This window comes from Clostridium sp. ETTB3, from assembly GCF_053571985.1.
The window spans coordinates 2,730,001-2,823,133 of record NZ_CP199832.1 but is presented as its reverse complement, the minus strand read 5'-3'; the positions used below and the strand labels follow the sequence as shown (position 1 = coordinate 2,823,133).

The window sequence follows — 93,133 nt, the reverse complement described above, 5'->3', positions numbered from 1 at the left end:
TTAAGCTATCCTCCAAAAAAAGAAATTTTAAAAAGTTATTAACAGGTTATCAACAAAGTTATTAACAGAGACAAGCTGATGTTGATAAAGTGGATAAAGTTAATAACATATTCACAGGTAGATGTGGATAACTTAATTGCATTATAGTTATCCACAGTTTTAAATTTTATAAACATAGATATTATTGACAGCGAATAAATGCCCTATTTTTGATAATAATAACTACATAAATATATAGTTATTAAGAAATATTGAACAAGTTATACACAGATTAATCCACAAATGTGGATAAGTTAAGTTATTCACATATTTATTCACATGTATATTTAATAATAGCATAAAAGTTCACAAATTATCAATAAGTTATCCACAATTTTTAAACTGTGAATAAAATTATCAACAGTTTTGTACAAGTTAATTCATATTGACAGTAAAAAGGGAAATATATATAATGATAAGGTAACTTTAAATTGAGAAATATAGTTTTTACTATAAATAAATCACTCAAAGGGGGTGTATTTCGAATGTTCATGACATACCAACCAAAAAAGAGACAAAGAAAAAAAGAACATGGTTTTAGAAAAAGAATGAGCACTGCTTCAGGAAGAACTGTTCTTAAGAGAAGAAGACAAAAAGGTAGAAAAAAATTAACAGCATAAGGGCCGCACTTTGTGGCCTTTTTTCTGCAAGTGCAGGAATTTTAAGGAGAGTTTATTAAAACTTATGATATATAAATTAAGAAAAAACCAAGAATTTAGGCTTGTTTATAGAAGAGGAAAGTCTTATGCAAACAAGTTATTAGTTTTATATGTTTTTAATAATAAGAAAAATATTACTGAAGAAAATGAATTATATAATAAATTAGGTATTTCAGTAAGTAAAAAAGTTGGAAATAGTGTAGTTAGAAGTAGAAGTAAAAGACTTATATATGAAAGCTATAGGTTAAATGTTAATGACATTAAGCCGGGATATGATTTTGTTTTCGTAGCTAGAAGTGCTATAAATGAAAAAAAATATAGCGATGTAGAAGCAGCTATGATAAACTTATTGAAAAAGGCAGGAATATATTTGAAATGAAAAATTTGCTTTTAAAGTTTATAAAGCTATATCAAAAATATTATTCTCCTATGAGGCCTAGAAGATGTATATTTGTTCCTACATGCTCACAGTATGCAGTAGAAGCAATTACTAAATATGGTGTACTTAAAGGAGGATTTTTATCTATAATGAGAATTTTAAGGTGTAATCCTTTTAATAAAAATGGAGGATATGACCCTGTAAAATAAGGAGGCTATTAAAATGTGGAGTGCAATTGTAAATGTAATGACGAAAATGTTCGATGCTTTACATAGTTTAATTGTATCATTAGGGGTATCAGAGAATGCAGAAGGAGTTTCCTATGTATTAGCAATAGTTTTATTTACAGCAATAATAAGATTATTAATATTACCTCTTAATATCAAGGCAACAAAATCAAATGCAAAAATGCAAGAAATTCAACCAGAAATGCAAAAACTTCAAAAGAAGTATGCAAATGATCCTCAGAAGTTACAATTAGAAACTTCTAAATTAATGAAGGAAAATAATGTTAGTATGTTTGGTGGATGTTTACCATCATTATTACCATTACCTATATTATTTGCTTTATATGGAGTATTTAGAAATATACAAGCAACACCAGGAGCAGATACATCATTCTTATTTATTCCAGATATATTTGCTTATCCAAAAGGAATAGGATTTGTTTCTATAATTCTTGCTATATTAGCAGCGTTAAGTACGTATATTCCATCTCTATTATTAAGTAAATCAATGCCACAACAAGAAGGTGGTATGAATATGAGTACTATGAATATAGTGATGTCAGGTATGATGGGATTCATGGCTCTTCAATTTCAACCAATATTAATACTTTATTGGATCACTGGAGGAATAATTCAATTAATTCAAACATATTTCTTAAATTATCGTCCAGCTATGCAAAAGAAAAAAGTTAAAGAAGAGCAAGAAGCACAAGCTAAAATTCAAAAGGCTAAAAAAGCTACACCAAAAACTAAAAAGAGATAACTATCAATTTTATAGGTGGTGAAAAGGGTATGAAGACAATTGAAATGACTGGTAAAACAGTTGATGAGGCTTTAAAAAATGCATTAAATGAATTGAAGCTTACAAAGGAAGAAGTCGACATTGAGATAATTGATGAGGGTAGTAAGGGAATATTCAATTTAATAGGTAATAAACCTGCAAGAATTAAAATAACTAAAAAGAAAAGTGCCATAGATGAAGTTGAAAAGTTTTTAACAGATGTATTAAAATCTATGGATATAAAAGCTAAAATTAATATTAAAGAAGAAAATGATATTATAAATGTTAATTTAAGTGGTGAAAAAATGGGATTAATAATAGGTTATAGGGGGGAAACCTTAGATTCACTTCAATATTTATTATCTTTAGTAGTAAACAAAAATCATAACAATATTTATAAGAAAGTTGTGTTAGATGTTGAAAACTATAGAAAAAAGAGAGAAGAAACCTTAATAAAAGTTGCTCAAAAGGTTGCTTATAAGGTAAGAAAATCTAAAAGGCCATATAAATTAGAACCTATGAATCCATATGAAAGAAGAATTATTCATTCTACATTGCAAGAATTTAATGATATTATAACTTACAGTGAAGGTGAAGAACCTTTTAGAAGAGTAATAATAAGTTTAAAAAAATAATAAGAGAAGACCAATTTTGGTCTTCTCTTATTATTTTTTATAATTTTGACTTATATAAAATAGTTATGTAAAATGAATAATAGCGAAAATAGGGCATAATAATTAAAAAAACGGAAAATCCGGAGGACTAATAAATGAAAGAATTTGATACAATATGTGCCATAGCTACTGCTTTAGGTGAAGGTGGTATTGCAATTATTAGAATATCAGGAGATAAAGCATTAGATATAGCATCAAAGATATTTAAACCTAAAAGCAATGATGATATTAAAAATATGAAATCTTATACTATGAAGTATGGACATATTTATGATGTAGAAACTAATGAACTTATTGATGAAGTAATTATTAGTTTTATGAAGGGACCTAAAAGTTTTACAGCAGAAGATACAATAGAAATTAATTGCCATGGTGGAGTTGTTTCAACTAATAAAGTTTTAGAAACAGTAATAAAAGCTGGGGCAAGACTAGCTGAACCAGGAGAATTTACAAAAAGAGCTTTTTTAAATGGTAGAATTGATTTATCTCAAGCTGAAGCTGTTATGGATATAATAACGGCTAAAACTGATTTAGCAATGAAATCAGCATTAATGCAAAGTAATGGATATTTATCAAGAGAAATTAATAAGTTAAGAGAATATATGCTTAACATATTAGCATTAGTTGAATTTGCAGTAGATTTTACTGAAGATGATGAAGAAATAGACCCAAGTATTCCATTAAAAGTTGCCGAAAGCTTAGAAAAATCTATAAATGAAATGAATTCACTTCTTAAAAGTGCAGATGAAGGAAAATTAATTAGAGAAGGATTAAGTTTAGCAATTGTAGGTAAGCCTAATGTAGGAAAATCATCTTTATTAAATGCATTGTTAAGACAAAAAAGAGCAATAGTAACTGATATTGCAGGAACAACAAGAGATATAATTGAAGAGTACATAAATTTAGATGGAATTCCAGTTAAAATAATAGATACAGCAGGAATTAGAGAAACTGAAGATATTGTAGAAAAAATTGGAGTTGAAAGATCAAGAGAAAAGATTCAAGAAGCTGATTTAGTATTATTAGTTTTAGATTCATCAAGAGAATTAGATGATGAAGATAAAGAAATTATTGATTCTGTTGGCGATAAAAAATGTGTAGTTATATTAAATAAGATAGATTTAGAATCAAAAATAGATGAAAACATAATAAGTAATTTTGATAACATAATAAAAATATCAGCTAAAGAAGAAATTGGATTAGGAGATTTAAAAAATACTATAAAAGATTTATTCTTTAGTGGAAAAATTGATACAGAAAGTCTAATTATATCTAATTCAAGACATAAGCAAGCTTTATTTAGAGCATTAGAAAATGCTGAAATGGCATTAAGTAAAGTAAGAATGAATGAATATTTAGATTTAATATCTATTTTTGTAACTTCAGCATTACGAGCTTTAAATGAAATTACTGGTGATGAATTAGAAGAGGACTTAGTAAATAAGATATTTGGAGATTTCTGTGTCGGAAAGTAGGAGTGAAAAAATGATATATAATGCAGGAGAATACGACGTAGTTGTAGTTGGTGCAGGTCATGCAGGTTGTGAAGCAGGGTTAGCAACAGCAAGAATGGGGTTAAAAACATTAGTATGTACAATAAACCTAGATGCAATTGGATTAATGCCATGTAATCCTAACATAGGAGGAACAGCTAAGGGGCACTTAGTAAGAGAAGTTGATGCACTTGGTGGTGAAATGGGAATTAATATAGATGAAACATTTATTCAATCAAGAATGCTTAATACATCAAAGGGGCCAGCAGTACATTCATTAAGAGCACAAGCTGATAGAAAAAAATATCAAAATAGAATGAAGAATATTTTAGAAAGTGAAGAAAACCTTGAGGTAAGACAGCTTGAAGTTATTGATGTTGAAGTTAAGGATGGAAAAGTTGTTGGTGTTTTAACTAAAAATGGAGCATTCTTCAATTGTAAGTCAGTTATCTTAACAACAGGTACATATTTAAGAGCAAAAGTAATAATTGGAGATGCAATTTATAATAGTGGTCCAAATGGTTTAGCACCAGCTAATGAATTAACTCAACACTTAATGGATCTTGGAATAGAAATGAGAAGATTTAAAACTGGTACGCCAGCAAGAATCAATAGAAAATCAGTAGATTTTTCAAAAATGATAGAACAACCTGGTGATGAAAAAATAGTACCATTTTCATTTATGAATGATAAGTTAGAAAGAGAGCAAGTTTCATGTTGGTTAACTTATACTAATGAAGAAACACATAATATTATAAAAGAAAATATAGGAAGATCACCATTATATAATGGAAGTATTGAAGGGGTAGGTCCTAGATATTGTCCATCTATAGAAGATAAGATTATGAAATTCCCAGATAAGAATAGACATCAAATATTTATTGAACCAGAAGGTGAAGATACCTTAGAAATGTATGTTGGTGGAATGTCATCATCATTACCAGAAGATGTTCAAATTAAGATGTATAGAACATTAGAAGGACTTGAAAATGTAGAATTTTTAAGAACTGCTTATGCAATTGAATATGATTCAATTAATCCAATGCAATTAAAACCAACATTAGAGTTTAAAACTATAGAAGGCTTATATGGAGCTGGTCAGTTAAATGGAAGTTCTGGATATGAAGAAGCTGCTGCACAAGGATTAGTTGCAGGAATTAATGCAGCATTAAAAATTAAAGGTGAAGAGCCAATGATATTAACTCGTTCTGATGCATATATTGGAGTTTTAATTGATGATTTAGTTACAAAGGGAACAAATGAACCTTATAGAATGATGACATCTAGAGCTGAATATAGATTGTTATTAAGACAAGATAATGCAGACTTTAGATTAACTGAAATAGGAAGAAGAGTTGGGTTAGTTACAGATGCAAGATACAATAGATTCTTAACTAGAAAAGCTAATATAGAAAATGAAGTTGAGAGATTAAAGAACTTACAAATAACTAATAAAAAAGAAAATAATGAATTTTTAGTTAGTCTTAATTCAACAGAATTAAAGAAGCCTATAAGTATGTATGAATTAGTTAAGAGACCTGAATTGGATTATTTTATGTTAGCTCCTTTAGATTTAGAAAGGCCTAATTATACAGATGATATTGGAGAGCAAGTAAATATTATAGCAAAGTATGAAGGATATATAGCTAGCCAATTAGATCAAGTAAAGCAATTCAAAAAATTTGAAAAAAAATTATTGCCTGAAAATATAGATTATAATGATGTAAAAGGATTAAGAGTTGAAGCAATTCAAAAATTAAGTGCAATAAGACCTGTTAGTATAGGTCAGGCTTCAAGAATATCAGGAGTTTCACCAGCTGATATATCTGTATTACTTATTTATTTAGAACATCAATATAAGAAGAAGAATCAGGAGGGATAACATGAAATTTTTTGATTTAATGAAAAGAGCTGTAAATGAAGCAGGTTTAGAATTAACAGAATTACAATATGAGCAATTTATAAAATATATGAGACTTCTTCAAGAGTGGAATGAAAAAATTAATTTAACAGCTATTACAGATGATGAGGAAGTTATAAAAAAGCATTTTATAGATTGTATTAAGGCTTTTAAATCAGATGCTATAAAAAATGCTAAAACAATAATAGATGTTGGAACTGGAGCTGGTTTCCCAGGATTACCAATAGCAATAATGAATCCTAATGTTAAAGTAACCCTTTTAGATTCATTAAATAAGAGAATTAATTATTTAAATACAGTTGTAAGAGAACTTGGATTGAAGAATGTTACAACTATTCATTCAAGAGCAGAAGATGGAGCAAGAAAACCAGAATTAAGAGAAAAATTTGATGTTGCAACATCAAGAGCTGTAGCTAATATGGCAGTTTTATCTGAATATTGTATGCCATATGTAAAGAAAGATGGATATTTTGTAGCATTAAAGGGTCCATCTGTTGATGAAGAACTTAAAAATGCAACTAATGCAATTAAGACATTAGGTGGAGAACTTAAAGAAATAATAGAAGTTTCTATAGAAGAAACAGATCTTAAGCATAATATAGTTGAAGTTAAAAAATTAAACCCATGTTCTAAGACTTATCCAAGAAAAGCTGGAACAATTACTAAAAAACCGTTATAAAAATAAATTATTATATTGTAAAAGGTTTTAAACGTTTATTAGTAAGCTTATTATTTTAACAATAGAATTTAAAATAAACTTTATATGAAAATAGGATAGGCTAATTAATAAATTATTAGGAATTATTGTACACAAATGAATAAAGAAATAATAAATTCTCGATACATATCAATCAAGAAAATTTTTAATGAAGAAGATTTAATTTAATATTCCAAGTGAATATAAGCTTGAAGATGAGTATGAATTTATTGAAATAACTGTTTCTATTCCTAAAAATAAATAAAATTTTAAAAGGGGCTGTCGCACTAAAACTTTTATACACAATATATTGTTTTAAAAAATAAAAATTAATACAATATATTGTAGTATTTATTCTTAATGCGACATCCCCCATTTTATATAATTAATGTTTCACGTGAAACATTAATTATATAAATTTAACTTTATTTTTAGTAAGTCTATCTTTAACTATTAACGGAAAATATATATAATATAAATATGGGAAGGGGGTGGAGTCCTTAAAGAGGACTTTTTATCAATGAAAAAAATTTGTATTTTTAATCAAAAAGGTGGAGTTGGAAAAACTACTACTAATATAAATTTATGTGCTTTTCTTGCTATGGAAGGATATAAAGTATTAACAATAGATATAGATCCACAGGGAAATACTACTAGTGGATTAGGCTTAGATAAGAGAAATTTAGAAGTTTCAATGTATGATGTTTTAACAAATAATGCTTCATTAGAACAAGTTATTATAAAGAGTGAATTAATTCCTAATTTATACATAGCCCCATCTACTATGGAGTTAGCTGGTGCAGAAGTTGAAATTATAGGTATAAAAGATAGAGAAACTATACTTTTAAGAGAAATATCTAAAATAAAAGATCAATATGATTTTATATTTATAGACTGTCCACCATCATTAGGAGTTTTAACTATAAATGCGTTAACAGCTGTTGATTCTGTATTAATTCCTATTCAATGTGAATTTTATGCATTAGAAGGTGTTGGACAACTAATTAATACAATTCAATTAGTTAAAAAATCATTAAATAAGTCATTGGATATAGAAGGTGTATTAATGACTATGTATGATTATAGAACTAACTTAAGCAATGAAGTGTATGATGAGGCAAAAAAATTCTTTAATGATAAAGTATATGATGCAACTATTGCAAGAAACATAAGGTTAGCAGAAGCACCAAGCTTTGGGTTACCAATAATGCTTTATGATGATAAATGTAAAGGTGCTATAGCATATAAGAAATTTGCTAAAGAATTTTTAAGTAAGCAATAGAAAGGGTGAAAATTATGAGTAAAAAGTTTGGATTAGGTAAAGGGCTAAATGCTCTTATACCTGAAGATACTGTAATTTTAGAACCTAAAAAAGGTAAAGATAAAAATGATGATAATGGATATTCTTTAATTGATATTAATTTAATTAAGAGTAATGAAAGTCAGCCAAGAAAATCATTTGATGATGAAAAAATCATGGAACTTGCTGAATCTATAAAGAGTAATGGAATTATTCAACCATTAATTTTAAGAAAAGATAAAGATGAGTATATAATTGTTGCTGGAGAAAGAAGATGGAGAGCAGCAAAATATATAGGAATAAAAGAAATACCATCTGTAATAATGGATTTAACAGAAAAACAAATACTAGAAATATCATTAATTGAAAATATTCAAAGGGAAGATTTAAATTCTATAGAAGAAGCTATAGCATATAAAAAGCTTATAAGTGATTTTGATTTAACTCAGGAACAATTAAGTAAAAGAATAGGAAAATCACGTGTTGCAATAACTAATACTATGAGATTATTAAATCTAAGTGAGGATGTTCAACAATATATTATTGAAGGAGTTATTTCAGAAGGGCATGGAAGAGCGTTATTAGCTATTACAGATAGTAAACTTCAATGTGAATTAGCACAAAATGTTATTGATGATAAATTATCAGTAAGAGAATTAGAATTTTTAATAAGAAAACTAAAAACTAAATCAGAAGCAAGCAAAAGTAAAGCCAAAAAGGAAACTAACCCATATTATAAGGAAGTTATAGAAAAGTTAGAAAATTACTTTGGTACTAAAGTTAATGTAACTAATAAAAATAATAAGGGTAAGATTGAAATTGAATACTACTCAGAGGAAGATTTACAAAGAATTCTAGAAATAATTAATTTATAAATGTTTCACGTGAAACATTTTGAAGGGAAGTAGCAAAGGATGAACAAAATAATAGAAATAATCAGTCAATATTCAATCTTTATAGTTATAGGATTAATAATAATAACTGTATTGTTATTAATAATGAATTTAATATTATTATCATCTGTAAATAAGCTTGAAAAGAAATATAGAAAGATGATGAGGGGAGTTAATAATAAAAACTTAGAGGAAGTTATTAATGATAATTTAGATAACATTGAAAAAGCACTTGAAAAATCAGAAATGGCAATGAATGAATGTAAGAATCTTTCTGAAGAAATGAAAGGGTGTGTAAATAAAATTGCTATAATGAGATATAAAGCTTTTGAGGATATTGGAAGTGATTTAAGTTTTTCAGTAGCAATATTAGATTCATTTAATGATGGTGTTATTATAACAGGAATATATTCTAGGCATGATAGCACAACTTATGCAAAGCCTATTGATAAGGGAATATCAAGATATGATTTATCAGAAGAAGAAATTCATGTATTAAATGAAGCAATAAATAGTAAAAATTAAAAAATGACATAGTTATAATAAAAAAATTTATTATGGCTATGTCATTTTATATTTAGATATTAATCATAAGATAATAAAGTATTATCTGAGATACATTTATTTATAAAATATTTAATTCCGTTAGATATACAATCAGCTAATGACATGACAACAAATAATCTAGTATTTTGAAGCATCATGAAATCTAAGCTTCCAGAAATATTAACAACGCCTTTTATATTCATTTCTCCTACTTCAGGTAAGTTTTTATTTAAAGCTAAACCAGGATGCAATGGTAAGTCTTCAATAAATATTTTGCCAATTTGCTGTACATCACCTAAGGAGGCATCTATTCCAATGATAAATGGATTTTTAAAATTACATTTAATTTTATTTAATATTTCTACTAAATTAACTGAATGAATAGGATATTCTAATGAACCATAAATATAAATATTTTTTTGAGATAAATCCTTTAATTTATATCCAATTAATGGTCCTAAAGAATCTCCAGTTGCACGGTCAGTACCTATACATAAAAATATTATAGGACGATTTTGAGATTTAATATCTTTTAATTTTATATATAAATAATCACCTAGTTCTGAATGAGAATTAGGTGATAATGAATCTAATGTAAAGCAATCATTCATATCAATACCCTCCTATTGAAAGTATCGACAATAATAATGGAACATATACATTATAATAATATTATTTATAAATATTATTTATTTTATTTAAACAATCTAAGGTATATTTAATTTCTTCAGTTGTATTAAAATAACCAACGCTTAATCTAACAGTACCATTTGGAAAAGTTCCTATTGTTTTATGAGCAAGTGGTGCACAATGTAATCCACTTCTGTTACTAATATTAAATTCAGAATCTAAAATATAAGATAATTCACTTACATCAAGTTTTGAGTGAGTTATAGAAACACAAGATGTAGAAAGTGATCTATCTAAAGTACCAATAATATTATAATTTGGAATATTTAATAATCCAGAAATTAAATATGATCTTAAATAACTGTTATGTTCATAAATTGTATTTAAGCCTTCATTATTTATAAATTTAATTGCTTCATTAAGTCCTATAATTCCAGGAATATTTAGTGTTCCAGATTCAAATTTATCAGGTAAAAAATCAGGTTGAGTTAATGAATGAGATAAACTCCCTGTACCACCTAAAATTGTAGGTGTACAAATTTCATTTAATTTATTATTAATTATAAAACCTCCAATACCTTGAGGACCTAAAAGGCTTTTATGGCCAGTAAAGGCTAATGCATCTAAGAAAAATTCCTCAAAATCTATATCAAGAACACCAGCACTTTGTGCACTATCTAATATAAAGAAAATGTTATTTTCTTTACATAGTTTACCTATATCTTTAATTGGTTGAATAGAGCCAGTTACATTTGATGCATGTGTGATTATTATTAGTTTGGTATTAGGTTTAATAAGGGATTTTATTGAATTTATATCAACTAATCCTTGAGAATTAGCTTGTGCAATATCTAATTTTATATTTAAATTTTGAGAAAGATTATATAGTGGACGAATTACTGCATTATGTTCCATTGATGAAGTTATTATATGATCTCCATCTTTAATAATTCCATTAATTAAAATGTTTAAAGATGATGTAATATTATTAGTGAAAATTACGTTTTCTGTCTTTTTAAAATTAAAAAAGTCACAAATTTCATTTCTAGTATCATATAAAATTCTATTAGCTTCTAATGATTTTTCATGGTTAGACCTTCCAGGATTGCCTCCATTATTAATTAAATAATTATATATTGAATCAGCTACAGCTTTAGGTTTAGGAAAAGATGTGCTTCCATTGTCTAAATAAACTTTCATATATTACTCCTTTAATTTTAATTACAACAAATATATGTATTATAATAAATATGCTCAAATATTATAATAAAATAAATAAAATTGCAACAAAATCTAGGGAAAATATGTAAAAATATATTAATATATTAAATATTTATAAAAATAAAAAAAACGTTATAATATAATTAAATATATTAATATTAAGGAGGAAGATGAATGAATTACTATATAATAGTATTTAAAAATACACATGATGCTATGACTGCTGATAAAAAGTTAGCTATGAAAAATTACAAGTTTAGGATTATGCCAACTCCAACATTAATTACTCAAAGTTGTGGAATTTGTGTAAGAATTGAAAATGATGATGAAATAAATTCAATAATTGAAAATAAAGAAATTGAATTTAAAAATATATATAAACGAAATGAAACAGAATATATATTAATTAAATAGAATAAAAGAGGTACAAAAATGTATGCATTTACAAACTGGATTTATTCAGGCAGAAAGTTATTTGAATTTTTTGTTAAAAAAATAAATTTAGACTTAATAATACAAAAGGCTATAGTATTTATTTTTATAGCTGTTTTAATGTATTTTTCAATTAAAATAGGAAATAAATTAATTAATAAGTTTGTTGATAAGCAAGTACAAAGTAAAATGGCTTTTTCATTAGATCCGCAAAAGGCCATAACAATTGGTGGAGTACTTAAAAGTATATTAAAATATAGTGTATATATTATAGGAATAGCAACGATGTTATATGATATATTAACTAAAATACCTGTAGCATTAGTTAGTATTGGAGGCTTTGCAATTGGTATTGGAGCACAAAGTCTTGTTAAGGATATTATTAATGGTTTTTTTATTTTATTTGAAGATCAATATGGAATAGGTGATCATGTAACAATTGGAAAATTTCAAGGGATAGTTGAGAGTATTGGAATAAGAACAACTAATTTAAGAGATTTTACAGGAGACTTACATTTGATTCCAAATGGTTCTGTTTTAGAAGTAACTAATCATTCTAGAGGAAATATTAGATTTATAGTAGATGTTGAAATTGCATATGAAGAAAATATTGATGAAACTATAGAGTTAATTAAAAAAGTTAATAAGAAATTTCAAGAAAAACATGAAGATAAAATTAGGGGAGATATAAAGGTATTAGGAGTAAATTCTTTAAATTCTTCAGGCGTTACAATTAGAGTAATTGGAATGGCAGTGCCACTAAGTCAATGGGAAATGGAAAGGGAATTAAGAAAAGAAATAAAAATAGAATTAGATAATGTAGGAATAGAAATTCCATATCCAAAGACTAAAATAATAAAAAATGATTAATTTTAAATAATATAAAAATTTAAGTGAAAAAGAATTGCAACTTGTCACTAACAAAAGGGGGAAGTATTATGATTGAAACATTTGATTTAGGAGATATTGTTCAAATGAAAAAGCAGCATCCTTGTGGAAGTAAGGAATTTGAAGTAATTAGACTAGGCGCAGATATTAAAATAAAATGTGTGGGATGTGGGAGAATTGTCATGATACCACGATCAAAATTCCAAAAAGATGCAAAAAAGGTCATTAAAACAAGTAATTGAAATAAAAATACTTGAAAAGTATAAAATAAAATGATAAAATTTTAAATTGTAATCCCTGCTACATTTAAATGTAGCCGTAAAGTCCAAAGGAGGTGAAAATGATGAGAAAGTACGAAACTATATTTATATTACACCCATCATTTGATGAAGAAGCTGTTAAAGCTAACATTGAAAAGTTCCAAGGTGTTATAGAAAACGGTGGAGGAAAAGTTGAAAATGTTGATTTCTGGGGTAAGAGAAAGCTTGCTTACGAAATAAACAAAGTTAACGAAGGTTACTATACTTTAATTAACTTCGAAGCTAATCCTGAATTACCAAAAGAATTAGACAGAGTTTTCAGAATTACTGATGGTGTTATAAGACACATAATCGTTAAAAACGAAGCGTAAGAGGTGTATTTGAATGAATAAAGTTATACTTATTGGTAGACTTACAAAAGATCCAGAATTAAGATATGCAGCTGGTAGCGGTACTGCAGTTTGTAGATTTACTGTTGCTATAAACAGACAATTTAAAAAAGATGAAACAGACTTTATAAATTGTGTAGCATTTGGAAAAACTGGAGAAACAATTACACAATACCTTACAAAGGGTAGACAAATAGCTGTTACTGGAAGTATAAGAACAGGTAGTTATGATGCTCAAGATGGAACAAAAAGATACACTACTGATGTAGCTGTTGAAAGTTTCGAGTTCATAGGTTCTGCTAATGACGGTGGTAGCAATTCATACTCAAGAAATTCTGATAATTCAACATGGGGTGCTCCAACAGAAGGTCCTGATATGGGATTTGGAGATATGACTCCAGTAGATGATGGTGATATGCCATTTTAATAAAGTCTAATTATTTTATAAGGAGGGAAACATCATGAGAGAGATGAAAAGATCTGGAAAAATGAGAAGATCTAAGAGAAAAGTATGTGCTTTCTGTGTAGATAAAGCTGAATCAATAGATTACAAAGATATCAACAGACTAAGAAAGTTTGTTACAGAAAGAGGTAAGATTCTTCCAAGAAGAATCTCTGGTACTTGCGCTAAGCATCAAAGACAATTAACTGATGCTATCAAGAGATCAAGAAACATAGCTTTATTACCATTCACAACTGAATAGTAATTAGTTTATTAGGGGATGTCGCATTAAGAATAAATACTACAATATATTGTGTTGATTTTTATTTTTTTAAACAATATATTGTGTATAAAATTTTTAGTGCGACAGCCCCTTTTATTTTTATATTATAAAAAAATTACATAATTTGTAATAGGTTTGCCTATTTAGTTGCATTAATAACGAAAAATAATTAAAATATAAATACAAGGTATAAATAGGGGTGAGAGTTCAATGAAGAAAAAAGAAGAGCTAAATATTATGGCAAACATAAAAATTATAGAGGAACTTAAAGCAAATTTGTTGTGCATTATAGGCGAGTTTTTTTCATTATTAACAAGAGGAACAAATGTTGCAAAAGATTCTATATTAAATTGTATAGCAGGAGCTATTTTAATTTTATACGTTTTAGCACAAAAGTTAGGGTATAGCTGTAATGAAGTAGATGATGAATTGAGAAAAAAATTAAAATTAGGTATAGCTGAAGAGCATGAATATGAAAAAGAGGGAAGAAGTTTAACAAAGCTTCAAAATCATATTAAGGGGCGTTATTAATATAAAATTTAGGAGGCTTTTATGAAACAAAAGCTCAAAATTTACAGGTCTTTATTAATATTAATTGTAGTAATTATTTTTACAATAATACTGTATTATTTTCGATACTTTTATTTAGCAAGCACAATATTAATTGTATATCTAGCTTTTAAGGAATATTTGAATATTGAGAATGAAATACAAAATGAAAAGATGAATACTTTAACTGATGAAATTAAGGCAAATATAAATGATAATATTTCAAATATGTCATATCCAATAGCTTTAATTGATAATGAAGGAAATATATTGTGGGCTAATAAGAGATTAAAGGAAGAGCTAAATTTATTAGATTTACAGGAGCAAAATATACTTAGTATAGGAAGAAATCTTGATTTGCATAAATTATTAAAATGTGATAAAGATTTAGGTCAAAGAGTAAAGATAAAAGATACATTTTACAGTATATATGCTAATAATATAAGTGGTGAAAATATTAAATATAATGAAGCAAAGTATTTAGTATATTTTAATGAAGTAAGCAATTTAAGAGATTTATATTCAACAAGAGAGAGCATAATGTTAATAGAGGTAGATAATTTATCAGAGGCATTAGAAAGAACTGATGAAGCAAATAGACCTATGCTTGCAGCTGAAGTAGAAAAAGCAATTAATTCTTATAGTAAGAAATTAAAAGCTATGATTATTAAATATGAATATAATAAATATTGTTTATCAGTACAAGATAAATATATAAATGATGAAATTAATTGTAAGTTTAATATTTTAGATGAAATTTCTAATATAGATAGGGGAAATAAGTTAGAAGTTACTTTAAGTATTGGAATTGGTAGGGGTGGAGATAATCCACAAGAAAACTACAATAATGCTATGACTGCAAGAGAATTAGCATTAGGTAGGGGTGGAGATCAGGCAGTTATTAAAAATAATGAAAAAATAACTTTCTTTGGTGGAAATACTCGTGAATTAGAAAAAAGAACTAGAGTAAGAGCAAGAGTAATTGCACAAGCTTTAAGAGAATTGATATTTGAAAGCAGCAATATATTTATTATGGGACATAAAAATCCTGATATGGATTCATTGGGAGCATCTATAGGGCTATGGTCATCTATAAGGCAGTTGGGGAAAAATTGTAACATAATAATAGATAATGATATAACTGCAATTGATTATTATATGACAAAATTAAAAAAAGATGATAAATATGATAATTTATTTATATCTAGTGAGGAAGCTGAAAAAAATATTAATGATAAAACTTTATTAATTATAGTAGATGTGCATAATAAAGGGTATGTAAATAATTTAGATATTGTGGAAAGAATTAATAGAAAGATAATAATAGATCATCATAGAAGAAGTCCAGATATAATAGAGGGAGCATTATTAAATTATATTGAAGTATATGCATCATCAACTTCAGAAATGGTAACAGAATTAATTCAATATATGCTACAAAAACCAAGAATACCTAAAATAGTAGCAGAAGGACTTTTAGGTGGAATTTTTATGGACACAAAGGGATTTCAATTTAAGTCTGGTGTTAGAACTTTTGATGCAGCAGCATTCTTAAGATCATTAGGTGCAGACACAATAGAAGTAAAAAAAATGTTTACTGATAGTTTAGATGATTATTTACTTATATCAGATACTATAAGAAATGCAGAAGTTCATGAAAATTTAGCAATTGCAGTTTGTCCAAGTGGTGTTAACAATACTGTAATAGTAGCAAGAGCTGCAGATGAGTTGTTAGGTATATCAGGAATAGATGTATGTTTTGTTTTATGCAATATAAATGATTCTATTATTATTAGTGGAAGATCTACTGGGGAAGTTAATGTTCAAGTTATATTAGAAGAACTTGGTGGAGGCGGCCATATGAATATGGCTGGAGCTAAGTTAGAATGTACAATAGATGAGGCTGTTAACTTATTAAAGGAAGCAATTAATAAGCATTTAGAAATTAAAGAATAAAAACGTTAAAGGACAGGTGTTATAATATGAAGGTAATTTTATTACAAGATGTTAAAAAGATGGGAAAGAAAGGTGATGTCATAGAAGCATCAGATGGATATGCAAGAAATTATTTATTTCCTAGAAAATTAGCAGAAGAAGCTACAGCAAATGCGTTACATGTAGTAAATGCAAAAAAAGAAAATGAAAGAAAGAAAAAACTTGCTGAATTAGAAGCAGCTCAAAAATTAGCAGCTGAATTAAAAGGTAAGGAAGTAACTATAAATGCTAAAGCTGGAGATAATGGAAGATTATTTGGAGCAATAACTAATAAGGATGTAGCAGAAGCAATTAATAGTGAATTTAATTTATCAATAGATAAAAAGAAAGTTGTTGTAAATACTATAAAGGTTGCTGGAACATATGAAGTAGAGGTTAAGTTATATCCAGAGGTATCTACAAAAATGAAAGTTAATATTGTTCCTAAACAATAAGGAGGACTAACATTGGATTTATATAACAAAGGAGCCAAATTAGAAGATATATTACAAGAGAATTTGCCAATAGAAGCAAAGGTTAATGTATTATTTGATGTTCTTAAAAATGTTTTAGATGAAGGGGCTATTAGAGCTAGGACTATAAGATTTAAACTTCAAAAGTATGTAAACTCATCAAATATAAATGAGCGTATATATGCATTAGATGTTATAGCATCAGATGGAAATGGAGCTAAGGTTGTGCCAGCTGATGATGAATTAGAAAAGGCATTAGAAGATGTTCTTTATTGGATATCAGAAAATATAGCTAAAAAATATGTTCAAAATAAAATAGAGGCTGATGTTGAAAAGGCACTAGTAGAAAGACAAGATAAGTTCATGGATGAACTTAGAGTTTCTATAATAAAAAAGCAAAAAGGAAAAGAAAATACTAAAACTACAGCAAAGTTAGAAAGATTAGAAAAGTTAGATGCTAAGCATATTAATAAAAATGTAATGTCACTTTTAAGACCTGAAAACTTTAATGAGATAGTTGGTCAAGAAAGAGCTATAAGATCATTAATATCAAAAATGTATTCACCATACCCACAGCACATAATTCTTTATGGGCCACCAGGGGTTGGTAAAACTTCAGCTGCAAGACTTGCTTTAGAAGCTGCTAAAAAATTAAAATTTACACCTTTTGATGAGGATTCAAGGTTTGTTGAAGTTGATGGAACTACATTAAGATGGGATCCAAGAGAAATAACAAATCCTTTATTAGGTTCTGTACATGATCCTATTTATCAAGGAAGTAAGAGAGATTTAGCAGAAGTAGGTATTCCTGAACCAAAGACTGGATTAGTTACTGAAGCTCATGGAGGTGTATTATTCATTGATGAAATTGGTGAATTGGATGATATACTTCAAAATAAGTTATTAAAGGTTTTAGAAGATAAAAGAGTTGAATTTTCATCATCTTATTATGATCCAGATGATGAAAATATACCAGAATATATAAGATATTTATTTGAAAAAGGTGCACCTGCTGACTTTGTATTAATAGGTGCAACTACAAAAGATCCAAGTCAAATAAATCCAGCTTTAAGATCAAGATGTACAGAAGTTTATTTTGAACCATTGTCATCTAATGATATTAAGGGGATAGTAGACAATGCTTCAGAAAAGTTACATGTGGGACTAGAAGATGGTGTTGGAGAATTAATAAGTCAATACACTATTGAAGGTAGAAAAGCAGTAAATATATTAGCTGATGCATATGGATATTCATTATTTAATAAAGATGGTGATGAAACAAATAATGAAATAACTTTAAAAGATGTTGAAGAAGTTATTTCTATAGGAAGATATTTACCATTTGAAAGAATTGATAGCTTAGATAAATATGAAGTAGGTCATGTATATGGATTAGGAGTAAGTGGATTCCTAGGCTCTACAATAGAAATTGAATCTACTGTATTTAAGGCTAAAAAGAAAGGTCATGGAACTATAAAATTTAATGATACAGCTGGATCTATGGCAAAGGATTCTGTATTTAATGCTGCATCTGTAATAAGAAAAATTACAGATATAGATATTAACGATTATGACATACATGTAAATGTAATTGGTGGTGGTAAAATTGATGGACCATCAGCAGGAGCAGCAATAACTATTTGTATAATAAGTGCTCTTACTGAAAGACCAATTCGTCAAGATGTTGCTATAACAGGGGAAATTTCTTTAAGAGGAAATATAAAACCAGTTGGTGGCATATTTGAAAAGATATATGGTGCTAGAAGAAAGGGAATTAAGCTTGTTGCTATCCCTAAAGATAATGAAAAAGAAGTCCCTCTAGGACTTGAAGATATAGAAGTTAAATCTATAAGTCATATAGAGGAACTTATGGAGATAGTATTTGAGAAGTAATGTAGATTAAGCTTCCTTTAATAGGAAGCTTAATTTTATTATGTGAAGAAATATATTTATTATTCAAATTGATAGGTAAATTAAGTTTTTGTATAATATGCTTATGAGAAATAAAATTGATTATGTTTATTTGATTATAAATTTGGAGGTGGGTTGCTTATGGAATCGCCTATGATGAGAAGTTTACCGCAAAGCATTGAGGCAGAACAATCTGTTATAGGAGCAATGATAATAGATAAAAGTGCTATTGCTCAGGTTTTTGAAAAACTTAATGAAGATGATTTTTATAGAGATGGTCATAAGGTTATATATAAGGCTATCAGGGAAATGTATGCTAAAGATATGGCTGTAGATTTAGTTACTATATTAGAATATTTAAAAACTACTGATATGCTAGATAAAGCTGGTGGAGTTACTTATATATCAGAGCTAAGCTCATCTGTACCAACAACAGCTAATTTAAGTTCTTACATAAAAATAGTAGAAGAAAAGTCTACTTTAAGAAAGTTAATAAAAGCATCTACATCAATTATAGAAGAAAGCTATAATAGTGGTGGAGATGTAGAAAAGGTAATAGATTTAGCACAAAAAAAGGTTTTTGATATAGCTGAAAAGAAGGATTCTAAGGAATATGAAGCTCTTTCTGATGTTCTTGAAAGAGGATTTTTAGAAATCGAAAGATTATTCAATAATAGAGGAGCCATAACAGGGGTTGGATCAGGAATAAAGGACTTAGATGCTAAAACATCTGGATTTCAAAAAGGTGATATGGTATTAATTGCAGCAAGGCCTTCTATGGGTAAAACAACCTTTTCTTTAAATATTGCAGAAAATGCAGCATTAAAAGAAGGAAAAAGTGTAGTTATATTTTCACTAGAAATGTCTAAGGAGCAATTGGCTTATAAATTATTATGTTCGCAAGCAAATGTTGATATGTTAAAACTTAGAACAGGTAACTTAGAAGATGATGATTGGGAAAGAATAGCAAGAGCAACAGGCCCTTTAGCTAATGCTAAGATATATATTGATGATACTGCTGGTATAAGTGTTATGGATATGAGATCTAAGTGTAGAAAAATAAAAATGGAGCATGGAATTGATATGATTCTTATTGATTACTTGCAACTTATGTCTGGTAGTGCAGGAAGTGATAATAGACAACAAGAAGTATCTGAAATTTCAAGATCTATTAAAGCATTAGCAAAGGAAATGGAATGTCCTGTAATAGCATTATCACAGTTATCACGTGCACCAGAGCAAAGAGCAGACCATAGACCAATGTTATCTGATTTAAGAGAATCTGGATCAATAGAGCAAGATGCCGATGTTGTTATGTTTTTATATAGAGATGAATATTATAATAAAGAAACAGAAGAAAAAGGTATTGGTGAATGTATCATAGCAAAACAAAGAAACGGCCCAGTTGGTACTGTTAAAATGGCATGGATTGGAGCACATTCTAAGTTTGCAGACTTAGAACTGGTACATAAAGAATAGAACTTAGTTAGTTAAGAGTGACAAGTTTCAAGTTAAGGAAAAAATTCAGCTTATGCTGAATTTTTGAAAGTATAAATATAAGAAACTACGCTAAGTAGTTTCAACAGAAAATTTGCCACTTTCCACTTGCCACTAATAAAACTACTAACTAGTCTAAGGAGTGTGTTTTATGAATAAAAGAATTGGATTTATTGGATGTGGAAACATGGGAAAGGCCATGTTGGGATCATTAGTTAAGTCAAAAGATATAAATAATGAAGATATTATGGTTTCTACAAAAAGTAATACTTCTGCTCAGAATATAATTAAAGAATTTAATGTAAAGGCAACAACTATTAATAGTGAGGTTACTAAAAATTCAGATATAATATTTTTAGCTGTAAAGCCATTTTTCTTTAAGGAAGTTATAGAAGAAATAAAAGATGTAGTTAAAGAAGATGTTATTATTATTTCAATAGCAGCAGGCGTTACAATAGAGCAAATAGAAGAATGGTTTGGTAAGAAAATTAAGTTAGTTAGAACAATGCCAAATACACCAGCATTAGTTGGAGAAGGAATGTCTGCTATTTGTCCTAATAATAATGTATCTGAAGAAGAATTAAATTATATAGGTAAGTTATATAATTTATTTGGAAAGTATGAAGTGATTGCAGAAAAAGATTTTCATGCATTTATAGCATTATGTGGATCCTCACCAGCTTATGTATTTATGTTTATTGAAGCAATGGCTGATGCAGGAGTTAAGTTAGGATTACCTAGAGCAAAAGCATATAAACTAGCAGAACAATCTATATTAGGTTCAGCAAAGTTAGCATTAGAAACAGGAAAACATCCTGGAGTTCTTAAAGATGAAGTTTGTTCACCAGGGGGAACTACTATTGAAGCTGTAATAGATCTTGAGAAAAATGGATTTAGAAATACTGTTATAAGTGCTATTGAAAAATGTGCAAATAAGTCTAAAAACATTTAATGAATTTATGATTTAAATAATTTATTGTGGAAATGTATTATTCAAACATATATAATAATAAATAATGAATAAATTATTGTTATGGTGAAATAATTAAAAATATAAAATTCTAAGAAAAGAGTAGTACTTATTCAAGTATATTTTACAGCGAGTGAGGGAGGGTGTAAGCCTTGCAAAATATGGAATAAGGAATAGGACCTTGGAGAAGCTGCTTGAGTATAATATTTATATAAGGGTAAGCCGTTAACTGCGTTAAAGTTTTAAGTGAACTAAAATTTTTAGTTAAATTGAGTGGTACCGCGGAAATATTCCGTCTCTTTGAATGAAAAGAGGCGGTTTTTTTATATGTTTAAAATAAGAGGAGGTAAAGTTATGAAAATATTTATTGAAAAAATAAATGATGTAGTAAAAAGTGCTTTTGAAGAACTTGGATATGATAAAGAAACAGGAAAGGTAAATGTATCTAATAGACCTGATTTATGTCAATATCAATGTAATGGAGCTTTAGCAAATGCTAAAAAGCATAAAAAAGCACCAATGGTAATAGCACAAGAGGTTGTTGAAAAATTAAAGGGTAATGGAATGTTTGCAAAGCTAGAAGCTGTTGCTCCTGGGTTTATTAACATGAATATTAATGATGAATTTTTAGTAAATTACGTTAATGAAATGAATAAAGATGAACAGTTTGGTGTCTCAAAAACAACAGAAATTAAAAAAATAGTTGTTGATTATGGTGGAGCTAATGTTGCTAAGCCCTTACATATAGGGCATTTAAGATCTGCAATAATAGGAGAAAGTATAAAGAGAATTGCAAAATTCCTAGGTCATGATGTTATTGGAGATGTTCATTTAGGAGATTGGGGTCTTCAAATGGGAATGGTAATATCAGAAGTTGAGAGAAGAAATCCTTCTTTACCATACTTTGATGAAAACTTTACTGGAGAATATCCAGAAGAAGCACCATTTACAATAGATGAACTTGAAGAAATATATCCATATGCAAGTAAATTAGCTAAAAGTGATGAAAAGGTAATGGAAGCTGCAAAGCAAGCTACAGTTGAACTTCAACAAGGAAGAAGAGGGTATTTTGCTTTGTGGAAACATATATTAAATGTTTCTGTTGCTGACTTAAAGAAAAATTATGGAGCGTTAGATGTTAATTTTGAATTATGGAATGGCGAAAGTGATGCACAAAAATTAATTCCATCAATGATAGAAGAGTTAAAAGAAAAAGGATTTGCAAAAGAAAGTGAAGGAGCTTTAGTATTTGATGTAAGTGAAGAAACTGACAAGAGTCCAGTTCCACCACTATTATTATTAAAATCTGATGGAGCAGCTTTATATGGAACTACTGATTTAGCTACAGTTGTAGAAAGAGTTAGAGATATGAAAGCTGATGAAATAATATATCTTGCAGATAAGAGACAAGGACTTCATTATGAGCAATTCTTTAGAGCTGCTAAAAAATCAGGAATAGCACATGAAGGTACTATTTTAGATTTCATTGGTTTTGGTACAATGAATGGAAAAGATGGTAAGCCATTTAAGACTCGTGAAGGTGGGGTAATGAGACTTGCAGACTTAATAAGTATGATTAAGGAAGCTGGTAAAGAAAAGCTTAAAGATAATAAGAATATAGCAGAAGAAGATGTTGAAGAAATATCTTCAAAAGTTGGATTAGCGGCATTAAAATATGGTGATTTATCAAATCAAGCAGCTAAGGATTATGTGTTTGATATAGATAGATTTGCTTCATTTGAAGGAAATACTGGTCCATATATCTTATATACAATTGTAAGAATTAAGTCTATATTAAATAAGGCAGAGGAATTTAAAGCTCAAAATATTATATCAGTGCCTCAAAGTGAATCTGAAAGAGGGTTAATGCTTCAATTAGCTAAATTTAATGAAGTTATAGAATTAAGCTTTAGAGATAGAGCTCCACATAAAATATGTGAATTCCTTTATGAGTTATCTAATAACTTTAATAAGTTCTATAATGATACAAGAATATTATCAGAAGAAGATGAGGCTAAAAAATCATCTTGGTTAAGCTTAATAAATCTTGTTAAAAATGTTTTAGAACAAGGTTTAGATTTATTAGGTATGGAAAGTGTAGAAAGAATGTAATTATCCTAATTAAGACTAAAAAAATTATATTTATAGTATAAGTCAATTTAAATAGTTTAAAAGAAAAAATGGAGAAAGTGACGCATAAATTATTTGTGTGACATCTTTTCCATTTTTTATTATTTAAATAAAACTTTAATTATTTAAATTGTTGCAACTCCACTTTTTATAGCAGCATCTTTAACAGCTTGGGCAACTCTTTTTTGAACATCTAAATTAAATGCTTTAGGAATAATATAGTTTGGATTAAGTTCTTCATCAGAAACAGAATCAGCAATGGCATGAGCAGCTGCAATTTTCATTTCTTCATTAATCTCAGTAGCTCTAACATCTAAGGCACCCCTAAATATTCCAGGGAATGCTAAAACATTGTTTATTTGATTAGGAAAATCAGAGCGACCTGTACCAATTACTTTTGCTCCAGCATTCTTAGCATCATCAGGAAAAATTTCTGGTGTTGGATTAGCCATAGCAAATAATATTGAATCAGAATTCATTGAAGTAACCATTTCTTTTGATACTATGTTAGGAGCGGAAACCCCTATAAACACATCAGCATTTTTAATAACATCACATAATAACCCAGATTCATTATTTGGATTTGTAATATTAGAAAGTTCAGTAAAATAAGGATTACTATAAGTAGAATTTCTATTTAAAGCACCATCTCTATCACAAACAATTATATTTTTAGCACCATAAGATAATAAAAGCTTAGTTATTGCAGTACCTGCAGAGCCAGCACCATTAACGATAATCTTTAAATCTTCTACTTTTTTATTAACTATTTTTAATGCATTCATTAAACCAGATAAAACTATAATTGCAGTTCCATGTTGGTCGTCATGAAAAACAGGTATATTTAATCGTTCTTTTAATTTTTTTTCAATTTCAAAGCATCTAGGGGCAGAGATGTCTTCTAAATTTATTCCACCTAAAGTAGGAGCAATTCTAACTATAGTTTCAACTATTTCATTTACATCTTTAGTATCAAGAACTATAGGAAATGCATCTACATCAGCAAATTCTTTAAATAATATAGATTTTCCCTCCATAACAGGTAATGAAGCTAATGGACCAATATCACCAAGACCTAAAACAGCAGTACCATCAGAAATAACAGCAACTGTATTCCATTTTCTTGTATAAAGATAAGCAGTTGATGGATCTTTATGTATTTCTCTGCATGGTTCAGCAACACCAGGTGTGTAGGCAAGGGATAAATCTTTTTCATTTGTAATTTTAACTCTAGAAGATACTTCTAGTTTTCCTCTTAATTGTTTATGAAATTGTAATGATTCTTCATATATATTCATAGTAAAACTCCTTTTTGAAATAAGTTTATAATACAATTATACGAATTATAGTTTTATAAAGCAAAAAAATATTCGTAAAAATTATTGAAATTTTACAATTACTTTGATACCATGTTATAGGGGATTATCAAAGTAAATATAATCTATTCAATTATGTATTAAAGGGAGGCAATGTATAAATGTCAGCATTTATTGTTTTAGGAGCTCAATGGGGAGATGAAGGTAAAGGGAAAATGACAGACTACCTAGCTGAAGGGGCAAATGTAGTTGTTAGATATCAAGGTGGTAACAATGCAGGTCATACAGTAGAGGTTGGAGAAAAGCAATATAAACTTCACTTAATACCATCAGGTATATTACACGATGAAAAACTTAATGTAATAGGGAATGGTGTAGTTGTGGATCCAAAGGCCTTCTTTACAGAAATTGATTATTTAAAGGAAGAAGGAGTTAAAGTAACTCCAGAAAAATTAATAGTTAGTGATAGAGCACATGTTATTATGCCATATCATAAAGTTTTAGATAAATTAAAAGAAAAAGCTAGAGGAAAAAATGATATTGGAACTACTGGTAAAGGTATTGGACCTTGTTATACAGATAAGTTTGAAAGATGTGGTATAAGAGTTTGTGATCTTATAGATAAAGAGGTATTTAAAGAAAAGCTTAAGGACAATATAGAAATGAAAAATAAATATATTGTTAATGTTCTTGGAGGAGAACCTTTAAGTTTTGAGGAAATATATGAAGAGTATTCTAAGTATGGAGAAAAATTAAAGCATTTTGTAAAAGATACATCAGTAAGAGTCTATAATGAAATTAAAGAAGATAAAACTGTGTTATTTGAAGGTGCACAAGGAATGTTATTAGACATAGATTATGGTACATATCCATATGTAACTTCATCAAATACAACAGCAGGGGGAGTAGCTAATGGTGTTGGTATAGGACCAAACATGATTACTAATGCTGTAGGTATAGCAAAGGCTTATACAACAAGAGTTGGTAAGGGGCCTTTCCCAACAGAGTTAGAAGATGAAACTGGTGAATGGATAAGAGAAAAGGGTCATGAATATGGAGTAACTACAGGAAGGTCAAGAAGATGTGGATGGCTTGATATAGTTATTTTAAAGACTTCTGTAAGAGTAAGTGGATTAACTTCATTAGCGGTGACAAAGATAGATACATTAGCAGGATTAGAAAAGGTTAAGATGTGCGTAGGATATAAGTTTAATGATGAAATTATTGATTATTTCCCAGCAAGTTTAGAAGATTTAGCTAAATGTGAACCAATATATGAAGAATTTGATGGATGGGATGAAAGTGTAGCAAATGCAAGAAGCTATGAAGAATTACATCCAAATGCAAGAAAATACTTAGAAAGAATAGAAGAGTTAACAGACACTAGAATTTCAATAGTGTCAGTTGGTCCAAGAAGAGATCAAACAATGAGAGTAAAACCATTATAATAAATTAAGACAAATAAGCTGTAATGCTATTAAATACATTATAGCTTATTTTTATTTTGAATAATATTCATTATCTATGAGCAAAATATTAATAAGTAAAAGTATAAATATAAGAGGTGAATATTATGATTGATAAATATACTACTTTAAGTGATATAATGTGTGAAAATCCAATAGCAGCAGATATATTAATGAGTTACGGAATTCCTACATATGCTATTACAGAAAATCAATTTTCTACTTTATCAGATGTTGCTACAAAGTATGGAGTGGATATTAATTCAATAGTTAATCAAATTAATAGTGGTTTAACTGGCTTATATTAAAATATTTAATTTGAAAGAAAAATATATTTAATGGATATTTAAGTAAAGATAATAGGTTTTATAGATTTAGGGCGTAAAACCTCGTGGCTTCATGCCCGAGGCTGTAAGCCCATTACTTTAATTTTTGGTCTTGTATATATTTTTTTAGTTATCTCCGAACTAACTGCCCCAGCAGTACCGATATAATATCCTTTGCTCCATAATCCACTACCCAAAAACTTATTTTTTTTTAAACTTGGAAATGCTTTAAACATTTCGTTAGAACTAACACTTTTAATGATTTTAACTAGTTATGTTGGTGCAATAGTTGGTGGAGCAGATATAAAAATATAAATGTGGTCAGGCATAATTTCTTGCTCTAAAACTTAAAAACCATAATTATATGAGATAACTTTAAATAATTTCAAAATTTCATATTCTAATTCATCTTTAAATATATGATGTCTGTATTTTGGACAAAATACAATATGATAATTGATGTTATATACGCTATGTTTAGTTTTTCTTATCTTCTCTTTCAATTATAAGTTTCATTCCTTCTTCGATTAAATCATTAGCATTAACTCCTTTTTGGAGTGCTAATATTCTAATGCTTTTGTATAGTTCTTCATCTAATGTTGTGTTGATATTCTTTCTTGCCATTTTGTTCACCTCACAATATTTTTAATCATATTATAATGCATAGTTGACCATATATCAATGTAGAGCTATGATAAATACATAGATAAATATGTAAGGAGGTGGAAAAATGAAGTTAAGTTTTAAATTCAAACCAAGTATTAGTAAAAAACAATTAGAAATAGTAGAGGAATTATCTTATCATACAACTAAGTTATATAATATTATCAACTATGATTTAAGAGAAAATGGTGTAAAAACTTATTACGATATAGAGAAAAATAATAAAACTAATGTTGGAAGCATAGACTTAGGACTTGATAATATAGCCACATTAACCTTTAAAGATGGTTTGAATCAATATATCTTTTGTGGTAAAAAGCTAAAATCAGTTAATTCTTATACTAATAAAAAAATAGCTCATTTACAATCAATAGAAATGTTTAAATGTGGTTCAGATAAGTTTAAAAATACTAAAAGAATTAATAAAATTAGAAGATATAGAAATAACTATATAAATGACTATATGCACAAAGTTTCTAAATCTATTATAGACAAGTCTATTGAAAATAATGTAGGCAAAGTAGTAATAGGAAAACTTAAAGGAATAAAGCAAAATATGAACTATAATAAGAACTTTGTTCAAGTGACTATACAACGTTTAGCAGAGCTAATAAGCTACAAAGCTAAACTGCAAGGCATAGAAGTTAAATTCCAAGAAGAAAGCTATACAAGTGGATGTAGTGCTTTAGACTTAGAAGCTATTACAAAAAAGAACTATAACAAATCAAGAAGAATAGTTAGAGGATTATTTCTAAGTGGTTATGGACTTATAAATTCAGATATAAATGGAAGTCTAAACATACTTAGAAAATCAGAAAAATGTATTCCCGACTTAATTAACTTAAAGAGGGATAATGGGAAATTGGACTCTCCCAAGCGTATAAGGGTGGCTTGTTAATTCAAGTGGAAACTTAAATATCAGACTACGCTAAAAGAATCCTCGTGGTCTTGTATCCGAGGTAGTTCAATATTAATAAGGGGTGTTATAAATGGGAGTAAGGACAGAAAAGGAATATGAAGTCCATTATTATGAAGTTAATTATAGATTGGATTGTAAGATGTCATCAATAATTAATTATTTTTGTGATATAGGAGCTATTCAATCAAATGATTTAGGTGTTGGAATTGATTATTTAACGGAAAGAAGACTTGCATGGGTATTTTATAAATATGATATAAAAGTAAAGAGATATCCTAAGTTTGGAGAAAAAATAAGGGTAGTTACTAGTGCGAGTAGCTTTAAGAAGTTTTATGCATCAAGGTTATATGAAATGTATGACGAAAATAATGAAAAGATAGTAGAGGGAGAAGGAATATTATTATTAATTAATATAGATAAGAGAAGAGCTATAAGGATACCAGAAGACCAATATGAAGCTTATAATGTAGATAAAAATGAAAAATCAAATTTAAAAATAGAAAGATTAGAAAGAATGGAAAAGGTAGATAATGAAAATATATTTAAGGTTAGATATGGCGATATAGATTCTAATATGCACGTAAATAATGTTAGATATGTTGAGTGGGCAGTTGAATCACTTCCATTAGAAACTGTATTAAATTATGAATTGAAAGAATTAAATGTAGTTTTTGAAAAAGAATGCAAGTATGGAGTTGAAATAATAGCATCATATGAAGTAAGGGAATATAATGATGAATTAATAATATTGCATAAGATAGAAAATAATGAAGGTACAGAGCTTTCTATTTTAAAGAGTAAATGGAGTAAAGTAAGAAACTACACTGTATAAATATTAAGACTGCTTACAAAGTTACAGCAGTCTTAAATATTTATATAGCAGTTTATTTTTTTTGTGCAATTGATTGGGCAACAGCATATCCAGAACTCCAAGCCCATTGTAAGTTAAATCCTCCACAATCACCATGTACATCTAATATTTCTCCACAAAAATATAAATTAGGAACTATATTAGATTCTAATGTAGTAGGGTTAATTTCTTTTGTATTTACGCCACCAACAGTAACTTGTGCTTGATTAAAGTCATTAGTACCTGTACATGTAAATTTCCAAGATTTTAAGGTGCTAATTAATTTTTTCTTTTCATGCCAAGAAAGTTCATAACAAGGCATTTGAAGATTATCAATTCCAGATTCCTTAAGAAGTATAGGTATTAGTTTTTTATTAACGACACCAATTAATGCATTTATTATTGGTCTATGACTAAGTAAAGCAAAGTGACATTCTATAAAATCCTCTAATTCTTCAAGAGTATAACTTGGCATTAAATCAACAATAATTTCTGTTTTATTTTTCTTAAAGGTATTTTCAGAAGCTAAGGCTGATATTTGAAGTATAGGAGGGCCTGATATTCCATAGTCAGTAAATAATATTTCTCCAAATTCTTTTTTTATGGCTTTATCATCACATAAAAGAGTGACATATCCATCAAACTTTATTCCAGATAATGCTTTTAAATGATTATAATCTAATTTTAATTGAACTATTCCAGGAAGCAAATCAGTTATTGAATGACCCAGCGATTTTGTTAATTTATAACCACTTCCATCTGAACCTGTCTTTGGGGCAGATTTTCCTCCACAAGCTAAAATAATTTTATTAGCTGTGAATAAATTAAACTCCTCATTAGTTGTGGATAATTTAAATTCTTTACCCCTGTGGATATCTTTTACTTTGCAGTTTGTGTATAAAGATATATTTCTATCTTCTAAAGCCATTTTTAAAATATCAACAACTGATGAAGCTTGTAATGATTGTGGATAAAGTTTGCCATTTGGAAGAGATACAATTGGAAGTCCTAAAGATAAAAAAAAGTTTTTTGTATCTTCAAGAGAAAATTTTTCTAATGCTGAAAATTTAAAGTCTGAATTAGAACTATGATAATTAATAAATGGAGGTTTAATACAATTATTAGATATATTACATCTACCATTACCAGTAGTTAAAATCTTTTTACCAATTCTATCACTTCCTTCAACTATAGCAACATCCATTCCAAAGTCTTTTGCAGTAATAGCAGCAACTAAGCCAGAAGCTCCACCACCAACAATTATTAAATCATGATGCAAATAAAACAACCCCTTTCTGTTAGTTAGTAGTTGGAAGTTAGCAGTTATGTATCAAATTTAATTTGTGATTTTGTTTTATATGTATTAAAACAAGAATTAAGTTATAAATTGAATTTAAAATACTAGCTAAAACTACTAATTACTAAATATGATAATGTTTTGACTTATGTTCTGCAATAATAATTATGTAATTATAAAATAATAAATTTAAAAAATTAAGGAATACTAAATTTAGAGGTGAAATTTAATGATTGTTAAGATAGTTAATACTGAGTGTGAAGATTATAATAAAGAATTTAAATTAAGAAGAATGAATTATGATCAAGTAGTAGTTAATTATCCAGATAGTAAAGGAATAAGAGTATTTAATAAGGATTCAGTTGAATTTATTACTGAAACTGAAATAGATGAATTTTTAGTTAAATATAATGATTTTTTAAAAATTAAATTAAATAGGGGAATTTCAGTTGCGTTATATAAGGCGATTTTAGATACTATAGAAAATGAATATAATATTGAATTTAAAAGTCTTAACTTATTAAAAGATAAATATGCAATAAATAAAAGGGGAGTATGGGAAAAAGAAATTTTATGTGTTATTAATGAAATTATACCTATAAAAATAAATGCAAGTGGACAAAATTTTAAAAAAAGTGGATTTAATATAAAAGTTGAAGAAGTAAATAAAGAAGAATTTTTTGAAATTTGTTCTTTTGAAATAAAAAAAATAAATAAAGAAATTAAAGAAAAAGAAGATATTTTAGCGAGATATGGTATGGCAATTGAAAAAGTTAAAAATCCTGAAAATGTGGTAACCATGCTGATTTAGAAGTTTTTAATATTACATAATAAAAAATATATAAAAAAAAATTAAAAAAAGTGTTGACACTATATATAATTTTAGGTATTATAGGTAATGTGCTCGGGAGAGCGTAGGAAAAACAAAAAACTAGGCCCCTTGGTCAAGCGGTCAAGACACCACCCTTTCACGGTGGTAACAGGGGTTCGATTCCCCTAGGGGTCACCATTTATTTGGAAGCATAGCTCAGCTGGGAGAGCATCTGCCTTACAAGCAGAGGGTCACAGGTTCGATCCCTGTTGTTTCCACCAAATAATGGCTCAGTAGCTCAGTTGGTTAGAGTGCCGGCCTGTCACGCCGGAGGTCGAGGGTTCGAGCCCCTTCTGAGTCGCCACTTTAATTTAATATTAAAGTCATAAAAATGTGCTTCATTGGCTCAATGGCAGAGCAGCTGACTTGTAATCAGCAGGTTGTTGGTTCGACTCCGACATGAAGCTCCATTTTATGGCCCCTTGGTCAAGCGGTCAAGACACCACCCTTTCACGGTGGTAACAGGGGTTCGATTCCCCTAGGGGTCACCATTTTATATGGAAGCATAGCTCAGCTGGGAGAGCATCTGCCTTACAAGCAGAGGGTCACAGGTTCGATCCCTGTTGTTTCCACCAATAATGGCTCAGTAGCTCAGTTGGTTAGAGTGCCGGCCTGTCACGCCGGAGGTCGAGGGTTCGAGCCCCTTCTGAGTCGCCAATTTTATAAAAAACTCAATGTAAACAAATGAATAATGCATTGTAGTGAACAAAAGACTAGGCCCCTTGGTCAAGCGGTCAAGACACCACCCTTTCACGGTGGTAACAGGGGTTCGATTCCCCTAGGGGTCACCATTTTATATGGAAGCATAGCTCAGCTGGGAGAGCATCTGCCTTACAAGCAGAGGGTCACAGGTTCGATCCCTGTTGTTTCCACCAAATAATGGCTCAGTAGCTCAGTTGGTTAGAGTGCTGGCCTGTCACGCCAGAGGTCGAGGGTTCGAGCCCCTTCTGAGTCGCCATTTTAATTTTATAATATGCTTCATTGGCTCAATGGCAGAGCAGCTGACTTGTAATCAGCAGGTTGTTGGTTCGACTCCGACATGAAGCTCCAAAAAACTTCACTAAGGTGAAGTTTTTTTTGTTTTAAAAAATAATTATTAAAGCAAACTTATATAAATACATATAGTTAAAAAAATCCTAATAACTTATTTCAGTAAAGAAATTTAAGTTATTAGGATTTGTTTTTTTATTTTTGTCTTTTTAAATTAAGTTGTATTCTTATATCTTCTGCAAAAAATTTAAATAATTTAAATTCACCAATTATTCTTGAAGAAATTCTTTCGCTATACCTTTTTGAGATAAGAGGAAGACTTAAGTTTGTAGAAATAAGCATCTTTTTATTTTTTAATATTTTTTTATTAATTAATGTAAATAATTCTGTAGATGAGAAATCGGTAATTTGTTCTGAACCTAAATCATCAATAATTAGTAAATCACAATTAATAAGAAGATTTTCTAAATCAGTATCATTATTAAATTTTATATCCTTAAGTGCACGTAAAAGGTCATCAGAAGTTTTATAAACTACAAGAAATCCCTTATCTAATAATTCTTTAGCAATACACCATGATAAAAATGTTTTACCAGTACCAGAGTTACCATAAAACAAAAGGTTTGTATTTGAAGTTTTAAAGTTTGGTAAGTATTCACCAGTTATATATTCAAGGATATCTTCTATATTTTTACGAGGAGTATACCTTTCATCGTTTAATTTATGATTAGAATATAAATTTATATTAAAGTTTTTAAAATTATTAGTTTTAACAGCTTCTTCTAAATCTGAATCTTTATAATATAATTTAATTAATTTAGATTTAAAACAAGAACATTTGTCTATTCCAATAAATCCAGTATCTTTACATTTTGGACAATTGTAGTGTAAATTTAAATAATCAGGATTATATCCATGAGATACAAGCATTTCATATTTTTTAGCTCTTAAGTCGGTTATTTCTTCTTTAATGTTATTTAATTCATTTTGATCTGTAATTCCCCTTAATGCAGCCATAGATAAATTTAAACAAAGTTTTTGAATTGTTGTATCTAATTCTAATATTTCTGGATATTTATTTTTTATTTCTTCACGTCTTTTCATTAATTTACGATTTTCATCAGTACGAATTTTTTCATACATATCCATAAGTTCCGTTTGATATCCTTTAATCATCTTTATCCCATCCTAACAATTTCTTTTCTAATGAATCATAATCATATTCACGAGCTTCAAAGTTATTAAATTTAAGAGGATTAACCTCAGGGGTTTTTTTAATAAAATTTTTATTATTATGTGGAGATTGAGAAGCTTTATAAGCAACTTCTTTATTTTCAATAGCAGCTAAAGTTTTTAAGTTATTTTTATTCCAACTTGATAAAATTCCATCAATATATTTAAAATCAGAACGATTTAATCTTTGGAAACAAATATTACAAGCTTTTTCTATAACTTCTAAAGGAAATGCATAATCAATTATCCATTTCTCAAGCATTTCTTGTTGAGGTTTCATTAATTCAGGATTTTTTATTCCTAAATAATTTAATATATGTCGTATTTTTATCCACTTATCTTCTGTTTTCTTTATATAATTTTGTGCATCATCAATACTTGTAATATTCATATCATGCCAAGCAATGGCAACTTTTTCTATATAACGATAATCGCTTTTGCCTCGAGAAACACAATATTCTATAAGTATTAAAATTAACTCAGATGAAAAATTAAATTCTTCTTGCCAACTTAAATAAGTAGTCATTTCTTTAGGGGATAGTGGCCTTCCTAATAATCTTTCGATATCATTTAGCATATCTTTAGTTGAGGTTTTATTTAATGCTTCGAGCAAGTTAACTTCTTTATTTCTAGATTTTGAGTCTTCAACTAAGTCTATAAATTCAATATTATAATTACCCATTTTATCTATTGGAATAAGCTTAATTACACCTTCGTCGTTCCAATAATTTAGTGCATTTAAGATATCAGATTCAAGTAAGTTTAATGTTGAAGCTAATATAGTTGAGTTAGCACCCATTTCACCAGAATTATTATATTTTAACATTAATAGATAAACTTTAATAAATTCTCCACGAGCTTTTGGCATGTACTTTTCAATAAACACATTACTTACTAGTGTAAAGTTTGATGAGTTATTTTTTAACATAAAAGTGCTCATAATTTTTTTACCTTTCTTAAGTATTATTTGAATTTAAACTTAATCAATTTAAGTTTATTTTAACGCAATCATATTTAAATATAAATTAAAAAAAGCAATTCATATTATACAATAAACTTATTATAACAAAGGCAATCTTAACCCTCAACAAAACAATTTAATTAGTTAGATGCATAAAATATTAAAAATATGGATAAATTAAAAAATGTGCTTAAAAATTTGGTCCTTTAGGAGGAAAATTAAAAATGAATTTAAATAAGCAAAATAAAATAAGTGTATTATTAAAATTAATAAGTTTAACAATAATTATGCTTATAAGTTTTATGTTTATATTACCTAATAAAAATACTAGTGCAGAAAAAAATAATGGTTTTTATAAAAGTGTAATGAATTTAAATAATGAAAATGATGATAAAAACGAAGATAAGATAAATGCTATAAGTGTATTTAATAGTAATACAAATAATATTACAAATATTGATTTGCAAGGTCATAATATTAAGATAAAGGATAGTATAGTGTGCTTTTATACATCTATAGAAGATAAGTATTCTGTGTTAGAGGAAGTTTGTAATTCATATATAAATGAGCTCAATTTAGATATAAGTAATATAAGTCAAATAGAATTATTAGGAGTTATTAGCTCAAGTAATGAAAAAAATAGAATAACATATTTGAATGAAAGTGGAGAAATGGCACCTGAAATATATAATGCAGAAGTGATAAATGATAATTTATCAGGATTAAAGTTAAAAGTAACATTAGAAGAAATAGAAACTATAGAACCAGAAACAATTGTTGAAGAAACTAATGAATTATTGAGTGGTGAAACAAAGGTGATTCAGGGGGTGCAGGGGAATAAGCTCCTTAATAAAGAAATTACTTATTATGGGTTAAATAAAGATAATGAAAATATAGTAAGTGAAAATATTATTACACCTGTAGTAAATACGATTGTTAAAACAGGGATTAAAAGTCCTTATGAAGCAGGAGTAGCATTTTTATCAAATCCAACTAAAGGAGGATATGTAAGTTCTACATTTGGTGAAGTTAGAAGTAATTCTGTTCATAAAGGAATAGATATAGCAAAAGATTTAGGAGAAGATGTTAGTGCAGCACTAGAAGGAGAAGTTATTTATGCAGGATATAATAATGGTGGTTATGGTAATTTGATAATTTTACAACATAATAATAATATGAAAACATATTATGCACATTTAAGTAATATATACGTGAGTGTAGGAGAAATAGTAAAAAAGAATGATTTAATTGGGGCAATTGGAAGTACAGGCAATAGTACAGGGCCACATTTACATTTTGAGCTTAGGGTTGATAATAATCCTGTTAACCCAATAAAATATATACAGCAATAAAAAAACACCATTTAATGGTGCTTTTTTATTGCTTTAAAATTTTATTAACATCTACTTTTCCTTCACCTTGTTGGTTTTTAGGAAGATCTAATGATATAGAAGCAACTTTTAGCAAAGATAAAATATCATCAAATGTAAAGTTAGGGTTATATTCAAATAAAATGGTACAAATACCTGCTATATATGCAGCAGAAATTGAAGTTCCACTAAAACTTTTATAAGAATTATCTAATTTAGGGGCATGTATTTTAGAATCATTTTTATAGGATATATATGAGGTATTAGAATTTAAGGATACTACATCTACACAAGCTGCACAAAAGTTAGGTTTAGTGTCTTTCTTTAAGGCCCCACAAGAAGAATAATCATATGATTTTACATTAGAAGATGTTGTATCTATTCCTGAAATAGTTATACAATTGTTACTTAATGCTATTCCTGTAATAGAATTATCAATATTTTTATTGCTTCCGCTAGGTACTATACAAATTATTGATTTAAGTCTTGCAGTTTTTAATAATAAATCAAAAAGAATAAAGATAAATTTATTATAATTTAAACTTTCAAATGGTAAGCAAATAACCTTTATATTATATTGGTCACTTATATTAATTAATTCTTCTAATGCAAATAAAACATCAGAAGCATAACCTTTACCTAATTTATCAAAGGCTTTAAAACAATGTATAGTAGATTCTGGGGCAACTCCTGTATATATTTTATTTGAGGATGAGCCATTACCTGAAATTATCCCACAAGTACAAGTGCCATGACCATTATCATCATATGGATATGGAAGTTCATTAATTAAGTCTACGAAGGTAATTATCCTATTAAAGGGGTAAGTTAAATCTCTATGAGGATATACACCAGAATCAATAATACCAACTCCAATACCACGACCATATAGTGATAATTTATGAGAAATACGCACTTTATTTGCTGTTGGAATGCTCATTCCACATAAAAAAAAGTATTGATCTAAACAAATATATTTAACTTCAGGATATTCTAATAATAAATGTATTGATTTTGCTCTTAATTGAGCACAAATTATATTACAGGATTCAATTTTTCTAATTATATTACCACGATAAGAATGTATTTTTTTTGAAATTGAATCTGGAAAATTTCGATATTGTATTAAAATTCTATACTCTTTCATACTACTAGATGCTAAAAGAAATTTAAGATTAGGATCTAGTTTTTTAGTTGAAGAAAACATAAAAAACTCCTAAAATTATTCATATTACTATAGTATATGATTTAGGAGCCTTTTGTTAATAATAATAAATTTAAAACTTCCATTTAAAAAGTACTATTCCAGCTATCATTATTGCTATTCCAAGGATTTCATGTAAAGAAAATGGAACCTTTTCTGTGCCAAATAAACCAAAGGCATCAATTAAAGCAGATGCAGATATTTGAGCTATTAAAATAACAGCTGTTCCAATAGTTACACCTAGGGATTTCATACTTAACATAACTGTAAATGTTATGACAACACCTAGTATTCCACCAAGTAAATAAAGTTTATTAGTAGATTTTATTTCTCTAAAAGTGCCATCTCTAAAGAAAAAAAGTATTATTAGAGAAAGAATAAGACCAGTGGCTTGCACAAAAGTATTTGTTTCCCATGTACCTATTTTTTCACTTAACCTAGTATTAAATACTCCTTGAAGGCTCATAGAAATACCTGAAATTATAGCAGTTATCAATCCAATCAAAATTATCACCTCCAGGTATAGTATTCCTAAGTTAGCAATTATATATTAAATTTTATTGCAAGAAAAAAAGCATTAGATGTAGTGAATGTATACATCAATAATGCTTTTAAAATTAATATATAAATGAATTGAATATTTCTTCTTCTGAGTAGCCTAAAGTTATTCCAAGACTTAGGGCATCTTCTAGTAGTGTAAAAAAGTGATCATTAGAGGGTGATATTATTAAATCATTAATATCAATATAAAGGTTTAAAAATTGATCACTTAAGCAATAATCATTAGGTCTAAGTACTATCTCATAATTTTCGATATAATGTTTATCTATTCCTAGGTTTATTACATGTGTAAGAAAATCTGTATATTTAATAAATACAGCTTCTTTATTTAAATTTAGGCCATCATCTATCCAGTATTTATAACACTTAGTTTCTTCAGCAAGTGAACTTAACTTAACTTGAAGCTCAAGATGTTTTCTTGCCCATAATTTATATTGTGAGAGATCTTGATTAATTAATAGACTTTGTTTTTTTTCTTTTTGTAATTCTACAATTGGTAAAATGTTCATAAATGCCCTCCGCGTCTACTAGGATTAATATAATATATTTTATAGAAATAATTAATTCTTGAAAAGGTCTGTAAATGAATACAAGAAATAAATTTATATTATATTTTTTTACATAGTTTAATAAAATATACTAAATTGTTCTTAATGGATATGTCTGAATTAAAGTTTCTCTTCGATTATTAGAAATTTTCCAAAGTTCGATTCTATTAACTTTTAAAGTTGAAATACTTGGTTTGTATTCAATTATTGAATCAAACTTTTTATTTTCTTTATTTATATAATTTATATTAGCTAAAGATAAATGTAATTCATTATTTCCACTTTTTACATTAAATCCATATAACTTTAAATTGTCAGCAATCAATCTATCTATTTTTTTTATATAACCTATATTTTCAATTTTTAAGTTGATAGTTTTATTTGAGTCGCAAAGTGATACAGTTGATGATAGCTCTACCTTAAAATTTTTATAGGGTTTTAAAATTTTATCCATTACAGTATTTAGTTTATCTATATTAGGGTTTTCTATTACTTCTAAGGGGATATATGGAATAGGAGAATTCCTATTTGCCCTAAATCTTTTAGATAAACTTCTTTGAATTGGACTTAAGTTTTTATAAGATACATCATCAAATAATGCCACCAAATAATATTTCATGTTATAACCTCACAAGTTAAATTTTGTATTATACTTTTATATTAAATTATATCATATGTAATCTTAAATTGACAATTTATATATTTGGGTAATAACATAAGATAAAGTTAAAATTTAAGGGATTTTGGAAGAAAAAACCCTATTAACTCTTACATACTTTATGATATAATCAATAGTGTTGACTAAAATTTTATAAGGTAAAAATTTAAACTATACCATATAAAATGAAAAATGGATAATTTTTGTATTGTAGGATAAATTAATATATATATAAATTGGATAAGGGTGAATATAAGATGGAAACATTGATTATTAATGGAGGCAAAACATTAAGGGGCGACGTAGAAATTAATGGAGCCAAAAATGCAGCAGTTGCTATTTTGCCGGCAGCTATTTTAGCTAGCGAAGGAAAATGTATTATTGATAATATACCAGATATAGAAGACGTACATTGCTTAGAAAGAATTTTAGCTAGTTTAGGCTGTAGAGTAAATAAACTAAATAGTAATACGTTAGAAATTGATGCTTCAGATATTACAACAGTTAATGCGTGTACTGAAGATGTAAGAAGAATGAGAGCATCATATTATTTTATAGGGGCATTATTAGCTAGATTTAAAAAAGCTAAAGTTGAACTTCCAGGGGGATGCCCTATAGGAGTTAGACCTATAGATCAACATATAAAAGGTTTTGAGGCATTAGGTGCAGAAGTTGTTATAGAACATGGGGCTGTAAGTGTTAATGCTGAAAATTTACATGCAGCTAATATTTTCTTTGATGTAGTTTCTGTTGGAGCTACAATAAATGTAATGATTGCAGCAACAATGGCTGAAGGAACAACTATATTAGAAAATGTTGCTAAGGAGCCACACGTAGTAGACGTTGCAAATTTCTTAAATACTATGGGAGCAGATGTTAAAGGTGCTGGTACTGATGTTATAAGAGTAAAAGGTGTTAAAAAATTAATAGGATGTAATTATAGCGTTATACCTGACCAAATAGAAGCAGGAACATTCATGATTGCAGCAGCAGCTACAAAAGGTGATATAACTATAAAAAATGTAATTCCAAAGCATTTAGAATCTATTTCAGCAAAGCTTTTAGAAATGGGAGCAATAGTTGAAGAAGGCGATGATAGCGTAAGAGTTACAGTTGATAAAACTTTAAAAGGTGTTAGTGTTAAAACAGCTCCATATCCAGGATTTCCAACAGATGTACAGCAACCTATGTCTACTTTATTAAGCATTACAGAAGGAAGAAGCTTAATTGCAGAAAGTATATGGGAAAATAGACATAAGCATACTGATGAATTAAAGAAAATGGGTGCTGAAATAAAAGTAGAAGGAAGAACTGCTATAATAGATGGTGTTAAGTCATTAAATGGAGCAAAGGTTACAGCAACAGATTTAAGAGCTGGAGCAGCTATGGTTATAGCAGGATTAGTTGCAAATGGGGAAACAGAAATTTCTGATATAGAGCATATTGATAGAGGATATCCTCATATTGAAGATAAATTCAGGGCTTTAGGAGCAGATATAAAAAGAGTAAAAAAATAAGCTTGGGGGAATTTTAAATGAAGTTTTGCTCATTATATAGTGGAAGTAGTGGAAATAGTATTTTTGTAGGTTCAGAAAAGGCTAAAATTTTAATTGATGCTGGATTACCTGGAAAGAAAATAGATGAAGCATTAAAGCAAATTGGGCAAAATCCAAGCGAATTAGATGGGATTTTTATAACTCATGAGCATATAGATCATATTAAAGGTGTTGGAGTTTTATCTAGAAAATATGATATTCCTATTTATGCACCACATGACACTTGGGTTGCAATGGAAGGGACAATTGGAAAGATAAAAGAGCATAATTTAAAAGTAATGGATAGAAGATCAATTGTAGCAGTTAAGGATATGGAAATTAAATCATTTATTATTCCACATGATGCAGCTGCACCAGTTGGATATACAATTAATTTAAATGATAAGAAAGCAAGTGTAGCAACTGATTTTGGAACTTTTACTAAAGAAATTGAAGATAATATAAAGGATTCAAGTATTATTTTAATTGAAAGTAACTATAATCCGGAAATGCTAGACTTTGGGCCCTATCCGTATAGTTTAAAGCAAAGAATAAAAGAAGCATATGGACATTTATCTAATGAGGATTGTGGTGAAGCAATTGTTAGGGTATTAAAAAGTGGACTAGGGAAAAAAATAATTTTAGGGCATTTAAGCAATACTAATAATACACCTGAATTAGCTGAAATTACAGTTAGAAACATATTAGATAGTAATAATATTAATGTTGGTTCAGATGTATTTTTAAGTTTAGCTAATAGACATAATCCAAGCAAGATAATTACTTTATAAAAGTAGAGGATGAGAATATGAAAAAAATATATGCCTGTGAAGATCATATAGATGAGGCAATGGATGAAGTTATAGATGGAAAAGAAACATTTCCTGTAATTAATAAGACAACAAAAAATAAATGCAGTTATTGTGAAAAAGAAGCACAATATCAAGTTGAAATGACTTAATATTTATATGTTGAAAAAGATACATAATATTTAGTATAATTTTTATATAATCGTAAGAAAAGAAAAAGGAGAAAAAATTATGAGTTTATATAAACAATGGACAGATATGGTCGTAGAGTATGTTAAGACTAAGGGAGAAGCAGCATTTTGGAATGAATATACTAAAATAGAAACTGCTATATATAGAGATTTATTAGCTAATAGCAAAGAAGCTATGAAAATAACTATTGCTGATTTTGCTAAGAAGTATGAAACTTCTGAAGAATTCATTATGGGATTTGTTGATGGAATAAATGAAAGTTTAAATAATCAATATGATTTAGAAGCTTTAACTTCAAATGATGAAATAGTACTAGATATAAACTTAGAAAAACTATTCTTTAACATGTTAGAAGCTAAAGCTGAATATCTTTATAACTTACCACAATGGGATGCTATATTCTCACCTGAAAAGAGAAGAGAAATCCAAAAAGCATACAGAGAAAGCTGTAGTGTAAGAAATGAAAATAAAGTTGGAAGAAATGATGCTTGTCCATGTGGAAGCGGAAAGAAATATAAAAAATGTTGTGGAAAATAATTTCCATTTTTATAAAAGAGCTTTGATATCAAAGCTCTTTTTTGCATTAATTAATTTATATTTTAGTGTCAAATGATAATTCAAATAAATAAATTATAATAGTAGGTTTATTTGGAGGTAGTTTATATGTTTAGTATATTCCCATATATATTTTCTACTACTTTTAATGCTATAGCTGGCAATATTAATAGGTTTGATAATATAGTTGATAATGTTGTAAATAATATTGCTAATAGTGAATTTATAGATAACTTAGTCAAAAATATAGATGAAATGTTACCTATTAATATACAATTTAAAGAGCATAAAAGGGGTTATACAATTCAATGTTATTTACCAGGAGTGAAAAAAGAAGATATTAACTTAGAGTATTATAATAATTATGTTACATTACAAGTTAAGAGAAACTTGTTTTATAGTAATAATGAAAATATAGCAGTAGCTATAGTTCAACCAGGCGGAGATATAAATGAAGATTATTATGTGGAAAATGCAGATCCTAATGGAATTAGGGCTGTTTTAAAAAATGATACCTTAAATGTATTGATACCAAAAAGCACTTATATAAGTAAGGATACTACTATTGTAGAGGTAGATAATTTTAAGGAAGAACAAATATAGTTTTTTTATTTAACAAAGGAGGAGAAAATGATGAATATAACAATTATTTCTGTAGGAAAATTAAAGGAAAAATATTTGAAGCAAGCTATTGATGAATATTCTAAGAGATTAACTAGATATTGCAAAATTGATAGTATAGAACTTCCTGATGAAAAAACACCTGATAATGCATCTGAAAAGGAAGAACTTCAAATTAAGTATAAGGAAGGACAGCTTATTTTATCTAAGATAAAGGATAATATGTTTGTTATAGCAATGGATTTAAATGCTAAGCAAATGACCTCTGAGGAGTTTTCAAAGTTTATTGAAACCCAAGGGGTTATGGGTAATTCAAACATAACTTTTGTTATAGGAGGAAGTTTAGGATTATCTCAAGATGTAATTAAAAGAGCTAATTATAAGATATGTTTTTCTAAAATGACTTTCCCACATCAATTATTTAGAGTAATGTTATTAGAACAAGTTTATAGAGCTTTTAGAATAATGAAAAATGAACCGTATCACAAGTAAGTGCGAACTTTACCAAAATTGGATATATAAATGAAAGGTAGGTCTGCTTTAATTCTGCAATGAAACTCACAAAAATCTAAAATTTGAATTTTTGTAGGTTATTGTAGTTTTATTCATAGGTTCTTCGTTTTTCACCTATTTCAGCAAATTAGAATTTGTTTTTTCTAATCTATAGTATTGAAAGAAATTGTAAAACATTCCACAAATATATTTTTTATATTCATTTCAGATTTAGGTTAAAGTTAGTAGTTATTCTTTTGTGTATATAAGTTATTTGAAGTAATAAAGTTTCAATTGAATTTGGATAAATATGAATATAAAAGTATTGAAAAAAAATAAAAGTTTATATATAATGTAATTATACTAAAATATAAACATGAAAAATATAAATGTAAAGGAGATGTAAATATGCGCAAAGAGGTAGTTTTTAACTAAACTAACTGAATAAGGATTATTTTAAAAAGTATATGAAAAAAATCTTGGATAACTCAAGGTTTATTTGTGGTAGAAACAATTATTAATAATATTGATATTACCATGTCTATTTGTGTACTCTAAAAATAATCAGTATTATAATGAGCATATTACATCTTTATTTGAAGAATAGGAAAACTGTGTTCTAAACACGGTATTTTTATGCCTATTTTTACTATATTTATAGATATGATATAAGACTTTAATTTGCATAGCTTAATCATAAGTTATATAAATTAAAGTTGTATATTTCATGTTTATATTTAGGTTATATAATTATGAGGCTGTAAGTGAATTATGTTCACTTACAGCTTTTTTTATTTAAGGAGATTATTTTGATGATTTATATATTTAAATATGAAGATTATGAAAAACAAATAAATTTTTTTAAAAATACTAGGATGGTGATTATTAATGGTTAATAAACTTTCAGCATATAAAACTTATTTATTATTTTCAGCTATTACAGCAATGTGTTTTTCACTAGTAGCTACAGTTATGATAGTGTATCACATTGAAACGGTGCATTTAAATCCACTTCAGCTTATACTTGTTGGAACTACTTTAGAAGTAGCATGCTTTATATTTGAAATTCCTACAGGAATAGTTGCAGATGTGTACAGTCGTAAACTATCTATTGTTATTGGTGTAGTTTTAACAGGAGTGGGATTTATTTTAGAAGGTTCTATTTCTAGTTTCGTTTTCGTACTTGTAGCACAGATTGTATGGGGATTAGGTTCTACTTTTATTAGTGGATCTGTTGAAGCTTGGATTGCGGAAGAAGAGAAAGATAAAGATTTGGATAAAATTTATATAAAGGGAGCACAAGCAGGACAGATAGGATCGGTTATTGGAATAGTACTAAGCACTGTAATAGCTAATTTATCTGTAAGACTACCTATTATAGTTAGTGGAGTCTTATTTATAATTCTTGCATTATTTTTATGGTTATATATGCCAGAAAATAATTTTAAATCATCTGCTCCAGAGGATTTAAATACTTTTAAAAAGATGGGATATACCTTTAAATCTGGTCTTAAATTTATAAAAAATAAACCTATAATTATAATTTTGCTTTCAGTAACTTTATTTTATGGATTATCCAGTGAAGGTTATGATAGACTTTCTAATATGCATTTTTTACAAGATACTATGCTTCCTAAACTTGGAAACCTTAAACCAGTGACTTGGTTCGGAATTTTTGGAATTGCAGGAATGATATTGAGTGCTATAGTAATGCATTTTATGGAAAAGAAGCTTAAGGATGATGATAAGAATAAAAATGGAAAGCTGTTATTATGTATAAATATATTTTATATATCATTTATGTTCATATTTGCTATTACAAAAAGATTTAACTTAATGCTAATAGCTTATTTAGCGACAAGTACCTTTAGAACTATAAATGAACCTATATTTAGTGCATGGCTTAATGGACATATAGATGACAAGGCCAGATCTACTGTACTTTCTATAAATGGACAAATAAATTCCTTAGGTCAAATTTTAGGTGGACCAATTATAGGAATCATAGCTACAAATATTTCAGTGAGTATGGGTATAGCATGTACTTCGTTATTAGTAACACCGGTATTAGTGTTATATATTGTTGCTATGATAATGGATAAAAAGGTGGTTGATAGAGTTGGAGGTATTGATTATGAAGAAAATAATTAATATAGGAATCGTAGCACACGTGGATGCAGGAAAAACAACTATAACAGAAAACTTATTATATTATAGTGGAGCTATAAAATCAGTTGGAAGAGTTGATTTAGGCAATACACAGACGGATTCTATGGAGCTTGAGCGTAAGAGAGGGATTACCATTAAATCATCAACCATATCTTTTAATTGGAATAATGTCAAGGTTAATATTGTTGATACTCCAGGACATGTGGATTTTATTTCGGAAGTTGAACGTTCATTAAGTGTTTTAGATGGAGCGATACTAGTTATATCAGGAGTAGAGGGTATTCAGTCACAAACAAGAATATTATTTGAGACATTAAAGGAGTTAAACATTCCAACAATAATTTTTGTAAATAAGCTAGATAGAATTGGGGCAAATTTCAATAAAGTATTTGAAGATATAAAGAAGAATATGTCCAATAAAGTAGTTAGATTACAAGAAGTATATGATGTAGGAAGCAAAGCTGTTTATATAAAAAAACTATTTGATACATGCATGATAAATGATGATGCTATTGATGTTTTATCAGACTTAGACGAAGCATTTTTAGAAAGATATATTGGTGGAATAGAACCTGATAAAGAAGAAATACAAGAAAAGCTTTCATTATATGCAAGTGAAGGAAGTCTATATCCAGTATTTTGTGGTGCGGCAGCAATTGGACTTGGAGTTGAAGACTTATTAGATGGAATTTGTAGTTATTTTCCATTTGCAGGTGATGATTGTGAAAGTGATTTATCTGGAGTAGTATTTAAAATCGAAAGAACAAGTAAAAATGAAAAGAAGGTTTATGTAAGATTATTTGGAGGAAAAATATCTGTAAGAGATAAAATTCAAGTACCTAATAAGGAGATAGCAGAAAAAGTAAAGAAAATTAATAGGTTAGAAAATGGGGGAGTTGTTGAAGCACAGAGGATAGAAGCAGGGGATATAGGTATTTTATATGGACTTACAAGTTTCCAAGTGGGAGATGTTATTGGAATTTCAAATGATAAAATTAAAAATATATCTATAGCTAAACCAGCATTAAAAACAACAATTTCTGCAATTGATAAAGAAAAAAATCCAGAGCTATTTAAAGCATTAACATTACTTGCAGAGGAAGATCCACTACTAGAATTAGAGATGAATGACATAGATAAAGAAATTTATGTCAACTTATTCGGTGAAGTTCAAATGGAAATACTAAGTTCCATGTTAGATGATTTATATGGAATAAAAGTAGAGTTTTCGAATATTGAGACTATCTATAAGGAAACACCTAAAGGTTTTGGAGCGTCAATAATGCATATGCAGGAAGACTTAAATCCATTTTGGGCGACAGTAGGCTTAGAAATAGAACCAGCAGGGAGAGGCGAAGGTCTTAGGTATATTTCTAATGTTTCAGTAGGGTCATTGCCAAAATCTTTTCAAAATGCAATTGAAGAAGCAGTTATTAAGACAAGTAAACAAGGATTATTTGGATGGGAGGTTACAGATGTAAAAGTCACTCTTAGCTGTGGTGAATTTTTTAGTCCAGCCAGCACTCCAGCAGATTTTAGAAATGTGACACCTATGGTATTCATGGAAGCATTATATAAAGCACAAACTGTTTTATTAGAGCCATTACATGAGTTTGAGTTAAAGATTCCTCAAAATGCTTTAAGCAAAGCGGTATGGGATTTAGAAACTATGAGGGCAACCTTTGATAATCCTATTGTTATAGGGGATGAATTCTCAATAAAGGGATTAATTCCAGTAGAAAATTCAAAAGAATATAAAATGAAAATAGCTTCATATACAGAAGGTAGAGGAATGTTTGTGACAAAATTTTATGGGTATAAGGAAGCTTCAGCTGAATTTTCAAAAGCACGCAAAAAAACAACGTATGATCCATTGAATAAAAAAGAGTATTTGCTTCATAAACTAAACGCAATTAGAGATTAAATTTAAATAGATAAGTTAAATTTTTATATGTAGGATTTAAATATAAGACATTCAAAGCCTAAAAGTAAAGGAAGGGTCGTCTGAAGAAGATGAAGACCCTTCCTTTTTTCATGTTACTATGCTTAATTGTAAGTGCTTGAAATTTGTAATATAATGTAAATAAAGTTTTTAATAATAAGGGGACGCACAAATGAAAATCGACTTTAAAATAACAAAAGATGACTATATAAGCTTCAATTTACATCATTTAGAAAACTCGAAATCACAGAAAAGTACATTTAACATACTTAGATATGCTGTACCCATAGTACTTTCTATACCAATCTACTTTACAGGAACGGGGATATTTAATCAACCGAATATATATTGGATTATAGTAGCGATAGTTTTTTTAGTCATTTGGATTTTAACATATCCTAAGCAATACAAAAAATTAGTAGCTAAAGAAACTGATAAACTCATAAGTTAAGGAGATAATTCATCAATATTTGGAAGTAAGACTTTAGAAATTATTGATGGGACAATAGTAGTAAAAGGGGATTCTATATCAGAAACAGTATCGTTAGAAAGTATAAAAGATGTAAAAGTTTACGAAGATATGATCCTTATATATATAAGTGGATTTGTAGCTCATATAATTCCAAGGAGATATTTAGATAAAGAAATAGAGAAAGAACTTATGAAAGAGCTTAAAAAATGTAAGGCTTTAGAACAATTAAAGTAAAACGTGCTCCTTTGGAGGTGTAACGGAGAACCGTACCATAAATAAATGAGGTTTTTACTGAAATTGTAAATAAAAATATAGTTATAAGGGATTAAGACTCTTACTTATATTTAATATATAGGTAAGGGTTTTTATTTATATAAAGTAATTAAGTTTAATTAAATTATTGTAAAATATTAACTTGATATATTTATTTAAAATAGAATAATATGGTATAATAACGAAAAATATGAAAATGAGAGGTAAGAGGAAATGAAAATTCGTAGATGTGAAATTAATGATGCTGATAATATGTTAAAAATGTTATTAGAATTAGATAAAGAAACAGAGTATATGTTATTTGAAGCTGATGAACGACCTAATGATATTAATAGAGTAAAAGCAATGATAAATCAGTCAATCAATGGAGATAATTTACTTTTAATTGCAACGGAAGATGATAATATTATAGGGTTTTTATCTGCACAGAGAGGAATTATAAGGAAAATTAAGCATACAGCATATATTGTTGTAGGAATTAGAGAGAAGTTTAGAGGGAAAGGAATTGGGAAAAAGTTATTTTGTGAATTAGATTTATGGGCAAAAGAAAATAATATTTCAAGATTAGAGTTAACAGTAATGTGTCCAAATAGTATGGCAAAACAATTATATGAGAAAAATGGTTTTGAAGTTGAAGGGACTAAGCGAAATTCTATATTCATGAATGGTAAATATATAGATGAGTATTATATGTCTAAAATATACAAATAATTGTATAGTGTAGAAAAGGTGAGGAGTATGAGGAAGTTTAATAGTTTAATACCTGAGTTATCAGTGAAGAGTATTGAAGAATCTAAAAGGTTTTACATTGATATTTTAGGATTTAAATTAGAATATGAAAGACTAGAAGATAAGTTTGCATTTCTATCATTAGGAGATATACAAATTATGATAGAAGAAGTAAATGGGTATTGGAGCACAGGGAAATTAGAATATCCATTTGGTAGAGGAATAAATTTTGAGATGAAAGTACCTAATGTACAAGAAATAAGAGATAATTTAGTTAAAAATAATATAAAACTATTTAGAGATATAACAATAAATGAGTATGAATCTAATGGTGAAATTATAGTTCAAGAAGAATTTCTTGTACAAGATTTAAATGGATATTTGTTAAGATTTTGTATGTATAAGTAATTGTATAATATTGTTTATTAGGTGTATTTTATACTTAACTTGTGTGCCAAATTTTCATTAAAAAGTCAGCTATCAATATGTGGTAAATATGGAAAATGGATTTTATGATTCTTTTAGCCATTTTTTTGTTTCTTTCATCCGATAAGATTCTCCATTCATATCTACCATATATGATTTATATGTAATTCTGTCAGTCATTGCTGTCGCCATGACTGGATCGGTAAAGACTTCCCCCCATCTATCAAAAGATAGATTAGTTGTTATTATTGTAGATTTCCTTCCCGTCCTAATTGATAAATTAGTGAATAGTAATTCAGCACCTTCTTTATCTGATGATATATATCCAAATTCATCAAGAATAACTAAATCATACTTTTCTAGTTTTGATTGAAATGATCTTAAACTCTTTGTTGAACGTAATTCTTTTAGTTGCGTTATAAATAATGGTACTGTTGCAAAGAAAACCTTATACCCGCTTAAACAAGCCTTTATACCTAATCCAATGGCTATATGAGTTTTTCCTGTTCCACAGTTACCAGATAAAATAACATTTTGACCATTTTCTATAAAATCTAAAGTACTCAATATAGGAAGTTTATTTTGAGCATCAGCAGGCAACTCATTTACGTCCAACTCTTCAAGATATTTTTTATAAGGAAAGTTTGCTGTTCTTATCCTGTTTTTTCGTAGCTGTTCCTGTTTATAGTCACATTCTTTTTGTAGAAGCTTATAAATTAGCTCTTCATAACTTGAATCTATTTCAGTTGCATTTCTAATTTCTGATTCAACCGTATCTTTAAATGTAGCTAATTTAAGGTTACTTGAGTATTCTAAAATACCTTTAAGAAATATCTTTTTATTATGATCTTTCATTAGCTTATACCGTCCTTTCTTTCAGAAAGCAATTCGGCATAATTATTCAAGAGATTTATTGAGTTATTTACTATACTAGAGTCATTTTCAAAATATTTCTTATAATAATCTTCTTCATCATTACGCTGACATATGAATTTTATTTTATCCAAAGTTACTGAAGTAGGAGTAATTTTTCTAATTACTTCAATACTTCTTTCTACAGATCCTATTCCAACTTCTCCAATTAGGTTTAATAATTCAATAAAATCTTTTTCTTTTCCAATAAAAAATGAATTATATATATTTTGAATATTGCCATCTATTTGCTTAAAAGCACAACTATTTATTAAGGCATTAGGTTTACGATACAATGTATTAAGATAATGCTCAAGCTTAATAATCCACTGGAATGCGCCAGGATTCTTTTTATGATGAGCCACTTTTTCTTCTTCAAAATACACAATTATATCATTGGAATATATCTTACATTTCAATATTTTATTTACAAACCTATCGGGAACGGAGTAGTGGCAAGTATCAACAACTACCATTGAATATTTATCTACTCTAAGAAGTTCTAACCTTGCCGATTCATATTTACCAATGGTAGGCAAAAGCTTAGCTTTTTCATCTTGAAATAACTCCTTTGGTGATTTTTATTTATCATATGAGTGTCTTTCATTAAGAGATTGGCAGGTTTCTAAAAGATATTGATTAGCCTCATCAAGTGAGTTAAATCTATCCTTTTTACTAAAAGCCTTTCGTCTAATTACCTCCACACTTCTTTCCACATGACCCTTTTCATTGCCTGATCTAACATTACAGAATCTAAAATTAAATCTATAATAGAGAGAAAGCTTTAATAATGCTTCAGTAGGCTCTTTTTCATTTCTACCAACAAACTTTTTTATAACCAATCGTATATTATCGTATACAACTTCTGCAAATGATCCATTTACATATTCGAAGAAATCGCTATGAGATTCTAAAAAGCATTGTGTATTTTGTTTAGGGAATAGCTTCGCCCAGTGAAAATTGCTGTATGCCACAGTGAATACAGCCATCTGATATTCTCTTAATACACCTCCTTCGGTATATATTTTTACACTTCCCCAATCAAACTCAACAACATCTCCAGGTACATATTGCTGCTTAATATATGCTTCCTGAGCTTTTTGTTCAATCTTATTGATAGTTCTTGAAACCGTAGTATAACTTACATTAAATCCTTCTGAAACCAATACTTCATAAATATCTTTTTTCTTTTTTTGTTGCTTTGATAGCTCTGTTAACCTTTTAGTTTTATTTTCATCTAGATAGAATTGGATCCGCTTTATCAATGCATCTGTAACTACCGTTTTAACTCTTGGAGATGACTTATATTCAGGCTTATTTGTAAGCTGTTGAATAAGTTCTTGGCGTTTAATATCATCATTACATTCTACACCTAACTCCATTAAATTAGTTTCATATTCATTTATATATTTATCAACCGTTTTCCTAGCAAAGCCAGTTTCACGAGCAATCGCTCTTTTTTATTTTTTGTCTCTAATGTACATTAAAATAATATCTTCTTTATTCATTAATTTAATCACCCTCTGCAACTCCTCTAATACATAATATTATTTCCAATTTATTATGTGTTTTAGAGGTATTTTTTATAAAGGGTGGCCTACTTTTTAATGAAATTTATGGTCTACTAATAGTGTCTCCTATACAAAAAGTCTTAAAGAGGAAAAAGAACAACTTCTAGTTACATTTTCAGATGATGTAAATTAAGAAATACCATATGAATTCATAAAGAGCATACTAGAGAATTTTAGTAAAGTTCTAACAGAGAGTGCAACTAGAGAGCAACAGAAGAAGTTGCTTCATATGATAATATCAGAAATAACTATAAATGAAGCGAGAGAAATAGATTCAATAAAACTAAAAATAAATGATAGCTTAGTAGACTATATAAGTAAAGAAGAAGGAGTATCTATAAAGGATGCTACTTCTTCTTTTATCTTAAGAAATATTGGAATGAGAGTATTGAATTTAGATATTGCTATATAGAGAATATTGAAGTTGTTATATATAAATATTATAATTTAATCATATGTAAATATTATATTCACTAGATAAATTAAAATTTTTGGAGGTGTTAGAATGAATTTTTCTATTGTTACTCTTACTAATGAAGACTTAACTCAATATAAAGTAGATATGCAAGAAGCATTCCAAAAAGGATTTGAAGATGTTTTTGGTAAGACTGAAGATATTATTCTTCCTGAAAGAGATATTAACCATTCTTTGAAAGCTAAGGGTTCGGTTGCATATAAAGCAGTTGTTGATGGTGAAATGGTTGGAGGTGCTATTGTAGTAATTGATGAAGAAGCTCAGCATAATCATCTCGACTTGTTTTATGTTAAGTGTGGTATTCATAGTAAAGGTATTGGTAAGAGAATGTGGGATGAAATTGAAAAATTACATCCGGAAACAAAGGTCTGGGAAACTTGTACACCTTATTTTGAGAGAAGAAACATTCATTTTTATGTAAATAGATGTGGATTTCATATAGTAGAATTTTTAAATGAAAAAAATCCTGGAGCTGATATGCCAGAAGATTTTATTGGTGATAGAGGACAGGGGATGTTTGTATTTAGGAAGCAAATGTAATGTGATAACTTCTAGTTTGTATAGATAAAAAATATCACTTACTACTGTTACGGAGAACCGTATCACAAGTAAGTGAGGTTTATAGCTTTAGGTATTGGTATAACTTGCCTAAGGCTATTTTTGTAATTGAAAATATACTACCATAAGTAATAATAAAGAGTTAAAAAATATATTTATATTAATTTACACTTGACAAAAGTGGTGAATAGTAATAATATAATAACAAAATTAATTGAATAAAATTAAATTTGAAAAAATTTAAAAAAGGGGAATTATAATGGGTAAATATGAGAAAATGAAATTAGATAATCAGTTATGTTTTTCATTATATGCAGCCTCAAGAGAAGTAATAAAAACTTATAAACCACAGTTAGATAAATATGGACTTACATACACTCAATATATTGCTATGTTAGTTGTATGGGAGTATGAAAAGATAACGGTAAAGGAAATGGGGCAAAAACTACATTTAGATTCAGGAACTCTTACTCCTGTATTAAAAAAGCTACTTTCAATGGAATTAATAGATAAATATAGAGATAAGGATGATGATAGAGTAGTTATTGTGGAGGTTACTGAAAAAGGAAGAAAAATGAAGGAGGAAATCATTGAGGTTCCAGAGAAAATGTATTGTAAGTTTGGCAAGAGCATAGAAGATGTTGTTGAGCTAAAGAGATTGTTAGATAATTTATTAGCAACATTTAAGTAAGAATTTGTTGAAATATACATTTAATTAGAATTGATTTTTTAATTAAATGTGTATGTAGCAAATTCTATAAATTTAGAATAATTAATTGAATAAAATTAAATTTGATAAAATTAAAAGGAGATAAAATATGAAATTTTATGATTTTTCAGCAAAAAAAATGAATGGGCAAGAAGTTAAGATGGAAGCATTTAAAGGTAAAGTTGTATTAGTAGTTAATACAGCAAGTAAATGTGGGTTAACACCACAATTTACTGAATTAGAACAATTAAATAAGAAATATAAAGAAGAAGGTCTAGAAATTTTAGGATTCCCTTGCAATCAGTTTGCACATCAAGATAAAGGAAGCAATGAAGAAATACAAGAGTTCTGCTCTTTAAACTATGGAGTTACATTTAATATGTTCCAAAAGATTGAGGTAAATGGAGAAAATACACATCCATTATATAAGTTCTTAAAAAATGAGAAAAAAGGTTTATTGAGTAAAGAAATTAAATGGAATTTTACAAAATTTCTTATTGATTCAGAAGGAAATGTAGTTAAAAGATATGCACCTACAGTAAAGCCATTAAAAATTGAAGAGGATATTAAAAATTTATTAAAATAATTATAGGTGGTAATGATAAAATGAATGAAAGATATGATATTGCAATAATAGGAAGTGGACCAGCTGGAATATCAGCAGCATTAAATGCAAAGATAAGAAATAAAAGATTTATTATTTTTGGAAGTAAGGAAATAAGTACAAAACTTGTAAAGGCTCATAAGATAAATAATTATTTAGGTTTTTATGGAAAAAGTGGAGTAGAAATAAGAGATGAATTTGCTAATCATTTAAAAGCAATGGATATTGAAATAACAGAAGAAAAAGTGAATAACATTTATGCTATGGGAGATTATTTTACTTTAATGGTAAATGACAAAATGTATGAAGCTACTTCAATAATATTAGCTACAGGAGTTAACTTTGGTAAGCCATTTAAGGGGGAAGAAGAGTTTTTAGGTAAAGGGGTAGGATATTGTGCAACATGTGATGCTCCTTTATATAAAGATAAAGTCGTAACAATAATTGCTTATAATAAGCATGAAGAAGCTGAAGCAAATTTTATAGGAACAATAGCATCAAAAGTATATTATGTGCCAATGTATAAGCAAGAAATAGAAGTTGATTCATCTATTGAAATAATAAAGGATATTCCAGTGGAAATAGTAGGAGATAGTTCAGTTAAAAAACTTATTCTTAAAAATAGTGAAATTGAAACAGATGGGGTATTTATTTTAAGAGATAGTATATCACCAGGACAATTAGTTCCAGGTTTAAAAATTGAAAACAATCATGTAGAAGTTGATAGAAGAATGAAAACAAATATTGAAGGTTGTTATGCTGCAGGAGATATAGTTGGTACTCCATATCAATATATTAAGGCAGCAGGAGAAGGAAATATAGCAGCATTATCAGCTGTGTCTTATATAGAACAAATAAAAAGAAAAAATAAAGAGGGATAATTTATGATGAAAGTAGTTAATAGATTAATAGGATTTTCACCTAAACAGGTGATTAAAGAAAATATTGAGAAACATTTATAAGAAGGAGAAAAAATTATGATATATGATTTTAAAGTAAAAAAGACAAATGGAGAAGAAATACTTTTAGAAAAATATAAAGGAAAGGTTCTTTTAATAGTAAATACAGCAAGTGGATGTGGATTTACACCACAATATGAAGGGTTACAAAAGATTTATGATGAATATAAAGATAAAGGTTTTGAAATATTAGATTTTCCATGTAATCAATTTTTCCAACAAGCACCAGGAAATGATGCTGAGTTATCAAGTTTTTGCAAATTAACATATGGAACAACTTTTGAAACTTTTGCTAAAATTGAAGTAAATGGAGAAAATGCTTCAGACTTATATAAGTTTTTAAAATCAGAAGCACCACAAGCAGAAGATGATGAAGAATCAAAGTTATTATACGGAAAGCTTGAAGATCTAGGGTTTAAAACTGATGGAGAAGATATAAAATGGAATTTTACTAAATTTTTAGTGGATAAAAATGGTAAGGTTATTTCGAGATTTGCCCCAACATATGAACCTGAGAAATTAGCTTCAATAATAAATGATCTATTAAAATAAACTGTAGCGTGGGAATTATAGCATAATTATATATAATAGATAAAAGAATAAAGTGGCAAAACCTCATTTAGAGTAGTTACTGAGAACCGTATCATAAATAAATGCGGTTTATAGCCTTAGGCGTTGAATTAACTTGCCTAAGGCTATTTTTACAAGCAAAAATAACGTATCATAAGTAATATAAATAGACCATATATCGTGTATCTAATGCCATATATCGTAGAAATATATTCAATGTGTAAGTAATTAGATATACTAATGATGGTAAGGAGATGCAAAATGAAAGTAAAAATAAATATAGATGAAAAAATAGATGAAATTTTTATAGAGATATATACGCCAAGTAAAGAAGATGAAAATTTAAGGTTTATATTGGAAAACCTAAAAATGAAAAAATCTGTACTAAATGCATACAGCAAAGAGAAGATATATTTATTAAATATTAATGATATATATTCAATTTATGCAGAAAATAAAAAGGTATATGCACGTACAAAAGATAAAAAATATATAGTTAATCATAGGTTATATGAATTGGAAGAAATTCTTGATGGAAATAAGTTTGTACGAATTTCTAATTCAGCTATTATCAATATTTATAAAATAGAAAATTTAGAAGCTAGTATTAATGGTATGATAACAATTAATTTTAAAAATGGTGAAAAAGAATATATATCAAGAAGATATTTGAAAAAAGTAAAAAAGATATTAGATATATGAGGTGACTTAGATGATAAAAGAGATATTAAAAAGGGGAATAGCAGGAGCAATAATAAGTTTAGTTGCTATTATTAGTATGTTATTAGGTGTATTAGTTATAACGGGGACAAGTCAAATAACAATACAAATAAGTGAGATTATAAAATATACATTTATAATTATGGTAGCTGGATTTATTATCTCATCTAGTACAATAATTTTTAGTATAAAAAATATGTCTTTAGTAATAAAAGGATTTATACATTTAATAATTACTTTATTAATTTTAAAGGGGAGTTTTATGTATTTAGGGATATTAAATGAAGATTATTTAATACAAGCAATAGTTATTTCATTATATATTATAGTTGCAGCTATTTGTTTAATTACTATTATCAGTGAGAATAAAACAGATGTTAAAATGATAAATGAAAGACTGAAAATTATTCAGAAGATAAAAGATTAGAATAATATAAAAAAATATAGGTGTTTATTTTTTATAAAAATTTGATATAATATAAATAAGAAATGAAGATAATAAAAATAAGGTGATATCAACACCCTATAGTATACAATTAAAGTTGTTTAGGCAACTGATATCGCTATAATTTAATATGATTAAAAAATAGTAGCTTTCCAATTGCGATGTGGGGCTACTATTTTTTTGAGATTTTTTCTATAAGTAACACTATAAATGTCAATAATGCTATTAAGAATATACCTGCTGTAAATAGTAACATTAAATCATCGTTACTCATTAGTATCACCTCCCTTCACAAGAAAGGTGAGTGATACCAGTAGCCCACATTTAAGGAATAAGTGGTAAAGAGATAAAAAATAGACCAGTACTAAAGGAACTTCTAAAGGATGCAGAGGAAAGAAAGTTATAAATTATGTTATAATTCTCTTATAGAATATGAGTTCGTTTATTATTAAACTACTCGATAAATTTTAAACATAGGAGGATTAAAATATGAAGTATTTTTTAATTGAAGGAATTGTAACTAATCCAGAAAAAATGACTGAAAAAATGATGCAAGAGCATCAGGAATATACAGGTATGTTAATGAAAGAGGGTAAAGTTCTATTTTCATCATTGAAAAGTGATATGAGTTCATCTGTTACTGTAGTAAAGTCAGAAACAGAACAAATTATCGAAGATTTTTATAGAGAAGACCCATTTTTTAAGAACAATGTTATTACATACTCTATATCAGAATTAGATATACATTATAAAGTATCTTATGCTGAAAATTGGTTTCAAAATTAATGATGTGAATACATTTAAGTTGAATTAAAATTTGTAGAGTTAATTTTATGAATAATTTGAAATTATTGCGAATTAAATGATCTTTGAAAATTGAATAATATGGTGTTTAAAAATATGTAAGATATGGTATGTGAATAGATATATTGATTCATATTTACATAATATGGTTAGTATTATATATAGAATAAATTTATAAAGGAGATTATTATGTATAGGAAAATATCAATATTTTTATTTATTATAGTTATTTTAGTATCATTATCAGGATGTACAAATAAAATACAAAATATTGAAACAGTACAAGATTTAAATTCAGCTGAAACAAATAATTCAATTGAAGAAAGCAATGAAAAAACTGCAATGATTGACAAAGAAGAAGTAATTAATAAACTATGCTCAGATGAATTTGAAGGAAGATTAGTTGGAAGTTTAGGAAATGAGTTGGCTGGAGAGTACCTTAGTGATTTATTTAGTAAGATTAGATTAATTTCAATGTTTGGAGAAAATTATAAGCATGAATATACTCAAGAAGTATATAAAACTTATGGCTCAATTGCAGAGGATGACTATGGAGAAGTAAAGATTATTAATAATATTATTGGAAAAATAGAAGGCACGTCTAATAATGCAGTAATAATTTCTGCACATTTTGACCATATAGGAGTACAAGATGGGAAAATAATAAAAGGAGCAATTGATAATGCATCTGGTGTAGCAGTATTATTGGATTTAGCAGAAACTCTAAATAATAAATATTCTATAGAAAAACCAGAATTTGATATAATATTTTGTGCCTTTAATGGTGAAGAAAAGGGATTAACAGGAAGTAGAAAGTTCATTGAAGATATAGATGGAAAATATAATAGTCTAATAAATATTAATATCGATTCGGTTGGGTATAAAGATGGAAGAAAAGTAACTTTTTTAGATGCAAATACGAATACATCTTTATATGAACCAATGAAAACAGTTATAGAGAATAATGGATTAGAAGTAGAATTAGATACTGATTTAAAAGGAACCGCTGATAGTGTTGTATTTGACAAAGTAGGAATACCAGCCATATGTATAATTGATGAAAATGTAAAAGAGGTAATTCATACAGAGAATGATGTACCAGAACTAATAGATTATGAAAGATTAGATAAGATAGTTAAGTCAGTATATGATTTCGTTAGTTCATATGAATTCAATTAGCATAATTTAATTTTGATTTAGAGGAGTTATTAAATAAAAAAATTTTAGGATTTTAATAAATAAACTTAAATATTAATTTATTAAAAATACCGTATTATTCAATAAAGAAGATGCGGTATTTTTTAGTGCGCAATTCAAAACAAATGTGAAAATTAAATTAGTGATATAATATAATAATCGAACAATTGTTTCAGGTGGTGATTTCTTGGAAGATTAATAGGATAAGTAGAAAGCTTTCAGATGTTCTAAAGATAGTAGATATACTAGAGCAGAATAGTACATCTTTCAATTCTTATTCAGAGCAATTCGATAATAGTACACCAGCAGGAAAAATGCAATTTCAGATGATGGCATTGATAGGGGAGTTTGAGAGAGGTACTATAGCTCAAAATGTAAAAATGGGAATGTGTGCAAAAGCAAAAGCAGGAGAATGGTGTGGGAGAAGAGTTTTAGGGCACGACTTAGTTCCAGTGGAGAATCAAGATGGAACTAAAAGAAGAAAAACTAAATTAACTATTAATCAAATAGAAGCAAGGTCAGTAAGATTAATTTTTAAGAAATGTTGGTGTAAGTAAATTGAACTTAGATATTGCTATATAGAGAATAATAGCAATAAAAATATTGAGATTGGTATAGATAAATATTATAATTTTATCACGTAGAAATATTTATATTTATTAGGTAAATTAGAATTTGGGGAGTGAAATAATTGAAAGAGATTTGGAACAGATATAAAGAAAAGTTAATAATTTTTCTCTTATGTGGATTATTGTTTGTTGGCTTATTATCTATTATTGCCTTATTATGTGGAGCGATAATGAAAATATTTGGGTTTGAATATGAGTCAATAGGGAGTATTATTCTGTTTTTTGTAATTGCAACAATTATTTCTTATCCTTTTAGTCTGATAGCTGAGGTATTGCCTAAAGTAGTTCTATCTTTTGGAAAGTTGCCAAAACAAATGGCTATACTGTTTTATATTATCTTAGATACGTTTGCTACATTTTATGGTCTGCGTGTTGTCGATTATTTTATGCAGTCTGTTTCGGCAACAGATATTTCTATTATTATTGTATCTTTGATATTAGCTTTATTTGGAATAAATGATGTTGATAAAAAAACTAAAGGAACGGATTGACAAATTCCAGTTTAATTAATTGGAATGACAACTCATGATATTTCTGAACAAGTAAAAGAACTTTATGGAGTGGATGTTAGTGCTGAAACTGTATCTAATATTACAAATAGAATCTTACCACTGGTAGCCTAATGTCAAAGTAGACCTTTAGAAAAAACATACTCATTTGTATTTATGGATGCAATTCATTATAAAGTTAGAGAGGATTAATATTTCCTAATGATGATAGTTTAATGAAAATGCTATATCTAGCCGTTGAACGTTTAGCAAGGAGATATACCAGAGCTTATGCTGATTGGGATTTAGTTATTAATGAATTAACTATTATTTTTATCGATATTTTAGATGAAAAAAGAACCTCAAATTAGGATAAACCTAAAATAAAGTTCTTTTGATATTTTCCCTAAAATATATTATTTCCAATAGGTGGGGATAATATACATATAGGGTAATATTTAAAATATCAATAAAACCTATATTTATACAAAACTAAATAAAATTTAATTTTTAAAAATCACTCATTATTTCCAAGAGGAAATTCAGAATACACAAAATTATTTATAGGATTTTAAAAAAAGATGACTCCTGTTCAATACAGAAATCATCTCTTAAATTAGTCTACTCTTTTTTAAACTATCCTTGACAAAGGGTATAGTTTAAATATTCTAATATTTATTTTTAAATATTAATAATTAAATTTATTTTTTACAGCTTCAAAAACAGGTTCAAAACTGCTTTGATTTTCATTAAATAGTTTTATTAACGCTTCTTTTGCTTTAATATATTTAGGATCAGATTCATCATATTTAATTATTGCATTACATTCCTTATGAAACTTCATAAATATTATTGGATGTTTTTTTGCAAATAACTCTAATTCTTCAATATGACGTTCTGTTTTTGTTGCTTTTTTCATCCACCTAAAAATATTTTCATAATTATTCACTTTATTCATCCTCCTTATTATATTTTAAAATCAGTTGAGTCATAAGTTTTTACTTTAGGTTCTCCAAAGTAAGTTTTTACACTTTTAACTTATAGATTATGATTTGCATTTTTGTGTTGATGTTTAGTATTTTGCGTTTTATTTGACATAATAATATAAGCTCAATATTATTTTTACCTTCTTTATTTTCAATATTCTATAACATCTTACCAATAATACTGATTTTATGTCAATATCTTGGACACAGAAAGTCAAGCTTTTTTATGCTATACTTCTAGCTAATAATTCACATTGCTCTGGAGTCATGTAATTAATAAAAGAGTGAAGCCTCTTTCATTTCTTCTTTCTTTATTGAAGAATGGAAAGATTCTATGCAAGTATTGTCATATGGACAACTTTTTTACTAAATGATTGTATGATATTAAACTCTTTATATAGCTCTTTTAAATCATTAATAGTATATTGTGATCCTAAATATGTATGAACTATTATTTGTTTATTTTTATCAGGATTTTGGCTGTAATAGGCATTTTTTTAAAGCTTTAATAACTAAATTATTAGTCATTCTTTTACCGAAAACATAGAGAATTATTTTTTTAGAATTCTAAATTTTATGATACTTTTTTATTTGAATGAGGTCTATATTTTTTTACAGTTATTGAGTAAAGAGAAAGTTCACTCATTTTTCTTTGAACTTTCTTTAAAGATAAATTAAAGCCTTCTTTACAAAGTATATAATCAATTCTAGATGCTCTATATATATACCTTTATTTACTTTATATACTCTTATAATAGCTTTTTGTTATTTCTCATTTTCTATTTCTCTTGCAGATTTAGTTTTACAAAAGTACTTATAATATGTACTTATGGCTACCCTAGAACAGTATACATAGTTTTAATATTGTGATTTCTTTTATTACTATCTATAAATTCTATTACTTTATATAATTTTTGGTTGAAAATATGGCCATAGCTTTTTTTATATTTATCTGCATCTCCAATGGAGCCACCACAACTCATTATAAAATAAATATTGTGCTAAAGGTAAATAAATATTTACTGATAAAATTATACTATATTGAGTTGGATAGAAGTTAGATGAGTAGGAGTTATAAATCGTTATATATTTTGATTAAAAAATAATTTGATTATCAAAATAAAATGTTGTATAATACCTTTAGTGAATAACTTAGTTAAAACAGGAGAAAAATATATGAAGAAAAAATTAAAGGTATTAGGTATTAGTGTATTATCCTTAATATTAGTATTAATTATTGGAATAGGAATGATTTTTAAGGGAGAAATTCGTACATTAATATCTTTTAAACAATTAAATGAACATCCATTTTATGAAATGACTTATCATGCAGATTATAATTTAGATGAGTTTTTAATAAATGGAGCTGCAACAGATGATGAGCTTGTAAGCTTTGTAACTAAACAGATATTGAAGGGAGTTTCTTTTGATGTTAATCCAGATGGGGCATGTAGTACTTTTATTGCTACAAATTTAGAAGATGAAAATCTTTTTGGAAGAAATTTTGATTATGTACATTCTATAGGGCTTATTGTGCGTACTCAACCTAAAAATGGATATAAATCAATTTCTTTAGTTAACTTAAATCATTTAGGATTAAGTTTGGAAAATATGCCTACTAAAAATTTAATAAATCGTATTGTTACTTTAGCAGCACCATATGCGCCATTAGATGGAATGAATGAAAAAGGGCTTGCTATTGGAGTTCTTGTTATTCAGGATGGAAAGGTTCATCAAAATACTGGAAAGGTTCCAATAACAACTACTTCTGCAATTCGTATGGTTTTAGATAAGGCAGCAACAGTTGATGAAGCTATTGAATTGCTTAAAAATTATGACATGAATTCAAGTGGAGAAACAGGTTATCATTTTCAAATTGCGGATGCTAGTGGAAATACGGCAGTTATTGAATATATAAATAATGAAATGCACGTTTTAACTAAAGAAGAAGGTTATACGGCAGCAACAAATTTTGTTCTTTATAATAATATGAATTCTGGTTATGGGCAAGATCGTTATGAAAAGATTAAGTCTAAGCAAGAAGAGTCAAATGGAGTAATGAGTGAAGAGGAAGCTATGGAGCTTTTACTAAGTGTACCATCACAAGGCATGAGAGAACTTGAAAATGGAGAAAAAATACCATCAGATACACAATGGTCATGCGTATATAATTTAGATGAATTAACTTTACAGATTTGTACAACTAGAGATAAGTCTAGAATTTATAATTATTCATTAAAATAATTTATAATATTTATATATATAATTAAACAAATTATATAGAAAAAAACATGTTTATTATAATAAATATAAGAAAATGAGCTAAAAATAAATAAAGTTTTGGCTCATTTTTTATATAAAATAATATGACAACTAAATGACACAAATAAATATTATTATAAAAGAATAAAGTAGTTAATGCAAAAATTAATGATTATTAATAAATCCTCCTTTTTTATATAAGTATGCCTAACACTAAAATCCCACTTAAGTGTTAGGTTATTTTTTTGAAAATTATATAAAATAATTTGTGTATAAATTTTTCAAAAGTTTGTCAGTAAGGAAATTGTGTGATAGTATATATTAATGCATAGAATAACTAATATGTAGTTAAATAATGAGATAGCAATGGAGGAAATGAAGTTATGTTGCCAAACTGTCCAAAATGTAAATCAGAATATACTTATGAAGATGGAAGTCTTTTAATTTGTCCAGAATGTGGTCATGAATGGACTGCTGCAAGTCAAATTGCTGAAGAAGAAGCTAGCATAATTAGAGATGCAAATGGAAATGTTTTAAATGATGGTGATACTGTTACTATAATTAAGGATTTAAAAGTTAAGGGTGCAACATCAGCATTAAAGCAAGGAACTAAGGTTAAAAATATACGTCTTCTTTATGATGTAACTGATGGACATGATATAGACTGTAAAATAGATGGATTTGGAGCTATGAAGCTTAAGTCATCAGTAGTTAAAAAGATATAGTTAAAATAATATATAAAAGAGTTGTTTACATTAAGTTTAAGCAACTCTTTTTACTGTCTTAATATGTAAATCTCTATTATATGATATAATAATAATATAAAAAATTGGAGGCGATATTTTATGTTTACTAAAGAAGAACTTTTAGTAATTGAAGATGCATTAAAAATAGCTGATGAAAAGTATATAAAATTACTTGATGAGAGTAAAAATAATAAAAATAAAATGGTTGCATTTAATAGAAAACAAAAAAAATTATGGTTAGTTCAAAATAAGTTAAATAAAATATTAAAAGAAGAAATTTAAATATTGAAAAAGGGGCTGTCGCACCAAAAATTTTATACACAATATATTGTTTTAAAAAATAAAAATCAACACAATATATTGTAGTATTTATTCTTAATGCGACATCCCCTTTTTTCTATTAAATATTATTAATAGAGGGAAATAAATATACAAAAATATAAATAAAAATAGTAAAAAATAATATATTAAGAGGAAAAAAGTATTAAAAATAAAAAGAATAAAAGAAAAAAAATATAAATGAAATTTTTTGTGAAAAAATGTATCTCCATCTGTTTTTATATAGAATTTTTAAATTAAGTTAATTATAAAATGTTTAAAAGAATTAAATTAATTTTTATAAATCATTTTTTATATTATTAATATAATAAAGAAAATTTTGAAAATTAAGTATCATATTTTGAACATTAAGTTTTTGAAAGTAAAATTATCACTTAATTAAAAATATAGCTAAAAAATTAATTAAAATAAATATTTTAAGAAAAAATAATAATAATATATTAAAAATTTAAAATATATGTAAAATAAATACAAAATATAATGTTTTATATTTTAGATAATAAAATATTTAAAAAATAAGAAAAATGAAATATTTAATTAATTTAATTGCGATAATTAAAAATAAAGACTTATTTACAAAATTAAACATTTAAGTTAAACTTACATAAGTGAAAAGTAAAATTAAAGGAGGAAAATTAAAGTGAAAAAGAAATTTATAGCAATTACATTTTTATTGTTGATAACTTTTGGAATGATAGGTTGTGGAAAAAATCAAGTTTTAAAAAAGGAAAATGTAAATGAAACAAATCAAGAACAAGCAACAGAAAATAAAGAAACTGCTGAAGAGCAGCAAGAGAATACTAACAATGATACAGAAGAACAAAGTCAATCTCAAATTGATTATATAAACATAGCACCAGAAGAAGTAAAAATACCAATTCTTATGTATCATTCTATAAGTGATGAAGATCCAAGTAATAATTTATTAGTACCTCCAGCAATGTTTGAGGAACAAATGGCATGGCTTGAAGCAAATAATTTTACAGCTATGAATATGGATGAAGCATTAGAAGCAATGAGAACTGGAAAGGTACCTAAAAGGCCTGTTGTAATAACATTTGATGATGGATATGCAAATAATTATACTAGTGCTTTTCCATCTTTAAAAAATCATAAATTAAAGGCTACATTCTTTGTAATTACAGATGGAGTAGATAATGGTTATTATATGTCATCTGATAATTTAAAAGAAATGCAAGAAGCAGGGATGTCAATTGAAAATCATACTGCTAATCATTTAGAGTTAAATAACTTATCTAAAACAGATGCTTATGAATCCATAAAAAGAGCTCAAGATTACTTAAGAAATGTTATAGGTTCTGATGGAAATTATCTTTGTTATCCTGTTGGAAAATATAATGATGAAACTATTCAAATAGAAGAAGAATTAGGAATAAAAGCAGCAGTTACAACACAAGGTGGTTTTGCATCAATAAATGATGGACTACATACATTAAAAAGAGTTAGAATATCACCAATGAGTATTGAAGGTTTTGCATCAATATTTTCAGAGTACATTAATTAGATATAAGTAATGCTATAATGAACGATAAATTTATTACAGTGGAGGAAAAATAGTAATGGCAAAAATAACAAGTAAAAATAATAGTTTATTAAGGGATTCAAGAAATAAGGTATCTCCTAAGGTGTATAATCTTTTAATGGAACTAGTTAATGATGATAGAGAAGAACTAGCAGAAATTGTTTTAAAAATAGATTATTTAATAGAATATGCTAATAGTGCAGTTAAAGCAAAGGATTATAATACTGCTTTAGAAACTGTTAAAAGAGCAGAAGAAAGAGTGAAATTAATTAAAAGAGAGAATTATGATGTTAGTCATTTAGAATATCTTATTGAAGGTGTTAAATTAAAGATTAAAAAATAAAAAATCCCCCTATAGATGTATAATTACAATGTCTATAGGGGGTATGTATTAGCTTAAAATTAAGCTATATTAATTATTTTTAGATTTTCTATTTCTATTTCTGCTTTTCTTTTTGTTATTAGTAGAAACTTCAACATTAACTCTTCTCTTATTAATTTTTCCACCAGTACATTTTTCAAGTACTTGTCTATGAATAGAGTTATCAACATTAACAAATGCAAAGTTCTCCATTATATCAATATCTCTTATTTGAGATGCTCCTACTTTTGCATTATTCTTAATGTAGCTAATTAATGTTTTAATAGTTAAGCCATCTCTTCTACCAGCTGAGAAGAATAATCTAACATCATCTCCCTTAACCTTAGCAGGTGATTCTAATTTGTCAGAAGAATAATCAAAAGATAATTGATTTTTAAATTGGCTTTGAAGTAAAGAAGCTATAACCTTAACAGAATCATGAGTTTGTGTTAATTCTGTTGCTATATCTACAAATTTAGAATAATCTTCAGCTTCAATTATTGAAGAAACTTCTTCTGTCATTATTTTAAATTTAGCATTATAAATTTCTTGAACTGTAGGTACTTGCTTTCTTTCAATATTACTCTTAGTAACATTTTTAATTTGCTTAAGGAATCCAAATTCTTTAGGAGTTATTATGCTGTAAGCAGTTCCTTCACGTCCAGCTCTACCAGTTCTACCAATTCTATGAACATATGATTCAATATCTTGAGGTAATTCATAGTTAAATACGTGAGTAACACCATCAACGTCAATTCCTCTAGCAGCAACGTCTGTAGCAACTAAGAATTTTAAAGAACCATTTTTAAACTTATTTAAAGTTTTTATTCTTTGAATTTGAGACATGTCTCCATGCATTCCTTCAACCATATAACCTTTAGCTTGCATTGAAGCAACTAATTCATCAACGCCCTTTTTAGTTCTGCAGAAGATAATACCAGCAGATGGATTATCAAGATCTATTAATCTGCAAAGAGCTTCTAATCTTTGAGAACCATTAACTTCAAAATAATTTTGAGTAATTGTAGAACCAGTTAATTCTTTTCTTGCAATAGCAACATGTTTAGCATCTTCTTTTAAATATTTTTTAGATAATTTCTTTATTTGTGGTGGCATTGTTGCTGAGAATAGCATAGTTTGTCTTTCTTCAGGAATGCTCTTCATTATTTCTTCCATATCATCAATGAATCCCATGTTTAACATTTCATCAGCTTCATCTAAAACTAAAAATTCTACACAAGATAAAGGTAAATTGCCTCTTCTAATATGGTCTAAGACTCTACCTGGAGTTCCTACTACAATGTTAGCTTTTTTTAAATCTCTTGCTTGAATGTGAATTGGTGAACCACCATATACAGCAACGATATTTAATTTTTCGTACTTAGTTAATTTTACTAATTCATCATGTACTTGTATAGCTAATTCTCTTGTTGGAGCAAGAATTATTGACCCAATTGCATTTTTTACAGTTAAGTTATTGATTAAAGGTAAACCAAATGCAGCAGTTTTACCAGTACCAGTTTGTGCTTGACCGATTATATCAATACCTTCAAGTGCAACTGGAATTGCTTCAGCTTGAATTGGAGATGGTGTAATAAAACCTAAGTCGTCAATGGCTTTTACTAAAGTCTCCTTTAAGCCTAAATCAGTAAATTTTAAATTCGTCATATAATATCCTCTTTTTCATATATTTTTATTTATTTCAAATTATTTAAATAATTATCTCTCATCAATCGACTTTATTAAGTATATAGCAAAAATATAATTAATGCACTAAGTATTTATTGTAAAATTAGAAATACTAGTTTATTTTTAAGATAAGTAGCATTGAAAATGTTTTCTAAGGGGAAAATGAAAAATTCCAAAAAAATATAATTGACAATTTGATAAAAATAGTTCAAAATATGCAATGGAAATAGTCATTACTTAAATTTTAAATATTGTGTTATTGTGTCATGGAGTATGTGGGAAGTTTATCTACCTATGTACTCTATTTTTTTGTATAAAAAAAGATGAGCAAGCGCTCATCTTAAATATTAAGAAAGTTTAGATGAAATAATATCTTGAACCTTCTTATGTAATTCTTCTTGTTCTTCTCTATTTAAAGATGCTGTTTCAATAGCAGGATGTATATAAAGATTTACTATTGCAGGTTTAATCCATGGACCATTTCCATGTTCCATAATTTTATATGATCCATCTATAGTAACAGGAACTATTGGAGATTTAGATTTAGTAGCTAATTTGAAGCTTCCTGCTTTAAATTCTTTTATAGGACCACCCTTACTTCTAGTTCCTTCAGGAAATATTACTAAGGAATGGTTGTCCTTTAATAATTTAATACCTTTAATAATTGATTCACTAGATTTTCTTAAGTTACTTCTATCCATAAATACACAATGCATAAAAGTCATCCAAGTTTTTACTACAGGAATTTTTTCAACTTCAATTTTTGAAATAAATCCTATAACTCTAGGCATTTGGGTCATATATATAGGGATATCGAAATTTCCTTGATGGTTACCTACAAATAATACAGTTTTATCTTTAGGAATATTTTCAATGCCATGAACATTAATTTTAACACCAGCTAATTTTAATAAGGATTTAGCCCAGATATTAGTGCATTTATATATTAATGCTTCACTTTCCTCTATCTTATTTTTCTTTATTAAGTATTTTACTCTAAGTGAAAATGGTAAACTTATTAATAAGCTTAAAACAAACCATATGAACCATATTATAGTTCTAATCATAACTTTGTCACTCCTCAAATTTTAAATATTAATTAAAGTATACTATAAAGTATAGCGTTATAGTAGGATTTGTAAGGTAAAAAATAAACTAAATACTAATATATGAATATATTAATTTTAAAATGAATTTTTATATGGAGAAAATAACAATGTATAAATTTAATCCTAATAAATTAAAAGTAATATATAGGCAAGAAATAAATAAAAAATTATTAGAAACTCCAAGAAAATATACTTTAACCCATAGTGATAAAACTGCAAATTTATTTTTAACAATAGGAAAAACTTATGATTATAAAAGTATTAATTATAATATGAGAGATGAAGTTTTTGCATCTTGGGAAAAAGATGATAAATATTATTTAAAAGTTAAGCTAGAAGTTGATAATGGAGAATCACTTGTTAAGGTAATATTGAGAAATAAAATTTTTAGGGAGGAGTTACCCTTAGCACTTAAAGCGATTGTATATGGTGATAGACTTATGATTGAAAATAATAAATTTTTATATTATTCACATGTTATAGTATATTTTAAATCTAAAATTGAAAAATATAATAGTATAGAAGAGTGGGGAGTATTAGGTGATTATAAGTATAATGGTTAATATGTAGAAAAAATTGACATATAATTATAGTTGTAATAAAATATATTTATAGGGTTTGCTCTCATAGTTTAATGGATAGAATAGTCCCCTCCTAAGGGATAGATACAGGTTCGATTCCTGTTGGGAGTACCATAAATAAAAATCGCTAAGAAAATTAATTTCTTAGCGATTTTTATTTATATTATTTAGATTTTTTTTCTAAAATATTTTTAAATTTTTCTAATGCTATAATTAATGCTCCACCTATAATAAAGAATATCCAGTTAAAGCTTGATAAATTCATTGCTGGTTGAGGAACTTCTAAAGTTGTAGGGCCCATAAATACTGCATATAATGATCCAAGCATTAATCCTAATATTAAATAAATCATAGCAGATCTATATTTGCTTAATAAGAACTTAATAAGTTTAATTGTACTTAAAATTCCTGTTATTACACCTAATCCAAATATTATTAATACAGGTAAATAAGAAAAATTAAGATGAAGTACTTCTTTTATTGAGTTTATAATTCCAGTGTAAAGTCCAAATATTAATAATAATGTTGAACCAGATATACCTGGAAGAACCATAGCAGAAATTGCAATCATTCCAGCAACAAATATAAAAATTCCAAGGCCTATACTTAAGTTTTCTAACGAAAGATTCATACCACCATTAGTACCAGATGGATTAAAGTAAGTAATTAATGCAACTATTAATGTACCTATTAATGTAAAAATAATATTTTTATATTTACCAATTAAAGAATCTTTTTCTTGCTTAATTATTAATGGAATTGCAACTATTATAAATCCTGTAAATAAAGAGCTTATGCTATAAATATGTGAATCAAATATTGAAGATAATATTAATACAGATAAAACCATACCAGTTATCCATCCAATACCTAATTTTATCAAGAAGAATATAGCTTGTTTTTTATCTTCTTTACTATTTTTAGAGATTAGAGAATTTAATGAGCATATGAAATCATCATAGAATCCTAAAATAAATGCAATAGTACCCCCTGAAACTCCAGGTACACTATCAGCTAAGGACATAAAAAAGCCTCTAATAAAATTAATAATATACATGATATCACCTCAAAATTAATATGTTAAATATATGATTATAATACTAAATATAAGAAAATAATAAAATGTAAAATTTAATACCTATTTATTGGTAAATTATATCATATAGCATTAACGTATGGTATAATAAATATTAAAATATTTTATTAAATTACTAGGAGAGTGATTTTTTTGGAACCCAGTCAAGTGTGGCAGATAATAATACTTATAATTTTACTTATATTGTCTGGATTTTTTTCAATGTCTGAAACGGCACTTATGGCGCTAAGCAAAATAAGGATAAGACATATGGTAGAGGATGGAGTAAAGGGAGCTAAATTAGTTGAAAAGCTAACAGAAGATCCAAATAAATTGTTAGGAGCCATATTAATAGGTAATAACATAGTAAATATTTTAGCATCATCATTAGCAACAACATTATTTGTATCTTTAGTAGGACCAAGTGGTGTTGGAATAGCAACTGCAGTTATGACTGTATTAGTACTTATTTTTGGAGAAATAACTCCAAAATCGATAGCAAAGCAAAAATCTGAAGAAGTGTCATTAAAGGTAAGTAAACCTATTAATATTATAGTTAAGGTATTAAAGCCTTTTGTTGGTATATTTACATTTATATCAGGTGCTTTTATAAGAATGTTGGGTGGAGATCCAAAGGCTACAGAGCCATTTATAACAGAAGAAGAATTAAAAACCATGGTTGGAGTTAGCGAAGAAGAAGGAGTGCTTGAAGGTGTTGAAAAAGAAATGATTTTTAATGTTTTTGATTTCGCTGATTCACAAGCTAAAGATGTTATGGTTCAAAGAGTTGATATTGTAGCAGTAGATTCTGAAGCAACTTATGAAGAAGTTTTGGAGGTTATAAAGAAAGAACAATTTTCTAGGATTCCAGTATACAATCAAACTATTGATGATATAGTAGGAGTTTTATATGTTAAGGATTTAATTATAGCTGGACAAAACAAAGAAGGATTTAAGGTTTCAGATTATATGAGGGAGCCTTATTATACATTTGAATTTAAAAAGATTAAAGAGTTATTTAATGAAATGAAAAAAACACGAAATCATTTAAGTGTTGTTTTAGATGAATATGGTGGAACTGTTGGTATAGTAACCATTGAAGATTTAATTGAAGAAGTGTTTGGTGATATAGAAGATGAGTATGATGATTATGACAAAGAAATAGAAGTTGTAAAAGAAGATGAATATATAGTGGATGGAAGCGCTAGACTTGATGATATAAGTGATTTAGTTGGAGTAAATATGGAATCACAGGAATTTGATTCTATTGGTGGATTAATAATAGGTGAGTTAGGCAGATTTCCAGAAAATAAAGAAGAAGTCAATATTGGCAATATAAGATTTGTTGTTGAAGAAGTTGATAAAAATAGAATAAAAAAGGTGAGAATTTACACATAATTAAGAGTTAAGGGTTAATAAGATAAGAAATTTTATCTATAACTCTTAACTCTTAAATTTTAGCTTAAGTAGGAGGAAGATTTATTAAATGGATGATTATATGCATATTGCTTTAGAAGAAGCTAAGAAGGCGTATTTAAAGGGAGAGGTTCCTGTAGGAGCTGTAATAGTAAAGGATAATGTAGTAATAGCTAAGGCACATAATTTAAGGGAAAATAATAAATCTATAATATCACATGCAGAAATCTTAGCAATTGAAGAAGCATGTAGGATATTAGGAGACTGGAGATTAAGTGGAGCTAGTATGTATGTAACAATGGAGCCATGTTCAATGTGTGCATCAGCAATAGGACAATCCAGGATTTCAAAGCTATATATTGGAACATTTAATAAAGATATGGGGGCATGTGGAACTATTTTAAATATTTTGGATTATGATATTTTTAATAGCCACACATCAATAAATTGGTGCTATAATAAAGAATGTAGTGATTTAATAAGTAAGTTTTTTTATGAAAAAAGACAAATGAAATTAATAGAAAGATGGGAGGATAAGGAATGAATCCAGTAGCATTTGAATTATTTGGTTATCCTATAAGATGGTATGGAATAATTATTGCAGGAGGGGTATTAGTTGCATTTTTTATATCTTATATTCTTGCAAAGAAAAAGGGATTAGATTTTGATATTATAACGGACGGATTTTTATGGAGTTTTCCATTTGCAATAATTGGCGCAAGACTTTATTATGTTGCATTTGAATATAAAAATTATCATTCATTTATAGATGTAATAAATATAAGAAATGGTGGAATGGCCATTCATGGTGGATTAATAGGAGGATTATTAACAGCTTATATATTTACAAAAGTTAAAAAAATTAATTTTTTTGAATATATTGATGTAATAATGCCAGGTATAATATTAGCTCAAGCAATTGGAAGATGGGGAAATTTCATGAATCAAGAAGCACATGGAGGTCCGGTTACAGAGCAATTTATAAGCAAGTTTCCACAGTTTATACAAAATAGAATGCTTATAAATGGAACTTATTATCATCCAACATTTTTATATGAATCTATATGGGATTTAGTTGTATTTTTAATATTAATATTTATTTTATATAAAAAGAAACAGCAACATGGAATTATAATAGGAAGTTATATGGTGCTTTATTCTTTAGGAAGGTTTTTTATTGAAGGATTAAGAACAGATAGCTTAATGTTTTTTGGATTAAAAACAGCTCAAATAGTAAGTTTAATAGGAATAATAATTGGAACAATTATTATATTTGTAGCAGTTAAGTTTCAAAAAAATAAAAATATAAATTAAAATAAGTAAATTTAAGAGATTAACAAATATTAATGTTAGTCTCTTAAATTTTACTTAATAATATTTTTGTAAATTTATGATGAAATGTGAAAGTAAATCTTTCTATTGAACTACAATAATATTTGTGTTAGAATGAAAAAGTATCAAAAGTAAATAAGATTAAATAATTTTAATTTTATTTATAAAGTACAATATGGAGAGATGTCTGAGTGGTTGAAGGAGCACGCCTGGAACGCGTGTATAGGGGAAACTCTATCGTGGGTTCAAATCCCACTTTCTCCGCCATAGCCGTACTAGATGGGGAGTTAGCGGTGCCCTGTAACCTGCAATCCGCTATAGCAGGATTGAATTCCTCACAGAGGCTTTTAATTTGTTTGGTCTGCCCTATGCAAGTGGTGTTGATGGCCGGGTCCCATGCGACGTAAGACTGTGAACCTCGTCAGGTTCGGAAGAAAGCAGCGATAAGCAGCCCCTGCGTGTGACATGGATAAATCTTGCTTGAGTTAACTACATAGGTAACGCTTAGAGGTTACTGTCGAAGTGAGGTGTACGGTTTTAATTTTATCCTTTCTTTTAGAAAGAAAGGCTTTTTTAATGTTTATAATAATTTTTATTAATATGAATATTGATAATATAGAAAATGACTTTTCATTTTTTATAATTAAATTTTATTATTAAATTACGGTTACTCTTCAATAGGATTAACAATATAGGACAAAAAACAATAGGACAGAAAAATAGGGAAATTCCTTTTGGAATATCCCTATTTTTCTGCCCTTTTTTAATTTTCTTATAAAAATAAATAGAAATTTTAAAAAATATAAAAAGTAAATAAAAACCAAATGAAATTTAGGGTGAGTAAAAATTGCAAATTTTTAATAAAACACTTGTAAAAATCTTATTAAATGAAATATAATAGAAGTGTAAAAGTCAAAAATTTTAAGGGGGTTATTTAAATGAGAAAATTTCCAGCATCAATGATGACACAACATCCTGATAATGTAGAACAGTATATATCAATTCAGCAAGAACCGGAGGAAGCAATACAAGGACTAACAGCTCAGAATGAAGGTGGACTTGGAATAGAAGAGGTTATGATAGATTTTGAGGGGAAATTAACACCTTATCATCAAACATCGCAAATTGCTATTGGGTTAATAAGCAAAAATATAATACCTGGTAAAGATGTTAGAATAACGCCAAGAATACCAAATGCAAATAAGGAATCTGTATTTAGACAATTAATGAGTATAATGTCTATTGTTGAAACTAATGCACAAGCTTATCAATTAACAGGCATACAAGCTATAAGAGAAGTTGTTGTTCCTATGGTAGAGACAGGGGAAGAAATTGCAGAATTTCAGGAAAGGGTAAATTCAGTTATTGAGTTAGGAAATAAAAATTATCCTGTAAAATTTGAAGAAAATAGTGTAAGAATAATACCGTTAGTTGAAGATGTTCCTGCGCTAGTTAATGTTGATAAGATACTGAATGATTTTTATGAAATTTCAAAAAAGAAAAATTTTAATATAGAATATTTAAGGTTTATGATAGCTCGTTCTGATACAGCTATGTCATATGGGCTTATTTCTGGGGTATTATCAGTAGTAATGGCTATAGATAAAGCTTATAAATGGGGGGAAGAGCATGGAATAGAGATTGCACCTATATTAGGATGTGGTTCATTACCGTTTAGAGGTCATTTTACTGGTGAAAATATAGATAAGATATTACAAACTTATGCCGGAGTAAAAACTTTTACTTTCCAATCAGCATTAAGATATGATCATGGTCAAGGTGAAACTAAAAAGGCAGCTAAAGAACTTAAGGAAAAAATGGGAATGTATGAACCTAGGAAATTTTCTGAGGAAGATATAGCGCTTATGAAGGAATTTATAGGTATATTATCAAAGCATTATTTAACTACATTCTTGAAAATAATAAACACTGTTTCATTTGTATCTGATTTTATACCTAAAAATAGGGATAGATTAACTAAGGCTAAAACTGGACTAGAATATAATAGAGAAGTTGCTAATCTTGATAATATAGCAAATTTAGTAGTTGATGAAAAGTTAAAAGATGAAATATTAAATATAGATAATTCAACAGAATATGCTGTTCCAAGAGCTATTTCATTCACAGGTGCTATGTATACATTAGGAATGCCACCAGAATTATTAGGAATGGGGAGAGGACTTAAAGAAATTAAGGATAAGTTTGGTCAGCAAGGGATAAATAAATTAATTGAATTTTATCCTATGTTAAGAGATGATTTAGGATTTGCAGCTAGATTTGCCAATTCAGGGGTTAGTAAAAAGATAATAGATGAAAGTGCAAGGCAAGAGTATAAAGAAGACATGAAATATGTAAATGAAATACTAGATCTTGGATTAGATTATGAATTTATGAATGATAATGAATTTTACCATACGTTATTAAAAACGACTAGACCTATAATAATGCATTTAATAGGATTAGAGGATGATATAATTCAAAGTAAAACAGAAGAATTAAAAATTCTTAATGAATGGATTGTTAGAATGGGTAAAGTAAGAGGAAGTATAGGATAAATTTAATACTTAAAATAAAAAGTCGGCAATACCGACTTTTTTATTTTCTAGTTAAATCTATAAATTGATACTTTAAATTATTTTTTTCACTAGTATAAATTTCAGATTCAAATTCAATATTAAATTCATTAAAATCTATCTGTGGAAAAGTAGTGTCACCTTCAAATGATTCATAAATTTTTGTTAAGAAAATTTTATCCACAATGTGGATAACTTGTTTGTAAATATCTCCTCCACCTATTATAAATGCGTGTTTAGATGGATTTTTATAAGTGTTGATAACTTGAGATAAGTTGTGGATAACTTCTACATTAGGGTTATCCACAGAATAATTTTCATCTCTTGTTATTATTACATGCTTCCTATTAGGTAATACCCCTGGTAGTGATTCAAAAGTTTTTCTACCCATTATTATTATATTTCCAGAAGTTATAGATTTAAATCTTTTAAGATCTTCAGGAACATGCCATAAAAGCTTGTTATCTTTTCCAATAACATTATTTTCAGCCATAGCAACTATGATTGATAGCATTTAAACAGATACCTCCATTTTGATTGCTGGATGATATTTATAATCAATTAATTTAATATCATCTGCTGTAAAATCATAAAAGTTAGTTATTTCTGGATTAATCCAAAGTTTTGGAGCTTCATATTCGTCATTAGCTCTAGTTAACTGAAGCTTCATTCCTTCTACTTGGTTTTCGTATATGTGAGCATTATTAATTACATGAGTAAATAAGCCTGGTTTAAGACCAGTTACTTGTGCAATTAAATGAACTAGTACGGCATATTGAGACGTATTAAAAGGTACACCTAATGGAATATCTCCACTACGTTGAATTAACATACAGTTTAATTTACCATCTGTTACATCCCACAGAGTCATAAAACAACATGGTTGTAAAGTCATGTGAGGTAGATCTTCTATGTTCCACATAGTCATAAGCATTCTTCTATCCTGAGGATTTGTTTTTAATGTTTCGATAAGTTTATCGATTTGATTGAATTTAGCTATTTGATAACCATATCCACGACCGATAGTGTTATTTTCATCAACCCATTCATCCCAAATATGAACATTTTGTTCTTGTAATTTAGTAACATCATTAGATTGATCTCTATAAATCCAAAGCATTTCCTTAACTGCAGTTTTAAATGCAACAAATTTAGTAGTTAATATAGGAAATTCTTTTTCTAAATTAAACTGCATTATTTGATGTGGTAGCTTATATGTAGGCATACCTGTTCTATTGTTATCATAATATCCATTGTTTAATATGTCTTCAACTATACTTAAGTATTTTTTATCATAAAGACTCATATGAATACCTCCTAAAAATAAAAAATATATATGGATATTATTTTACTATAAAACATTAAAAAAATAAAAATGAAATAAGTCGAGAAAAACCTCTATTTGCCTAAAGGTTAAAAAAATAACAATATAATGCAAGGAATGCATGAGAAAATGTTAAAAAAATAACGAATAGAAATTTTAAAGAGTTTGTGAAATTAAAAGATAATTTAAGGCTTTGCAAAAATATGCAAAGAATATGCATAATAAAAAATAGGTATATTCTATAGAAAGACACAAAACTAAAACATGAATTTGGAAAACGGGAAAAATATTTAACTATTAATATAATTTGGTTATAATAATTAATAGAAAATACCACAAGGAAAGAGGTGATTGTATTGACATATACAGCTTTATATAGAGAATGGAGACCTAAAACATTTAATGATGTTGTGGGGCAAGAGCATATTACAACAACTTTAAAGAATCAAATATTAAACAACAGAATTGCTCATGCGTATCTTTTTTGTGGAACAAGAGGAACAGGTAAAACTTCTACAGCAAAAGTTTTTGCAAAAGCTTTAAACTGCCTTAATTTAAAAGAGGGAGAGCCATGCAATAAATGTGAAATGTGTAGAAAAATAAATGAAGGTTTAGCAATAGATGTTACCGAATTAGATGCAGCTTCAAATAATGGTGTTGATAAGATTAGAGATATTATTGATGATGTTAAATATCCACCACAAGAATCAAAATATAAAGTATATATAATGGACGAAGTACATATGTTATCAGCTGGGGCTGTTAATGCATTTTTAAAGACATTAGAGGAACCTCCTAATAATGTTATATTTATTTTAGCAACTACAGATCCTCAAAAGCTTCCTATTACAATTCTTTCAAGATGTCAAAGATTTGATTTTAAAAGAATAAATAATAGTGAGATAACAGCTAGACTTAAAAAAATAATAGATGATCAAAATATGTTAGCTGATGATAAAAGTTTAAATCTAATTGCAAGAGTTTCTGATGGAGCCATGAGAGATTCATTAAGTATATTGGATCAAGCAATATCTATGGGAAATGGAAATGTAGATTATAATACTGTAGTTAGTATGTTAGGACTAGTTACAAATGAGTATTTATTTAATTTAACCAATGCAGTAATTCAAAGAAATGTAGAAAAAAGTATTAAAGTAATTGAAGATGTTATTTATTCAGGGAAGGATATATATTTATTTATAAAAGATTTAATTTCACATTATAGAAATTTACTTATGGCAAAAGTAACTCATAATCCAGAAGAAGTTTTAGATATGTCTGAAGAAAATATAGAATTAATCAAAGAGCAAAGTTCTAGATTAAGAGCTGAGGAAATAATGAGATGTATAAGAATACTTCAAGAAGCAGAAAATAATGCTAAGTTAAGTAAACAAGCAAGATTATATTGTGAATTAGCTATAATTAAAATGTGTAAAATAGAATATGATACATCTAGTGAAGTTATGTTAACAAGATTAAATAAGCTAGAAGAAAGCTTAAGAAATGGAAGCATAAAGGTTTCTACAGTAGTACCTCAAGAAAATAATAGTAAAGATTTAAAGAAAAAAGATATAGTTATATCAAAGCAAGAAAGTAATATAAACCAAAATGAAAACTCTTATATTACTGGAAATTCAGATTCAAAAATTACTATAAATGATGTTCAAAAAGCTTGGAGAGATATATTAGAAGGGTTTAAGGCGAGAAGAGCAATGGTTATTGGTTCTTTACTTCAAACTGGAAGACCAGTATCATGTTCAAATGGAATAGTTACTGTTGAATTTGAACAACAATATAAATTTGGAAGAGATAGATTAAGCGAAAGTAAAAATACGCCTATTATAAATGAAGTTTTTTCAGAAATTTTAAAGGAAAATATTAAGGTAAATTTTGTGGTTGAAGAAGGTAATAAAATTGGAAAAAGCACAGAAGATATCTTAAGAGAAAAACTTGGTGAGGATTTTATTGATTTTATAGATGAATAAATATATGTAATTACTTTATTCTAGTAAATATGAGAAAAATACTATATAATAGAAAATAGATTTATTTGTTTTAAGGAGGTCATTTTATGGCAAGAGGTGGATTCCCAGGAGGTTTTGGGGGAGCAAACATGAACAATTTAATGAAGCAAGCACAAAAGCTTCAAAGAGATATGGAACAAGCACAAAAAGAACTTGAAAGCAAAGAATTTGAAGCTTCAGTTGGAGGCGGTGCTGTTGTAGTTAAGGTAAATGGTAAAAAAGAAGTTTTAGCTATAAATATAAAAGAAGAAGTTGTAGATCCAGATGATGTTGAAATGTTAGAAGATTTAGTGCTAAGTGCGATTAATGAAGCATTAAAGAAAGCAGATGAAGAAACTTCAAGCAAAATGGGTAAATTAACAGGTGGATTAAATATACCAGGAATGTTTTAATTAATAATGGGGCTGTCGCACTAAAAATTTTATACACAATATATTGTTTTAAAAAATAAAAATCAACACAATATATTGGAGTATTTATTCTTAATGCGACATCCCCTTTATTAATGGAAAAGGAGTGTAATTATGGATTTTTATCCAGTTGCTATAGAAAAATTAATTGAAGAATTTGCTAAGTTACCAAGTATTGGTCAAAAAACTGCTCAAAGGCTTACATTACATATTTTAAATTTACCAGAAGAAGAAGTTAAAGAATTTGCTTCAGCTTTAGTAAAGGCAAGGGGAACTATTAAGTACTGTTCTGTATGTGGAAATTTTACAGATAAGGATCCTTGTGCAATATGTGGTAATCCAAATAGAGATAAAAATATTATTTGTGTTGTTGAACAACCAAAGGATATTATGACAATGGAAAAGGTTAAGGAATTTAATGGAGTATATCATGTACTTCATGGAAATCTTTCACCAATGCAAGGAAGGGGCCCTCAAGATATAAAGATAAGAGAACTTGTTGCAAGAATGAGTGCTGATGTTAAGGAAGTAATAATTGCAACAAACCCTAATGTAGAGGGAGAAGCAACAGCAATGTATATATCTAGAATTCTTAAACCTTTAGAAGTTAAAGTAACTAGAATAGCATCAGGACTACCAGTTGGTGGAGATTTAGAATATGCTGATGAAGTAACACTTTCTAAAGCATTAGAAGGAAGAAAAGAAATTTAGAAAACATAAAATTATTTATAGGCTAAGATACTATTGCAATAGTAAATAAAAAACTCCTTCTTGTAATAATTGCTTATTTAAATTATTGCTAAGAGGGAGTTAGTTTTATTTAATTTATACAAATTTTTTACATGGCCTGAAATCTAAGAAGAATTTATTTCTTAACTTGTAAATTGACACTTAATATTTTTTATTATATTTAATAATGATATGCTACTCCAATACTTCCAGGTCCAACATGAAGTCCTATAAGTGGGCCGATTGATTGAATTTTAATGTTATCAATTCCTAACTTTTCTTCAAGCCTATTTGCCAGCTCTTTACCTTCATTTTCACAATTTATATGATGAACTATTAAGCCTTTTAATGGAGTTTTAGAATTTTGTTCTACAACAGTATCTATTATTGCATTTACAGCCTTTTTCTTAGTTCTGACTTTATTAAGCACAGTAGTTTTACCATCTTCAATTGTTAAAATTGGTCTTATTTGAAGTAATGAACCAAATAAAGCAGTTGCTCCACCAATTCGCCCACCTTTTTTTAAATAATCTAAAGTATCGGGAACAAATATAAATTTACTATTTTCAATAACATGTTTAGTTATAGAAACAACTTCATTTAATGATTTGTTTTCAGATGCCGCCTTAGCAGCTTCTAATATAGCATATCCTGCTTGCATACAATTACTCCTAGAATCTATCATAACTATATTAGCATTAGGATATTTTTCTAAAATCATTTCTTTAACTAAATTAGAGGTTGAAAATGTTCCACTCATATCAGAAGATAAGAAAATTCCTACTATATCATGCCCCTTTTTTACTTGAGTTTCTATTACATTATAAAAGTCAGTTATACTTGGTTGAGAAGAAGTTGGAATTGTTGAAGATTTAGCCATTTCTTTATAGAACCAATCATTTTCTAAATCAATTTCTCTATAGCTTTTTCCATTTAATAAGACATTAAGAGAAACTATGGAAATATTATATTTATCTATGTATTCTTTAGGCAAATAGCAAGTACTATCAGCTATTATTCTTATGCTCAAAAAAACACCTCCCAAATAATTCATATTATTTAAGGTATTATATCAAAGAAATTCAATTAAGTACACAAAGCATGTCCTTTATAGATTTTAAAATTTTGTTAATAAATATTTATTTTATGATTTTATATGAATGTATATATTTTTTATTTTAAATTTAATATATTAAGAATTAATTCAAATGAATAATATAGTAAAAAGTGGATATTATTTAAGATAAATATTTTTTAGGAGGCATAGTATGAATATAAAAAATGTTTTAGATTTAATATTAATGCATTATAGGGAAGATGATTCAATTGATCATAAAATATTAAAAGAAATGAATGAAGCAGTGATAGAACTTGAAGCTGCAGAATCAATGTTTAACTTTGTAAATGATCCTAATCTTATAGATGCTGCAATTTATAGGGAAGAAGCAGCAAAGAAAAAAGTTGATTATATATTATCTATTGCAAAACAAAGGTATTCTAATGAAGAAAATAAAATAAAAGATGAAATGGAAATATAATGAATATTCTTATATAATATAAAGTAATATAGTAATGATAGGAAAGTTATTTTATATTATGTAAGGAGTGATAAAATATGGAGCTAGAAATGATTATATATGCTATAGTTGGATTAGCTTTATTATATTTAATAATAAAATTATTAAAATGGCCTATAAAGTTATTAATAAATGGAATAGTAGGTGTAATTTTATTATATGTTGCTAATTTTATTGGAGAATATTTTAATTTTTATATTACTATTAATCCTATAACTGCTCTTATTGCTGGTTTTTTAGGTATTCCAGGAGTAATATTCTTAGTGATTTTTAAATTGTTTTTTTAAATAGAAATAGGGAATCTTCAGAAAATGAAGATTCCCTAAGTTTATATAGACGGGAGTTAGAAGATTTTCTTAATTGCTATAAGCGAAAAGCTTCTTTATACTTATATACTATTAAATTTTACTAAATTTGTTACAACTATTTAAAATAAGTTAGGGTGTAAACACTACATCCGCTTACACCCTTTTTTATATAAATAGTACAATTAAATAAATTAATTTATTTAATGTACTGTCTATATTATTAATTTACCCAGTTGATATATAAATATGTATGTAAATTGTTGTTAAAGATGAGATAAGAGTATATAATTTTTTTTATGTAATTAAAAATAATAAAATTTAAATTAGTATTTTATATCTAATAGTTATATTTAAAGGAAGGTGTATTAAATGCCAGCTGGTAATGGTGTAAATTGTAGATACTGTCCAGAACTTGAATTAGGAAGATGTGATGGAACAGATGAAGGATGTTTATGCTATAAGTGTCCAAGACATTTAGGACAATGCAAATGTGTTAAATATTGTAGAGAAACAGAGTCAATATTAATATTTGATGATGAAAATGGGAGCTATTAAAATAGAGGGCACTGAAAAACATTAAGTTTTTCAGTGCCCTCATTAAAATACGGCTTCTTTTTTTATACCATTAAATAGAATTAATTTATGTAATCTATATAATAAAAAGCAAAATAGTAAGAGTATATAGTTGTAAAAAAAGTAAAAAAGTAGTAAAATATCAAAAAGCAATAAATAAAAATATAATATTTGGGGGCGTAAAAATGATTAAGGTATTAGCAAACGATGGTTTGCAAAAAGAGGCAATTGATAAGTTAACTTCAATGGGGTTTGAAGTTGTTAATTTTCATTATGATAAGGATGAGTTAGGCAATATTTTAAAAAAATTTGATGTACTTATAATAAGATCTGCAACAAAAGTAACATCAGATGTAATAGATATTGAAGCAGGTGGAAAGCTTAAATTAATTATAAGAGCTGGAGTGGGAATAGATAATATTGATGTTAAATATGCTAATGAAAAAGGAATAATAGTGAAGAATACTCCTAATGCAAGTTCAGATTCTGTTGCAGAATTAGCCATTGCTCATATGTTTGCAGTAGCAAGGTTCTTAGGAGCATCAAATTATACAATGAGAATAGGTGAATGGAACAAGAAAAAGTATGAAGGAATCGAGTTAAGTGGTAAGATTCTTGGAATTATAGGAATGGGAAGGATAGGAAGAGCATTAGCAACTAAGGCAACTGCATTGGGAATGAAGGTTGTTTATAATGATATTTTTGGAAAGCAAAATAACATTCCATATGAATTTTTAGAATTTGATGATTTGTTAAGTAAATCTGATTTTATTTCATTACATGTACCTTATGATAAAAATAAAGGTCCTGTGATAGGAAAAGATGAAATAGAAAAAATGAAAGATGGAGCATATTTAATTAATTGTGCTAGAGGAAAGGTTGTTGATGAAATAGAATTATTAAATGCTTTAAATACTGGTAAGATAGCAGGGGCAGGAATTGATGTATTTGAAGAAGAGCCAACTAAAAATAATGAATTAATAAATCATCCTAATGTTAGTGTTACACCGCATATTGGAGCTTCAACTAAGGAAGCTCAAAAAAGAATAGGAGAAGAAGTAATAACAACTATAATAAATTATTTTTCAAGTGATATTTCTTCTATTAATGCTAAAACTATAGAATCTATATAATTACATTAATTTAAATTAAAAAGCAAATTAAGGAGGATACTAATGGCAATTATAAAACCATTTAAAGCATATAGACCTATAGAGGAATTAGCTTCAAAAATTGCAGCATTACCTTATGATGTAATGAATGCTGAAGAAGCACGTGAAATGGCAAAAGGAAATAAATATTCATTTTTATATGTTGATAGAGGTGAAATTAATTTCCCAGAGAAAGTTAATATATATGGCGAAGAAGTGTATAAAGAATCAAGAGAAGTATTAGATAAAATGATAGAAAATAAATATTACTTTCAAGATAAAAATTCGTATTTTTATATTTATAGACAAACTATGAATGGAAAAAGTCAAGTTGGATTAGTAGTTTGTGCTTCAGTAGATGATTATATAAATAATGTAATTAAAAAGCATGAAAAAACTAGAGCAGATAAAGAGTTAGATAGAATAAATCACGTTGATTATTGTGATGCACATACTGGTCCTATATTTTTAACTTATAGAGAAAATAATGATATTTCTAAAATAATTAATGAAAGTATAAAAGAAAAACCTGTTTATGATTTTATATCAGATGATGGAAATGGTCATACTGTATGGGTAATTAGTAATAAAGAAAAAATAGATAAATTAATTAGGTTATTTAATGATGTAAATTATATGTATATTGCAGATGGACATCATAGAATAAAGTCTGCTGTTGAGGTATGTTTAAAAAGAAGAAGAGAAAATCCTAATTATACTGGAAAAGAAGGATTTAATTATTTTTTAGCTATAGCATATCCTGATAGTGAACTTGATGTTTTAGATTATAATAGAACTGTAAAAGACTTAAATGGACTTTCAAAAGAAGAGTTTTTAAAAGCAATACAAAAGAAATTCATTATTGAAAAAACACCAAATAATGAAAGATTTAAGCCTAATGAAAAGCATACATTTGGAATGTATATTGATAATGAGTGGTTTAAATTAAAGGCTAGAGAAGGAACATTTGATAAAAATGATCCAACTGATAGGTTAGATGTTTCTATTCTTCAAAATAATTTATTATCTCCTATATTAGGAATTGATGATCCTACAAAATCAGATAGAATTGAATTTATAGGTGGAATAAGAGGATTAAGAGAATTAGAAAAGAGGGCTAATACTGATATGAGGGTAAGTTTTGCAATGTATCCTACTACAATTGAAGATATAATGAGCATTGCAGATGCAGGAAAGATAATGCCACCTAAATCTACTTGGTTTGAACCAAAGCCTAGGAGTGGATTATTTATTCACAAGCTTACAGAAATTCATGAATAATAATTAATATTAAAATAAGAGGGCTATATTAAATAAAATATAATAAAAAATTGGGGAGGCATTTTTATGTCAAGAGTATATAATTTTGCAGCTGGGCCAGCTGTTTTACCAGAAGAGGTTCTTAAAGAAGCTGCAGATGAAATGTTAGATTATAATGGTACAGGAATGTCTGTTATGGAAATGAGTCATCGTTCTAAGGATTTTGAGGTAATAATTCAAGATGCGGAAAGAAATTTAAGGGAATTAATGAATATTCCTAATAATTACAAGGTATTATTCCTTCAAGGTGGGGCATCAATGCAATTTGCAATGGTACCTATGAATTTAATGAAAAATAGAGTTGCAGATTATATTATAACAGGACAATGGGCTAAAAAAGCGGCAACAGAAGCTGAGAAATTTGGAAAAGTTAATGTATTAGCAACATCAGCAGATAAAACTTTTTCTTATATTCCTGATATGAGTAAAATAAAAGTTAGTAATGATGCAGATTATGTGTATATATGTCATAACAATACTATTTATGGAACAACATATCATACTTTACCAGATACTAAAGAAAAAATTTTAGTTGCTGATATGTCATCAGATATATTGTCACAACCAATTGATGTTACACAATATGGATTAATATTTGCAGGGGTACAAAAAAATATTGGACCTGCTGGAACTGTTATTGTAATTATAAGAGAAGATTTAATTACTGATGATGTTCTTAATGGAACTCCAACAATGCTTAAATATAAAATACACTCAGATAATAATTCTTTATATAATACCCCACCAGCTTATGGAATTTATATTTGTGGAAAAGTATTTAAGCATCTTAAAAAACTTGGCGGATTAGAAGTTATGAAGGTAAGAAATGAAGAAAAGGCTAAAATACTTTATGATTATTTAGATTCGAGTAAATTATTTAATGGTACAGTTGTAAAGGAGGATCGTTCTTTAATGAATGTTCCATTTATAACTGGAAATAAAGAGTTAGATGATAAGTTTATAAAGGAAGCTAAAAAAGTTGGAATTGAAAATATAAGGGGGCATAGAACTGTAGGTGGAATGAGAGCAAGTATTTATAATGCAATGCCAATTGAAGGTGTTAAATATTTAGTAGAATTTATGAAAAAGTTTGAAGAGGAAAATAAGTAAAAAAAGGGATGTCGCATTAAGAATAAATACTACAATATATTGTGTATAAAAGTTTTAGTGCGACAGCCACTTTTTTATTATTGAAGTTTATTTAACATTGTTTTTAATATGAATGTTGAGTTTTTTACACCGATTGGAGTAAATTTTTCAAAATCCATGTGAGCTCCGTTATTAGCATTATCAGAAATAGATCTGATAACAACACAAGGAATATTATTTAAATAGCAAACATGAGCTATGCTTGCACCTTCCATTTCACAAGCTAAGGCATTAAATTCTTTTTCTAACCAATGAATTTTATCTAATGAAGCAACAAACATATCACCGGAAACTATTCTTCCAGAAAAAGTTTTGAAATCAGAGGCTTCGGCACATGCAGCTTTAGCTGTTTCAACTAATTTTTCATCACATTTAAAGTCAAAAGTATCAAGTCTAGGAATTTGTCCAATAGGATCCCCGAAAGCAGTAGTATCCATATCATATTGAACTAAGTTTTCCGCTATAACAACATCTCCAGGGAAGATATCTTTTCCGATTCCACCTGCAACACCAACGTTTATTACAGAAGAAACATTGTATTCAGATACAAGTATTTGAGTACAAACAGCAGCGTTTACTTTACCAATTCCGCATACTACAGCAACAACATCGTGTCCCCATAATCTTCCTTTATGAAATTTCATTTTTGCTTTTTCTTCAACCTTTTCTAATTCCATGTCCTTTAATAGAATTTCTAATTCTTCAGACATAGCGCCTATTATTCCTAAAATCATATTAGACCTCCATATATAGATATAGTTTTACATAAAATATATTATATACTTTCATTTAATTATTTGATAGTAGGGAAATATAAATATAGAATAAAACCATTATTTTAGTTACTTGTATAAATAGTTGCTATAGTTTAAAATAAGTAACAATATATTATAAATAATTATTAAAGGAGAAATTTAAAATGCCATTAAATGAATTTTGTAGAACTGAATTATTAGTTGGTGAAGAGGGAATAGCTAAGTTACATAATTCAAAAGTTATTGTTTTTGGAATTGGAGGAGTAGGAAGTTTTGTTGTTGAAGCATTAACAAGAGCAGGAGTTGGAAACTTAATATTAGTAGATAATGATACTATATGCATTTCAAACATAAATAGACAAATTCATGCAAGACAATCTACAGTAGGGATGATAAAAGTAGAAGCAATGAAAGAAAGAGTTATTTCTATAAATCCAAATTGTAATGTAGAAGCAAAACAAGTATTTATTACAGCAGAGAATATATCAGAAATTATCCCATCAGATGTTGATTATGTGGTAGATGCAATAGATACTGTTACATCAAAATTAGCTTTAGCTGAATATTGTTACAAAAATAATATAAATATAATAAGTTCAATGGGTACAGGAAATAAAATAGATCCAACTCAATTTAGAGTTTCAGATGTATTTAAAACAAAAGTATGTCCTTTAGCAAAAGTTATGAGATATGAATTAAGAAAAAGAGGAGTTAAAAAGTTAAAGGTTGTTTATTCAGAAGAAATGCCAATGACTCCAGATAAGGGAAGAGCAGTACCATCTCAAAAAAGACAAACTCCAGGAAGTATATCATTTGTACCTCCAGTAGCAGGAATGATAATAGGTGGAGAAGTTATAAAGGATTTAACTGGATTAAATAAATAATAATTTAACATAGAAATGAAAAAAGGGAGAATTACTATTTTAGTAATCTCTCTTTTATGTATTTAATTTATTGAGATAATATTAATGTTATATTATAGTGTTCTCCTGTTAAATTAAAAAGAAGAGCTTCTAATGATTTTTGTGAATTTTGGAGTGTTTGATTAAAAAAGTTTTGATTATTCATTTGCTTGCGAAACATATCATTAGCACTTGAGTAAAGTTCATTTATTTCTTCAGAAGAAAGTTTTAAATCTCCAAATCTAAAAAAACCAACTTCTGTATCACCATAAATCGTTTTATTTTCATCAATATCAATGCTAAAAATATCAATTTTAGGAACTGTAATTTTTATGTCTTTAGTAGAATTATTTATTTTTATATTATTATTAGATAATGATGAAAAATCGATTGAATAGGAACAATTAGCAAAGAAGGTAATTTTCTTTGATTTTTTAAATATATCTAAATTAAAATAAGTATTATCAACAGTTAAGGTTTGACTAAGTTCTATTTCTAGTGGAATTAGTTTATTAACATCTTTTATTTTATTAATTATAGTGTCTTCAGTTAAAATATTATTAGATTGTATATTTAATGATTGTGGCAATAATTTTTGTATTTTAGTTGGATATTTAATATATATAAACACTAACAATATTAATAAAAACAAAAAAATTTTTTTAAAAACATTACTAGTGTTTTTCTTTTTATATATATAAATAATACTCACCTCATTTAGATTTAATATAATAATTTACAAATTAATATATTAAGAGAAATAATAGGATATTCCATTAATTAAGAGTTGAGTTTTAACATAAAGATTAGTTGAGTTTTTTATTAGTTTATTTGTATAATAATAATATCTTAAAATATGGGTTAGGAGAATTAGCATGAATAATCAAAAGGGAGTAAATATAGAGCTTATAAAAGGTACGTTAGATGATTATATAATTAAAGATAAAGATAAAATAGTAATAGGAAGATTTACTATAACAGAGCTTGATAAAGAAAATAAAAAATGCAATTTGAAGTTAAGGTTTTATAGAGAAGATAATTATGATTTATTAAAGGTAACTTTAGAAGCAATATTGAAAGCTATATTTAAAGATAATAATATTTTTAAGGTTAATATAACGGTTAGTGAAAATATAAATTTAAAACCATTCTTAGATAGTGGATTTGTACTAGAAGCTATTTTTACAGATAATATATTTATAAAGGGAAGTTTTTATGATGAATTAAGCTTTGGAATTAATAGACATGATTATTTAAATTCAAATAGAGCTAATATAGTTGAATTAGTAGGTAAAAATGTAGTAGTTAGAAATTTTACACCTGATGATGCACAAGAATTATTAGAGTATTATATAAGAAACAATGAACATTTAAGAGAGTTTGAACCGGTAAGGGATAATAGTTTTTTTACTTATGAAGCTCAAAGGGAGCTATTGCTAGAAAGTTATAGACAATTAATGACTGGAGTAGGAAGTGATTTAGGAATATATCTAGATGGAAAACTTATTGGAAAAGCTAAAATTTCAAATATTGTTTATGGAGTATTTAAAAATGGAATATTAGGATATTCTATAGATAAGAATTATGAAGGAAGAGGATATATGAAAGAATCTATAAGCCTAATAATAAATTATGCAAAAGATTATTTAGATTTACATAGATTAGAAGCTTCTGTATTAACGACTAATGAAAGATCAAAGGGAGTTTTATTATCTTGTGGATTTGAAGAAATAGGTCTTAATAAACAGTATTTGTATATAAACGGAAAATGGAGTGATCATATTACATTTTATAAAATTCTTTAAATTCACTCGGAGGTAATTGCTATGGGAGTTAATATAAAAAAAGGGATTGTAATCAAAGCCTTAAACAATAATATGGTTCTTATTAAGGAACAAGGAGTAGAAAAGATTTTATTGGCTAAAGGAATCGGATTCAATAAAAAGTTTGGAGATATTTTAGAAGATAATTTAGAAGTAGATAAAGTTTTTTCAATTGAAGATAAAAAAAATCAAGAAAACTTAAAGGAAGTTTATAATAGGGTTGATGGTGAATTTGTAGCTATTTGTGAAGAGGCATTGGCTGAAATATCAGAAGAATTAGGTGAGGAGCTTAATGAAACAATACATATTGGATTAATAGATCATTTAGCTATAGCAATGAAGAGGTTAAAAAACAAAGAACAAATAAATAATCCTTTTATTGTAGAAATTGAAACATTATATAGTGTTGAATTTGAAATGGCAAAGAAGATAGTAAATAAGTTACAAGACAAATATGAAATAGATTTTCCAGAAGGAGAAATTGGATTTATAACTTTACATATACATTCTGCAAGAAATGGAAAGATGCTTTCTAATAGTATTAAATATAGTTATTTATCAAATAAAATAATAATTTATATAGAAGAAAAGTTTAATTCTAAAATAGATAAGAGATCTTTAGATTATGCTAGATTTTTGTCACATGTTAGGTTTACTATTGAGAGAGTATTAACAGATACAGTTTTAAAAAATGATTTAACTGAAATTATTAAGAAGTCATATCCTGTATCTTATGAAATAGCAGAAGGGGCTTCTAAGATAATAGAAGAAACACTTGATAAAAAAGTATACGATGATGAAGTTGCATATATAGCAATGCATGTTGAAAGGTTTAGAGTAGCATTACAAAAATAAAATAGCTCTAAAGCAGCTTTATGTTAAACAGCCCCCTGTCACTTGAACAGAGGGCTATTTGGTTTTGGGGTTTTATTAACTATTTTTTATTTTAAATCTCGAAATTTAAAACTACATCTTTACCAGCAGTAACTGATCCGGATTCAACTGCATTAATTGATTTAGCAGCATCTACATTAGTTATTAAGACTGGAGTAGCAAGAGATAATCCTTTTCCTAAGATGAATTCTCTATCAATTTTGATTATAGGAGTACCAGCTTTTACCTTTGTACCAGCTTCAACTAATTGTTCAAAACCTTCACCATTTAATCCAACTGTATCAACACCTATATGAACTAATAATTCTAATCCATTTTCTAATGTCATTGCAAATGCATGCTTAGTTTTGAATACTAATGATAATTCTCCATCAGCAGGAGCAACAACTGTATCACCAGTTACCATTATAGCAGCTCCATCTCCAGCCATTTTACCAGCAAAAACTGGGTCTGGTACTTCAGATAAAGGAATTAAATCTCCGTTTGCAACTGCAACTAAAGCATTTTTTGGTGCTTCAGAAGCAATATTTGATTCTACTTTTGTTTCAGATTTTCCAAATAATTTCTTAAAAAAATTAGCCATAATATTTCCTGATTAAAATCAGGGTTCACATCCTTTCTAAAAATAAGATTACACAATTTTTATAGGTATAAAATAAAAAGGCATAAGTATATCTTTAATTAAAGATTAACTTATGCCTGATTTAACAGTAACACGTTTCATAATAAATTATATATTTTTGATAATAATATGTCAATATGTCACAGTAAATAATTAGGAAATCAAAAAAAAGAAAACGTTGACAAAAATGAATAATAACTTTATAATAAAAAAGTAATAATTAAATTTACGTTTAAGTTATGAGGCGTGCAACCATGTAAAAATGGGCATTAGCTGAAAGGAATGTATTATATTCTTTTCAGCTTTTTTTATTTGTAAAATGGCATTTTTGCAAGTCTTGTAAAATTAACAAAAGAGGAGATAGGAGGAGCTCTATTATGATGAAGTATTTACAAAAGTTGGGTAAATCATTAATGCTTCCTGTTGCATGTTTACCAGTAGCTGCAATTCTTATGGGGATTGGATACTGGATAGATCCTACAGGATGGGGAGCAAATAATATTGCAGCAGCATTTTTAATTAAAGCAGGGAGCGCATTAGTAGATAATATGGCAATATTATTTGCTATTGGTGTTGGTGTTGGTATGTCAGATGATAATGATGGTACAGCAGGATTAGCTGGGCTTGTTTCATGGTTAATGATTACAACATTATTATCAACAGATGCAGTTGCAATGTTTAAAGGAATAGATGTAGAGTTAGTACCAGCTGCATTTTCAAAGATTCAAACTCAATTTATTGGTATAATAGCAGGGTTAATAGGTGCAGGATGTTACAATAAGTTTAAAAACACTAAGTTGCCACCAGCTTTAGGATTTTTTAGTGGTAAGAGATGTGTTGCTATAGTAACTGCTGCAATGTCATTAGTTGCAACAATAATATTATTATTTGTATGGCCAGTTGTATATGGAGGATTAGTTTCATTTGGTGAACTTATAGTTTCTACTGGAGCAGTAGGAGCTGGTATATACGGTTTTTCAAATAGAATATTAATTCCATTTGGTCTTCACCATGCATTAAATTCAGTATTTTGGTTTGATGTTGCTGGTATAAATGATATTGCTAAGTTCTGGGGAACTGCAGAAGGTGGAATTTTAGGTCAAACAGGTATGTATATGGCAGGATTTTTCCCAGTTATGATGTTTGGGTTACCAGCAGCAGCTTTAGCTATGTATCATACAGCTAAAGATAATAAAAAGAAAGCTATAGCAGGTTTATTATTAGCTGCAGGATTAGCATCATTCTTTACAGGTGTTACAGAACCATTAGAATTTGCATTTATGTTCTTGGCACCAGGATTATATGTAGTACATGCAGTATTAACTGGTATTACATTTGGTGTTGTTGCTGCACTTCCAGTAAGAGCTGGATTTAACTTTAGTGCTGGTTTAGTAGACTGGATTTTAAGTTTTAAGGCGCCATTTGCTGAAAATCCACTTTGGTTAATAGGAATTGGATTAATTGTTGCAGTTATATATTATGTAATATTTAGATTTGTTATAACTAAATTTAACTTAAAAACTCCAGGTAGGGAAGATGATGAAGAATTAGGAAATGAAGAAACAAAAATTTCTAATAGTGATTTTACTAAAAGAGCAGAAATTATTTTAGAAGGATTAGGTGGAAAAGATAATTTAGTTAGTATTGATAACTGTGTAACAAGATTACGTTTAGAGGTTAAAGATTATGAAAAGATAAATGAAAAGACTATAAAGTCATCAGGTATTTCAGGAATAATTAGACCTGGAAAAACAAGTATACAAATAATAGTAGGTACACAAGTTCAATTCGTAGCAGATGAATTAAAGAAATT

Annotated in this window: 99 protein-coding genes, 13 tRNA genes, 1 other RNA gene, 3 pseudogenes and 1 other annotated feature (1 of these 117 cut by a window edge); of the genes and pseudogenes, 91 read left to right on the top strand and 25 right to left on the bottom strand. The window is 27.6% G+C overall.

The genetic code is table 11. The annotated features are described in order from the left end of the window. The first annotated feature begins 524 nt into the window (after positions 1-524). The 11 genes from rpmH (at position 525) to ACUN06_RS13505 (ending at position 9,588) form a co-directional block, all read left to right on the top strand. On the top strand, positions 525-659 hold the full coding sequence (gene rpmH, locus ACUN06_RS13555; RefSeq protein WP_032116814.1) for a 50S ribosomal protein L34: 135 nt from the start codon (positions 525-527) through the stop codon (positions 657-659). Between the two features lie 64 nt (positions 660-723). After that, positions 724-1,077 carry a ribonuclease P protein component gene (rnpA, locus tag ACUN06_RS13550; protein ID WP_291732194.1) on the top strand — a complete coding sequence of 118 codons (354 nt, stop codon included), beginning with the start codon at positions 724-726 and terminating at the stop codon, positions 1,075-1,077. After that, positions 1,074-1,286 carry a membrane protein insertion efficiency factor YidD gene (yidD, locus tag ACUN06_RS13545; protein WP_291732192.1) on the top strand — a complete coding sequence of 71 codons (213 nt, stop codon included), beginning with the start codon at positions 1,074-1,076 and terminating at the stop codon, positions 1,284-1,286. The genes rnpA and yidD overlap by 4 nt, the downstream gene beginning before the upstream one ends. A gap of 13 nt (positions 1,287-1,299) precedes the next feature. Further along, a complete protein-coding gene (gene yidC, locus ACUN06_RS13540) occupies positions 1,300-2,067 on the top strand; it encodes a membrane protein insertase YidC (protein ID WP_291732190.1) in 768 nt (255 codons plus the stop codon). A 29-nt stretch (positions 2,068-2,096) separates the two neighbouring features. After that, a complete protein-coding gene (gene jag, locus ACUN06_RS13535) occupies positions 2,097-2,720 on the top strand; it encodes an RNA-binding cell elongation regulator Jag/EloR (protein ID WP_294369558.1) in 624 nt (207 codons plus the stop codon). Positions 2,721-2,854: 134 nt separating this feature from the next. Further along, the gene (mnmE, locus tag ACUN06_RS13530; protein ID WP_291732186.1) at positions 2,855-4,234 is read left to right on the top strand and encodes a tRNA uridine-5-carboxymethylaminomethyl(34) synthesis GTPase MnmE; all 1,380 of its coding nucleotides are present in this window, start codon (positions 2,855-2,857) and stop codon (positions 4,232-4,234) included. 10 nt (positions 4,235-4,244) lie between these two features. Further along, the gene (gene mnmG / locus ACUN06_RS13525) at positions 4,245-6,134 is read left to right on the top strand and encodes a tRNA uridine-5-carboxymethylaminomethyl(34) synthesis enzyme MnmG (RefSeq protein ID WP_291732184.1); all 1,890 of its coding nucleotides are present in this window, start codon (positions 4,245-4,247) and stop codon (positions 6,132-6,134) included. Position 6,135: 1 nt separating this feature from the next. Then, positions 6,136-6,852: a 16S rRNA (guanine(527)-N(7))-methyltransferase RsmG gene (rsmG, locus tag ACUN06_RS13520; RefSeq protein WP_291732181.1), complete on the top strand. Its 717-nt coding sequence runs from the start codon at positions 6,136-6,138 to the stop codon at positions 6,850-6,852. 538 nt (positions 6,853-7,390) lie between these two features. Continuing rightward, positions 7,391-8,152 carry a ParA family protein gene (locus ACUN06_RS13515; protein WP_291734070.1) on the top strand — a complete coding sequence of 254 codons (762 nt, stop codon included), beginning with the start codon at positions 7,391-7,393 and terminating at the stop codon, positions 8,150-8,152. A gap of 14 nt (positions 8,153-8,166) precedes the next feature. Further along, entirely contained in the window at positions 8,167-9,045 is an 879-nt protein-coding gene (locus ACUN06_RS13510; protein ID WP_449389942.1) for a ParB/RepB/Spo0J family partition protein, read from the top strand. A gap of 39 nt (positions 9,046-9,084) precedes the next feature. Then, positions 9,085-9,588, top strand: coding sequence for a DUF4446 family protein (locus ACUN06_RS13505; protein WP_291734074.1), 504 nt, complete (start codon positions 9,085-9,087; stop codon positions 9,586-9,588). A gap of 59 nt (positions 9,589-9,647) precedes the next feature. On the opposite strand, the gene yyaC is transcribed toward ACUN06_RS13505, so the two are convergent. Continuing rightward, on the bottom strand, positions 9,648-10,220 hold the full coding sequence (gene yyaC, locus ACUN06_RS13500) for a spore protease YyaC (RefSeq protein WP_291734075.1): 573 nt from the start codon (positions 10,218-10,220) through the stop codon (positions 9,648-9,650). Positions 10,221-10,281: 61 nt separating this feature from the next. Beyond that, positions 10,282-11,439 (bottom strand): aminotransferase class V-fold PLP-dependent enzyme, encoded by a 1,158-nt coding sequence (locus ACUN06_RS13495; RefSeq protein WP_291734077.1) that lies wholly within the window; start codon positions 11,437-11,439, stop codon positions 10,282-10,284. Positions 11,440-11,634: 195 nt separating this feature from the next. Here ACUN06_RS13495 and ACUN06_RS13490 point away from each other — a divergent pair, with 195 nt between their 5' ends. From ACUN06_RS13490 to argS, 13 genes are all read left to right on the top strand, one after another. Further along, positions 11,635-11,874: a DUF3343 domain-containing protein gene (locus ACUN06_RS13490; RefSeq protein WP_291734079.1), complete on the top strand. Its 240-nt coding sequence runs from the start codon at positions 11,635-11,637 to the stop codon at positions 11,872-11,874. Between the two features lie 18 nt (positions 11,875-11,892). After that, positions 11,893-12,762 carry a mechanosensitive ion channel family protein gene (locus ACUN06_RS13485; protein WP_294369563.1) on the top strand — a complete coding sequence of 290 codons (870 nt, stop codon included), beginning with the start codon at positions 11,893-11,895 and terminating at the stop codon, positions 12,760-12,762. A 68-nt stretch (positions 12,763-12,830) separates the two neighbouring features. After that, positions 12,831-13,022 carry a DUF951 domain-containing protein gene (locus tag ACUN06_RS13480; protein WP_291734083.1) on the top strand — a complete coding sequence of 64 codons (192 nt, stop codon included), beginning with the start codon at positions 12,831-12,833 and terminating at the stop codon, positions 13,020-13,022. A 101-nt stretch (positions 13,023-13,123) separates the two neighbouring features. Beyond that, a complete protein-coding gene (rpsF, locus tag ACUN06_RS13475; protein WP_042397239.1) occupies positions 13,124-13,411 on the top strand; it encodes a 30S ribosomal protein S6 in 288 nt (95 codons plus the stop codon). 13 nt (positions 13,412-13,424) lie between these two features. Next, positions 13,425-13,856, top strand: coding sequence for a single-stranded DNA-binding protein (locus tag ACUN06_RS13470; RefSeq protein WP_291734086.1), 432 nt, complete (start codon positions 13,425-13,427; stop codon positions 13,854-13,856). A gap of 34 nt (positions 13,857-13,890) precedes the next feature. Then, the gene (gene rpsR / locus ACUN06_RS13465) at positions 13,891-14,133 is read left to right on the top strand and encodes a 30S ribosomal protein S18 (RefSeq protein WP_291734087.1); all 243 of its coding nucleotides are present in this window, start codon (positions 13,891-13,893) and stop codon (positions 14,131-14,133) included. Positions 14,134-14,364: 231 nt separating this feature from the next. Beyond that, positions 14,365-14,685 (top strand): MazG-like family protein, encoded by a 321-nt coding sequence (locus tag ACUN06_RS13460; protein ID WP_291734088.1) that lies wholly within the window; start codon positions 14,365-14,367, stop codon positions 14,683-14,685. Between the two features lie 21 nt (positions 14,686-14,706). Continuing rightward, on the top strand, positions 14,707-16,659 hold the full coding sequence (locus tag ACUN06_RS13455; protein ID WP_291734089.1) for a DHH family phosphoesterase: 1,953 nt from the start codon (positions 14,707-14,709) through the stop codon (positions 16,657-16,659). A gap of 26 nt (positions 16,660-16,685) precedes the next feature. Then, positions 16,686-17,132, top strand: coding sequence for a 50S ribosomal protein L9 (rplI, locus tag ACUN06_RS13450; RefSeq protein ID WP_291734091.1), 447 nt, complete (start codon positions 16,686-16,688; stop codon positions 17,130-17,132). A 12-nt stretch (positions 17,133-17,144) separates the two neighbouring features. After that, positions 17,145-19,043, top strand: coding sequence for a Lon family ATP-dependent protease (gene lonC / locus ACUN06_RS13445; protein WP_291734092.1), 1,899 nt, complete (start codon positions 17,145-17,147; stop codon positions 19,041-19,043). A gap of 159 nt (positions 19,044-19,202) precedes the next feature. Continuing rightward, the gene (locus ACUN06_RS13440; RefSeq protein WP_291734093.1) at positions 19,203-20,540 is read left to right on the top strand and encodes a replicative DNA helicase; all 1,338 of its coding nucleotides are present in this window, start codon (positions 19,203-19,205) and stop codon (positions 20,538-20,540) included. Positions 20,541-20,709: 169 nt separating this feature from the next. Continuing rightward, on the top strand, positions 20,710-21,510 hold the full coding sequence (gene proC, locus ACUN06_RS13435) for a pyrroline-5-carboxylate reductase (RefSeq protein WP_291735522.1): 801 nt from the start codon (positions 20,710-20,712) through the stop codon (positions 21,508-21,510). 102 nt (positions 21,511-21,612) lie between these two features. Next, positions 21,613-21,831: a binding site (T-box leader), on the top strand. 51 nt (positions 21,832-21,882) lie between these two features. Further along, a complete protein-coding gene (argS, locus tag ACUN06_RS13430) occupies positions 21,883-23,640 on the top strand; it encodes an arginine--tRNA ligase (RefSeq protein WP_294162263.1) in 1,758 nt (585 codons plus the stop codon). A 143-nt stretch (positions 23,641-23,783) separates the two neighbouring features. On the opposite strand, the gene ACUN06_RS13425 is transcribed toward argS, so the two are convergent. Beyond that, positions 23,784-24,956 carry an NAD(P)-dependent malic enzyme gene (locus ACUN06_RS13425; protein WP_449389941.1) on the bottom strand — a complete coding sequence of 391 codons (1,173 nt, stop codon included), beginning with the start codon at positions 24,954-24,956 and terminating at the stop codon, positions 23,784-23,786. A 179-nt stretch (positions 24,957-25,135) separates the two neighbouring features. Between ACUN06_RS13425 and ACUN06_RS13420 the strand changes: the two genes are divergently transcribed. After that, positions 25,136-26,422: an adenylosuccinate synthase gene (locus ACUN06_RS13420; protein WP_291735530.1), complete on the top strand. Its 1,287-nt coding sequence runs from the start codon at positions 25,136-25,138 to the stop codon at positions 26,420-26,422. Positions 26,423-26,547: 125 nt separating this feature from the next. Beyond that, positions 26,548-26,748, top strand: coding sequence for a hypothetical protein (locus ACUN06_RS13415; RefSeq protein ID WP_294127299.1), 201 nt, complete (start codon positions 26,548-26,550; stop codon positions 26,746-26,748). A 112-nt stretch (positions 26,749-26,860) separates the two neighbouring features. Here ACUN06_RS13415 and tnpA read toward each other — a convergent pair. Then, positions 26,861-27,269, bottom strand: a pseudogene (tnpA, locus tag ACUN06_RS13410) (IS200/IS605 family transposase). Beyond that, positions 27,244-27,390 (bottom strand): hypothetical protein, encoded by a 147-nt coding sequence (locus tag ACUN06_RS13405; RefSeq protein ID WP_291736033.1) that lies wholly within the window; start codon positions 27,388-27,390, stop codon positions 27,244-27,246. Before ACUN06_RS13405 ends, tnpA begins: the two are co-directional and overlap by 26 nt. Before the next feature lie 106 nt (positions 27,391-27,496). Here ACUN06_RS13405 and ACUN06_RS13400 point away from each other — a divergent pair, with 106 nt between their 5' ends. After that, positions 27,497-28,327, top strand: a complete 831-nt coding sequence (locus ACUN06_RS13400; protein WP_449389940.1) for an RNA-guided endonuclease TnpB family protein — start codon at positions 27,497-27,499, stop codon at positions 28,325-28,327. A gap of 91 nt (positions 28,328-28,418) precedes the next feature. Beyond that, complete coding sequence (locus ACUN06_RS13395; protein ID WP_291736029.1) at positions 28,419-29,180, top strand: acyl-[acyl-carrier-protein] thioesterase; 762 nt, start codon at positions 28,419-28,421, stop codon at positions 29,178-29,180. A gap of 52 nt (positions 29,181-29,232) precedes the next feature. Here the strand turns inward: ACUN06_RS13395 and ACUN06_RS13390 are convergent, their stop codons facing one another. After that, the gene (locus tag ACUN06_RS13390; RefSeq protein ID WP_412345915.1) at positions 29,233-30,477 is read right to left on the bottom strand and encodes a BaiN/RdsA family NAD(P)/FAD-dependent oxidoreductase; all 1,245 of its coding nucleotides are present in this window, start codon (positions 30,475-30,477) and stop codon (positions 29,233-29,235) included. Between the two features lie 247 nt (positions 30,478-30,724). On the opposite strand from ACUN06_RS13390, the gene ACUN06_RS13385 reads away from it, so the two are divergent. From ACUN06_RS13385 to ACUN06_RS13330, 12 genes are all read left to right on the top strand, one after another. Further along, the gene (locus ACUN06_RS13385; protein WP_449389939.1) at positions 30,725-31,306 is read left to right on the top strand and encodes a hypothetical protein; all 582 of its coding nucleotides are present in this window, start codon (positions 30,725-30,727) and stop codon (positions 31,304-31,306) included. 123 nt (positions 31,307-31,429) lie between these two features. Then, positions 31,430-31,504, top strand: a tRNA-Glu gene (locus ACUN06_RS13380). Between the two features lie 7 nt (positions 31,505-31,511). After that, positions 31,512-31,587, top strand: a tRNA-Val gene (locus ACUN06_RS13375). A 6-nt stretch (positions 31,588-31,593) separates the two neighbouring features. Continuing rightward, positions 31,594-31,670, top strand: a tRNA-Asp gene (locus ACUN06_RS13370). A gap of 31 nt (positions 31,671-31,701) precedes the next feature. Then, a tRNA-Thr gene (locus tag ACUN06_RS13365) sits at positions 31,702-31,776 on the top strand. Positions 31,777-31,782: 6 nt separating this feature from the next. Next, positions 31,783-31,857: transfer RNA gene (locus ACUN06_RS13360), tRNA-Glu, on the top strand. Positions 31,858-31,865: 8 nt separating this feature from the next. Continuing rightward, positions 31,866-31,941: transfer RNA gene (locus ACUN06_RS13355), tRNA-Val, on the top strand. A 5-nt stretch (positions 31,942-31,946) separates the two neighbouring features. Next, positions 31,947-32,023, top strand: a tRNA-Asp gene (locus ACUN06_RS13350). 59 nt (positions 32,024-32,082) lie between these two features. After that, positions 32,083-32,157 (top strand) — tRNA-Glu (locus ACUN06_RS13345). Between the two features lie 8 nt (positions 32,158-32,165). Further along, positions 32,166-32,241, top strand: a tRNA-Val gene (locus tag ACUN06_RS13340). Between the two features lie 6 nt (positions 32,242-32,247). Continuing rightward, positions 32,248-32,324 (top strand) — tRNA-Asp (locus ACUN06_RS13335). Positions 32,325-32,341: 17 nt separating this feature from the next. Next, positions 32,342-32,416, top strand: a tRNA-Thr gene (locus ACUN06_RS13330). A 135-nt stretch (positions 32,417-32,551) separates the two neighbouring features. On the opposite strand, the gene ACUN06_RS13325 is transcribed toward ACUN06_RS13330, so the two are convergent. Together ACUN06_RS13325 and ACUN06_RS13320 are read right to left on the bottom strand one after the other, a co-directional pair. Beyond that, positions 32,552-33,532 (bottom strand): ATP-binding protein, encoded by a 981-nt coding sequence (locus tag ACUN06_RS13325; RefSeq protein ID WP_294369723.1) that lies wholly within the window; start codon positions 33,530-33,532, stop codon positions 32,552-32,554. After that, positions 33,525-34,529 carry a DnaD domain protein gene (locus ACUN06_RS13320; protein WP_291734868.1) on the bottom strand — a complete coding sequence of 335 codons (1,005 nt, stop codon included), beginning with the start codon at positions 34,527-34,529 and terminating at the stop codon, positions 33,525-33,527. Before ACUN06_RS13320 ends, ACUN06_RS13325 begins: the two co-directional genes overlap by 8 nt. 245 nt (positions 34,530-34,774) lie before the next feature. Between ACUN06_RS13320 and ACUN06_RS13315 the strand changes: the two genes are divergently transcribed. Next, positions 34,775-35,902 carry a peptidoglycan DD-metalloendopeptidase family protein gene (locus tag ACUN06_RS13315; RefSeq protein ID WP_294162380.1) on the top strand — a complete coding sequence of 376 codons (1,128 nt, stop codon included), beginning with the start codon at positions 34,775-34,777 and terminating at the stop codon, positions 35,900-35,902. Between the two features lie 25 nt (positions 35,903-35,927). Here ACUN06_RS13315 and ACUN06_RS13310 read toward each other — a convergent pair whose 3' ends face one another. The 4 genes from ACUN06_RS13310 to ACUN06_RS13295 form a co-directional block, all read right to left on the bottom strand. Beyond that, positions 35,928-37,127 carry a S8 family serine peptidase gene (locus tag ACUN06_RS13310; RefSeq protein WP_449389938.1) on the bottom strand — a complete coding sequence of 400 codons (1,200 nt, stop codon included), beginning with the start codon at positions 37,125-37,127 and terminating at the stop codon, positions 35,928-35,930. A gap of 70 nt (positions 37,128-37,197) precedes the next feature. Then, the gene (locus ACUN06_RS13305) at positions 37,198-37,629 is read right to left on the bottom strand and encodes a DMT family transporter (protein ID WP_291734859.1); all 432 of its coding nucleotides are present in this window, start codon (positions 37,627-37,629) and stop codon (positions 37,198-37,200) included. Between the two features lie 112 nt (positions 37,630-37,741). Further along, the gene (locus tag ACUN06_RS13300) at positions 37,742-38,194 is read right to left on the bottom strand and encodes a dUTP diphosphatase (protein WP_291734858.1); all 453 of its coding nucleotides are present in this window, start codon (positions 38,192-38,194) and stop codon (positions 37,742-37,744) included. A gap of 130 nt (positions 38,195-38,324) precedes the next feature. Continuing rightward, complete coding sequence (locus ACUN06_RS13295) at positions 38,325-38,852, bottom strand: hypothetical protein (RefSeq protein ID WP_291734856.1); 528 nt, start codon at positions 38,850-38,852, stop codon at positions 38,325-38,327. Between the two features lie 296 nt (positions 38,853-39,148). Between ACUN06_RS13295 and ACUN06_RS13290 the strand changes: the two genes are divergently transcribed. From ACUN06_RS13290 to ACUN06_RS13240, 11 genes are all read left to right on the top strand, one after another. Further along, positions 39,149-40,408, top strand: a complete 1,260-nt coding sequence (locus ACUN06_RS13290; protein ID WP_302538329.1) for a UDP-N-acetylglucosamine 1-carboxyvinyltransferase — start codon at positions 39,149-39,151, stop codon at positions 40,406-40,408. Between the two features lie 17 nt (positions 40,409-40,425). After that, complete coding sequence (locus tag ACUN06_RS13285) at positions 40,426-41,217, top strand: MBL fold metallo-hydrolase (protein ID WP_291734852.1); 792 nt, start codon at positions 40,426-40,428, stop codon at positions 41,215-41,217. Between the two features lie 17 nt (positions 41,218-41,234). After that, complete coding sequence (locus ACUN06_RS13280; protein WP_291734850.1) at positions 41,235-41,387, top strand: CxxH/CxxC protein; 153 nt, start codon at positions 41,235-41,237, stop codon at positions 41,385-41,387. 79 nt (positions 41,388-41,466) lie between these two features. Further along, positions 41,467-41,964 carry an SEC-C metal-binding domain-containing protein gene (locus ACUN06_RS13275; protein ID WP_291734849.1) on the top strand — a complete coding sequence of 166 codons (498 nt, stop codon included), beginning with the start codon at positions 41,467-41,469 and terminating at the stop codon, positions 41,962-41,964. 126 nt (positions 41,965-42,090) lie between these two features. Continuing rightward, positions 42,091-42,585 (top strand): Hsp20 family protein, encoded by a 495-nt coding sequence (locus ACUN06_RS13270; RefSeq protein WP_302542446.1) that lies wholly within the window; start codon positions 42,091-42,093, stop codon positions 42,583-42,585. Between the two features lie 30 nt (positions 42,586-42,615). Further along, positions 42,616-43,095, top strand: a complete 480-nt coding sequence (gene rlmH, locus ACUN06_RS13265; protein ID WP_294126729.1) for a 23S rRNA (pseudouridine(1915)-N(3))-methyltransferase RlmH — start codon at positions 42,616-42,618, stop codon at positions 43,093-43,095. Positions 43,096-43,983: 888 nt separating this feature from the next. Beyond that, the gene (tetA(P), locus tag ACUN06_RS13260) at positions 43,984-45,246 is read left to right on the top strand and encodes a tetracycline efflux MFS transporter TetA(P) (protein ID WP_006440994.1); all 1,263 of its coding nucleotides are present in this window, start codon (positions 43,984-43,986) and stop codon (positions 45,244-45,246) included. Further along, a complete protein-coding gene (gene tetB(P) / locus ACUN06_RS13255; RefSeq protein ID WP_006440995.1) occupies positions 45,230-47,188 on the top strand; it encodes a tetracycline resistance ribosomal protection protein TetB(P) in 1,959 nt (652 codons plus the stop codon). The genes tetA(P) and tetB(P) overlap by 17 nt, the downstream gene beginning before the upstream one ends. 484 nt (positions 47,189-47,672) lie before the next feature. Next, positions 47,673-47,912, top strand: coding sequence for a YcxB family protein (locus ACUN06_RS13250; RefSeq protein WP_200820157.1), 240 nt, complete (start codon positions 47,673-47,675; stop codon positions 47,910-47,912). A gap of 252 nt (positions 47,913-48,164) precedes the next feature. Continuing rightward, positions 48,165-48,662 carry a GNAT family N-acetyltransferase gene (locus ACUN06_RS13245; RefSeq protein WP_291736150.1) on the top strand — a complete coding sequence of 166 codons (498 nt, stop codon included), beginning with the start codon at positions 48,165-48,167 and terminating at the stop codon, positions 48,660-48,662. 27 nt (positions 48,663-48,689) lie between these two features. Continuing rightward, positions 48,690-49,088 (top strand): bleomycin resistance protein, encoded by a 399-nt coding sequence (locus ACUN06_RS13240; RefSeq protein WP_291736152.1) that lies wholly within the window; start codon positions 48,690-48,692, stop codon positions 49,086-49,088. Positions 49,089-49,190: 102 nt separating this feature from the next. Here the strand turns inward: ACUN06_RS13240 and istB are convergent, their stop codons facing one another. Together istB and istA are read right to left on the bottom strand one after the other, a co-directional pair. Beyond that, positions 49,191-49,961 (bottom strand): IS21-like element helper ATPase IstB, encoded by a 771-nt coding sequence (gene istB / locus ACUN06_RS13235; RefSeq protein ID WP_449389937.1) that lies wholly within the window; start codon positions 49,959-49,961, stop codon positions 49,191-49,193. Beyond that, positions 49,961-51,538 (bottom strand): annotated as a pseudogene (gene istA / locus ACUN06_RS13230) (IS21 family transposase). The gene istB and the pseudogene istA overlap by 1 nt, the downstream one beginning before the upstream one ends. Positions 51,539-51,818: 280 nt before the next feature. Here istA and ACUN06_RS13225 point away from each other — a divergent pair. The 8 genes from ACUN06_RS13225 (at position 51,819) to ACUN06_RS13190 (ending at position 56,611) form a co-directional block, all read left to right on the top strand. Beyond that, the gene (locus ACUN06_RS13225; protein WP_449389936.1) at positions 51,819-52,001 is read left to right on the top strand and encodes a hypothetical protein; all 183 of its coding nucleotides are present in this window, start codon (positions 51,819-51,821) and stop codon (positions 51,999-52,001) included. Between the two features lie 93 nt (positions 52,002-52,094). After that, positions 52,095-52,604, top strand: a complete 510-nt coding sequence (locus ACUN06_RS13220; protein WP_291735625.1) for a GNAT family N-acetyltransferase — start codon at positions 52,095-52,097, stop codon at positions 52,602-52,604. Positions 52,605-52,881: 277 nt separating this feature from the next. Further along, positions 52,882-53,313, top strand: a complete 432-nt coding sequence (locus tag ACUN06_RS13215) for a MarR family winged helix-turn-helix transcriptional regulator (protein WP_291735623.1) — start codon at positions 52,882-52,884, stop codon at positions 53,311-53,313. Positions 53,314-53,440: 127 nt separating this feature from the next. Next, on the top strand, positions 53,441-53,917 hold the full coding sequence (locus ACUN06_RS13210; RefSeq protein WP_301953848.1) for a glutathione peroxidase: 477 nt from the start codon (positions 53,441-53,443) through the stop codon (positions 53,915-53,917). A gap of 20 nt (positions 53,918-53,937) precedes the next feature. Next, positions 53,938-54,816, top strand: a complete 879-nt coding sequence (locus ACUN06_RS13205; RefSeq protein WP_412192904.1) for an NAD(P)/FAD-dependent oxidoreductase — start codon at positions 53,938-53,940, stop codon at positions 54,814-54,816. Positions 54,817-54,912: 96 nt separating this feature from the next. After that, a complete protein-coding gene (locus ACUN06_RS13200) occupies positions 54,913-55,446 on the top strand; it encodes a glutathione peroxidase (protein ID WP_294399764.1) in 534 nt (177 codons plus the stop codon). Between the two features lie 279 nt (positions 55,447-55,725). After that, positions 55,726-56,166, top strand: coding sequence for a LytTR family DNA-binding domain-containing protein (locus tag ACUN06_RS13195; RefSeq protein WP_294126641.1), 441 nt, complete (start codon positions 55,726-55,728; stop codon positions 56,164-56,166). Positions 56,167-56,176: 10 nt separating this feature from the next. After that, on the top strand, positions 56,177-56,611 hold the full coding sequence (locus ACUN06_RS13190) for a DUF3021 family protein (protein WP_449389935.1): 435 nt from the start codon (positions 56,177-56,179) through the stop codon (positions 56,609-56,611). A 190-nt stretch (positions 56,612-56,801) separates the two neighbouring features. Here the strand turns inward: ACUN06_RS13190 and ACUN06_RS13185 are convergent, their stop codons facing one another. Next, positions 56,802-56,903 (bottom strand): putative holin-like toxin, encoded by a 102-nt coding sequence (locus ACUN06_RS13185; protein ID WP_041081648.1) that lies wholly within the window; start codon positions 56,901-56,903, stop codon positions 56,802-56,804. Positions 56,904-57,118: 215 nt separating this feature from the next. On the opposite strand from ACUN06_RS13185, the gene ACUN06_RS13180 reads away from it, so the two are divergent. The 5 genes and pseudogenes from ACUN06_RS13180 to ACUN06_RS13160 form a co-directional block, all read left to right on the top strand. Next, positions 57,119-57,415, top strand: coding sequence for a hypothetical protein (locus ACUN06_RS13180; protein ID WP_291735608.1), 297 nt, complete (start codon positions 57,119-57,121; stop codon positions 57,413-57,415). Positions 57,416-57,622: 207 nt separating this feature from the next. Then, the gene (locus ACUN06_RS13175) at positions 57,623-58,612 is read left to right on the top strand and encodes a M28 family peptidase (protein WP_449389934.1); all 990 of its coding nucleotides are present in this window, start codon (positions 57,623-57,625) and stop codon (positions 58,610-58,612) included. A gap of 197 nt (positions 58,613-58,809) precedes the next feature. Next, entirely contained in the window at positions 58,810-59,187 is a 378-nt protein-coding gene (locus ACUN06_RS13170; RefSeq protein WP_449389933.1) for a recombinase family protein, read from the top strand. A gap of 134 nt (positions 59,188-59,321) precedes the next feature. Then, complete coding sequence (locus ACUN06_RS13165) at positions 59,322-59,750, top strand: regulatory YrvL family protein (RefSeq protein ID WP_294369319.1); 429 nt, start codon at positions 59,322-59,324, stop codon at positions 59,748-59,750. Between the two features lie 21 nt (positions 59,751-59,771). Beyond that, a pseudogene (locus ACUN06_RS13160) lies at positions 59,772-59,957 on the top strand (transposase); the annotation flags it as partial. A gap of 478 nt (positions 59,958-60,435) precedes the next feature. Here ACUN06_RS13160 and ACUN06_RS13155 read toward each other — a convergent pair. After that, positions 60,436-60,696 (bottom strand): hypothetical protein, encoded by a 261-nt coding sequence (locus ACUN06_RS13155; RefSeq protein WP_294162711.1) that lies wholly within the window; start codon positions 60,694-60,696, stop codon positions 60,436-60,438. A 1,213-nt stretch (positions 60,697-61,909) separates the two neighbouring features. On the opposite strand from ACUN06_RS13155, the gene ACUN06_RS13150 reads away from it, so the two are divergent. From ACUN06_RS13150 to ACUN06_RS13130, 5 genes are all read left to right on the top strand, one after another. Then, positions 61,910-62,977, top strand: coding sequence for a C45 family autoproteolytic acyltransferase/hydolase (locus ACUN06_RS13150; protein WP_291735442.1), 1,068 nt, complete (start codon positions 61,910-61,912; stop codon positions 62,975-62,977). 401 nt (positions 62,978-63,378) lie between these two features. Further along, positions 63,379-63,720, top strand: a complete 342-nt coding sequence (locus ACUN06_RS13145; protein ID WP_294399597.1) for a zinc ribbon domain-containing protein YjdM — start codon at positions 63,379-63,381, stop codon at positions 63,718-63,720. A gap of 120 nt (positions 63,721-63,840) precedes the next feature. Continuing rightward, complete coding sequence (locus ACUN06_RS13140) at positions 63,841-64,023, top strand: hypothetical protein (RefSeq protein WP_196002073.1); 183 nt, start codon at positions 63,841-63,843, stop codon at positions 64,021-64,023. A gap of 697 nt (positions 64,024-64,720) precedes the next feature. Then, positions 64,721-65,605 carry a polysaccharide deacetylase family protein gene (locus ACUN06_RS13135; protein WP_291733376.1) on the top strand — a complete coding sequence of 295 codons (885 nt, stop codon included), beginning with the start codon at positions 64,721-64,723 and terminating at the stop codon, positions 65,603-65,605. Between the two features lie 55 nt (positions 65,606-65,660). Next, positions 65,661-65,966, top strand: coding sequence for a hypothetical protein (locus ACUN06_RS13130; protein WP_291733378.1), 306 nt, complete (start codon positions 65,661-65,663; stop codon positions 65,964-65,966). A 69-nt stretch (positions 65,967-66,035) separates the two neighbouring features. On the opposite strand, the gene ACUN06_RS13125 is transcribed toward ACUN06_RS13130, so the two are convergent. Both ACUN06_RS13125 and ACUN06_RS13120 read right to left on the bottom strand, forming a co-directional pair. After that, on the bottom strand, positions 66,036-67,652 hold the full coding sequence (locus ACUN06_RS13125; RefSeq protein WP_294369322.1) for a DEAD/DEAH box helicase: 1,617 nt from the start codon (positions 67,650-67,652) through the stop codon (positions 66,036-66,038). A 368-nt stretch (positions 67,653-68,020) separates the two neighbouring features. Continuing rightward, positions 68,021-68,740 carry a lysophospholipid acyltransferase family protein gene (locus ACUN06_RS13120; RefSeq protein ID WP_291733382.1) on the bottom strand — a complete coding sequence of 240 codons (720 nt, stop codon included), beginning with the start codon at positions 68,738-68,740 and terminating at the stop codon, positions 68,021-68,023. Positions 68,741-68,889: 149 nt separating this feature from the next. Here ACUN06_RS13120 and ACUN06_RS13115 point away from each other — a divergent pair, with 149 nt between their 5' ends. Both ACUN06_RS13115 and ACUN06_RS13110 read left to right on the top strand, forming a co-directional pair. Further along, positions 68,890-69,345, top strand: coding sequence for a staygreen family protein (locus ACUN06_RS13115; RefSeq protein ID WP_291733385.1), 456 nt, complete (start codon positions 68,890-68,892; stop codon positions 69,343-69,345). A 57-nt stretch (positions 69,346-69,402) separates the two neighbouring features. After that, positions 69,403-69,477, top strand: a tRNA-Arg gene (locus tag ACUN06_RS13110). Positions 69,478-69,526: 49 nt separating this feature from the next. On the opposite strand, the gene ACUN06_RS13105 is transcribed toward ACUN06_RS13110, so the two are convergent. Then, a complete protein-coding gene (locus ACUN06_RS13105; protein ID WP_449389932.1) occupies positions 69,527-70,420 on the bottom strand; it encodes a DUF368 domain-containing protein in 894 nt (297 codons plus the stop codon). A 171-nt stretch (positions 70,421-70,591) separates the two neighbouring features. Here ACUN06_RS13105 and ACUN06_RS13100 point away from each other — a divergent pair, with 171 nt between their 5' ends. The 6 genes from ACUN06_RS13100 to ppcA all read left to right on the top strand — a co-directional run bounded on the left by ACUN06_RS13100 (position 70,592) and on the right by ppcA (position 75,741). Further along, positions 70,592-71,836, top strand: a complete 1,245-nt coding sequence (locus ACUN06_RS13100; protein ID WP_291733390.1) for an HlyC/CorC family transporter — start codon at positions 70,592-70,594, stop codon at positions 71,834-71,836. Positions 71,837-71,924: 88 nt separating this feature from the next. Further along, positions 71,925-72,398, top strand: a complete 474-nt coding sequence (locus ACUN06_RS13095; RefSeq protein ID WP_291733392.1) for a nucleoside deaminase — start codon at positions 71,925-71,927, stop codon at positions 72,396-72,398. After that, complete coding sequence (gene lgt / locus ACUN06_RS13090) at positions 72,395-73,168, top strand: prolipoprotein diacylglyceryl transferase (RefSeq protein WP_294369332.1); 774 nt, start codon at positions 72,395-72,397, stop codon at positions 73,166-73,168. Before ACUN06_RS13095 ends, lgt begins: the two co-directional genes overlap by 4 nt. Positions 73,169-73,363: 195 nt before the next feature. Next, a tRNA-Ser gene (locus ACUN06_RS13085) sits at positions 73,364-73,453 on the top strand. A 3-nt stretch (positions 73,454-73,456) separates the two neighbouring features. Then, positions 73,457-73,721: signal recognition particle sRNA large type (gene ffs, locus ACUN06_RS13080), an RNA gene on the top strand. Between the two features lie 403 nt (positions 73,722-74,124). After that, on the top strand, positions 74,125-75,741 hold the full coding sequence (gene ppcA / locus ACUN06_RS13075; RefSeq protein ID WP_291733396.1) for a phosphoenolpyruvate carboxylase: 1,617 nt from the start codon (positions 74,125-74,127) through the stop codon (positions 75,739-75,741). Positions 75,742-75,781: 40 nt separating this feature from the next. Here ppcA and ACUN06_RS13070 read toward each other — a convergent pair whose 3' ends face one another. Both ACUN06_RS13070 and ACUN06_RS13065 read right to left on the bottom strand, forming a co-directional pair. Then, positions 75,782-76,273 (bottom strand): dihydrofolate reductase, encoded by a 492-nt coding sequence (locus ACUN06_RS13070; RefSeq protein ID WP_291733398.1) that lies wholly within the window; start codon positions 76,271-76,273, stop codon positions 75,782-75,784. After that, entirely contained in the window at positions 76,274-77,065 is a 792-nt protein-coding gene (locus ACUN06_RS13065) for a thymidylate synthase (RefSeq protein ID WP_291733401.1), read from the bottom strand. A gap of 374 nt (positions 77,066-77,439) precedes the next feature. On the opposite strand from ACUN06_RS13065, the gene dnaX reads away from it, so the two are divergent. From dnaX to recR, 3 genes are all read left to right on the top strand, one after another. After that, entirely contained in the window at positions 77,440-79,068 is a 1,629-nt protein-coding gene (gene dnaX / locus ACUN06_RS13060; protein ID WP_449389931.1) for a DNA polymerase III subunit gamma/tau, read from the top strand. Positions 79,069-79,154: 86 nt separating this feature from the next. Next, positions 79,155-79,499: a YbaB/EbfC family nucleoid-associated protein gene (locus tag ACUN06_RS13055; RefSeq protein WP_291733405.1), complete on the top strand. Its 345-nt coding sequence runs from the start codon at positions 79,155-79,157 to the stop codon at positions 79,497-79,499. Positions 79,500-79,631: 132 nt separating this feature from the next. Further along, on the top strand, positions 79,632-80,228 hold the full coding sequence (recR, locus tag ACUN06_RS13050) for a recombination mediator RecR (protein ID WP_291733407.1): 597 nt from the start codon (positions 79,632-79,634) through the stop codon (positions 80,226-80,228). Positions 80,229-80,427: 199 nt separating this feature from the next. Here recR and ACUN06_RS13045 read toward each other — a convergent pair whose 3' ends face one another. Continuing rightward, positions 80,428-81,276, bottom strand: a complete 849-nt coding sequence (locus ACUN06_RS13045) for a DegV family protein (RefSeq protein WP_449389930.1) — start codon at positions 81,274-81,276, stop codon at positions 80,428-80,430. Positions 81,277-81,514: 238 nt separating this feature from the next. On the opposite strand from ACUN06_RS13045, the gene ACUN06_RS13040 reads away from it, so the two are divergent. The 6 genes from ACUN06_RS13040 to serC all read left to right on the top strand — a co-directional run bounded on the left by ACUN06_RS13040 (position 81,515) and on the right by serC (position 86,285). Beyond that, positions 81,515-81,784 (top strand): DUF2508 family protein, encoded by a 270-nt coding sequence (locus tag ACUN06_RS13040; RefSeq protein ID WP_291733413.1) that lies wholly within the window; start codon positions 81,515-81,517, stop codon positions 81,782-81,784. A 77-nt stretch (positions 81,785-81,861) separates the two neighbouring features. After that, a complete protein-coding gene (locus ACUN06_RS13035; RefSeq protein ID WP_294162996.1) occupies positions 81,862-82,110 on the top strand; it encodes a pro-sigmaK processing inhibitor BofA family protein in 249 nt (82 codons plus the stop codon). 390 nt (positions 82,111-82,500) lie between these two features. After that, the gene (locus ACUN06_RS13030) at positions 82,501-82,686 is read left to right on the top strand and encodes a hypothetical protein (RefSeq protein ID WP_291734402.1); all 186 of its coding nucleotides are present in this window, start codon (positions 82,501-82,503) and stop codon (positions 82,684-82,686) included. Positions 82,687-82,889: 203 nt separating this feature from the next. Continuing rightward, positions 82,890-83,837 (top strand): D-2-hydroxyacid dehydrogenase, encoded by a 948-nt coding sequence (locus tag ACUN06_RS13025; RefSeq protein WP_294162997.1) that lies wholly within the window; start codon positions 82,890-82,892, stop codon positions 83,835-83,837. 42 nt (positions 83,838-83,879) lie between these two features. Next, positions 83,880-85,136: a DUF1015 domain-containing protein gene (locus ACUN06_RS13020; protein WP_449389929.1), complete on the top strand. Its 1,257-nt coding sequence runs from the start codon at positions 83,880-83,882 to the stop codon at positions 85,134-85,136. Between the two features lie 66 nt (positions 85,137-85,202). After that, on the top strand, positions 85,203-86,285 hold the full coding sequence (gene serC / locus ACUN06_RS13015; protein WP_294162998.1) for a 3-phosphoserine/phosphohydroxythreonine transaminase: 1,083 nt from the start codon (positions 85,203-85,205) through the stop codon (positions 86,283-86,285). Between the two features lie 77 nt (positions 86,286-86,362). Here the strand turns inward: serC and ACUN06_RS13010 are convergent, their stop codons facing one another. Beyond that, positions 86,363-87,058, bottom strand: coding sequence for a 5'-methylthioadenosine/adenosylhomocysteine nucleosidase (locus ACUN06_RS13010; protein ID WP_291734410.1), 696 nt, complete (start codon positions 87,056-87,058; stop codon positions 86,363-86,365). A 185-nt stretch (positions 87,059-87,243) separates the two neighbouring features. Here ACUN06_RS13010 and ACUN06_RS13005 point away from each other — a divergent pair, with 185 nt between their 5' ends. Further along, a complete protein-coding gene (locus ACUN06_RS13005) occupies positions 87,244-87,963 on the top strand; it encodes a tRNA threonylcarbamoyladenosine dehydratase (protein ID WP_291734412.1) in 720 nt (239 codons plus the stop codon). 67 nt (positions 87,964-88,030) lie between these two features. On the opposite strand, the gene ACUN06_RS13000 is transcribed toward ACUN06_RS13005, so the two are convergent. Continuing rightward, complete coding sequence (locus ACUN06_RS13000) at positions 88,031-88,633, bottom strand: DUF4230 domain-containing protein (RefSeq protein ID WP_412656412.1); 603 nt, start codon at positions 88,631-88,633, stop codon at positions 88,031-88,033. Positions 88,634-88,856: 223 nt separating this feature from the next. On the opposite strand from ACUN06_RS13000, the gene ACUN06_RS12995 reads away from it, so the two are divergent. Together ACUN06_RS12995 and ACUN06_RS12990 are read left to right on the top strand one after the other, a co-directional pair. After that, the gene (locus ACUN06_RS12995; protein WP_294399571.1) at positions 88,857-89,786 is read left to right on the top strand and encodes a GNAT family N-acetyltransferase; all 930 of its coding nucleotides are present in this window, start codon (positions 88,857-88,859) and stop codon (positions 89,784-89,786) included. Between the two features lie 21 nt (positions 89,787-89,807). Further along, positions 89,808-90,659 (top strand): PRD domain-containing protein, encoded by an 852-nt coding sequence (locus tag ACUN06_RS12990; protein WP_291734418.1) that lies wholly within the window; start codon positions 89,808-89,810, stop codon positions 90,657-90,659. 91 nt (positions 90,660-90,750) lie between these two features. Here ACUN06_RS12990 and ACUN06_RS12985 read toward each other — a convergent pair whose 3' ends face one another. Beyond that, positions 90,751-91,281: a PTS sugar transporter subunit IIA gene (locus ACUN06_RS12985; protein ID WP_291734419.1), complete on the bottom strand. Its 531-nt coding sequence runs from the start codon at positions 91,279-91,281 to the stop codon at positions 90,751-90,753. A gap of 416 nt (positions 91,282-91,697) precedes the next feature. On the opposite strand from ACUN06_RS12985, the gene nagE reads away from it, so the two are divergent. Then, a protein-coding gene (gene nagE, locus ACUN06_RS12980) for an N-acetylglucosamine-specific PTS transporter subunit IIBC (protein ID WP_449389928.1) crosses the window boundary here: on the top strand, positions 91,698-93,133 show its 5' portion. Its footprint extends 10 nt past the window's final position; only the first 1,436 of its 1,446 coding nucleotides appear in the window; it begins with the start codon at positions 91,698-91,700; the stop codon falls past the right edge of the window.

What these genes read in the sequence shown, in the direction of transcription:
- ACUN06_RS13215 (WP_291735623.1), top strand. Translation starts at nt 52,882, where the DNA reads ATGGGTAAATATGAGAAAATGAAATTAGATAATCAGTTATGTTTTTCA.
- rnpA (WP_291732194.1), top strand. Translation starts at nt 724, where the DNA reads ATGATATATAAATTAAGAAAAAACCAAGAATTTAGGCTTGTTTATAGA.
- rplI (WP_291734091.1), top strand. Translation starts at nt 16,686, where the DNA reads ATGAAGGTAATTTTATTACAAGATGTTAAAAAGATGGGAAAGAAAGGT.
- ACUN06_RS13490 (WP_291734079.1), top strand. Translation starts at nt 11,635, where the DNA reads ATGAATTACTATATAATAGTATTTAAAAATACACATGATGCTATGACT.
- rpmH (WP_032116814.1), top strand. Translation starts at nt 525, where the DNA reads ATGTTCATGACATACCAACCAAAAAAGAGACAAAGAAAAAAAGAACAT.
- yyaC (WP_291734075.1), bottom strand. Translation starts at nt 10,220, where the DNA reads ATGAATGATTGCTTTACATTAGATTCATTATCACCTAATTCTCATTCA.
- ACUN06_RS13120 (WP_291733382.1), bottom strand. Translation starts at nt 68,740, where the DNA reads ATGATTAGAACTATAATATGGTTCATATGGTTTGTTTTAAGCTTATTA.
- ACUN06_RS13280 (WP_291734850.1), top strand. Translation starts at nt 41,235, where the DNA reads ATGAAAAAAATATATGCCTGTGAAGATCATATAGATGAGGCAATGGAT.
- ACUN06_RS13325 (WP_294369723.1), bottom strand. Translation starts at nt 33,532, where the DNA reads ATGATTAAAGGATATCAAACGGAACTTATGGATATGTATGAAAAAATT.
- ACUN06_RS13030 (WP_291734402.1), top strand. Translation starts at nt 82,501, where the DNA reads ATGCCAGCTGGTAATGGTGTAAATTGTAGATACTGTCCAGAACTTGAA.
- istB (WP_449389937.1), bottom strand. Translation starts at nt 49,961, where the DNA reads ATGAAAGATCATAATAAAAAGATATTTCTTAAAGGTATTTTAGAATAC.
- ACUN06_RS13020 (WP_449389929.1), top strand. Translation starts at nt 83,880, where the DNA reads ATGGCAATTATAAAACCATTTAAAGCATATAGACCTATAGAGGAATTA.
- ACUN06_RS12995 (WP_294399571.1), top strand. Translation starts at nt 88,857, where the DNA reads ATGAATAATCAAAAGGGAGTAAATATAGAGCTTATAAAAGGTACGTTA.
- ACUN06_RS13225 (WP_449389936.1), top strand. Translation starts at nt 51,819, where the DNA reads ATGATAATATCAGAAATAACTATAAATGAAGCGAGAGAAATAGATTCA.
- ACUN06_RS13210 (WP_301953848.1), top strand. Translation starts at nt 53,441, where the DNA reads ATGAAATTTTATGATTTTTCAGCAAAAAAAATGAATGGGCAAGAAGTT.
- ACUN06_RS13040 (WP_291733413.1), top strand. Translation starts at nt 81,515, where the DNA reads ATGAATATAAAAAATGTTTTAGATTTAATATTAATGCATTATAGGGAA.
- ACUN06_RS13185 (WP_041081648.1), bottom strand. Translation starts at nt 56,903, where the DNA reads ATGAGTAACGATGATTTAATGTTACTATTTACAGCAGGTATATTCTTA.
- ACUN06_RS13505 (WP_291734074.1), top strand. Translation starts at nt 9,085, where the DNA reads ATGAACAAAATAATAGAAATAATCAGTCAATATTCAATCTTTATAGTT.
- ACUN06_RS13180 (WP_291735608.1), top strand. Translation starts at nt 57,119, where the DNA reads ATGAAGTATTTTTTAATTGAAGGAATTGTAACTAATCCAGAAAAAATG.
- ACUN06_RS13055 (WP_291733405.1), top strand. Translation starts at nt 79,155, where the DNA reads ATGGCAAGAGGTGGATTCCCAGGAGGTTTTGGGGGAGCAAACATGAAC.
- ACUN06_RS13240 (WP_291736152.1), top strand. Translation starts at nt 48,690, where the DNA reads ATGAGGAAGTTTAATAGTTTAATACCTGAGTTATCAGTGAAGAGTATT.
- ACUN06_RS13095 (WP_291733392.1), top strand. Translation starts at nt 71,925, where the DNA reads ATGGATGATTATATGCATATTGCTTTAGAAGAAGCTAAGAAGGCGTAT.
- ACUN06_RS13470 (WP_291734086.1), top strand. Translation starts at nt 13,425, where the DNA reads ATGAATAAAGTTATACTTATTGGTAGACTTACAAAAGATCCAGAATTA.
- ACUN06_RS13270 (WP_302542446.1), top strand. Translation starts at nt 42,091, where the DNA reads ATGTTTAGTATATTCCCATATATATTTTCTACTACTTTTAATGCTATA.
- rsmG (WP_291732181.1), top strand. Translation starts at nt 6,136, where the DNA reads ATGAAATTTTTTGATTTAATGAAAAGAGCTGTAAATGAAGCAGGTTTA.
- ACUN06_RS13065 (WP_291733401.1), bottom strand. Translation starts at nt 77,065, where the DNA reads ATGAGTCTTTATGATAAAAAATACTTAAGTATAGTTGAAGACATATTA.
- ACUN06_RS13195 (WP_294126641.1), top strand. Translation starts at nt 55,726, where the DNA reads ATGAAAGTAAAAATAAATATAGATGAAAAAATAGATGAAATTTTTATA.
- ACUN06_RS13290 (WP_302538329.1), top strand. Translation starts at nt 39,149, where the DNA reads ATGGAAACATTGATTATTAATGGAGGCAAAACATTAAGGGGCGACGTA.
- ACUN06_RS13480 (WP_291734083.1), top strand. Translation starts at nt 12,831, where the DNA reads ATGATTGAAACATTTGATTTAGGAGATATTGTTCAAATGAAAAAGCAG.
- ACUN06_RS13400 (WP_449389940.1), top strand. Translation starts at nt 27,497, where the DNA reads ATGAAGTTAAGTTTTAAATTCAAACCAAGTATTAGTAAAAAACAATTA.
- ACUN06_RS13320 (WP_291734868.1), bottom strand. Translation starts at nt 34,529, where the DNA reads ATGAGCACTTTTATGTTAAAAAATAACTCATCAAACTTTACACTAGTA.
- ACUN06_RS13285 (WP_291734852.1), top strand. Translation starts at nt 40,426, where the DNA reads ATGAAGTTTTGCTCATTATATAGTGGAAGTAGTGGAAATAGTATTTTT.
- lgt (WP_294369332.1), top strand. Translation starts at nt 72,395, where the DNA reads ATGAATCCAGTAGCATTTGAATTATTTGGTTATCCTATAAGATGGTAT.
- ACUN06_RS12985 (WP_291734419.1), bottom strand. Translation starts at nt 91,281, where the DNA reads ATGGCTAATTTTTTTAAGAAATTATTTGGAAAATCTGAAACAAAAGTA.
- ppcA (WP_291733396.1), top strand. Translation starts at nt 74,125, where the DNA reads ATGAGAAAATTTCCAGCATCAATGATGACACAACATCCTGATAATGTA.
- yidD (WP_291732192.1), top strand. Translation starts at nt 1,074, where the DNA reads ATGAAAAATTTGCTTTTAAAGTTTATAAAGCTATATCAAAAATATTAT.
- yidC (WP_291732190.1), top strand. Translation starts at nt 1,300, where the DNA reads ATGTGGAGTGCAATTGTAAATGTAATGACGAAAATGTTCGATGCTTTA.
- serC (WP_294162998.1), top strand. Translation starts at nt 85,203, where the DNA reads ATGTCAAGAGTATATAATTTTGCAGCTGGGCCAGCTGTTTTACCAGAA.
- rlmH (WP_294126729.1), top strand. Translation starts at nt 42,616, where the DNA reads ATGAATATAACAATTATTTCTGTAGGAAAATTAAAGGAAAAATATTTG.
- jag (WP_294369558.1), top strand. Translation starts at nt 2,097, where the DNA reads ATGAAGACAATTGAAATGACTGGTAAAACAGTTGATGAGGCTTTAAAA.
- ACUN06_RS13145 (WP_294399597.1), top strand. Translation starts at nt 63,379, where the DNA reads ATGTTGCCAAACTGTCCAAAATGTAAATCAGAATATACTTATGAAGAT.
- rpsF (WP_042397239.1), top strand. Translation starts at nt 13,124, where the DNA reads ATGAGAAAGTACGAAACTATATTTATATTACACCCATCATTTGATGAA.
- ACUN06_RS13150 (WP_291735442.1), top strand. Translation starts at nt 61,910, where the DNA reads ATGAAGAAAAAATTAAAGGTATTAGGTATTAGTGTATTATCCTTAATA.
- ACUN06_RS13275 (WP_291734849.1), top strand. Translation starts at nt 41,467, where the DNA reads ATGAGTTTATATAAACAATGGACAGATATGGTCGTAGAGTATGTTAAG.
- ACUN06_RS13385 (WP_449389939.1), top strand. Translation starts at nt 30,725, where the DNA reads ATGATTGTTAAGATAGTTAATACTGAGTGTGAAGATTATAATAAAGAA.
- ACUN06_RS13415 (WP_294127299.1), top strand. Translation starts at nt 26,548, where the DNA reads ATGATTGATAAATATACTACTTTAAGTGATATAATGTGTGAAAATCCA.
- ACUN06_RS13115 (WP_291733385.1), top strand. Translation starts at nt 68,890, where the DNA reads ATGTATAAATTTAATCCTAATAAATTAAAAGTAATATATAGGCAAGAA.
- ACUN06_RS13310 (WP_449389938.1), bottom strand. Translation starts at nt 37,127, where the DNA reads ATGTTTTCTTCAACTAAAAAACTAGATCCTAATCTTAAATTTCTTTTA.
- argS (WP_294162263.1), top strand. Translation starts at nt 21,883, where the DNA reads ATGAAAATATTTATTGAAAAAATAAATGATGTAGTAAAAAGTGCTTTT.
- ACUN06_RS13130 (WP_291733378.1), top strand. Translation starts at nt 65,661, where the DNA reads ATGGCAAAAATAACAAGTAAAAATAATAGTTTATTAAGGGATTCAAGA.
- ACUN06_RS13220 (WP_291735625.1), top strand. Translation starts at nt 52,095, where the DNA reads ATGAATTTTTCTATTGTTACTCTTACTAATGAAGACTTAACTCAATAT.
- ACUN06_RS13420 (WP_291735530.1), top strand. Translation starts at nt 25,136, where the DNA reads ATGTCAGCATTTATTGTTTTAGGAGCTCAATGGGGAGATGAAGGTAAA.
- ACUN06_RS13190 (WP_449389935.1), top strand. Translation starts at nt 56,177, where the DNA reads ATGATAAAAGAGATATTAAAAAGGGGAATAGCAGGAGCAATAATAAGT.
- ACUN06_RS13010 (WP_291734410.1), bottom strand. Translation starts at nt 87,058, where the DNA reads ATGATTTTAGGAATAATAGGCGCTATGTCTGAAGAATTAGAAATTCTA.
- ACUN06_RS12990 (WP_291734418.1), top strand. Translation starts at nt 89,808, where the DNA reads ATGGGAGTTAATATAAAAAAAGGGATTGTAATCAAAGCCTTAAACAAT.
- ACUN06_RS13515 (WP_291734070.1), top strand. Translation starts at nt 7,391, where the DNA reads ATGAAAAAAATTTGTATTTTTAATCAAAAAGGTGGAGTTGGAAAAACT.
- ACUN06_RS13405 (WP_291736033.1), bottom strand. Translation starts at nt 27,390, where the DNA reads ATGGCAAGAAAGAATATCAACACAACATTAGATGAAGAACTATACAAA.
- ACUN06_RS13460 (WP_291734088.1), top strand. Translation starts at nt 14,365, where the DNA reads ATGAAGAAAAAAGAAGAGCTAAATATTATGGCAAACATAAAAATTATA.
- ACUN06_RS13125 (WP_294369322.1), bottom strand. Translation starts at nt 67,652, where the DNA reads ATGACGAATTTAAAATTTACTGATTTAGGCTTAAAGGAGACTTTAGTA.
- ACUN06_RS13440 (WP_291734093.1), top strand. Translation starts at nt 19,203, where the DNA reads ATGGAATCGCCTATGATGAGAAGTTTACCGCAAAGCATTGAGGCAGAA.
- proC (WP_291735522.1), top strand. Translation starts at nt 20,710, where the DNA reads ATGAATAAAAGAATTGGATTTATTGGATGTGGAAACATGGGAAAGGCC.
- ACUN06_RS13300 (WP_291734858.1), bottom strand. Translation starts at nt 38,194, where the DNA reads ATGAACATTTTACCAATTGTAGAATTACAAAAAGAAAAAAAACAAAGT.
- ACUN06_RS13005 (WP_291734412.1), top strand. Translation starts at nt 87,244, where the DNA reads ATGCCATTAAATGAATTTTGTAGAACTGAATTATTAGTTGGTGAAGAG.
- ACUN06_RS13455 (WP_291734089.1), top strand. Translation starts at nt 14,707, where the DNA reads ATGAAACAAAAGCTCAAAATTTACAGGTCTTTATTAATATTAATTGTA.
- ACUN06_RS13205 (WP_412192904.1), top strand. Translation starts at nt 53,938, where the DNA reads ATGAATGAAAGATATGATATTGCAATAATAGGAAGTGGACCAGCTGGA.
- ACUN06_RS13070 (WP_291733398.1), bottom strand. Translation starts at nt 76,273, where the DNA reads ATGCTATCAATCATAGTTGCTATGGCTGAAAATAATGTTATTGGAAAA.
- ACUN06_RS13245 (WP_291736150.1), top strand. Translation starts at nt 48,165, where the DNA reads ATGAAAATTCGTAGATGTGAAATTAATGATGCTGATAATATGTTAAAA.
- ACUN06_RS13395 (WP_291736029.1), top strand. Translation starts at nt 28,419, where the DNA reads ATGGGAGTAAGGACAGAAAAGGAATATGAAGTCCATTATTATGAAGTT.
- ACUN06_RS13175 (WP_449389934.1), top strand. Translation starts at nt 57,623, where the DNA reads ATGTATAGGAAAATATCAATATTTTTATTTATTATAGTTATTTTAGTA.
- mnmG (WP_291732184.1), top strand. Translation starts at nt 4,245, where the DNA reads ATGATATATAATGCAGGAGAATACGACGTAGTTGTAGTTGGTGCAGGT.
- ACUN06_RS13140 (WP_196002073.1), top strand. Translation starts at nt 63,841, where the DNA reads ATGTTTACTAAAGAAGAACTTTTAGTAATTGAAGATGCATTAAAAATA.
- ACUN06_RS13035 (WP_294162996.1), top strand. Translation starts at nt 81,862, where the DNA reads ATGGAGCTAGAAATGATTATATATGCTATAGTTGGATTAGCTTTATTA.
- ACUN06_RS13200 (WP_294399764.1), top strand. Translation starts at nt 54,913, where the DNA reads ATGATATATGATTTTAAAGTAAAAAAGACAAATGGAGAAGAAATACTT.
- ACUN06_RS13315 (WP_294162380.1), top strand. Translation starts at nt 34,775, where the DNA reads ATGAATTTAAATAAGCAAAATAAAATAAGTGTATTATTAAAATTAATA.
- recR (WP_291733407.1), top strand. Translation starts at nt 79,632, where the DNA reads ATGGATTTTTATCCAGTTGCTATAGAAAAATTAATTGAAGAATTTGCT.
- ACUN06_RS13105 (WP_449389932.1), bottom strand. Translation starts at nt 70,420, where the DNA reads ATGTATATTATTAATTTTATTAGAGGCTTTTTTATGTCCTTAGCTGAT.
- ACUN06_RS13295 (WP_291734856.1), bottom strand. Translation starts at nt 38,852, where the DNA reads ATGAAATATTATTTGGTGGCATTATTTGATGATGTATCTTATAAAAAC.
- ACUN06_RS13485 (WP_294369563.1), top strand. Translation starts at nt 11,893, where the DNA reads ATGTATGCATTTACAAACTGGATTTATTCAGGCAGAAAGTTATTTGAA.
- mnmE (WP_291732186.1), top strand. Translation starts at nt 2,855, where the DNA reads ATGAAAGAATTTGATACAATATGTGCCATAGCTACTGCTTTAGGTGAA.
- rpsR (WP_291734087.1), top strand. Translation starts at nt 13,891, where the DNA reads ATGAGAGAGATGAAAAGATCTGGAAAAATGAGAAGATCTAAGAGAAAA.
- ACUN06_RS13425 (WP_449389941.1), bottom strand. Translation starts at nt 24,956, where the DNA reads ATGAATATATATGAAGAATCATTACAATTTCATAAACAATTAAGAGGA.
- ACUN06_RS13495 (WP_291734077.1), bottom strand. Translation starts at nt 11,439, where the DNA reads ATGAAAGTTTATTTAGACAATGGAAGCACATCTTTTCCTAAACCTAAA.
- ACUN06_RS13510 (WP_449389942.1), top strand. Translation starts at nt 8,167, where the DNA reads ATGAGTAAAAAGTTTGGATTAGGTAAAGGGCTAAATGCTCTTATACCT.
- ACUN06_RS13025 (WP_294162997.1), top strand. Translation starts at nt 82,890, where the DNA reads ATGATTAAGGTATTAGCAAACGATGGTTTGCAAAAAGAGGCAATTGAT.